Raw genomic sequence first — 96,168 nt, forward strand, 5'->3', positions numbered from 1 at the left:
CGAGTCATGTGCAGCTGTGTTCCAACCACGGAACACATGCGCTCATGACTTAGGAGTAACCACGGGCGCGGGAGTAACCACGGGCGCCGGAGCAACCCCATATGCGCGCGGGGGCGTGAGCTCCGCACTCTCTGCCACCGCCCCGGAGACCGTTCCTCCCCTGCACCGGGTATTCCACATCGGGGGCGCCCTTCCTCCGGGCGCCGCGCCGCCGCCCTAGCGTCGGCCCCCATGACACCACGCTGGTCACCGCCACCCGGAAGCCTCTACAGCCGTGCGGAGCTGCGCCGTCGCGGCGTGCATCCACGTCGTCTCGCGTCCGACGAGTTCCTCGAGGTGATCCCCGGGCATCTCACGCCGGCCGCCGCTCCCGCCGTGCTCGCGCTGGCTGCTCGACTCCTGCAACAGGTGTCCGGGCCGGGCGCGGTCATCAGCCACAGCTCGGCGGCAGAGCTGCTCGGGGTCCCGCTGCCCCGCCGCCTCGAGTACGCGTCGTCCCAGGAGGTGCACTGCACGGTGCCACCCGACCGCCGTCGGCGCTCCGGCCGGGGTGCCGTGATGCACTCTCGTCCTCCGGGCGACGTGGTGCGCGTGCTCGGCGTCCGAGTGAGCGGTCCGCTGGAACTGCTGACGGAGCTCGCCGTGAATCTCGAGCACGACGAGCTCATCGCCGCGTGCGATCAGCTCGTCGGTCCCGGGTCGGCCGTCCATCCACGCCCCACGCTCGTCGAGCTCCGCTCCGTCGCCGCCGCGGCGACCGGCACCTACCGCATCCGACGCGTGCGCGACGCACTGGCCGACGCGAGGGAACGGGTCGAGTCCCCGAAGGAGACCGCGACCCGGCTGCTGCTGCTCCGCGAGGGGTTCGCGGAGCCCCGGATCAACCTGCCGATCCGCGCACCGGGGTCGGGTGAGAGCTTCCGCCTCGATCTCGCCTATCCCGCGCAGCGCATCGCGATCGAGTACGACGGGCACTGGCACAGTACGGATCGGGCGCGCCATCGCCGGGACCGTCGCAAGGACGATGTCCTGCACGAGCTCGGTTGGCGCGTGGTGCGAGCGTCCGACCACGATCTGCGCTCTCCCGGCGCGCTCTTGGCTCGCCTCGCCCATCTCGGCGCCCCGCGGGCCTGATCGCGACTCGACAACGGCAGGCCCCACGGCACTTCTTCCCGGGTTACTGAAAAGTCATGTGCGCCTGTGTTCCGTTCCGGGAACAAAGGCGCACATGACTGTCCGGTAACTGCGTAGGGCCTGGCGCCCCACGCCTCACGCCCGGGGCAGGCGGGCCTCCTCGGCCACGACGGCGCCGATCAGCGCATCGCCGGCGGGGACGTCCAGCAGGGCGAGCAGGGCCGTGACCCGCTCGGTCGCGTCCTCCAGACCGGCGGCCGCGGCGATCCCGTCGGCCTTCGGATCCTTGATCTCCTCGCCGGCGCGGACCCGGTCGGTGACCCAGGCGGTCCAGGCGGCGACGGCCGCGACCTCTCCGGGGGCGTTCTCGGGGCCGCCGCGCTCGGCGATGACCGGCAGGGCGCGCACGGGCAGCTTGACGGAGCCGTCGGCGGCGATGCGCACCAGCTGGTCGGCCAGGCGCGGGTTGCGGAAGCGCTCCTCGAGGGCGGTGGTGTAGGCGTCGAGCTGGTCCTCGGGAAGATCCAGGGTGGAGCGGGCCTCGCTCCACAGCTGCTCGACGAGGGCCCGCACCTCGCGGTGGCCGATGGCCTCGTCGACGCGCTCGACCCCCGCGACCTGGCCGGCGTAGGCCATGAGCGTGTGGGCGCCGTTGAGCAGGCGCAGCTTGCGCAGCTCGTGCAGCTCGATGTCGTCGGTGAACTGCACCCCGGCCTTCTCCCACGCGGGGCGGCGGCCGCGGAAGCGATCCTCGAGGACCCACTCGGTGAACGGCTCGGTGACGACGGGGACCTGGTCGTCGAGGCCAGTGCGCTCGCGCACCAGCTCGGAGGCGCCGGCGTCGGCCGACGGGGTGATCCGGTCGACCATGGTGGAGATGACGTCGACATGCGCGTCGAACCAGTCGCGGGTCTCGGCGTCGGCCGCCTCGAGGACAGCCTTCCGCAGCACCTCGCCGTTGCCGGTGAGGTTGTCGCAGGAGACGAGCGCGATCGGCTCCTCGACCCCGGCCTCGCGGCGCGCGCGCAGCCCGAGGGCGATGCGGGCCGGGGCGGAGGTCGCCGGGTCGTTCCCCGCGGCATAGCCCTTCTCGGTGATGGTCAGGGTGACCACGGCGGTGAAGGGGTCGGCGAGCAGCGCGACCAGGGCGTCGACGTCGTCGGCGGGGTGGACGGCGTCGATCACGTCGACGATCCCGACCTCGTCGCCCTCGGCGCCGCGGACGATCAGCCCGTACTTCCCGCCCTGGGCGTTCAGGGCGTCGGCCATCGCGGCGCTGCGGCCGGTGAAGGCGACGACGCTCCAGCCGCCGGCGCGGTCGGTCGCGACGAGCGTGTGGGCGCGGGCGAAGTTGCCGATGCCGAGGTGGACGAGGCGACCCTCGTCGGTGGGGGCGGCGGTGCCGGTCATGCGTGGTCCTCCTGCGCGTCGAGGCGGAAGACCTCGCGCGGCTGCTGGTCGGGCAGGATCTGGGCGATCGCGGCGGCGTCCTCCTCACGCATCCGGTGCTCGGCGACGAGGCCCGCGAGGTGGTGGGCGTCCAGGCGGCGGGCCATGTCGTGGCGGGCCGGGATGGAGCAGAACGCGCGGGTGTCGTCGATGAAGCCAGAGGTCCGCGTGTGTCCGAGGGTCTCGGAGACGGCGCGGCGGAAGCGCAGGATCGCGTCGGGCGAGTCGATGAACCACCAGGGGGCGCCCGCGTACACCGAGGGGTACACGCCGGCGAGCGGCGCGATCTCGCGGGAGAGCACGGTCTCGTCGATCGTGAACAGCACGGTGCGGAAGTTCGGCGAGAGGCCGACGTCGTTGAGCATCGGCGCGACAGAGTGCACATAGTCGACGGCGATCGGGATGTCGAAGCCGACGTCGGCGCCGAAGCGCTCGAAGGTCGCCTGGTGGTGGTTGCGGTAGACGGCCGGATGGATCGTCATCACGAGGCCGTCGTCGGCCGCGAGGCGCGCCTGGTCGGCGAGCAGGTGGCGGCGCAGCGCGACCGCGGCGTCGGCGGAGATCCGACCCTCGCGGGCCTCGGTGTAGAGGCGGCGGGCCTCCTCGAGCTCGAGGCGCTGGGTGCCGGGGTCGAGGTGGGCGTGGTCGGAGGAGACCGCGCCGTTCTCGCGGAAGTGGAGGCGGCGCAGGCGCATCGCCTCGAGGTGGCCGTCGTAGGTGCCGGTGTCGACGCCCGCGGCCTCGCCGAGCGCATCGGTGAGGGCGACGAAGTCCTCGCGGGCGGGCTCGAGGTACTTGTCGGGCCGGAAGGTGGGGATGACGCGGCCGGTGAAGGCGGAGTCGGCGGCGAGCGCGGCGTGGGGGGCGAGGTCGTCGACCGGGTCGTCGGTGGTCGCCATGACCTGGATCTTGAACTGGTCGAACAGGGCGCGCGGGCGGAACGCGGGCTGCGCGAGCTTGTCCGCGATCTCGTCGTACATCGCGTCGGCCGTCGCCGGGGAGAGCACCGTCTTCAGCCCGAAGACCTCGTGGAACTCGTGCTCCATCCAGTAGCGGGAGGGCGTGCCCGCGTAGGCGTGCCAGTGCTCGGCGAGCAGGCGCCAGGCCCGGCGGGAGGCCGTCTCGTCGAGCGGGCCCTGGCCGACGCCGAGGTCGGCGAGGTCCACGCCGCGGGCGTGCATCAGCCGGTTGACGTAGTGGTCGGGCGTGATGAACAGCGACGTCGGGTCGCGGAAGGGCTCGTCGTCGAGCAGCAGCCGCGGGTCGACGTGTCCGTGCGGGGACACGATCGGCTGGTCCTTCATCTGCTCGTAGAGCCCGCGCGCGATCTCGCGCACGGCGGGATCGGCGGGCAGCAGGCGGTCGGGGTGAGGCTTGAAGGCGTCGTTGCTCATGCGGCCATGATGTCCCGGGCCGACGCGCGGGGTCAGTCGGTTGTCACAGGTTGCCGGTCGGCGCGGCCGATGCACCTGGTCAGGGCGGGTTCGTGCCGGTCAGGGCCGCGACCGCGCGCTCAGCGGTCCTCGCGCGGCCCGGTGGAGGCGCGGGGCACGAGGCGCACCGGCAGGCTGCCCTCGACGGGACTGCGATGCGCCGACGGGTTCTCGATGCGGCGCACGAGGCGCTCGATCGCGGCCCGCCCCTGGGCGCGCTTGGGGGTGACGACAGTGGTGAGCCCGCCGCCGATGAAACGGCTGAGCGGGATGTCGTCGTGGCCCATGACGGACAGCTGCGCGGGCACCCGCACCCCGGCGCGCAGCGCGGAGATCAGGAAGCCGATCGCGATGAGGTCGTTGTAGCAGACCACGGCGTGGGGCAGGGAGTCGCTGAGCTCCTCGAACGCCTGCTCGCCGCCGGCGATGGTGGGGGCGAAGGGACCGTGGCGCTGGACGGTGAGCCCGAGGGCGCGGGCGGCGGTGCGGGCGGCGCGCCAGCGCTCCCCGTCGGACCAGGAGTTCACGGGCCCGGCCACGTAGGTGACCGTGCGGACCCCGTTCTCGGCAAGGTGCGCCATGGCCTGGCCCATGCCGTGCTCGTAGTCGGGGGTGACGGAGTCCAGGCCGGCCACGCGCCGGTTCAGCACCACCACGGGAATGCGCTTGGTGAGGTGGTTGAGCGTCGCGTCGGAGAGGCGGGTGCCGGACAGGACGATGCCGTCGACGAGGTTGATCGCGCTCTCGAGGCCGGTGCGCTCGCGGACCTCGTCTTCGACGGTGTCGAGCAGGAGCAGGAGGAAGTCCTGCTCATGGGCGGATTCCTGCATGCCGGAGACGACTTCGGCGAAGTACGGGTTGGTGATGTCGGGGACCTCGATGCCGAGGCGGTGGTGGCGCTGGGTGCGCTCCTGGGACGCGGGGGCGTTGGTGCGGTAGTCCAGCTCCTTCGCCGCGGCCATGACCTTCGCGTGGGTGGCGGCGCTGACCCGGCCCGGTCGGGAGAAGGCGCGCGAGACGGTGGACGGGGCGACCCCCGCGGCCGTGGCCACGTCGTATATCGTCACGCGCTTGTCCGCCATCCGTGCGGCTCCGTTCCCGCCTGCTCGGCGCTGTCCCGGGCGGGCGCTCCGGCGGCGCTGGGGCCGACGGGGTCGCGGCCCGCAAGTCTGCAGGGAATCCTACCCGGCACCGAGGGCAACCGGCGGCAACTTCCATACCGGGCGCCGCCTCGGTTCAGTGCGTCCCGCCGAGTTCCACGAGAAGCACGCCGGCGACGATCAGCCCCATGCCGCCGAGCATCACCGGAGTGAGCGCCTCGCGGAAGAGGATCCGGGAGAGCAGAGCGGTGGCGATGATACCGACGGCCGTCCAGACACCGTAGGCGACGCCGAGCGGCATGCCCGCGGCGAGCGCACCGGAGAGCAGGGCGAAGGCGAGGACGTAGCCGAGCACGACGGGGGCGTACCAGCGACGCCTGCCGGTGGCGGCCATCCGCAGGGAGAGCGTGGCTGCGACCTCGGTGAGGATCGCGCCGGAGAGCAGCAGCCAGCTCATCGCTCTCCTCCGCCGACGATCCCCCGGACGCTCGCTCCGCGCTCCGCCTCGAGCGGGCCGCCGAGCTCTCCGCCGAGCTCCGCGGCCAGCTCCGTCTCGCCGCGGGAGCCGGGCGGGGTCGCCTCCGCGCGGCGGGCGCTCTGCGCGCCGAGCTCGACGACCGCCACCCCGGCCGCGATGAGCACGAAGCCGGAGATCGTCAGTGCGGTGAGCGATTCACCGAAGAGAACGGCGGAGGCGCCGGCGGTGAGCACGACCCCGCTCGCGCCCCAGAGGCCGTAGGCGACGCCGAGGCCCATCCCCCGCCGCAGCACCTGGGCGAGCAGCACGAAAGTGGTCACGTACCCGACCACGACCACGACGTACAGCGCGGGATGGTCGAGTGCGCCGCGCAGGGACAGTGTCGCGGTGACCTCGGAGAGGATCGCGCCGACGAGCAGCAGCCAGGCGGTCATGCCGCATCTCCGAGCAGGTCATGGGCGAGGGCGCGGACGGCGTCGAGCTGCGCGGCGGATCCGGCCCCGAGACCGCTCGCGCGGTCGAACCAGACCCCGTCGGCCATCAGGCGCACAGCGAGCAGGCGCGCGGCGTGGCCGCCGCCGCCCACGACCCTGTCGGAGTCGGCGTCGGGCGGGAGGTCGAGCCAGCGGGCGACCTGCTCCTCCCAGCGCTCGGTGAGGGCGACGCGCAGGTTCGGGTCGGCGAAGATCACGAGGTCCGCGGCGGAGAGCGCGCCGGTGCAGGCCCAGTCGAGATAGGCGAGGACGCGCTGCGCGGCGGGGACCTCGGCGAAGTCCGCGATCTCGGCCCCGTGCCGCGCCGCGACCAGGGCGAGCATCTCGCGCTCGTAGCGGGTGGAGAGCCGCTCGAGGATCGCGCCGAGCAGCTCCTCCTTGGTGGCGAAGTGGTACATCAGCCCGGGCTTCGTCACGCCCGCGGCGCGCGCGGCCGAGTCGAGGGTGAGCGTGCCGCCCTCGCCGAGGTGCGCCTCGGCGGCGTCGAGCATCGCCTCGCGGGCCGACGGGCGGTGCGCGGGGCGTGCGGGCGGCGCGGGGCGCTCGGGTGACATGGGGCCTCCTGGTCCGACGGGGTCCGACGGGGATACCCGTTACTTTACCGACCGGATGGTCAAGTAACGCAAGCAGCGATCACCCTCGGCGTGACGTGGTTCTCCTCCGCGGCAACTCCCCCGGCGCGGGGGCCCAGCGGGCGATCTGCGCGGCGAGGTGGCCGGCGCCGTAGCCGTTGTCGATGTTGACCACGCCGATGCCGGGCGCGCAGGCGGAGAGCATGGTCAGCGCCGCGGTGACGCCACCGGCGGCGACGCCGTAGCCGACCGAGGTGGGCAGCGCGACGACGGGGGCGCTGATCTGCCCCGCGACCACGGTGGGCAGCGCCCCGTCCATCCCCGCGGCGACGACCACGCAGGCCGCCTCGCGCAGTTCCGGAAGGCGCAACTGCAGGCGGTGCAGGCCCGCGATGCCGATGTCGGCGATGAGCCGCGTCGGCCGACCGAGATAGCGGGCGGTCAGCTCGGCCTCGCGGGCGACGGGGAGGTCGCTCGTACCGGCGCAGGCGACGATCACGAGGCCGCCCGACGGCGCGGGCGGCGCGGCGGGCCAGGCGAGCAGGCGGGCCGACGCCTCGTGGGCGGCATCGGGCAGCGCCGCGAGGATCGCGGCCGCCCGGGCCTCGTCGGCGCGGGTGAACAGCACCGGGCCGAGGTCCTCGCGGCCGGCCGCGTGCAGGCGCGCGTACTCGGCGGCGATCGCCGCGACCTGCTCGACGCTCTTCGCGTCGCAGAGCACGGCCTCGGGGGCGCCGCGGCGCGAGGCGCGGTCGAGGTCGAGGTCGAGGAAGCCCTCGATCCTGCCGGCCCCGTCGGCCGCCCCGTCAGCCACGGCCGCCCTGACCGACGATCTGCAGGGAGAACAGGCCCGAGCGGATCCCGTCGAGGTCGATCGCGACGTGCTGGAAGCCGGCCTCCTTCCCGGCGGCGACGAGGGCCTCTCGGATCGCGGGCTCCATGGCGCGGGGCAGCTCCTCGGTGGGCAGCTCGATGCGGCCGACGCTCCCGTGGTGGCGGACCCGGCAGTCGCTGAAGCCCTGCTCGTAGACGGCGTCCTCGAGGTCGTCGATCTGGCGCAGCTTCGCGGGGGTGACCTGCTGCCCGAAGGGGATGCGGGAGGCGAGGCAGGGGGCGGCGGGCTTGTCCGCGACGGGCAGGGACAGCTGCCGCGCCACCTCGCGGACCTGCGACTTCGTCATGCCCACGACCGACAGGGGCCGCAGCACCCGGTGCCGGGTCGCGGCGCCCGCGCCGGGGCGGTCGTGGCGGGTGGCGTCGTCGGCGTTCTCCCCGTAGGCGACGGCGTCGAGCCGATGCGCCCCGACGACCTCCTCGCCGATGCGGGTGAACAGCTCGTCCTTGCAGTGGAAACACCGCGCGCCGTCGTTCTTCTGGTACTCGGGGTTCTCGCCCTCGTGGGTGTGCACCTCGACCACCTCCGCGCCGATCACCCGCGCGACCTGGTGGGCGAGGCGCCGCTCGCGGCGGGCGAGGGACGGGGAGACGCCCAGCAGCGCGACCACGTTCTCGGCGCCGAGGGCGCGCACCGCGAGCGCGAGCAGCACCGCGGAGTCCACCCCGCCGGAGTAGGCGACACCGAGCCGCTGCACGCCCACGAGCTGGGCGGAGACCGCGTCGGCGAGCGTGAGCGCCTCGCCGCGCAGGGCCTCCGCGGTCATCGCCTCCGCCTCGAAGCCGGGATGGCCGGGCGCGAACAGCGAGGTCGGGGCCGACGGGGCGGTGCCGAGGGTGAGCGGGACTGGCTCGCGGAGGCTGGTCACTTCGCCTGCCCGTCGGCGCCGTCGCGCTCGGAGGCGAGGCGGAAGAGGACCTCGCCGGCGTGGTCGATCACGAGCGTGTCGGGATCGTTCCGCAGCGCCTCGAGGTCGAGGGAGGCGGGGTCCATGTAGAGGACGTTGTGCGCCTCGGTCTCCTCCTTCGAGATGGAGGTGGCGAAGTAGCGGTTCACGCGCTGCTTCTCTTCCCCGGTCTCCGGGTCGTAGGTGCCGAGGCCCGTCACGTGCGTGGAGTGGGCGAGCTCGCCCCAAGGGTGGTCCTTGAACCGGTCCCACTGCTTGGTGAAGTACTCGATGTTGTGATAGCCGATGTCGCGGATGCCGGGGTGCATCTCGGCGACCGCGGTGATGTGGGGGGCGTAGATGATCACGTCGCCGCCGTCGGCGCAGACGGGCTCGGACTTGTAGAAGCCCTTCGCGCCGGTCCACATGTCCTCGTACATCTCCGGCACGAGGGCGACGATCCGCTTATAGGGCTTCTCGACGTAGGTGATGTGGGTCTGCGCGGAGATCTTCGCCATCGCGGCCCAGGCGGCCTGCGGGTCACCGAAGGCGATCGCGCCGAGGTCCTTGCCGCCCTCGGCGACATCCATGGTGAAGGCGAGCTTCTCCGAGGGGATCAGCTCGCTCGCCGCGTCGACCAGCTGGCGCACGGGGGTGATGCCGAGGGTGCCGATGATGCGGCTGGCGGTGATCAGCGCCCCCACCCAGTGGGAGATGTCGATGACGTCGTGCACCGAGCAGCCGGGGAAGAAGTACTTGTTGCCGCCGGAGAAGCCGACCACCTCGTGGGGGAAGACGGGGCCGACGACGAGGTTGACGTCCGACTCGACGCAGAGCTTGTTAATCTGCACGGTCATCGGGACGTCGGTGAGCAGGCCGCCGGTCAGCTCGGCGATCTGCTCGGCGGGGATGACACCGAGGTCCGCGATCTCGGAGGGGTCGTCCCAGGCGTGGTTGACGACGGTCCACCCCGGATAGGTGGCCGCCGCGCCGCGCTCGGCGGAGCCGAGGAGCTGGTCGATCGCCGGCTCGCTCATCGCGGCGTGGGTGCCGAGCGCGATGAGGACGGTGACGGAGGCGGCGCGGCCAGCGAGCGCCGCGTGGATCGCGGGCAGCACCTTCGGCAGCGGGACGGAGCGGGTGCCGTCGGGGATGATCAGGCAGACACTCTTGCCGTCGAGATCGGCGGCGGCGAGCTGCTCGGTGACGAAGCCGCGGATCTGCTCGTCGGTGAGGATCCCGCCCGGGCCGCCGAGGAGAGCGGCGCGTTCGGCGAGACCGTCGGGGATGGGCTGGATCGTGGGCAGCTGCGTCGCCGTCGTCTCGCTCATGGAGCCATGATGCGCGCTCTGACCGGGGGCGACAAGGAGGGCCAGGCTGTTGCCACGGGGCCGATCGGGCCCGCAGTGGCCGGGCGCTACAGTGACTCGGTGACCTATCCCGACACCGTGCCGTCGATCGCGCTGAGCCGACTCGCTCCCCGCGGGGCGGACCGCGACCGCCTCCTCTCCTTCCTCACCTCGAACGTCTTCCCGTTCCACGTGACATCGCAACGCACGGCCGAGGAGGTCGCCGCGTCGATCGACGAGGGAGCCTTCGAGAACGACGAGACGAGGAGCTTCTGGCTCGACCATGCCGATCTGGGCACGATCGGCCTGGTGCGCCTCGAGGACCTCGAGGACCCCACCCCCCTGCTCGACCTCCGCCTGGCCGAGGAGTTCCGCGGACGGGGGCTGGGCGCCGAGGCGCTCCGCGAGGTCACGCGCCACGTGTTCGCGCACTTCGAGGAGGTGACGCGCTTCGAAGGCCAGACCCGGGAGGACAACATCGCGATGCGCCGCACCTTCGTGCGCTGCGGCTGGGTGAAGGAGGCCCACTACCGCGAGTCCTGGCCCGTCGAGGGCGGGGCACCGCTGGCGTCCGTCGCCTACGCGATCCTGCGTCGCGATTGGGAGAGCGGCACGACGACCCCGGTGCCCTGGAACGAGATGGGGCTCTGAACCGTCTGGCTCGGGGCCACGACCGGCAGGATCTGCGCCTGCGCGACTCCGCCGCCTACGGCAACGGCGTCGTGAAGCTGGTCTGCGACGTGGTGCGCTGAACTCCCTCCGAGAGCTCGGCCGGCCTGCCCCGTTTTCCCCGTGCCGCGACCGCCTCGTGGTGGACACGCTGACCACGGTGTTCCCCTTCGGCAGCGCGCCGTTCGTCCGACTGCGCGAGCAGTTCTGGCTCGACGTGTTCGCCGTCATCGCGGAGCGTCTCGGACTGGAGCAACAGGTCGCGACGGAGCACTACCGGAGCGACGGCTGACCTTCGGCTCAGCCGATCCGCGCCGGCCACCGGTCCGCGCGCCACGCATCCCAGTCGGTGAAGCCCTCCGGTGGGTCCGGGATCGGCTCGCTGCCGTCGACCTCCTCCGGGGTGGGCCGCTGGAAGACCTCCGCCCAGGAGGCCAGCTCCGCGTCGGAGATCGGCCAGGTGGTGTGCGGCTCCTCGGCGAGGCGCCGGTCTAGGCGGCGTCGCTGCTCGTCGACGTCCACGTCGCAGAAGAGCATCACGACCTCGGCGCCGCGGTCAGCCGCGGCCTGTCGGAGGCTGAAGCGCTCGTCGTTGCCCCAGAGCCCGAAGTCGAGGACGACGCTCACCCCGAGTTCGAGGGCGCGCAGCGCGATCCCCACGAGCCGTCCCTCGATGACGTCCGAGGCCTGCTCGGGGTTCTCGGCCCCGTAGAGCGCCTTCATCCACTCGTCCTTCGTGAGCCGCAGCGCACCGTGCTCGGCCTCGATCCGGCGGGCGGCGGTGGTCTCGCCGGTGCCGGGCAGACCGACGGTGAGGAACAGGGTCGGGGGCATCTCTCAGGCCTCCTCATCCAGGGGTCGTGCGGCGAGCGCGGAGGCGGCGCGCACGGGGAATGACAGGATGCCGCCCGAGTCCGCAAGTTCCCCTGTGCGCGCGGCGAAGACCTCCCGGATGCGCGCGCGGACCTGCGGCGTCTGCGCGCGGACGACTGCTCCCGGGGTGGCGATCCCCGCCTCGAGCCCGGCCCACAGGTCCTCGGGACGGATCCGCCAGTCCCAGTGCAGGTCGCAGGCGCCCCGGACCTCGAACCGGGCCTCGCTGGCGAGGCCTGCGAGACCGTCGGCGCTGCGGTCGAAGTCCTCGTCGACCGGGAGCCGCTCCGGGGCCGGGAGCACGGCGCCGGCCTCGTCGAACACCTCACCGAGCATCGCGCTCCAGCTCGCGCCGCCGGCGTGCCAGATCGTCATCGCGAGGCGTCCGCCGGGGCGCAGCACGCGGCGCAGCTCGGCGAGCGCGGCGCGGGGGCGGCCGACGTGGTTGATCACGAAGTTCGCCGCGATCGCACTCGCTCTCGCATCGGGGAGCGGCAGATCGGGCAGTTCGGCGCGGAGCACCTGGCCGTACAGGCGCGCTCGGGCGGCCTCGACCATGGACTCGTCGGCGTCCAGCGCCGTCACCGTCCGCCCCGCGCGCTCCGCCCGCGCGGCGAGGCGGCCCGTCCCGCAGCCGACGTCGAGCAGCGGCCCCTCCGGCAGCTCGGCGAGGAGCGGGGCGGCGGCGCCGTCGCAGAGGGTCGCGAAGGAGCGATCGTAGGCCTCGGCGGTGGCGGTCCAGTCCCTCATGCCCCCAGTGAACCGCACTCCCACGGAACCTGACTTGCATCCATTGATGCATGCATTAGAGTGGCGGCCATGCGCTCTCCCACCCTCCCCTGGCTCGACGACCGCGAGAACCGCCCGATCGCGACGCAGATCGCCGCCGCGACTGCACGGCAGATCGCCGAGGCCGCGATCGAGCCGGGCACCCTGCTGCGCGAGGTCGAGCTCGCCGCCGAGCACGGCGCGAGCCGCACCCCGGCCCGCGAGGCGTTGCTGCAGCTGGAGACCTGGGGGCTCGTGCGCCTCCTGCCGAAGAAGGGCGCCCTGGTCACCACGCCGACGGCGCGCGAGCGGGAGGAGCTGCTCTCGGTGCGCGCGATGCTCGAGGGCCACGCCGTCTCCCGGATCGCGCCCGACGAGACCCGTCGCACCTCCCTCGTCGAGGCGCTCGCGCCGGTGCTCACGGCGCAGAAGGCGGCGACCGATCGTCCCGCGGACTTCGCCGTCCACGACTACGCCTTCCACCTCACCCTCGCCTCCCACGATGGCAACCGTGTGGTCGAGGAGGTGCTGCGCGCGCTCGGACCGCGACTGTTCCGCCTCACGCATCTGGCCGTCCTCTCCCCCGCCGCGGACGTGCCCGCACTGCACCGCGAGCACGTGGAGCTCACCGATGCGGTGGCGCGCGGGGACGTCGCCGGCTTCCGGGAGATGATCGAGGGTCACCTGCGCACCGGCCACGATGCCTACTCGGTGGTGTCCGAGTGATGCACGCGCGGATCCCGGCCTGGCTCGCCGTCGCCCCGACGGGCTTCCTCCTCGCCTGGGGCGGCAATCACTTCACGCCGCTTCTGCACGTGTACGAGACCGTCGGCGGCTATGCGCCCTGGCAGGCGAACCTGCTGCTGGGGATGTACGTCGCCGGTCTCGTCCCAGGGATGCTGCTGGCCGCGGGGCTCTCGGACCATCACGGCCGTCGGCCGATCGCGATCGCTGGCCTGCTCGCCGGGGCGCTCGGCAGCGTGGTGCTCGCGGCGAGCATGTCGAGCTTCGTGCTGCTGTGCGCCGGCCGCGTCCTCGCCGGGATCGGCGTGGGTGTCGGCATGTCGGTCTGCTCGACCTGGATCAAGGAGCTCTCCTCCGCCCCGCACGACCCAAGCGCGACGCCGACCGCCGGGGCGCGACGCTCCTCGATGATCCTCACCCTCGGCTTCGCGCTCGGCGCGGGCGTGACGGGCTCGCTCGCCCAGTGGGCGCCGCTGCCGGGGCAGCTGCCCTTCCTCGTCCATCTCGGGCTGTGCCTGCTGGCCGGGATCGCGCTGCTCGCGGCGCCGGAGAGCCTGCCGCGCGAGCTGCGGGCCCGCGGCGCACTGCGCGATGACCTGAGGGTCTCCTCGGTGAGGCATCCCGTCTTCGCGCGGATCGTGCTGCCGGCCGCGCCGTGGGTGTTCGCCGCCGCCGCTGTCGCCTACGCCATCCTGCCTGCGACGGTCGAGGCGCAGATCGGGGACTCCGCGACGATCTACGCGACGGGCCTGACGGTGCTCACCCTGGGCGTCGGCGCGATCGCCCAGGGCACCGTGGGGCTGATCGACCGCTTCACAAGCGGCCGCGCGCTGGTCGTGGGCCTGAGCGGCATGAGCGCGGGGATGATCCTCGCCGCCGTCGCCGCGGATCTGCGCCATCCCGTGCTGGTGGTGGGCGTCGCGGCACTGCTGGGTGCGTCCTACGGGGTGTGCGTGGTGGCGGGGCTGGTCATCGCCCAGTCCCTCGCCTCTCCGCGCGAGCTCGCCGGGATCACCGGCGTCTACTACTCCCTCGCCTATCTCGGTTTCCTGCTGCCGACGATCCTCGCGGCGCTCACCCCGGTGCTGCCATACACGGGCGGGCTCGCGATCGTGGCCGCGGTGTGCGTGCTGTGCCTGGCGGCGGTCGCCTGGGGTCTGCGCCGTCCGCTGCCGGCGCCGGCGAGCACCCCGCCCGCGCCGTTGCCCGAGGAGGAGCGGGTCGAGCCGGAGGTCGCGGCCGTCGCGGCATCCTGAGGCAGGCGGCGCAGGCAGCGGCTCCCCGGTACGGCCCCGGCCCTCCCCGGCGCGCGGCGCCGCGGCACGGACCCGTCGACACCAGCCCACATCCGACGTGGCCGGACACACGTACCCCGCGCCCCTTGCCGCCCCGTACCGTGTCAGAGGCACAAGAAGTGCCTGCGGCGCCCGCGCCGTCCCCTCCTCGTCCCCGGAGCCACCCTCGCGATGAGCACGTCCACGCAGCCGACGCCCACCGCTGCGACCTCGCGTCGCCGGCCCGGGCTCTCGGCGCGACATCTGCACTTCATCGCGCTCGGCTCCGCGATCGGCACGGGGCTGTTCTACGGCTCGGCCGGCGCGATCCAGGCCGCCGGCCCCTCCGTGCTGCTGGTGTACCTTCTCGGCGGCGCGGTCGTGTACTTCATGCTCCGCGCGCTCGGCGAGATGGCGGTGCGGCTGCCGATCCAGGGCTCCTTCGCCGAGTACACGCGCCGCTTCCTCGGCCCCTGGGCCGGGTACATCACCGGCTGGATGTTCGCCTTCGAGATGCTCATCGTGTGCCTCGCGGACCTCACCGCGATCGCGATCTACCTGCGCTTCTGGTTCCCGGACACCGCCCAGTGGATCTGGGTGGCGCTGACGCTGCTGATCGTCGGCGCCGCGAACCTCGCGAGCGTCCGCTGGTTCGGGGAGCTCGAGTTCGCCTTCACGATCGTGAAGGTCGGCGCGGTGATCGCGATGATCGCGGGTGGCGCCGCGATCCTCGCGTTCGGGCTTGGTGACCCTGCGACCCCGACGGGGCTGTCGAACCTCACAGCCGACGGCGGCTTCCTCCCGCACGGCCCCGGCGGGATGATCAGCGCGTTCATCCTGGTGCTCTTCGCCTTCGGCGGCACGGAGGTCATCGGCGTCGCCGGCACCGAGGCGGAGGACCCCGCCAAGGCCATCCCGAAGGCCGTGAACACGGTGCCGGTGCGGATCCTGCTGTTCTACGTCCTCGCGATCGGGGTGATCCTGCTGCTCACCCCGTGGCAGCAGATCACCGGCGAGGAGTCGCCGTTCGTGCAGATCTTCGACACCCTCGGCGTGAGCTGGGCGGCCGCCGCGCTGAACGTCGTGGTGATCACCGCCGCGCTCTCCGCGATCAACGCGGACCTCTTCGGTGCGGGCCGCGTCGTCGCCGGCATGGCGCGTCAGCGCCTGGCCCCGGCGGCCCTGTCCCGCACGGTGCGCGGCGTGCCGGCGGTGACCACGCTGGCGATGCTCGGCGTGCTCGTCGTCGGCGTGGTGCTGAACTGGGCGCTGCCGGATGAGGTGTTCACGATCGACGCCTCGCTCGCGACCTTCGCGACCGTCTTCGTGTGGCTGATGATCCTGCTCGCGCAGGTGGCCTCGCGCCGCGGCATGAGCCGCGAGGACCGGGACGCCCTCGAGTTCCCGGTCCCCTTCTGGCCCTACGGGCAGTTCTTCGCGATCGCGTTCATCCTGTTCACCCTCGGGATCATGGTGTGGATCCCGGAATACCACATGGCGCTCGCGGTGGGAGCGGGCTTCACCGTGCTGATGTCGCTGCTGTACGTGAGCCTGGTGCGCCGCCGAACCCGCTGACGTCCCGTCCCTCCCCCGAGCCCCCGCCCCTCCGGGCGCCCCGGATACGACGAGCCGCCCGGTCCCCCTCGGGGGCCGGGCGGCGTCGGTGCGTCGGCGGAGGGTCGCTCAGCGACGGGTCACTTGCGCAGCGCGAACCCGCCGGTCCAGCCGGTGATCTCGCGGGCGGCGAGGGTCATCTGCAGGAAGCCGACGGCCTCCATCTCGCGAGCCCGCTTGAGGGAGCCCGAGTCGATGCCCTGGACGCCACCGGCGGTGACCAGATCGATCAGGGCGGTCTTCGCGGCCTCGTCATCACCGGCGACCAGCACGACGGCGGGGACGTCGCCGCCCACCCGACCCGCGGCGAGCACGCCGGCGAACAGGGTGTTGAAGGCCTTGACGACCTTCGCGCCGGGGAGCTTCGCCTGCAGCTCGGCGGCGGCGGAGGAGTCGGCGGGGACGGTGAGGGAGTCGAAGGTGGCGAAGTCGACCGGGTTGGTGACGTCGACGACGACCTTTCCGTCGAGCTGCGCGCCGTAGGTGGCGACGAGCTCGTCGAAGGCGGTGACCGGGACGGCGAGAACCACGATGTCGCCGGTGATCGCGTCGCCGACGATGCTGGCGCTGCCGGAGACCTGCGCGGCGAGGGCGGCGGCCTTCTCCTGGTCACGGCCCAGGACCTGGACCTGTGCCCCGCCCTTCGCGGCGAGGGCGGCGACGGCGGAGCCGACGTTGCCGGATCCGATGACGGTGAGGGTGGTGCTCATGGGGGTTCTCCTGGAGGGTCGAGGCGGCGGGGCGATGATTTCGTTGCCCGTTCAACTACATCGTACCCACATAGTTGCCCGGGAAACAACCCCTAGGATGGCGGCATGCCCACCGACGATCCCGCCGCCCCCCGGGTCCCCCGGATGGATCCCGTGCACGCCCGCGCGTGGCGTGCCCTGGTGGCCGTCGGAGAACAGCTCCCCACCCGGCTCGACGCCCAGCTCACGAACGATGCCGGCATCATCAACGTCGAGTACGCGATCCTCGGCGCCCTCGTCTCCGCCCCCGGCTCGACGCTCCGCATGGGCGCCCTCGCCGAGCGGTCGCTGTTCTCCACGCCGCGCACATCCAAGGCCGTCACCCGGCTGCAGAAGCGCGGGCTCGTCGAGCGGATCAGCTGCGCCGGCGACGGCCGCGCCATCAACGTCCACCTCACCCGCGAAGGGCTGCGCACCTATCTCCGCGCCACGCCCCCGCACATCGAGCTCGCGCGCGACACGATCCTCGGGGAGCTCACGGACGAGGAGCTGACCACCCTCGCCGATCTCCTCGACCGGGTGATCCCCCGGCTCGGCACCGACTGAGAGACCGCGATGACCGAGCCGATGCACCCCGACCAGCTCGAGCTCTCCCCGGAGCTCGCCGCCCAGCTCGTCACGCAGCTGCTCCCCGGCACCGACCCCGCGACCATCCGCCTCCTGCCGAGCTCGGCGACGACGAGCACGGTGGTGCGGATCGGCGAGGACCTCGCCGCCCGCTTCCCGCTCCAGCCGACGGACCCGGACGCCGCCCGGTCGGCCCTCGCCTCCGAGCTCGAGGCGATGGGCGAGTTCGCGGCCGTCTCCCCGCTGCCCGCCCCGGAGCCGGTCGCGCTCGCGGAGCCGTCCGCCGCCTTCCCGATGCCCTGGTCGGTGCAGACCTGGATCCCGGGCGAGGTCGCAGACCCGCTGGCGATCGCGGGCTCAGATGCCGCGGCCGACGACCTCGCCGCCCTGCTCCTCGCGCTGCGGGCCGCCCCCACCCGGGGCCGACGCTTCCGGGGTCCCGGCCGCGGCGGCGAGCTCACGGCCCACGAGGACTGGGTGCGGGAGTGCCTGGAGCGCTCCCGCGACCTGCTGCCCGTCGGCCCCCTCGCCGACCGCTGGGAACGCTGGCGCGGACTCCCCCGACGCGCCCTGGACGTGATGAGCCACCGCGACCTCATCCCCGCGAACCTGCTGACCGCGGAAGGTCGCGTCGTCGGCGTGCTCGATGCCGGCGGGTACGGGCCCGCCGATCCGGCGCTCGACCTCGTCGGCGCCTGGCACCTGCTGGACGCGGCGCGGCGCGAGCAGCTGCGGAAGCGTCTGGGCTGTTCCGACCTCGAGTGGGAGCGCGGGGCGGCCTGGGCGTTCGTGCAGGCCATCGGCCTGGTCTGGTACTACGAGCGGACGAACTGGACGATGGCCGAGCTCGGCCGCTCGACGCTCGCGCGGCTGCTGGAGGACCCCGCGGTCGGCTGATCGCTGGCCCCACGGCGAGGCGTGGCTCGCCGAGCTCCGAACGCGCTTCGAGGGCTGAGCGGCCGCGGGCTCAGCGTCGGGCGGCGACCGCCCCGGGGCGCAGGTCCAGGCGGCGCAGCAACTGCGCGTTCAGCGCCACCACCACGGTCGAGGCGCTCATCAGCAGTGCGCCGACGCTCATGGGCATGACGAACCCGATCGGGGCGAGCACCCCGGCCGCGAGCGGGACGGAGATCAGGTTGTACCCGGCGGCCCACCAGAGGTTCTGTCGCATCTTCCGGTACGCGGCGCGGGACAGCTCGATCACCGACAGCACCGAGCGCGGGTCCGAGGAGGCGAGCACGACCCCGGCGGAGCCGATCGCGACGTCGGTGCCGGCGCCGACCGCGAGGCCGACGTCGGCCTGCGCGAGGGCGGGCGCGTCGTTCACGCCGTCGCCGACCATCGCGACCCGTCGGCCCTCGCGCTGCAGCGCCGCGACGCGCGCGGACTTGTCCTCGGGCCGCACCCCGGCGTAGATCCGGTCGATGCCGAGCTCGGCGCCGACCTGCTCGGCGACGTTCTGCGCGTCCCCGGTGATCATGACGACCTGGAGATCGCGGGCGTGGAGGGCGGCGATCGCCTCGCGGGACTCCTCGCGCACGGCGTCGGCGAGCCGCAGGGCGCCGACGGACTCGCCGCCCCGCAGCACGTGCAGCACGATCGCGCCCTCTTCCCGCCAGGCCGGGGCCTGCTCGAGCTCGGCGGCGCCGGCTTCCTCGAGCAGGCGCGGCCCGCCGACGCGGATCTCTTGCCCGTCCACCTGCGCGCTCACGCCGAGCGCGGGGGTGGAGGTGACCTCGGAGGCGGCGGGGACGGCGATCCCGTCGGCCGCGGCGCGGTCGCGGATCGCGCCGGCGAGGGGGTGCTCGCTCTCGGACTCGGCCGCGGCGGCCAGGCCCAGGAGGGTCTGCTCGTCGAGCTCGCTGCCGGGGGCGACGGCGATCGCGGAGAGCTCGGGCTCGCCGCGGGTGAGGGTGCCGGTCTTGTCGAACAGGACGGTGTCGACCGTGCGCATGCCCTCGAGGGCGAGGCGGTCGGTGACGAGCACGCCCGCGCGGGCCGCGCGCTCGGTCGCGAGCGAGACGACCAGCGGGATCGCGAGCCCCAGGGCATGGGGGCAGGCGATGACCAGGACGGTGACGGTGCGGATCACGGCCTCGTCGGGCATGCCCAGCAGCGTCCAGGCGAGCGCGGTGAGCACGGCGGCGCCGAGCGCGAACCAGAACAGCCAGGCGGCGGCGCGGTCCGCGATGCGCTGGGCGCGGGAGGAGGAGGACTGGGCGTCGGCGACGAGGCGCCGGATGCCGGCGAGCGCCGTACCCTCCCCCGTCGCGGTGACCTCGAGGCGCAGGCTCGAGTCGGTCGCGACGGTGCCGGCCACCACGCGGTCCCCGAGGGCGCGCACGACCGGCCGGGACTCGCCCGTGATCATCGACTCGTCGACCTCGGCGCGGCCCTCGACGACGGTGCCGTCGGCCGGGACGGACGCGCCGGGGCGCACCAGCACGAGATCGCCCTCGCGGAGGTCGGAGGGGGCGACGGTGACGATCTCGTCCCCGTCGATCCGCTCGGCCGCATCGGGCAGGAGCGCGGCGAGGGAGTCCAGCGCCGAGGACGTCTGCGCGAGGGAGCGCATCTCGATCCAGTGCCCGAGCAGCATGATCACGATCAGCAGCGCGAGCTCCCACCAGAACTCGAGCTCGTGGTGGAGCAGGCCCAGGGTTGCGCCCCAGGAGGACAGGAACGCGACGGTGATGCCGAGGCTGATCAGCAGCATCATCCCCGGGGTGCGGGAGCGGAGCTCGGAGAGCCCGCCGGTGAGGAACGGCTTCCCGCCCCACGCGTACATGACGGTGCCGAGGATCGGTGCGATCCAGCCGAGGCCCGGCACGTCCGGGATCGTGTAGCCGATCAGGTGCGCGAACATCGGCGAGAGGCCGACGACGGGGACCGCGAAGACCAGCATGATCCAGAACAGCCGACGGAACTGCGCGACGTGGTCGCCGTGCCCGCCATGCCCGCCATGCCCGGCGTGGCCGCCGTGTCCACCGTGCATGTCGTGGCCGCCGGGCTCGTGCTGGTGGTGGTCGTGGCTCGCCGCGTGATCGCCGTGCGGATCGCGGCCGTGGTGCGATTCGTGGCCGTCGTGACCGGCCCCTCCGTGCGCATGCGTCGTCTCCATGCGACGAGTCTATACCCCTAGGGGGTATTAATCCAGGGGTCCGAACCTTTCTGTCCCGGCCCCCGCACCAGGCTCCGCAGCTCCCGCCCTGCTCAGCCCGCGACCTCCGTCACCAGGGTGCTGAGCTGTTCGAGCCGGCCCCACTCGTCGTCGTCCGCCCCGGCGTAGACCAGCGAGAGCCGCCCGGCGTAGCCCGCCTCCTGGAGGACGCTCAGAGAGCGCGTGAAGTCCTCGGCGTCGAGCGACCCGTCGGCGTTCTCCCGCGCCTTGACCTGCGAGCATTCCGCGATGCCGGCGACCTGGGCGATCTGCTCGTACTTGTCGGCGCCGGTCCAGTTGCCGGTGTCGACGAGCAGTCCCACCTCGCCCTCGCACAGCTCGAGCAGGCGGCGGGTGGTGGCCGCGTCGATCAGCAGCGCCTTCCAGTTCTCGGTGACGATGCGGAGGTCGGGATGCTCGGCGGCGAGAGCGCGCAGCCCGCTCGCGCTCCGGACGAGGACCTCCTCGCTCGGCGCCCGGTCCCCCGCGGGCACGCGGACCCGGGAGATGCGGAGCTGTTCGGCGACGTCGAGCCACCCGGAGAGCCAGCGCTGATGCTCGGCGCCGTGCTCGGGGTGGGTCATGTCCCCGTCGTCGACGAGGAGGACCTCGAGATCCACACCCGCCTCGTCGAAGGCGGCGCGGAGCTCGGCCAGGTAGGGCGACTCGGTAGTGGGGAGGTAGAAGTGGCACAGCTGGGCGCTGGCGAACCCGTGCGCGGCGAGCTGCGCGGGGAGTTCGAGCAGGGGCAGTCCCGTCGTGGAGCGGTTCTCGGGCATCCCGCCCGAGGGCATGCTCCCGGGGGCGACGAACCGGCCCAGGGTGCGGAACAGGGACCAGGTGTGCAGGGCCTTCGTGGGGTCGAGGGCAGTGGTCATGGGGCGTCTCCCGGACGTCAGGGCGACGGCCGCGGCGGCCCGTCGCACGTGTGTACGACGGTACACGCGACAGTGCGCCGCGTCACTCGCCGCCCGACGGTGCAGAGGTGGTGAAGGCCCTGGCGGATGCGCGGCAGTTCCTGCAGGGTGAGCCCTCGAGGGGAAGGAGCGCCCCATGCGCCCGAGACGGAGTCGTCGACTGGACCTGCAGGATCTCCCGCGCGCGCTGGCGGCGGCGCTCGAGGGGGCGCTGCGCGGCGAGGAGGTGCTGCTCGCGCGCGGCGCCGTGGTGCTGGGAACCCTTTCCATCGCGCCCGTGCGGCATGTCGGCGGCGCGCTGGAAGGTGCCCTGATCAACCCGGACCGCGCGGAGCCGGAGCCTGCTCCGATCCCCTCGGGAGCCCTCGTGGTCGCGACCGCCATGGAGCTCTCCGCCGGGGCGCGGAGCCGCCTCGCCGAGGAGTTCGGGGAGGGCTTCGTGGTGCTCGACCTGCACGAGGCGCCGCCGACGGCCGACGTGCTGCTGGTCCCGCCGATCAGCCCACAGCTGCTCGCGGCGTTGAAATCCCAATTCCCCCGCGCCCGGATGCTGATCGCCGAGATCGAGGACGAGGACCTCGGGGTGCACTACGCCGGTCCGGTCACCCGGATGCTGGAGGCGGGTGCCGCGGGCTACCTGCCCGCCGGTCCGCTTCCGGACGTCGCCCGTTCGGTGCGGGAGCACCTGGACCGGCAGACCGCTCCGGCGCTCGGCCCCGGGGGGACGGGGCGCGGTGATCGCCCGGGCGGCGCGCTCCCCCCGGCCTCCCGCTGAGCCCGACGCCGCGGCACCCGATGCGCACGTCCCGGCGTCGCGGGAGGCGCCGCCCCGCACGCGGACTCCCCGCCGCGGGGCCGATGGTCCCGTGCACGGGGATACCGGTGAGGGGTACGGTGGGCGCGGTCTCGTCGTCCCCCCGGAGGAAAACCCCATGCCGCTGATCCTGCCGCGCCGCGCCCTGCTCGTCACCACGAGCCTGACCGCACTCGCCCTGGCAGGCTGCTCCTCCCCGTCGACGGTCGGCACCGAGCCGACCGACGACGCCGCCTCGGCCCTCCTCGCCCGCCACGATCTGCCGACCACCGACGCCCGCGCCGTGATCGATGCGCTCGAAGCGCTGCCGCTCGAGGAGAAGCCCTCGGGGCTGCTCGCCTCCATCGGCACCGAGGAGCTGACCCTGGCCGAGGAGGACGGTCGCGAGGCCACGCTGCCGCTCCCTGCCGAGCAGGTGTATCTCGCCGTCGCGCCCTACGTGGAGTCCACCCATGAGTGCTTCCTGCACTCCCTGACCACCTGCACCGGCGAGCTCGCGGGGCAGGAGGTGCAGGTGCGGGTCTCCGACGGCGGCGCCCGGCCGCTGATCGACGAGGCGCGGACCACCGCCGCGAACGGCTTCCTCGGCCTATGGCTGCCCCGCGACCGGACCCTCACCCTCACTCTCGGCACCGAGGCCGGGGAGGTCTCGGCCACCCATCGCACCCTCGCCTCCGCCGCGACCTGCCTGACCACGATGCAGCTGCCCGGCTGATCGACCACGCGGGAGCGGGCCCGGCCGCCGTGCCGCTCGACGCCCGTCGGCCCCGTGGTCTCCCGCCGTGGAAACCCCTGGCCACCACGTGGGAACGGGCGTAGTCTCCGCCGCGGCGGACCCCGCTCGCGATGCCGCGACGCCGCCTCCCCCGAGGAGTGATCAGGATGCAGTACGCCCAGCTCGGCCGCACCGGCGCCACCGTCTCCCGTCTGGTGCTCGGCACGATGAACTTCGGCCCGCACACCACGGAGGAGGACTCCTTCTCGATCATGGACCGCGCCGTCGACGAGGGCGTGACCTTCTTCGACACCGCCAACGTCTACGGTGGTAAGGAGCATCGGGGGCACACCGAGGAGATCGTCGGCCGCTGGCTCGCCCGCTCCGGGCGCCGCGACGAGATCGTGCTCGCCACCAAGGTGTACGGCGAGATGGGGCCGGGGAAGAACGACCGCGGCCTGTCGGCGCTGAACATCCGCCGTGCGGTGGACGCGTCCCTGCGCCGCCTGCAGACGGACCACATCGACCTCTACCAGATGCACCACGTGGACCGCTCGACCCCGTGGGAGGAGATCTGGCAGGCGATGGACCTGCTGGTCGCGCAGGGGAAGATCAGCTACGTCGGCTCCTCGAACTTCGCCGGCTGGCACCTCGCCCAGGCGAACGAGGCCGCCGCCCGCCGCGGATCCCTGGGCCTGGTCTCCGAGCAGTCCCTGTACAACCTGCTGTCGCGATCCATCGAGCTCGAGGTGCTGCCCGCCGCGCAGCACTACGGCCTCGGCGTGATCCCCTGGTCGCCGCTCGCGGGCGGCAAGCTCGGCGGTCGCCGCCCCGACGGGGTGCGTCGCAAGGACGCCGACCGCCGCCACGACGCCGCGGACCTCACCGAGCAGCTCGAGCGCTGGGAGACCTTCTGCGCGGACCGCGATCTCGCCCCCGGCCAGGTCGCCCTCGCCTGGCTGCTGCACCAGCCGGGCGTGCTCGGCCCGATCATCGGCCCCCGCACGATGGAGCAGCTCGACTCCGCGATCGGCGCCTTCGACATCGCGCTGACCGACGAGGACCTCGCCGCGCTCGACGAGATCTTTCCCGGCCCCGGCGGTCCCGCCCCGGAGGCCTACGCCTGGTGACCCGGGCTCAGCCGACCAGCAGGCAGAACGGGTGCCCCTCGGGGTCGCCCATCACGTAGAGCGGCTCGTCGGCGTCGGTCGTGCGGTCCAGCAGCAGACGTGCGCCGAGCTCCTCCGCGCGCCCCCGATGCCGCTCCAGCTCAGCGGCGTCGGAGACGCGGAAGTCCAGGTGCAGCTGCATGGGCACGTCCTCGCGGGGCCAGGTCGAGGGGCGCAGGTCGCGCTTGCCCTGGATCGCCAGGACCCGTCGCTCGCCCGCGTCCAGGAGCACGAGCCAGTCGGCGTCGTCGACCGCGGGCGGGGCCGGGGCTCATCGCCCGGCCGGTAGTGCAGGCCCAGCAGCTCGCGGTAGAACTCCGCGAGAGCCCGCGGATCCCGGGCGTCGATCGCGGTGTGCAGCAGTTCGGGAAACGTCATCGTGGCCTCCTCCCTCGCGGCGTACCCTCAGGCACGTCCGCCGCTTCATCGTGCCCATCCGGACCGGCGATGTCGAGATCCGCGGCGCGGCCTCGACCACTCGTCGAGGGCATCCGCCCCCGAACGCCCGACCCCACCGAGGAGCTCCCGATGAAGTACGTGATCCTGATCCATTCCAACCCCCAGCCCTGGGGCCATCCCACCCCGGACTACCTGCCGGAGGAGCAGGCCCGGCCCGCCGCCGAGCGGGAGGCCGACTCCCGGTCCTTCGACGCGGCGTTCGGCGAGGTCCTCGAGCGCGGCGAGCTCGTCCACGCCGAGGCGCTCGCCGCCCCCTCGGGCTCGCGGCTGTTCCGCTGGGAGGGCGACCGACGGATCGTCGTCGACGGCCCGTATGCCGAGGGCCGCGAGCACCTCGCCGGGTTCTTCATCGTCGACACCGAGACGCCCGAGAGGGCGGCGGAAATCGCCGGCCTGTTCGGCGCCCGGGGGGAGACGGTGGAGCTGCGACCGGTGATGAGCGAGGCTCCCGACGAGTCCTGATCCCGCCTCGGACCTGGAGGACGTGTGGCGCCGCGAGGCGCCGCACGACCTCGCCGCGCTGCTGCGCCGGCACGGGGATCTCGCGGACTGCGAGGACGCCGTGCAGCTGGCGCTGCTGGCCGCCGCCGAGCAGTGGCCGCGAGACGGCCTGCCCGACTCGCCCCGCGCCTGGCTGCGGGCGGTCGCCTCACGGCGCCTGATCGACGGGATCCGCGCGGACGTCGCGCGGCGCACCCGCGAGGAGCGGGCCGCCCGGCTCGAGGAGCCGCTGCGCGGGGACCGCGGTGCTCCGGCCGGGGACCCGGCCCGGTCGTCGGAGGACGGCGAGGATCTCCTCCCCCTGCTCCTGCTGTGCGCCCACCCCTCCCTGACTCCGGCCTCCCAGACGGCGCTGATGCTGCGGGCGGTCGGCGGGCTGCGCACCGCCGAGCTGGCGGCGTGCTTCTTCGTGCCGGAATCGACGATGGCGCAGCGGATCTCCCGGGCGAAGGCCCGCCTGCGCGCCGACGGGGCCCGGCTCCCCGCGCCCACCGGTGAGGATCTGCCCCTCCGCCTGCACGCCGTCCGACATGCCGTCTCCGCGCTCTACGCCCAGGACCACTCCCTGGCCGAGCGCGGACGGGGCACCGACCGGCTGCTCGGCGACGCCGCCGTCCGGGTGGCGCGCGCGATGCTCGCGGCTCGGCCGGCGGACCCCGAGAGCGCCGGTCTCCTGGCGCTGCTGCTGCTCACCCATGCCCGGGCTCCCGCTCGCCTGGATGCCGACGGGGAGATCGTGCCGCTCCTCATCCAGGACAGATCGCGGTGGGACCACGCCCTGGTGCGGGAGGGGATCTCCCTGGTGGAGCGGACCCTGCCCGTGGGCCCGGTGGGGCCGTTCCAGCTCCAGGCGGCGATCGCCGCGGTCCACGCCGAGGCGGCGACGAGCGACGCCACCGACTGGCCGCAGATCCTGGTGCTCTACCGCATGCTGGCGGATCTCGAGCCGACCCCGGCCGTGCTGCTGGGGCTCGCGGTGGCGACCGCCGAGGTGGAGGGTCCGCATGCGGGGCTGGACCTGCTCGCCATGCATCCGCCGCTCTCCCATCGCCATGAGGCGGTGACCGGGCACCTCCTCGCCCGGCTGGGGCGGGAGGAGGAGGCGCGGGCCGCCTTCCTGCGTGCCGCCGAGCGCACCCGGAGCCCGTCCGAGCAGCGCTATCTGCGCCGGCTGGCGTCGGCGGCAACGGTTCCCGAGCCGGACGACGCCCCTTGACCGTCTCCCGGCGCCGTCAGGGCAAGTGCAGCACCGTCACCCCCGGGCCGACCTCCCGCTCCACACCCTTCCACCGCACCACGGCGGAGACGTTCGCGGGCACGTCCACTTCGAGCTCGCGCCCCGCCGCGTCGTAGCGCACGCGCACGTCGCCGCGGATCGTGGGCACCGTGCCCTCCATCCACCGCAGCGGGCCGGGCCGCGGGGCGATCTCGAGCCGGGCCGCACCGGGGGCGACGATGCGCACGCCCAGCACCCAGCGGGCGAGGACGTTGACGGGCGCGGTGCCCCAGGCGTGGGAGTAGGTCATGTTGGGCTTGAGGGAGGGGTCCCAGGCCTCGGGCACGATCGTGGCGCCGAGGTCGGCGATCCCGTGCAGCCAGCCGCGCTCCCCGCGGGAGGTGAGCAGGGCGAGGGCCTCGTCGGCGCGGCCCAGGGAGAAGAGGGCGTCGAGCAGGAACTGGGCGCCGTAGATGCTCATCCGCATCCCGCCGGCGGCGAGGTGCTCGGCGAGCGCGTCGCGGTGCGCGGCGGGCGCCTGGCCGAGGGCGACGGGGATGGCGCTCGAATGCTGGGCGGCGTGCTCGACGGCGCTCCCGTCGGCGCGGAGCCCGTCGCGGAGCACCCCGTCGGCCCGCACCAGCAGGCGCTCCGTCGCCGCACGCATGCCTGCTGCCCGCTCCGCGTGGTGCGCGGCCTCGCGGGGCCGGCCGAGCGCCGTGCAGATCCGGCCGAGGGCGTCGTGGGCCGCGGCCTGGAAGGCGTTCAGGACCGTGCTGACCTCGGTGATCTCCACGTCGTCGCGGCAGGTCACGGGCCAGTCCACGAGCACGGCGTCCCAGCCGCTGGAGCTGCCGGGCTCGAGGTGCACGAGACCGTCCGCGCCGAGGGCGCGGTCGTAGCCGGCGGCGCGCCAGAGGTCGAGGTCGGTGCGCAGTTGGGCGTCATCGCCAGTGGCGAGATAGTCCTCCCAGGCCAGGAGGACGGGCATGAGGTGGTACTCGGCGGGCCAGGTGGGCCGACGGGTGAGGTACCGGGTGCTCGCGCGGGCCAGCGCGAAGCTGCGCTCGCACGCGTACTGCGAGAGCTGGTTGACGTAGGCGTCGCCCTCATAGGGCAGGCGCTCCCGCGCGGGGGTGTCGAGGTAGAGGTCCAGCGTGGTGGCCTCGATCGAGTAGCGGCACAGCTCGTGCACCCGGTCGAGGTCCGGATCCGAGGAGGCGAAGGACCCGGTGTGGGCGGTGCCGGAGGTGAGGAGGGTGGGGGTGACCTCGAGGTCCGAGACCGTGCCGGAGAGCAGGTGGAGATCGGCGTAGCGGAAGGCGCGGTAGCCCCAGTGCTCGACCTCCTGCTCCCCCGCGCGCAGCGTCCACGTCTCCTCGTACACGTTCCCGGTGGGCATCGCGGAGAGGACGCGGCCGTGCTCGTCCCGCTGTTCGCCGAGGTGGACGGCGATCCGGGCGCCGTCGCTCGCGCGGCAGCGGAGGCGCAGGCCGCCCACGATTTCCCGGCCCAGGTCGATCCGCCAGGTCGCGGCGGGGGCCGCGTCGGGGCCGACGGTCGCAGAGCCGACGGGGCCCGGTTCCGGCGGATCCGGTGCGCCGGCCGCGGGGCCGACGGGCTCCGGTCGGAGGGCCACGCCGCTCTCCTGGTGCAGGGAGACCGTGGCGGGGACGGGACGTCCGGGCAGCGGCGGTGCGGTGGCGGCCGGTGCCCAGCCGCCGTCGTCGAATCCGGGGAGGGTCCAGCCGGCCGGCTCCTCCCGCAGGTCCCAGTCCTCGGCGGGGGCGTGGTACCAGAAGCCGCCGATGCTGCGGGTGCCGGGCAGCAGGCGGTCGCCGGGGAGGGCGCGCCAGGTGTCCGGGCCAGTCGTGTGCTCGAGCCGGGTGCCGTCGGCGAGGACAACGACGAGGCGCACGGCGACCTGCCGCCCCTCCTGCGCCCAGGCGAGCACGGCGAGGGCGTTCGCGCCCGGGCGCAGCAGGTCCGCGACGTGATGAGTGTGGAGCGAGGGTCGGCCGTCGGCGCTGCGGGCGCTGCTGAACCCGGTGACCTGCCCGTTCACCCACATCTTGGCGACGTGCTGGCGTCCGCCGCGGGGCCCGGCGGCACCGGCCGGTCCGCCCTCCGGGGAGAGGCCGACGCTCTCGAGGAAGGCGGCGCAGATCGGGGTATCCGGCAGGGTGATCTCGCGGCGGAGCAGGGCCCAGTCCGGGTCGCCCGCGGCCCAGATCGGGCGCGCGAGCCAGCGGTCCGGGGCGGTGGTGAACAGGGCGGGCTCGGACCAGTCACCGGTCTCCGAGGTGGCGAGCCACACCCGCCACCAGTACGGGGTGGAGGGGGCGAGCGGCAGGTCCTCGACGAGCACGCCGGTCGAGTCCGGGGAATCGACGGTGCCCGAGTCCCACAGGATCTGCGCGCAGGCGGGGTCCTCGGAGATCTGCAGCCGGTAGGAACGCTGCCGTGCGTCCCCCAGCGGGGGCACGATCCAGGACAGCCGCAGCGCGGCGGGGTCGACGCCGGCGGCGCGCTCCTGCAGGTCCAGCAGCAGGCCCGTCGGGCGCTGGTCGGGGTCCATCGGTGCGGCTCCTTCGCTGACCACGGGACGATCGGGCCAGGCTACCGGCGGGTGGTTCGGGGCGGTGGGCCGGCGACCGTCTCGGCGACGCCACGGGCCGCCCTCGCACCCTCTGTGGCGTGCCTCACTCGAGTCGTGCGGGGAAGGCACCTCTCCTTGTGCCCTGGCCTCCCCCGTCGGACCCCCAGCCCGCACCACCCAGCACCCCGAGGACGCCGCCATGGACACGTCTCCGCACCTCTCCTCCGTACTCAGCGCCTGGTCCACCCTGCTCGGGGACCACCCCCGGATCGACCCCGCGCCTCCGGGTCGCGACCTCTGGCCGGTCACCGCGGCGGACGGCCGACGGTACGTGCTCAAGCGGCTGGGTCCCTGGCGGAACCTGCCGGTGGCCGACCAGGCCCGGGCGCTCGCCCATCTCTCCCGCCTCGGCGTGCGGGTCGCGGAGTTCCTGGTCACCGAGGAGGCAGGCATGTTCGCCGGGGCGCCGGAGGACAGCTTCGTGCTGATGCCGCACCTCCCGCATGACGACATCGCCCCGGAACGGTCGCTGCCGGTCGAGGAGCTCGTCGGCCGCTCCGTCGCCGCGCTGCACCGGGGTCTCGCCGCCTACCCCTGGGACGCACACTCGTACCGCGAGAGCATCACCGAGGGCCTCGCGGAGCTGAACGTCCCCGACGACGTCCGGGAAGGGTTCGACGCCCGGCGCGACGAGGTCCTCGCCCGGATCGCGCCGCTGTCGCTCCAGCTGGTGCACGGCGACCTCACGCCCGACAACGTCCTGGTCTGGGCGGCCGACGGGGCGGTCTCGTTCATCGACCTCGACCACCTGCCGCGGGCACCCCGGGTCTGGGACCTCGCCAAGTACGTCAGCCGCCGTCTGCGCCGCCTGCCCCTGCCCTCTGCCCTGCAGAACGTGGAGCGGTTCGTGGCCGGCTACCACCGCACCGCGCCGCTCGCCGCGGAGGAGGTCGACGCCCTGCCCGCGATGATCCTCGCGATGAACCTGCTCGAGGCCTCATGGACCGCGCGCATCCTCTCCGGGCTGCTCGAGCGGCGGCTGCTGCCCGAGCAGCGGGCCGAGCTCGAGCCGACGCTGGCCGCGCTGCGCCGTCAGCTCGCTGGCGAGGCGCGTCTCGTCACGGCGATTGCCGCGGCCACGACGGCGTGACCATCGCGCGTCGGCACGGTGGAGCATGTGTCAGCATCGCCACCAGTACAGCTTTTCCTGTACTCTCAAGGGGTGCTCGACACCGTCTCCCTCAGCCACACCGCCTCCCTCGCACGGTTTGGCCATGCGTTGTCCGATGAGACCCGCGCCCGGATCCTCGTGGCCCTGCGGGAGGCTCCGGCGCTGCCCTCCGACCTCTCGGACGCTCTCGGTGTCTCCCGGCAGAAGCTCTCGAACCACCTCGCCTGCCTGCGTGGCTGCGGCCTGGTCACCGCGGAGAGACGGGGTCGCACCACTCTCTATCGGCTGAGCGATTCGGCGCTGGCTGCGGCGCTCGGCGACCTGCTCCAGCTCACCCTCGTGGTCGACCCCGACTGCTGCAGCGGGGAGGGGTGCACGTGTCGCTGAGCCCCGTCCTCGCCCCGCACCGTCGTCGTGTCCTCCAGCGCCGGATCCGGTGGATCGTCGGCGCGACCATCACCTACAACGTGCTCGAGGCGATCATCGCGCTGGCCGCCGGTCGGGCCGCGTCCTCCACAGCCCTGATCGGGTTCGGGCTCGACTCGCTGGTCGAGGTGCTCTCCGCGGCGGCCGTCGCCTGGCAGTTCGCCGCGCCCGATCCGCATCGACGAGAGCGGGTGGCGCTGAAGGTGATCGCCGTGTCCTTCTTCGGGCTCGCCGCCTTCGTCACCGTCGACGCTCTGCGCGCGCTGCTCGGCGGGGAGTCGGCGGACCACTCCCCCGTGGGCATCGCGCTCGCCGCGGTCAGCGTAGTGCTCATGCCGGCCTTTTCCTGGTTCGAGCGCCGCACCGGGCGGGAGCTCGGCTCGGCGAGCGCCATCGCCGATTCGAAGCAGACCCTGATCTGCTCCTATCTCTCGGCGGCTGTGCTCCTGGGTCTGCTCGCGAATAGCCTGCTGGGCTGGGCATGGGCCGACTCGGTCGCGGCCCTGGTCATCGCCGTCTTCGCGGTGCGCGAAGGACTCGAGGCCTGGCGGGGCGAGGCCTGCGCCCAGCCCGTCTCCGCCCTGGTGGGCGACCGCGAGGTCGACCACGACTGCTGCTGAGGTTCCGCGGTACCTCGCCGTCGCAACCCGGCCCGGTCCCGCCCTCGCGACGTCCTCGAAGACGGAGGATTCGGACACAGCCGGCCCGGTCCCGCCCTCGCGACGTCCTCGAAGACGGAGGATTCGGACACAGTCCGCACTTCCCGACACAGACAGCCCCATATCCGGAGACGTCACCTGCCACGGAGAAGATTTCACCCTGGCGAATCTATGCCATTCGGCCACCTGAAGTGACCAGCAAGGTGAACAAGCGTCCGCCCCGACTCGCCAATATACAGCGAGATCTCCGCGTGCTTTCGTGAAGAGTCATCTTCATAGTCAATATCTACGAACTGACGCGTTTCTCTCCCTGAGAGCCAGCACTGAACAGACAGATGGAATCCGCTGTCGCGCACATCAAATTCAATAAGATCGGGATTCACATAGACTTCCGCTCCCGCCCGGACACAGTTCTTCGCATCGTCCAGCGTGAGGCCAGAGTCCTTCAGGCGAAGCAATTCACTATCGGGATGACGAAGAAACTCGAACCCCTCGCCGCTCAAAGAGCCTCTAGGGATCGCGCAGTGAGCAGATCCTAGTGGCCGAGCCTGTTCAAAGCGCTCGACCGCGACGGCAAATGTCTCTGACCGTTCCCGGGCACGTCGAGTTCGTTTACTCGCCATCCTGCCTCCATCGGTTCTCTATTAGGTAATCATCCCCGGCTGCCCTCGGGTGCTCCAGAGTAGACTTCGAGGTCCCTCGCGCTCGGGACTCTCCGGTCCAGAATGCTTCATAGCAATGAGCAACTCATTCAGATCTTTCAGAAAGTTCGTCAACTTCAAAAAGAACTCGGCCCATCGGAATACTGATACCGATGTACGCGTCATCCTCGTCCGAGCCCTCGTGATACACATACGCCTCATGTGAAGCCAGTTGGCGAGGGGCGAACTGATCAGTGATCATTGCGAGAGTCCGCGATAACAGTGATTCGAGGTCTCCCTCGAGCGCGACCTCGTCAGTTGCTGTACCACTGGCACTGAAAGTAGCGTGAATCGCCACCCCCAGCGCACCGTCGTTTGCCTTATCGAGGTCACCATCAGAGCCCACGAAATCATCCTCCACCCAGTCTTGTTCGCTCACGATGAGGCGCGCCTCATATGCGGCGTTCTCAATCCTCTCGAGAGCCACCGCTGCACATTCGATGTCAGCGGGGTCGGATAATTCCTTGAGGGCCCCTTGCAGGACCCCGACCCGATCATTGATGAAGATCAACTCTGCCATCAGGTCGTTAATAGCCACGTCGTCTCCAGGATCGTTTCTCCTCAGGCTGATGCCGGGCACTCCGCGAGCGGTATTCGCGCCCACTCGCAGCCCCGTCGCTGCTCCACCCCTCCGACGCCGGAGATTGAGCACATCATGCGGCCGACGGTCAGCTACCGCTCAGAAACACCGGTCACGGAAAGATCACGATCCCCCTGACTCCCCTCCCGAAGGACAGCACCGGACGGCAATCGACTCCGCGGTCGGCTCCACCACCTGACCATCGCGCACGGGGGTTCCACCCGTCGGACCCCGCGTCTACGCTCGCCGTGAGCGCCCGGCACCGAGCCGGCGCCGATGCCGAGGAGGACGTCCGCCATGCCCGCAGCACTGCACCCGTACCTCAACTTCGACGGCAACGCCCGCGAGGCGTTCGAGTTCTACGGTGAGGCCCTCGGGGCCACGCCCCAGTTCGCCACCTTCGGCGAGTTCCAGGCCGTCCCGGCCGATGATCCCGCGGCGGACAAGATCATGCACGGCTCCCTCGAGGTGACCGATCTGATCCGCCTGTACGTCTCGGACGTCGTGGAGGGCATGGGCGAGCACAAGCCCGGCACCAACGTCACCCTCTCCCTCATGGGCGACGACGAGGCGGTGCTGCGCAGCGCCTACGAGAAGCTCTCCGTCGGCGGCGAGATCACCATGCCGCTCGAGAAGCAGATGTGGGGCGATACGTACGGCTCCTTCACCGACCGTTTCGGGATCGTGTGGCAGGTCAACATCTCCGGCGCCGAGAGCTGACCCTGTGACCGACCGGCCCGATCGCGACGCGCTCTCGGAGCTGCTGGCGCAGGAGCGTCAGCGCACGCAGGAGCGCGTCGCGTCGCTGCGACGGGACTACCGCTCGATCGTCGACGGCATGGAGCTGACCTCGACGGACGACGAGCACGATCCTGAGGGGGTGACCACCGCCGTGGAGCGCTCCCGGCTGGAGGCCCTGCTGGACGCGGCCGAGCGGCACCTGCTGGAGCTCGACGCCGCCGACAAGCGCCTGGCGGACGGCACCTACGGTCGGTGCGTCTCCTGCGGCACCGAGATCCCGCTGGCTCGGCTGCGGATCCGTCCGGCCGCGTCGACCTGCGTGGACTGCGCGGGGTGAGCCGCTCGGCGGCTTCGCCCGGGGATATCGGCTTGGCCCCTTCGGCGTGGGCGCCGACGGCCAACTCCCGGACCCACGCCGCCCGCGTCGCCCGTCAGGAGGCCGGCACCAGCACCTTCTTCCTCGCGTCCGCCCCGGAGCTCGCGAGCGGGTTCGTCGGCTCCGCCGAGATCCGCTGGGACGGGAACGCGACCCGGATGTGCCGCTGGCTGACCGAGCAGCTCCCCTCACGTACCCGCGCGCACCATTGCGCGCTGTGCTTCCACTCCTGGAAGCACAGCGCGCAAAGCCGTGGCCGGGGGGCGGGGGCCGCGGTCCGGACGGGGCCTCGGTCAGCCCAGGCGGGGGTGGCCCGTCAGCCGTTCCGCCGCACGGGCCGCGTGAGCTGGGCGGGCGCGGCGGCGCGGCGGGTGGATCCGGTCTCGCGCACCCGCTCGAGCGCCTCGCGCAGATAGGGCAGGGCGAGCTCGACCCGGCCATGGCCGGCGGCCTGCAGCAGCTCCTCGCCGATCAGCCGGGCACGGTGCACCCCCGCCGCCCGGGTGTCCAGGCCCAGGCGGTCGGCGACGTCGCCGGCGGCGCTCGGACCCTCGTCCTCGAGCATCGCCTGGAGGTAGTCCATGCGCCGCCCGGTGACGTCCCGGAGGGCGGGGCCGTGGACGTTGACCACCATCGCGTCGACCGTGGCGGCGCGCGCGGCGTCGACGTCCTCGATCTCGATCGTGCTCGCCTCGCCCGCCCGGGCCCAGGCTTCCGCGCCGATCACCTGGATGAGGTACGGGTAGCCGTGGCTGATCTCGCCGGCCCGCACCGCGGCCTCGGGGGTGATGGTCCGGGAGGTGTCGGCGACGGTCTGCCGGATCACCTCGGCGGCGGTGCCGACGTCGACCGAGCTGATGTCGATCCGGTGGGCGCGGCGCAGGAAGGTGGTGCCCGGGTGGGCGAGCAGCTCGTCGACGCCGGTGCGGATCCCCGCGGCGAGGAAGCCCGCGCCGTGGCCCGACCCGATGAGGTCCTGCAGGTGCTGGGTGACCTCGCGCAGCTGGGCATGCTCCGCGGACTGCACCTCGTCGACACTCACCAGCAGTCCCCCGCCGGCCCGGGTGAGGAGGGCGGCGAGGCGCTCGAGGAGGCGGCCCAGCGGCACTTTCTCTCCGGCGTAGCGGTCGACGAACTCGACATCCGCCCCGGCGCGCACCCCGAAAGCCCCGCCCTCGGCGGAGGTGGCGCGCATCCTCTCCGCCTCCGGGTCGACCTCGCGCAGCAGGTCCACGGCGCCGCCCCGCAGCTCCTCGACCATCGAGGCCGAGGAGGTGTGGAGCACCAAGGTGCGCCAGCCGGCGCGTGCGGCCACCTCGCGCAGCTGCCCGAGCAGCACCGTCTTGCCGACGCCGCGCGCGCCGGCGATCAGCACGGACCGCTCGCCGGCGCCGCGCCGACCGGCGAGCGCGGCCGCGAAGTTCTCGACGGGGGTGCCCTGCAGGGCGAGGACGCGCGGGACGAGGCCGAAGCCGGGGGTGAAGGGGTTCCGCTCGGCACCGCCCGGGGCGGCGGGGCTCGACGGCCCGGTCTGCGGACGGTCTCCGCGGGAGCTGCGGGGCATCGGGCCTCCTGGGGCGGGATCGGGGCGGGTCGAGCCTATCGAGGCGGGCCGACGCTCGACCGGCTCCCGAGGGCCGACGCGCGGCGCTCTACGATCGGGGGATGACCGCCGACGCTCCCGCCGCCCCTCGCTCCGCCTACATCGACGCGACCGCCGGGATCGCCGGGGACATGCTTCTCGCGGCGCTCGTGGACGCGGGCGCTGATCTCGACGCCGTGCAGGGGGTGCTCGATGCGCTGGTCCCGGGCTCGGTGCGCTTCGTGCGCCGGAGGGTGGACCGCGGCGGGCAGAGCGCGACCAAGGTCGACGTGGAGGTGCTGGTCGAGGATCCTCCGCACCGCACCTGGTCCTCGATCCGGGCCCTGCTCGAGGGGGCCCGCGGCCGCGACGACGTTCCCGCCCGCACCATCGACCTGTCCCTCGCGGTGTTCGGGCGACTCGCCGACGCCGAGGGCGCGACCCACGGAGTCCCCGCCGGCGAGGTCCACTTCCACGAAGTGGGGGCGCTGGACTCGCTCGCGGACGTGATCGGGGCGTGCGAGGCCTGGCGGCAGCTGGGCATCGAGGGCGGGACCGGGAGCGTGCTCGCCGTCGGCAGCGGCCGGATCCGCGCCGCGCACGGCGACATCCCGGTGCCGGTGCCCGCGGTGGCGCGGCTCGCGCTCGGCTGGCCGACGGTCGCCGGCGAGATCCTCCCCGCCCGCGGCCACGGTCACTCCCACGCTCACGGGCACTCCCACGATCACGACCACGGGCACACGCACGCCGACGGGAGCGGTCACTCCCACGGTCATTCCCACGCTCACCCGCACGACCACGCGCACCCTCACGATCACGGCCACAGCCACGCGCACCCCGCCGTCGAGGTCCCCGCCTCGGACGCCGCAGTGGCCGCGCACGAGCACCCGGCGTCCGCCGAGGAGGCGACCCTTCCCGCGCACATGGCCGGCGGCCCGCACGAGCACGGCGGGCGGCGGGTCCCCGCGGGCGTCGCCCCCGGCATCGGCGAGCTCGCGACCCCCACGGGCGTGGCGCTGCTGCGCGGGCTCGCGGCCACCGCGGGCCCGCAGCCGGCGATGACCGTGCTCGCCCTCGGGGTGGGCGCGGGCACCAAGGACACCCCCGGTCGGCCGAACGTGGTGCGGGTCCTCGTCGGCACCGCCGGTGCGGCGAGACCCGTCGCCTCCTCGAGCCCCGCCGCGGTCTCGGGCTCCGTCGCCGCGGCGGACGCCCACGACACCCCCACCGCCGCCGTGCAGCTCGAGGCGAACGTCGACGACCTCGACCCGCGCCTGTGGCCTGGCGTGATCGAGGACCTGCTCGACGGCGGCGCGCTCGACGCCTGGCTGACCCCGATCGTCATGAAGCACGGCCGGCCCGCGGTCACGGTCCACGCCCTGGTCCGCGAGGAGGCGGTCGAGGCAGCATCGGTCCTGCTCATGGACCGCACCGGCAGCCTCGGCGTGCGCCGCCACCGCGTCGAGCGGACCATCCGCACCCGCTCCTTCGAGAGCGTCGAGGTCGACGGGCACCGGATCGCGGTGAAGGTCGCCCGCGACGCCGACGGGAAGATCGTGCGGCGCGAGCCCGAGTTCCGGGACGTCGCCGCCGCCGCAGCGGCAGCCGGGGTGAGCGAGCGCGAGATGCTGGCCCGCGCCCGCGCCGCCGCGGACGGCTGACCCGACTCGCCGTCGGACCTCGCCGATCCGCTGACGGGACGCGTCGCGCGGCCCATACTGGAGTGACGCGACGTCGCTGCGAGGAGGACCCCATGCCCGCCCTGTCCGAGGCGATCACCCTGGCCATCACGGAGGCCCGGAAGGCCCCCAACGGCCGTCACGCCGAGATCCTGATCCACGACGGCCCGCTGCGGCAGACCGTCATCGCGCTCCGCCAGGGCGTCTCCCTCGGCGAGCACAACTCCCCGCCCGCCGCCTCGATCCAGATGATCCGCGGGAAAGTGCGCATCACGGGCGAGGACCCGGTGGTGCTCGAGACGGGGCACGTCGAGGCCCTCACCCATCACCGTCACGGCGTGGAGGCGCTCGACGACTCCGTCTTCCTGCTGACCACGGTCACCTCGGTGCCGGGCACCGAGAGCCACGGCGGGCCCGGAACCCGCACCGGCGAGATGATGCCGGTGGCCGTCGACCACGTGGACGACTGACCACCGGCATCCCCGTCGGCCGGGCGTCGCGCGACCCCGCGCGAGCCGCCGCTCAGGCGGTCCCGGCCCGTGCTCCCCGCTGCCCCAGCCGCTGCCAGGTCTCGACCACGGTGTCCGGGTTCAGCGAGAGCGAGTCGATGCCCCGGTCCACGAGCCATTGGGCGAGGTCCGGATGGTCGCTCGGCCCCTGCCCGCAGATGCCGACGTACTTCCCGGCGGCGTGGCAGGCCTCGATCGCGCGCTGCAGCAGGAAGAGCACCGCGGGGTCCCGCTCGTCGAACCGCTCCGCGACCAGCGCCGAGTCGCGGTCCAGGCCCAGGGTCAGCTGCGTGAGGTCGTTCGAGCCGATGGAGAAGCCGTCGAAGTGCTCGAGGAACTCCTCGGCCCGCAGGGCGTTCGCGGGGATCTCGCACATCATCATGACCTCGAGCCCGTTCTCGCCGCGCACCAGGCCGTGGGAGGCGAGCAGGTCGATCACCGCCCGCCCCTCCTCCGGGGTGCGCACGAAGGGGATCATGAGCTTGACGTTCGCAAGCCCCATCACCTCGCGCACGTGGCGCAGCGCCTCGGCCTCCAGCGCGAAGCACGCCGCGAAGTCCTCGGAGACGTACCGGGAGGCGCCCCGGTAGCCGAGCATCGGGTTCTCCTCGCGCGGCTCGAACGCGTCCCCGCCCAGCAGGTTCGCGTACTCGTTGGACTTGAAGTCGCTCATCCGCACGATCACCGGCTCGGGGGCGAAGGCCGCCGCGATCATCGAGACGCCCTCGGCGAGGCGGCGCACGAAGAACTCCCGCGGCCCGGGGTAGGCGGCGATCCGCTCGCGCACCCGCTCGGCGAGCTCGGGCCGATCCCGATCGAGCCGGTCGAGCTCGAGGAGGGCGCGGGGGTGGATGCCGATCTGCCGGTTCACCAGGAACTCGAGCCGCGCGAGGCCCACGCCCTGATGCGGCAGCCGGGAGAAGGAGAAAGCCTGCTCCGGATTGCCGACGTTCATCATGATCCGGGTGGGGATCTCGGGCATCGCGTCGACCTGCGCGGTGGTGACGGTGACCGGCAGCCTCCCGGTGTAGACGTAGCCGGTGTCGCCCTCGGCGGCGGAGACGGTGACCTCCTCGCCGTCGCGCAGGGTGCCCGTCGCGCTCCCGGTCCCGACGACGGCGGGGATCCCCAGCTCGCGGGCGATGATCGCCGCGTGGCAGGTGCGTCCCCCGCGGTCGGTGACGATCGCGGCGGCCCGCTTCATGATCGGCTCCCAGTCGGGGTCGGTCATGTCCGCGACCAGCACCTCGCCGGGCCGGAAATCGTGCATCTGCTCGAGGGAGGCCAGCACGCGCACCGGTCCCGCGCCGATCCGGGCCCCGATCGCGCGGCCCTCCGCGCGCACCTCACCCCGTTCCTCGAGCCGGTGCTTCTCCACGGTGGATCCGGCGCGGGACTGCACCGTCTCGGGGCGCGCCTGCAGGATGTACAGCCCGCCATCCGCGCCGTCCAGGCCCCACTCGACGTCCATCGGCCGGCCGTAGTGCTCCTCGATGATCAGCGCCTGCCGGGCGAGGTCCAAGACCTGCTCGTCGGTGAGCGAGAACCGCCGCCGACGGACCGGCTCGACCTCCACGAACTCCGTGGTCCGGCCGACGGTTCGATCGGCGGTGTAGACCATCGCGGTCGCCTTCTCGCCGACGCTCCGGGCCAGGATCGCGGGCCTCCCCTCGCGCAGCGCGGACTTCAGCACGTAGAACTCGTCCGGGTTGACCGCTCCCTGCACCACCCCCTCTCCGAGGCCGTAGGCGCTGGTCACGAACACGGCGCCGGGGAAGCCTGACTCGGTGTCGACGGTGAACAGCACGCCGCTCGCCCCGAGGTCTGAGCGGACCATCCGCTGCACCCCGGCGCTCAGCGCCACAGCGGCGTGGTCGAAGGCGTGGTGGACGCGGTAGGCGATCGCGCGGTCGTTGTAGAGGGAGGCGAACACCTCGCGGATCGCCGTGAGCACCGCGTCGATGCCGCGCACGTTCAGGAAGGTCTCCTGCTGGCCGGCGAAGGAAGCGTCCGGCAGGTCCTCGGCGGTCGCGGAGGAGCGCACCGCGAACGAGACCTCCGCCCCGCTGCCGGCGGCGAGCGTCTCGTAGGCGGTGCGGATCTCGTCCTCGAGGGCGGCGGGGAGCGGCTGCTCGATCACCATGCGGCGGATCTCGGCCCCCGCCTCGGCGAGCGCGATCGTGTCCTCCACGTCGAGGTCCCGCAGGCGGGCGTCGATCCGGTCGGCGAGGCCGGTGCCTGCGATGAGCTCCCGGTAGGCGTCGGCCGTGGTGGCGAAGCCGTCGGGGACCTGGACGCCGAGGGCGGTGAGATGGGAGACCATCTCACCGAGGGAGGCGTTCTTCCCGCCGACCTGCTCGAGATCGTCGAGGCCGAGCTCGGAGAACCATCGGATGCGCTGCGTCATTGCTGCTCCTGGGGTGGGGGTGGGGGTGAGATGGGGCCGGGAGGTGGGGTGGGGACGGGCGGACGGTCTCGGCGGCCGGGCCTCAGCGGGGCGGGACTCCGCGCTGCTCGAGGCTCTGCAGGATCAGGGCGGACATCTCCTCGACGGACCGCGTCGAGGAGTCGACGACAGGGATGGAGTGCGTGGAGCAGACCCGTCGGGCGCGGCTGAGCTCCCAGCGGGTCTGTGCGAGGGAGGCGTAGCGGGAGCCGGGCCGGCGCTCGGCGCGCACCTCGGCGAGGCGCTGCGGCGAGGTCACCAGGCCCACGCAGCGGGCGGCGAGGCGCCGGATCGACTCCGGCAGCACCTCCGCCTCGAGGTCCTCGTCGATCAGCGGATAGTTCGCGACGAACAGGCCGTGCTGGAGGGCGAGATACATGCTGGTGGGGGTCTTGCCGCAGCGGGAGGGGCCGATGAGCACGAGATCCGCCTTCTCGAGCGCCCGGATGGACTGCCCGTCATCGTGCTCGATCGCGAACTCGACCGCCGCCATGCGCCGGTTGTAGCGGTGCACGTCGCCGACGCCGTGGAGCCGGGCCGGGGCGTGGTCGCCGTGGACGCCGAGGCGCTCCTCGAGCCGTGTCAGCGGTTCGGTCACGAGGTCCATCACGAGCGCGCGGGTGGTGAGCAGCTCGGCCCGCACCGCGTCGTCGACGACGGTGAGGAAGACGATCGCCCCGTCCGCCGCATCGAGCCGTGCCCGCACCTCCCGGGCCTCCGCGGCGGTGCGCACGAAGGGGATCACGCGCCGCTCGAAGGGGACGCTCGGGAACTGCAGCAGCAGCGCGTTGCCCATGGTCTCGGCGCTGATGCCGGTCGAGTCGGACACGAAGAAGACCGGCACCGGGGCGTGCGGGCGGTCGTCCTGCGGCTGGGCGAGGGCCATGCGGCATTCCCTCTCGCGTCGGGTCCGGCGCGGGGCCGGGGCACGTCGTCGTGCTGCGGCCAAGGTACCGACGCGACGGCCGACGGGGCCGTCGCGGGCGGGACAGTGGCGCGCCTCACGCCGCTCGTGCGCGAGGGCGCGGAGATGCACGCTCACTCGGCCCGGAATGTGCAGACGGGGCGCGCGGCCGGGTGGCCGCGCGCCCCGTCGGGCGGAGGATCCGCGATCAGGCCGCGGCGCGCGAGTCGTCGCGGATCTGCCCCACGAGCTCCTCGAGCATGTCCTCCAGGGTGACGATGCCGATCACCGCGCCGGAGGCGTCGGTGGCCGCGCCGAGATGCGCCCCGGAGGCCTGCATCTGGGCGAGCGCCTGACGCAGCGGCTGGTCCGCGCCGATCCGCGGCAGGCCGCGGATGCGATGGGCGGGGATCGGCCGGTCGCGGGCTTCCTCGGAAGCCTCGAGCACGTCCTTGATGTGGATGTAGCCCACGAGCGCCCCGTCGGCCGCCTCGACCGGGAAGCGGCTGAAGCCCTCCACGGCGGCGACCTCCGCGGCGGCGGGGGTCACGCCCTCGGGCAGGGTCGAGACCCGGCCGCGCGGGATGACGAGGTTCGCGACCGAGCGCCCCTCGAAGGACAGCGCCCCGAGCAGCAGGGCCTCGTCGTTGTCCTCGAGCAGGCCGCCCTCCTTGGACTCGCTGACCATCGCGGCCACCTCGTCCCGGGTGAACACGCTGGTGACCTCGTCCTTCGGCTCGACGCCGAGGATCCGCAGCACCAGGTTGCCGAGGCCGTTGAAGGCCCACAGCAGCGGGCGGAGGACCGTCACGATGCCCAGCAGGATCGGGCCGAGGATCAGCGCCATCCGCTCGGGGCCGGCGAGCGCGATGTTCTTGGGGACCATCTCGCCGAAGACCACGTGCAGGTAGGTCACGAGGGACAGGGCGATCACGAAGGCGATCGGGTGCTGGAGGGCCTCCGGCACGCCGATCCACGCGAAGGGGACCTCGAGCAGGTGCGCGATCGCGGGCTCGCTGATAGCGCCGAGCGCCAGCGAGCAGACGGTGATGCCGAGCTGGGCGCCCGCCATCATCAGGCTGACCTGCTCCATCGCGCCGAGGGTGCGCTTCGCGGCCCAGTTCCCCTCGAGGGCCTTCGGCTCGATGATCGAGCGGCGGGCGGAGATCAGGGAGAACTCGGCGCCGACGAAGAAGGCGTTGGCGAGCAGCAGCACGAGCGTGAGGGCGAGTCCGGTGAAGTCGCTCATCGACGCGCCTCCTTCGACTCGTCACGGCCGCCCCGGTCCTGGCGAGCACCGCGGCCCTGCTTCTCGGATCCCTCGGCCCCGTCGTCGTCCTCGTCCGCGGGGACGGGCTCGACGCTCAGGTGGAGGGTCTCGATGCGCAGGCCATCGACCTCGGTCACCGCGATGCGGACCCGCGCCGGGTCCTCACCGGGGGCGGGGTCGGTGTCGACCACGACCTCGTCGCCGACCTCCGCGAGGCGTCCGAGCTCCATGGTCACGAGGCCGCCGAGGGTGTCGTAGTCCTCGTGCTCGGGCACGGTGACGCCGAGCCTCTCGGTCGCCTCGTCCGGCCGGGTGCGGGCGTCGAAATCCCAGGAGCCGTCGGCCTCGGGGGCCGGGTCGGTCTCCTCGTCGTGCTCGTCGCGGACCTCGCCGACGATTTCCTCGACCAGGTCCTCGAGGGTGATCAGGCCGGCGTGGTCGCCGAACTCGTCGATCACCACGGCCATCTGCAGGCCGCCGCCGCGGAGGGTGTCCATCAGGTCGTCCAGCGGCACGGTGTCGGGCACGAAGGTGGCCGGCCCCATGACGGCGGCGACGGTGGTGGTGGGTCGCTCGGCGAAGGGCACGGCGAGGCCGTGGCGCACATGGGCGACTCCGGCGATCTCGTTCTCCGGGTCCAGGACCGGGAAGCGGGAGTGCCCGCTCTCGCGGGCGAGGTCCAGCAGGTCCTGCACCGAGTCGGTGGTCTCCAGGACGTCCATGCGGCCGCGCGGGACCATCGCGTCGTGGGCGCGCCGGTCGCCGAAGGCGAGGGTGCGCTGCACGAGCGTCGCGGTCTCCGCGGGCAGGGCGCCCTCGTCGGCGCTGCGGCGCACGAGGGCCGAGAGCTCCTCGGCGCTGCGGGCCGAGCCGAGCTCCTCCTGCGGCTCGACGCCGAGACGGCGCACGATCGCGTTCGCATTGCCGTTGAACAGGCGGATCGGCCAGCCGAGGACCTTCGTGAACATCCGCTGGAAGCCGACGACGGCCTTCGCGGTCTCGAGGGGACGGGCGATCGCGAGGTTCTTGGGGACCAGCTCGCCGAAGATCATCGTCATGCCCGTCGCGAGCACGAGGGCCAGGGCGACGGACACCGAGCGGGCGGCGACGGGGGCGAGGCCCCAGCCCTCCAGCGTCGGCGACACGATCGCGGCGATCGCCGGCTCGGCGAGGAAGCCGATGCCGAGGTTGGTGACGGTGATCCCCAGCTGCGCTCCGGAGAGCTGCGTGGAGAGGGTCCTCATGCCCTCCAGGACGCCGCGGGCCCGCTTGTCGCCGGAGGCGGCGGCCGCCTCCACGTCGTTGCGGTTGGCGGTGATCAGGGAGAACTCGGCGGCGACGAATCCGCCGCAGGCGGCGATGAGCAGGAGCCCGATCGCGAGGGAGACGAGGGGGCCGATCAGATCCATGGCCGGATCCCCCCGCGTGTGATGTAAGAGTGCAGGCCCGAAGGCCTGGGACTGTCACTGGGGGCGTCGCTGGCGGCGCTCATGATCTCCTGGTGCTCCTCATGGCCCGACCGCATCTCGGTCGGGACTGAGGGAATGCTACAGCCCGCTCCCTGCGTGCGGGCCCCGGGCCGGAGCGCTGTGGAGGACGCCTCGCGGGAGGCGGTGCACGGCCCGGTTCAGCGCGCTGCGCCGTCCCCGCCGAGCTGCCGCTGCACGAAGCCGATGATCTGCGCGAGCTCCTCCTCGTCGATGCCGTGGCCGAGCTGCGGGCGCAGCACCTCCTCGACGTCGGTGTGCTCGCGGAGGAAGGTGCGCACCTCCTCGTCGGCCGCCGGCCCGAACAGGGGGTCCTGGCCGCCGTGGCCCCAGAGCACCGGCGGGCGGGCGGCGGCGAGCGCGGCGTCCCCCGGCATCGGGGCGGGGAAGGGCCTCCCGGAGAGCTGGACGATCCAGTCGAGGGCGCGGGTGTCGCGGCGCAGCAGCTGGAGGGAGAGCATCCCGCCCTGCGAGAAGCCGATCGCGCCGATCACGCGACCGGGGGCGGTGCGCGCGATCCAGCCCTCGACGGCGGCGGCCGCCTCCTGCAGCAGGGAGGGATCGGCGGGGTCCACGGGCGGCGGCGCGGACCAGGCGAAGCCGGCGCCGCAGCCGAAGACGCCACGCAAGGACGCGTAGACGACGTCCCGCGGGAGGGCGGGGGCGAGGCCGAGCAGATCGCCCTCGTGGGAGCCGAGGCCGTGCAGCAGCAGGACCACGCGGTCGTCCTCGCGGGGCGGATGCGGGAACCAGCGCACGGCGGCGTCGTCGATCGCCGACGGGGCGGGGGTCAGGCGGGTCACCGGCGGGAAGCTCACGGAGGTCACGAGCGAAGCGTAGTCCGCGTGGCGGCGCCGCCGATCCGCGCCCGGACAGGGGCGAACCCGCAGGGTGCGCGGTGCGCATGTCGGCTGGACAAGGGCCGACCCCTGCGGGTCCGGGCAGCTCGGGTGGATTCGCTGCGGTCCGTCGATCTGGGGGCCCGCTGATGCGGGTCAGAGTCGAGGGGTTGCCTCAGCGGCGAGCCACCTCACGAGTCCGAAGGTCATTCATTCCTCGGATCACCTCCTTTCGATGTGCCTCCACCGTAGACCCGGGGCGGCAGCGCGGGCAATGGATTTATGGCCGGGGCGTTTACGCAGGCCGCAGACCTGACAGGATGGTCGGCGGCGATCCGCGCCGACTCGCGCTCCGACCCTGTCGCCCCGCGCCGCCGACGACGCCGTGCTCGCCGAGGAGATCGCCGACCTGCGGATCCACCCCCTCTCCCTGCCGCCGCTCGCGCTGGTGAACACCCACTGGTTCCACGCCGACTCCCTCGCTGAGCACTACGGCGTGCCGGTGTTCTCGGAGCGGCACTGGGAGCTGATCGAGGCCTTCCTCGCCTCCGCCGTGGACATGGGCGTCACCTCCGTGCTCATCCCCTCCTGGACGCCGCCGCTCGACACGGCGGAGGGGCATCGCCGGCCGACGGTGCAGCTCGTGGGCATCGCCGAGGTCGACGGCGAGTACGTCCTGGACATGACGAACCTGGACGGCTGGCTCGACCTCTGTCGCCGGCTCGGGATCACCTGCCTCGAGATCGCGCACCTGTTCACCCAATGGGGAGCGCGCGCGACCCCGGCGATCGAGGTCGGGACGCCGGGCGGCCCCGAGCACCGCTTCGGCTGGCACGTCCCGGCGACCGATCCCTCCTACCGTCGGCTGCTCGAGACGCTGATCCCCGCGCTGCGCACCCATCTCGCCGAGCACTGGGAGGGGCGGGTGCTGTGGCACGTGTCCGACGAGCCCTCGGCGGAGCACCTCGACGCCTATCGCGCAGCGAAGGACCAGGTCGCGGATCTGCTGGAGGGCGCCGAGGTGGTCGACGCGCTGAGCTCCCTCGAGTACGCCCAGCAGGGCCTGGTGGACACCCCGATCGTCGCCACGGACCACGTCGAGCCGTTCCTCGCCGCCGGGCACCGGCCGTGGGTCTTTTGCTGCGTCGCCCAGAACCGGGAGGTCGCGAACCACTTCATCGCCCTGCCCTCGGTGCGCTCCCGGGTGCTCGGCCGGCAACTGTTCGTCTTCGACGCGCCCGGCTTCCTGCACTGGGGCTACACCTTCTGGTGGTCGCAGTTCGCGCTGCGCCCGATCGATCCGTTCGCGGACACCTGCGCGGGCGGCGTCTTCTACGGCGGGGACGCCTTCGCCGTCTACCCGGGGCCCGACGGCACGCCGTGGCTGTCGCTCCGCCATCGGGTGCTCGCCCAGGCCATGTGGGATCACCGGGCCCTGACACGTCTCGCGGAGCTCACGGACCGCCCGACGGCCGCGGCGCTCGTCGACGAGGGACGGACGCTCACATACTCGTCCTTCTCCTATGACGTCGAGGAGCACCTGCGGGCGCGTCGGGCGGTCGACGAGCGGATCCTCGCGGCGACGGCCTGAGCCGCGCCGCGGGGGTCACTCCAGCGGGGCGCCGGGCTGCGCGGCGGGCCCGGCCGTCGCGGCGGGCCCGGCCGTCGCGGCGGGTCCGGCCGTCGTCGCGGGCTTCCGGCTCTCGAGCTTCGCGAGCTGCCGCGCCGCGGCGTCCCGGCCGCCGAGGCCGAAGGCGAGGACCGCGGCGGCGGCGGCACCGATCACGAGAGCGCCGAAGGCCATCTCGATGATCGAGTCGGCCACGCCCATCGACTGCAGGCCCATGGCGGTGAACAGGATGATGACCGCCCAGCGCACCACCGTGGAGACGGTGCCGGAGAGGATCTTCCCCAGGATCGTGGCGAGGAAGAAGCCCACCGCGATGATCGCGCCGCCGAACAGCACGTTCCCGCCAAGAGCGAGGATCTCGCTGAGGAACGCGGTGATCTGCGGGAAGCCGAGCACCTGGGCGCCCATCACGGCGAAGAACAGCACAACGGCGATCTCGAGGACGCGCAGCACGGTGGGCACCACGGAGGAGCCCGCGGGGAGGATCTCCTGACGGGTCAGCCAGGTGTCGATGCCCGAGCTCTCCAGGAGCGGACGGAACAGGCCCGAGACGAAGCGGGCGATGAGCACGCCGATCGCGACCAGGGCGGCGGCCGCGATGATGTTCGGGATCGCGGTGAACACGGCGGTGAGCATCGCGGAGGCCGGCTCGGAGATCGAGGCGATGCCGAGGATCTGCAGCGCGGCGATCGAGACCACGATCATGATCAGCGCGAACACGACCTGGGAGAGGATCTCCGGGAGCTTGGAGGGCTGACCGGGGGCCCGGCCCTGGGCGGGCTGACCCGGCACGCCGGGCTGCTGCGCGGCGGGATGCTGCCCGGCGGGTTCCGCGTGCGGGGCGGCGGTCGCCCCGCCGGTCGCACGGTCGATCCCGGACCGGGCGGTGCCCAGCAGCTTCCCGAAGTCGACCGTCGAGAGCGCCGTGCGGATCAGGGCGCGGGCGATCTTCGCGATCGTCAGGCCGATGATGAACACGAAGAGGGCGCCGATGATGTTCGGGACGTAGCCCAGGGCGCTCTCGAGCATCACCACGACGGGCGAGAGCACCTGCGAGAGCTGGAAGATGCCCAGCACCATGATCAGGCCCAGCAGCCACACGATCATCGAGGCGATCGCCCCGATGGACGCGCCGAGCCCGGCGCCGTCGACCCCGGGCTTCTGCAGAGCGGGGATCTTCTGGGTCAGTCTGGCGACCGCACCCTTGACCACCATGGCCAGGATCGCGGTCACCACGAGGATGACGATGGCGGCGAGGACCTTCAGTCCCAGCTCCGCCCAGTTGACGCTCGATAGGAAACCCACGGGGTCCTCCGATGCTCGGGGAATGGATGGAGACCGTGACCGGTCTCACAGTCAGCATTCACCACTCTCCGAGCCAGGTCCAGAGCCGCAGGTGAGAGGGGTGCCGGCGGTCCCCCTCAGGTACCGCAGAAGGTCAGGAAACGATCTCCGCCCTCCTCGGGCCCCTCGAGATGTGCCAGCCCGGGTCTGGCCTCGAACGGTGCGGAGACCGCGTCCAGGAAGGTGAGCACCGGGCCCGGATCACCGAGGTGGGCGGCGCGCAGCGCCGTGTCCAGCTGCACGTTGCGCGGCACGTACAGCGGGTTCGCCCGCGCCGCGGGCCCGTCGGCCGACGGGTCGTGCAGCGCCTCGTGCCGCGCGGCCCAGGCGCGGAAGGGCTCGGGGTCGGCGAACAGCGCCTCGGCCCCGCCCGCCGAGAGGGCGCGGAAGAACCCCGTGTGGTCCACCGACTGCGCCTCCATCAGGACGAACAGGTCCTCCCCGAGGGCGAGCACCTCGTCCTGCCCGCCCGTGACGCCGAGCTTCGCGGCGAGTCCGCGGGCGCGCGCCGCGAGGTACGCGGGCTCGAAGCCCTCGAGCACCTCGGTCGCCGCGTCGACGGCATGCTGCGGGTCCTCGGCGTCGATCACCGGCAGCAGCGCCTCGGCGAAGCGGGAGAGGTTCCACAGCGCGATCCCGGGCTGGTTGCCGTAGGCGTAGCGGCCACTGCGGTCGATCGAGGAGAAGACCGCCTGGTCCCGGTGGACGTCGAGGAACGCGCACGGCCCGTAGTCGATCCCCTCCCCGGAGAGCGCCATGTTGTCGGTGTTCATCACGCCGTGGACGAAGCCGAGCAGCATCCACTGCGCGACCAGCTCGGCCTGCGCGCCGGTGACCGCGGCGAGCAGCCCGAGCGGACCGTCGGCCGACGGGTGGTGGCGGGTGATCACGTGGTCGACGAGGCGCCCGGTGACCTCCGGGCCGTGATGCCAGGCGGCGGCCTGCACCGTGCCGACGCGCAGGTGGCTCGCGGCGACGCGCACCAGCAGGGCGCCCGGCTCCGGCGTCACCCCCTGCCGCGGCGCGATCCGCTCCCCGGTGGTGAGCACGGCGAGGGCCCGCGTCGTCGGCACGCCTGTGGCGTGCAGGAACTCGCCGATCACGGCCTCGCGCAGCATCGGGCCGAGCGGCGCCTTCCCGTCCCCGGCGCGGGCGAAGGGGGTGCGGCCGGAGCCCTTCAGGTGCAGGTCGACCCGGCGGCCGGAGGTGTCGACCAGTTCGCCGAGGAGCACAGCCCGGCCATCGCCGAGCTGCGGGTTCGCGCTGCCGAACTGATGGCCGGCATAGGCCTGGGCGATGGTGCCGTCGATCTGCCCGGTGAGCAGGGCCATCCCCTCCGGACCGCGCAGCCGGCCGAGGTCCAGCCCGAGCTCCGCGGCGAGGGGCTCGTTCAGCCACACGATCTCCGGGTCCGGCGGGAGGTCCGCGCGCCACGGCACGCACAGCTCGGGGAGCGCCTGCGCGTAGGTCTGCTGCAGCGGGAGCATGGCCACCTCCTGATCCCCTCCAGGCTACGTGCCCGCCGCGTAGGCTCGTCCCCATGACGCAGCGCACCACGTACCTCCTCGTCGACGGCGAGAACATCGATGCCACCCTGGGGAGCTCGGTGCTGGGCCGTCGGCCCCAGCCGGAGGAGCGGCCGCGCTGGAACAAGCTGCTGCAGCATGCGGAGTCGGCCTGGCAGCAGGAGGTCAAGGGCCTGTTCTTCCTCGCCGTCTCAGACAGCCTGCCGCTCAACTTCGTGCAGGCGCTCATCGCGCTCGGCTACACCCCGGTGCCGCTGCGCGGCGAGGGCAAGGTCGTGGACATCGCGATCCAGCGCACCGCCGAGGCGCTCGTCCCGCGCGAGGCGGACGTCATGCTGGTCAGCCACGACAGCGACTTCGTCCCGCAGATGGAGGCGCTCGCGGAGGACGAGGAGCGGCGCACCGCGATCGTCGGCTTCACGGAGTTCATGTCGGGGGACCTGCGCGAGATCCCGGGCGTGGAGCTGCACGACCTCGAGTACGACGTGCAGGCCTTCACGAGCCGCCTGCCGCGGGTCCGCATCATCGAGATCGACGAGTTCGACCCGCTGGAGTTCATCCTCTGAGCCGGACGGGCCGGCGGGGCGGCGCGGGCGGGGCTAGGCCCCGCCCGCAGTCGGGGCCCGGTGGCCGTCAACGCCCGGTCGACCGTCGGGGCCCGGTCGGCTGTCACGGCCCCGTCGGCGGGCGCCGACCCGTCGGTTGTCGTCGGCCACTGCCGCGCCCGCCACCCGGACGACGAAAAACCCCGGCTCACCTGGGTGAACCGGGGTTTCTCCGCGGTGCGCAAGGGGGGACTTGAACCCCCACGCCGTTTCCGGCACACGGACCTGAACCGTGCGCGTCTACCAATTCCGCCACTTGCGCGTGGCTCCGGCACCGGGTGCCATACACACCGAGACCGAAGATTCCCCTAGGTTACCCTCCGAGAACCCCGGCCCCAAACCGCCGGGCCGCACAGTGACGAAGACCTCTCAGCGCATCGACTCCGCTTCCTCGAAGGCCTCGTCGATGTCCCGCGGATCGACGCGTCGACGCCCCACGACCAGGTAGAGCAGGCTCGCCACGATCACCGCCGGGACGCCCACCATCGCCGCGACCTGCATGCTCGGCCGCACGGCGACGGTCGCGAGCACGGCCAGCAGACCCACCAGACCCACCACGGCGGTGACCGAGCCGCCCGGCATCCGGAAGGTCGCCCCGGTGATCCCGCGGCGTCGGAAGGAGAGGAAGGTCAGCAGGATCAGCACCCACACCAGGATCACCGCGAAGACGACCAGGCTCATCATGTAGCCGAACACGCCGCCCACCCCGGAGAAGGCCAGTAGCGCCGCACCGATCAGGCCCACCGAGCTCAGCGCGATGCCGACCGCCGGCACCTTCCGCGCGGTGGTGTGCGCGGCGAAGCGAGGAGCGAGCCCGTCGGAGGCGAGGGAGTGGATCATCCGGCTGCCCGCGTACAGGTTCGCGTTCGCCGCCGAGAGCGCCGCGATCAGCACCAGCAGGTTCGTGACATGGGCGGCGCCGGGCACCCCGATCCGGTCGAAGACCATCACGAACGGCGAGGTCGCGACCTCGCCACCGGTCCCAGCGGCCTCCCGCCACGGCACCAGGCACAACACGATCCCGATGCACAGGACGTAGAAGAAGGCCAGACGCACGATCGTGGTCCGTGCGGCAGTGCGGATCGAACGCGCCGGATCCTTCGCCTCAGCGGCCGTGATCGACAGCAGCTCGATGCCGCCGAAGGAGAACATCACGACCGAGAGCGCGACCCACACACCGCTCCAGCCCATCGGGGCGAAGCCCCCGTCGGCCGTGAGCTCGACGAACCCCGCGGCCGGTGCGCCCGGCACCCCGACCAGCACGAGTGCCGCGCCGATCAGGAGGAAGACCAGCACCGCGATCACCTTGATCGAGGACAGGAAGAACTCGACCACGCCGAAGGAGCCGACGCTGAACAGGTTGATCCCGATGATCACCGCCGCGAACAGCAGGATCCCCGCCCAAATCGGCACGCCCGGGAGCCAGTACGCGAGGTAGGCAGCGCACGCGACGAGCTCCGCCCCCGTCACGCACACGGTGACGATCCAGTACAGCCAGCGGCTGAGGTAGCCCCAGAACGGGGACAGGTAACGGGCGGCGAGGGTGCCGAAGCCGCCGCGCACCGGGTGGCGCGAGGCCATCTCGCCCATCGACAGGGCCACGGTCGCCGCGATCAGGGAGCCGAGCGCGAAGGAGACGATGACCGCGGGGCCGGCGTAGCCGATCGCCTCGCCGGAGCCGAGGAAGAGCCCGGTGCCGAGGGCAGAGCCCATGGCGATCATCGCCATCTGGCCATGGCCGAGGGTACGGGCGAGGCCCTGGTGGTCGTCGGAGGGGACCGACGTGGAAGTGGGGGTCGGGGAGCTCACCCGCACGAGGATAGGCGAGGCGCTCTCGCGGACCGGGATCGGACCTCCCGGTTGCCGGGCGCCAGGCGGGGCGGGGCGGGGGCCGAGGGGTGGGCCGGGGGTGGGGCTGGCCGGGCCGAGGCCGGAGCCGGGGCCCGGCCAGGTCGACACTGTCGGCTGGCGAGCCAGATCCGCGGTCGTTCTGGCTCGTGAGCCGACACTGTCGACCTCGCCCCGCCCGCCGCGGCGCCCCGCCGGGCATGACAATGGCCCGTTTCTCAACCATTTCTGAGGCGAAAGTGGTTGAGAAACGGGCCATTGCGCGGGCCCTGGACGATCAGGCCGGTGCTGGACCGTCTGATCGCCTGCCGCTCGTACTCCACTCGGCGGAGTACGCCGATCAGGCCTTGGACGAGCCCTTCGCGGCGACGACCTGGATGAGCAGGTTGGCGAAGATGTCGTCGTGGAGACGGACGGTCGCCTTGTGCTCGCCGAGCGCACGGATCGGGGCGGGGAACTCGACGGTGCGACGGTCGATGTCCTTGTCGAACGCCGACTTCACGCCCTCGGCGACCTCCTTGGAGGCCACGGCGCCGAAGAGGCGGCCGTTCTCGCCGGCGCGCTCCGCGATGACGACGGGCTTCGACTCCAGGGTCGCCTTGAGCGCCTGGGCCTCCTCGAGCGAGGCGATCGCGCGCTTGCCACGGGCGGCGCGGATCTGGTCGAGCTGGCGCTGGCCGCCCTTGGTCCACGGGGTCGCGAGACCGCGGGGCATCAGGAAGTTGCGCGCGTAGCCGTCCTTGACGTCGACGACGTCACCGGCGGTGCCGAGGCCGGAGACCTCGTGGGTGAGGATGAGCTTGGTGGTCATGTCTACGCCTTCCTCGCTCAGCGACCGGAGGTCGAGTAGGGCAGGAGCGCGATCTCGCGGGCGTTCTTCACGGCCTTCGCGATCTTGCGCTGCTCCTGGACGGAGACGCCGGTGACCCGACGGGCGCGGATCTTTCCGCGGTCGGAGATGAACTTGCGCAGCAGCGCGGCGTCCTTGTAGTCGACGGTCTCGAGACCGGCGGCCTTCAGCGGGTTCTGCTTCTTCTTCGGCTTGCGAAGAACAGGCTTGGCCATCGTGGTGCTCCTTCTTTCTGAGGGGAGCCCGGGCATGGACCCGGGATGGAGTGGATCAGTGTCGTGCATCGACCGGCGCGGGGCCGGTCAGACCGGTCGGGGACCGATCAGAAGGGAGGGTCGTCGTACCCGCCCTGGTTGCCGCCGCCGGCCCACGGGTCGGCGTCGGGAGCGCCCTGCGGCGCATTGTTGTAACCGCCCTGCTGACCGCCGTAGCCGCCCTGGCCGCCGCCCTGCTGGCCGCCGCCGTAGCCGCCCTGGCCACCTCCCTGGTTGCCGCCGCCGAAGCCGCCGCGGCCTCCGCCGCCGCCTCCGCGCTGGACCTTGGTGGCCTTCGCGGTGGCGTAGCGCAGGGACGGACCGATCTCGTCGACGTCCAGCTCGACCGAGGTCCGCTGGTTGCCGTCACGGTCCTGGTAGGAGCGCTGCTTGAGACGGCCCTGCGCGATGACGCGGGAGCCCTTCTCGAGCGACTCGGCCACGTTCTCCGCGGCGTCGCGCCAGATGGAGCAGCGGAGGAACAGCGCCTCGCCGTCCTTCCACTCGTTCGACTGACGGTCGAAGGTGCGGGGGGTGGACGCGATGGTGAACGACGCGACGGCCACACCGGACTGCGTGAAGCGCAGCTCTGGGTCAGCGGTCAGGTTGCCGATCACGGTGATGACGGTGTCGTTCGCCATGGGTGCTCCTCTGCTCCGGGGTCGGATGGGGTGGTGCGCTGGTCAGCGACGCGAGGTCACTTGGCGTCGAGGCGCATGAGCTTGGTGCGCAGCACGGACTCGTTGAGTCCCAGCTGGCGGTCGAGCTCCTGAGCGGTCGCCGAGGTGGCGGTGAAGGTGAGGACGATGTAGATGCCCTCGGACTTCTTGTCGATCTCGTAGGCGAACTTGCGCTTGCCCCAGACGTCGACGTTGTCGACGGTGCCGCCCTCGGCCGGGACGACCTGGACGAGCTTCTCGAACGTAGTGCTCACGGTCCGCTCGTCGACGGACGGGTCGAGGATCACGACCATTTCGTACTTGCGCATGTCTGGTACCCACCTCCTGTGGTCTCTGCGGCCACGGTCTCTCCGTGGCAGGAGGGTTCATGCCATCCGGGCGCGGCATCGGCGATGCGCGGCACGGACCGACCCAGCCTACCCGGCACCGTGATCTGCGGCCAGGGAGCGCCGACGGGTGCGCGGCGCATCACAGGGCCTGCGTCTGCGACGCCCCACGCCTCGACGTCCGCTCCGTCCCCACGATCGCGCGCGCCCCACCGTGGGCGGACGACCAGCGCCGATGAGCGCTGCCCGGCCCGGGCCCCGCGGAGGGACGCGAGTCGCCCGGTGCTCAGGCCCCCGCGGGGAACCGCTCCCAGACGCGGTGGTTCCCGAGCAGGGCGATGATCTCGCCGAGCACGCTCTCGCCGTCCTCGCCGGCCACGAGCCCTGCGCCGCCGGGCGCGGTGCGCGCCTCGAGCGCCTCGCGGCCGGGGCCCCAGGCGCCGATCGCCTTCGCGTGGCGCCAGCACTCGTCGATCAGCTTGCCCACCCGCGGCTCGACCTCGCCGTTCCCGGGCGCGCCGGCCTTCGAGTCCACCGACGGGCGGGAGTCCGGGGCCAGGAGCGGGTTGCCGGCGAGCAGCAGGGCGTCCACCTCGACGGAGGCGGCGGTGCCGAGCGTGCGAGCCACCGGCACTCCGGCGACCTCGCCGCCGCGCGGCGCGATGACCAGCGGGGTCATCGAGGCGGCGACGATCGCCTCGTGCAGCTCCAGCAGGCCCGCGTTGTCCGCCTCGGGGTCGACGACGATGCCGATCTTCCTGCCGTCGACGGGCCAGCTGCCGCCGAGCTGGGACAGCGGTGCGCTGGTTGCCGGCCCCTCCTCGGACCCGTCGGCCGGGACCGTCGGCTCCGGGGCGGGCAGGCCGAGGGCCGAAGCGACCCGCGCGCAGAGCTCGCCGTCGATGTTCGCCAGGCTCTGCAGCTGGCGCTCCTTGATCGTGTTCTCGTAGCACTTGCCGAGCTCGAAGGAGTACGCGTCGACGATGTGGTCCTTCTCGACCGGCGTCATGCTGCGCCAGAACAGGCGGGCCTGGCTGAAGTGGTCCTCGAAGGTGGCCGAGAGCTCCCGCTCCTTCACCCCCTCGGGCACCCGGACCGGCAGGTCCTCGAAGGCGCCGTCCATCTCGCCCGCCATGAACGGGCAGCCCCCGTCCAGGGAGTTCGGCTGATAGGGCGCGACACCGGCGTGGTCGCCCTGCTGGCCGTAGCCGTCCCGGAGCATGTCGTTGACCGGGGCGTGCGCACGGTTGATCGGCAGCTGCGCGAAGTTCGGCCCGCCGAGCCGGGTGAGCTGGGTGTCGACGTAGGAGAACAGCCGCACCTGCAGCAGCGGGTCGTCGGTGACGTCGATGCCCGGCACCAGATGCCCGGGGTTGAAGGCGACCTGCTCGGTCTCGGCGAAGTAGTTGCTGGGGTTGCGGTCCAGGGTGAGACGGCCGATGGGCTGCACCGGCGCCAGCTCCTCGGGCACGAACTTCGTGGGGTCCAGCAGATCGATGCCCTCGAAGCTCTGCTCCTCGTTGTCGGGGAACACCTGGATCCCGAGCTCCCAGCTGGGGTGGGCGCCGGACTCGATCGCATCGGCGAGGTCGCGGCGATGGAAGTCCGGGTCGTTGCCGCCCAGGAGCTGCGCCTCCTCCCAGGTCAGCGAGTGCACGCCGAGCTGAGGCTTCCAATGGAACTTCACCAACGAGGTCTCCCCGGCAGCGTTCGCGAGCCGGAAGGTGTGGACCCCGAAGCCCTCCATCGTCCGGTAGGACCGCGGGATGCCGCGATCGCCCATGAACCACAGGGTGTGATGCTGGGCCTCGGTGTGCAGGGAGACGAAGTCCCAGAAGGTGTCGTGCGCGCTCTGGGCCTGGGGGATCTCCCGATCGGGATGGGGCTTGGCGGCGTGGACGACGTCGGGGAACTTGATGCCGTCCTGGATGAAGAACACCGGGATGTTGTTGGCGACCAGGTCGAAGGTTCCCTCGTCGGTGTAGAACTTCGTGGCGAAGCCGCGCGTGTCCCGGGCGGTGTCCATCGAGCCGCGCGAGCCGACGACGGTGGAGAAGCGGGTGAACACCTCGGTGCGCTTCCCCTTGGCGAGGAATCCGGCCCGGCACACGGGCTCCGCGGTGCCGTACCCCTCGAAGACGCCATGGGCGGCGGCACCACGGGCATGGACCACTCGTTCCGGGATCCGCTCGTGGTCGAAATGGGTGATCTTCTCGCGCAGGTGGTGGTCCTGCAGCAGCACGGGGCCGCGCCGGCCCGCCTTCAGCGAGTGGTCGGTGTCGCGCAGCCGTGCTCCCTGCGAGGTGGTCAGGAAGGCACCCTGCTGGGCGTTCGTGCTGCGCTCCGGGCCCGGCTCGGCGCCGGTGGGCGTGCGCGGCTGCGCACCCTCCTGATCGGGCTTCGGCGGGAGGGGCCCGTCCGGTGTGGTCGGCTCCTCGAGCTGGGGCGGGCGGCTGCCGGGCCGGCCGGGAGCGGGGGTGGGGGTCTTCTTCGGAGGGGTCATGACGTGTCTCCTCGGGGATTTGCGCGGATCGTCGCTGACGCCGGTCACGGTAGGCGTGTACGCGGCGGACCGACAGTCGCCCGAGCGTTCGTGCAGGGCAGTGCGCAGAACGATCGGTCCGGCATGGTGCCCTCGCCGCGAACAACGCGCTGCGGGAGGAGTTCACCCTCGTGGACGCCGTCCTGATGCTGACCGAGATTCCCCGGCTGTCCCACGGCAGGCCGGAGATCGCGAAGCTCATCCCCAACCATCACGCCGCCTCACTCTCGTATCCCACTCTCGGGGTCCTCGGGAGGCGGCGGCTCATCGCGCTGTTCATGTCCTGCGTGCTCCGACTCGTCGACAACGCGCCCGAGGAGGAGCGGGAGCGGTACGACCTGCGATGGAACCGCTGGTTGGAGCCGGAGGCGGCGGAGGACGCCGCTCGGTACCTGCACGCGCACACGCTCACCGGCGTCCCGCGCACCGTGCTGGGGATGGTGGCGACCAACGCCCCTTGGCGCACGGCGCCCCAGCTCTCCTCGGCACTTGCCGCCGCCTCCGCCGCCGGGGCGTTCGGCGTCTTCTACAGCTACATCTGGCAGATGTCCGCCGCGCTGTCGACAGGCCGCCCGGTGATGATCGGCCTGCTCGCGATCACCTCGATGGTGGTGTGGCTGCTGCTGAGCAACGGCCTCTGGGAGCGCGCGAGCCATGCGGAGCCTGCCGAGGTCCTCGTGTACTACAACCTCTCCACCGTGCTCACCTTGTTTCTGCGCGTGCTCGCTCTCTACCTGTCGCTGTTCGCGCTGATCCTCGCGGCCGGTCTGGTGGTGATCGATCCGGACTTCATGGCGCAGATCGTCCAGCGGCCGGTGGATCTGTCGAACTACGTGGACATCGCGTGGCTGAGCGCCGCGATGGGGGTGGTCGCCGGCGGTCTCGTCACGAGCTTCGACGAGTCGACGGACCTGCGAAGGCTCACCCACGGGAGGCGTGAGATGTCACGCCGCCGGCAGGACGAGGACGACCGCTGAGCCGCCCGCAGGGCGGCCGGTGCAGCTCTCGGTCTTCCGCGGAGAGCCGCACCGCGCGGCCGCGGGTCAACCGACCCGTGTGCGCGGTCAGTCGCCGCCGGTGGTGGTCTGCGCGGTCTCGCCCGCGGCGTCCGTCTCCCCGTCGTCGCGACCGGTCACGTTGCCGTTCCCGTTCCCGCGGCCGCCGCCCTGCCCCTGGCCCTGCGTGTCCGTGCCCTCGGTGGGCTGGGTCTCGCCGGGTTCGGTGGTCTGCTCGATCGGCTCCTCGGTCGTGGGCTCCTCGGTGGTGGGCTCCTCCGAGGGCTCCTCGGTCGTGGGCTCCTCCGTGGTGGGCTCCTCGGTCGTCGGCTCCTCGGTGGTGGGCTCCTCCGAGGGCTCCTCGGTCGGCTGCTGCGTGGCGGGCTCGCGCGGCGCTTGGGTGCTGCGGGAGCGCTTCTCGTTGTCGAGCGTGACCTCGTCGGGGAAGTCCAGCTCCTCCTGGCCCTCCAGGGAGGTCGACATGATGTCGCCCCAGACCTGGGTGGGGAAGGTGCCGCCGGTGATGGAGTCCTCGCCGCCGAAGGCGGTCAGCGCCTCCTCGGAGGTGCCGTCGGCCGAGGGCTGGAACATGCCCACCGCCGTGACCAGCTGCGGGGTGAAGCCCACGAACCACGCCGAGCGGAAGCTCTCCGAAGTACCGGTCTTGCCGGCCACGGGGCGGCCGTCCATGACGTCCTGGAGGGAACGGGCCGAGCCCGAGGTGGGCGGGCCCTGCAGGGCCACGGTCGCGTTGATCGCGACCTCCTCGTCGAGCGCCTGGGTCTCCGAGACCTCGTGCTCGTAGGCGGAGGACCCGTCGGGACGGGTGACCGACTGGACGATGTACGAGCTGCGGTGGACGCCGCCCGAGGCGATGGTCGCGTAGACCTCGCCCATCTCGAGCACCGTCGGGGAGGCGGAGCCGAGCACGTTCGAGGGCACCGGATCCAGGCCCGGGGTGTCCTCCGGCAAGCCCAGCGTGATCGCGGTCTCCTGCGTGCGCTCGGGGCCGATCTCCAAGTTGATCTCCGCGTAGGCGGTGTTGATCGAGCTGGTGGTCGCCTTCTCGAGGGTGACTCGGCCGTAGTCGACGTCGTTGAAGTTCTTCACCGTCCAGCCGCCGGGGACGTCGAAGGACTTCGGCGAGTTCCCGTCCCAGCGCGAGTCCAGCGGGTAGCCGTCCTCGAGGGCGGCGATGAGGGTGAAGGTCTTGAAGATCGAGCCGGCCTGCATCCGCGACTGGGTCGCGTCGTTGCGGGACTGGGTGACGTAGTCCGCGCCGCCGTACATGCCGCGGATCGCCCCGGTGGAGGGGTCGATGGTCACGGTGCCGACGTGGTTGTTCTCGGGCCGGTCGTCCGGGAGGTTCTCGATCGCCTGGACGGTGTTCTGCTGGATCATCGGGTCGATCGTGGAGACGATCGTGAACCCGCCCGTGTTGATCTCGTCCTCGGTGAAGCCCTGCGCCACGAGCTCCTTGCGGACCTGGGCCAGCAGGTAGCCGTTGGTGCCGCCGAGCGAGTTCTCGTTCGCGGGGTCGATGGTCTCGGGGAACTGGAGGGCGTCACCCTCGGCCGGGGTCATCTGCCCGAGGTTCACCTGGCGGGTGATCACGCGGTCCCACAGCTCGGTCGCCTTCTCCGGGTTCTCCGCCGGGTCGTAGGCCGACGGGGCGGGGATCACGGCGACCAGCAGCGCGGCCTCCGCGTCGGTCATCTCCGCGGCGGGCTTGCCGAAGTACGCCTGGGAGGCCTCCTCGACGCCGTAGGCACCGCGGCCGAAGTAGATGGTGTTGAGGTAGCGGGAGAGGATCTCGTCCTTGGACAGCTCCTCGTCGATCTTCAGCGCCATCACCATCTCGCGGACCTTGCCGACGTAACTGGTGGTGGTGCCGGTGTAGTACCGCTCCACGTACTGCTGGGTGATGGTGGACCCGCCCTGGCGGGCTCCGCCGGAGAGGTTGTTGATCAGGGCGCGGGCGATGCCGCGCGGGGAGATGCCGCGGTTGTCGTAGAAGCTCGAGTCCTCGCTCGCGACGACCGCGTCCTTGACGTTCTGCGGGATCTCGTCGGAGGAGAGCTCGGTGCGGTTGATCTCGCTGAACTGGCCCATCTCGGTCTCGCCGTCGGCGAAGTACACCCGGGTGGTCTGCGCGAGGGCGAAGTCCGAGGGCTCGGGCACCTCGGTGTCGTTGTACAGCCACACGGAGAAGCCGACGCCGGCGATGACCAGCAGCGCGGCGAAGCCCGCGATCATGCGGAACGACGGGATCCAGCGCCAGGGGTTCTTCGCCCCGGCGCGCGGGTAGTTCAGGAAGTTGGTGGCACGGGCCTTGCGGGGCTTCCCGCCGGAGCGCTTCGCGGCGGTCCCCGCGGCGGCCGAGCTCGCGGCTCCAGCCTTCGCGGCGCCGGCCTTCGCGCCCCCGTCGGCGGAGCGGGCGTGGCGCCGGGAGACCGAGGGGCCGCCGGCGGGTCCACCGGACGAGCTCTTCGCGGCGCCGCTCTTCGCGGTCGCGGGCTTCGCTCCGGAGCCCTTTGCGGCGGAGCGCTTCGCGGTCGCGCCCGCGCCGGCCGCGGCACCTGCCGCAGCGGCGCCGTCGGCGCGTCGGCCCGTGCGGCTGGTGCCGCGGGGCTCCTCGCTCGGCGAGCTGCCGGACGGCTTCGAGGACGACGAGGAACGCCGCACTCCGGCTGCGCGACGTGCGCCGCCGGTCTGCTTCCTGGCTCGATCCGACGAGCCGCGGGACGAGCGTCGAGAGTCGCTCACGGGCTGCTCCTAGTCCTTCGGGGGCACGGACGGGTGGCACCCCGCGAGGGGGCGCAGTCCCTCAGTATGGGCACGCCCCCCTCACGACGGAACGACCTGGCGTCGAAGCACACAGGGTGTGCACGTTCCATGCGGCGCCGCTCACAGCGCGGCGGCGAGCCTCCACAGGACCCTCACGAGCCGGAGCGCGACTCCCACCAGGTACGCAGCTCGGCCTCCGCCCGCTCGGCGCCCAGCGGCCCATGTTCCATGCGCAGCTCGAGCAGGTGCTTGTACGCCTCACCCACCTCGCGGCCCGGCGGCAGGTCCAGCAGGCGCATGATCTCGTTGCCGTCGAGATCGGGGCGGATCCGGTCGATCTCCTCCTGGGCGGCGAGCTCGTCGATGCGGGCCTCGAGCTCGTCGTAGGCCCGCGAGAGCGCCCGGGCCTTGCGCCGGTTGCGGGTGGTGACGTCGGCGCGGGTGAGCCGGTGGAGGTGCTGGAGCAGGTCCCCGGCGTCGGTCACGTACCGGCGCACCGCCGAGTCGGTCCACGGCGCGTCGGCGTACCCGTGGAAGCGCAGGTGCAGCTCGACCAACCGGGCGACCCGCTTGGTGGTGTCCTTGTCGAAGGTGAGAGCCTTCATCCGCTGCACCGTCATCTTCGCGCCGACGGTCTCGTGGAAGCGGAAGCTCACCGCCCCGCCCGGCTCGAAGCGGCGCGTGGCGGGCTTGCCGATGTCGTGGAACAGTGCGGACAGCCGCAGCACCAGGTCGGGACCCTCGCAGGGGCCGCCCGAGCCGGCGGGGCTCTCGAGGTCGATCGCCTGGTCCAGGACCGTCAGCGTGTGCTCGTAGACGTCCTTGTGGTGGTGGTGCTCGTCGATCTCGAGCTGCAGCGCAGGGAGCTCGGGCAGCACGTGGGCGGCCAGGCCCAGCTCGGTGAGCAGCTCGAGGCCGCCGCGGGGGTGGGCGCCGAGCATCAGCTTGACCAGCTCCTCGCGCACCCGCTCGGCGGAGACGATGGTGATCCGCTCGGCGAGCTCCTCGATCGCGTCGGCCGTGGAGTCCTCGATGCGGAAGCCGAGCTGCGCCACGAAACGGACCGCGCGCATCATCCGCAGCGGATCGTCGGTGAAGGACTGCTGGGGGCCGACGGGGGTGCGCAGCAGGGTGCGGGAGAGATCGGTGAGCCCGTCGAAGGGGTCGACGAGCTCGAGGGAGGGCAGGCGCACGGCCATCGCGTTGACCGTGAAGTCCCGCCGGGAGAGGTCGCCCTCGAGGGTGTCGCCGTACTCGACCTGCGGCTTGCGGGAGGTCGGGTCGTACGACTCGGTGCGGTAGGTGGTGATCTCGACGCGCACGCCGTGGCGGACGCCGCCGAGGGTGCCGAAGTCACGCCCCATGTCCCAGATCGCGCCGTCGTGGGTCCACTCGCGCAGGATCGCCTCGGTCTGCTCGGGACGGGCGGAAGTCGTGAAATCGAGGTCCGCGCTCGAGCGGCCCAGGACCGCATCGCGCACCGGCCCGCCCACGAGGGCGAGCTCGTGCCCGGCCGCCTCGAAGCGGCGCCCGAGCTCGTGGACCTCCTCGGGGAGGGCGGCGAACATGGACGCGGCGCGGGTGCGGGCGGTGGCGAGGCGCTGGGCGGACTCGTCGACGGGATCGGTCACGGGCGGTTCCTGTTCCGGGCCGGGGGCGGACGACACGGGGCGGCACGGTCCGTGGAGGTCTCGTGGCGCCCGGGGTTCCTACGGTAGCGGCCGCATACAGTGTCACCATGCCGTCGTCCCCGCCGTCCGTGCGCCCGGTGCTCGCGGCGCTGCTGACGGCACTCCTGCTTGCCTCATCGGTGCTGGCGGGCGCCGTCGCGACCCCTGCCGCGGCCCGCACGGCCGGGTCCACGGCCGCCGCGACCCCCGTCGGGGCCGCCACCACCGGCACCGGGGCCTCCACGAGCGGCGCGAGCCCGGCCCCGGCCGTCCCGCCCACGCCCGGCGCGGACGACCCCGTCGCGCTCGACCTGGTCGAGCTCTCGCCCACCTCCCTGGCCCCCGGCGGCACCGTGCAGGCGCAGGTCGAGGTGACCAACACCTCCTCTGAGCCGCTCAGCGCGGTGGAGCTCGAGCTGCGCACCCGCTCGGCGCGGGTCACCGACCGGGACCTGCTCGCGGAATGGCAGGCCGACACCTCACCGGACACCGTCGGCACCCCCCTCGCGACCTCCGCCGCGGTGCCGAGCCTCGCCCCCGGGGAGTCCGCGACCCTCTCGGTGACCCTCTCCGCGGACGAGCTGGGCTTCTCCGCCGAGCCGTACTACTGGGGCACGCGCCGGGTCTCGCTGACCGTGGCCGCCGACGGGGAGGACCTCGCGGCCCTCCGCTCCTTCCTCGTGTGGCGACCGGACGGCGCCGAGGACTCCATCACCCAGTCGGTGCTGCTGCCCGTCTCCGCGGCCGACGCCTCCGCCGCGGTCACCGCCCCGGAGTCCTTCGCGACCTCCGTCGAGTCCGGGGAGCTCGCCGCGCTGCGGGAGCTGGCGGTCCGGCCCGACGTCGACTGGTGGCTGGATCCCGCCCTGCTGGATCCGCCGCAGGTCGCGCAGGGAGACGCCACCGCCGTGGGCACCGACGGCCAGCCGACGGAGGAGGCCCCGCCCTCGGCGCCCCGCACCTTCGCCCCCGACGCCCCCAGCGCCTCCCTCGCGGAGAGCCTCACGGGCGGCGTCGGCGAACGCACCGTGCTCGGCATGCCCTATGCGCGCGCCGACCTGGTGAGCCTGCAGGCCGCCAGCGACGAGTCCCTCACCGCCGCGGCGACCTCGGCCGCGGAACGGGTATGGGCGGAGCAGGGCCTCGAGGAGCACGGCACCGTGCTCTCCCTCGCCGCGGAGTCCGCGACCGGTCAGTCGCTCCTCGCGCTGCAGCAGGCCGGCGCCTCCGCCGCGCTGGTCCCCGCGAGCTCGCTGCGCCCCGATCCGTCCTCCTCGCTGACCCCGAGCTCCGTCGCCGCGGTGGATCTCGGCGACGGCACCGGCTCGCCGCTGACAGTCCTCGCCCCGGACTCCCGGCTCTCCGCGGAGCTCGAGACCCTCACCGCCGACGGCGATGCGGAGCAGACCCGCCAGCGGATGCTCGCCGAGACCGCCACCATCGCCTCGGAATTCACGGTGGCGCCGCGCCACCTGCTGATCTCCCCGGATCCCGAAGCCACCCTGGACCCGGCCGCGACCGCGACGGTGCTCGACGCCCTCGGCGAGGCGCCGTGGATCACCGTCGGCCGCACCGACGATCTGATCTCCGCCGCCGAGCAGGAGACCTGGACCCAGGACCCCCAGGACGAGTCGGGCGAGCTCTATGCGATCGGCGAGATCCCCGCGGAGTCGGTCGTGCCCTCCGCCCCCGACGCCGAGGGGCGCTGGCAGCACCAGCAGGAGGCGGTCGACGCGGAGCTGCTGACCACCGGGACGATCGACGAGCTCTCCGCCGCGTGGGAGGAACTCGACGTGCTCGCGGCCGTGATGGAGGACGACACCTCGCTCGAGGCGGCACGCCTCGAGGTCCTCGCCGCCACCTCGGAGCGCTGGCGCGGCCACCCGGAGGTCTCCGCCGAGCGCGCCGCCGGGGCGCGCACCGCCGCCGCGGACCTGCGCGCCGGGATCCACCTGGACCCCGCCTCGGGCTACAACCTGATCTCCGACTCGGCCGGCGTGCCCGTCACGATCGTCAACGAGCTCGACACCCCCATCACGGTCCGCGCCGAGGTCTCCTCCGACAAGCCGCTCGTGCGGGTGGAGGAGCACCCGACGGTGACCGTCCCCGCCCGCGGGCAGATCGACACGACGGTGCCCGTCGAGGCGATCGCCAACGGCACCGTCACCCTCACCACCCGGCTCACCACCGAGGACGGCCGGGCGCTGACCGACGCGACCGAGGTGCCGCTCACGGTCAACCCCGCGTGGGAGAACTGGACCACTCTGGTGCTGGTCATCGCGATGGGCGTGCTCGTGGTGGTGGGCATCGCCCGGGCCCGTCGCGTCGGCGCCTCGACCCGCGCCCCCGCGGTGCACGTGCCCGAGGATCCGGAGGAGCTCGCCCGCACGGGCCGCTCCACCCCCGCGGTGGATCCGGGATCACCGCCCGACCCCGGTCCCGCGCACGGTCCCGACCCCGATCCCGATCAGGACCCCGCCCCTGACGACCCGACCCCCCGTCCCGACGACCGCCCCGAGGAGACCCGATGAGCCGCGAGCTGCGCACCCGCCACATCCCGCGCCACCGCCGCCACGGCAGCGTCTCCAGCCGCTCCCGTCTGCTGCAGGCGAGCGTCCTCATGGCATCCGGCTCCGTGGTCTCCCGGCTGCTGGGCTTCGTCCGCAACTTCCTCTTCGGCATGGTGCTGGCCGGCTCCATGTCCGGCGCAGCGAACGCCTTCAGCGCCGCGAACACCCTGCCCAACACGGTGTGGCTGCTCGTCGGCGGCGGCACCCTGAACGCGATTCTGGTGCCCGCGATCGTGCGGGCGATCAAGCGCCCGGACCGCGGCAGCGACTACATCTCCCGCCTGATGACCCTCGTGGTCACGGTCGTCGCCGCGATCACCGTGGTGTGCATCGTCGCGGTGCCGCTGCTGATCACCCTGACCAGCGGCGTGCTGCCCCCCGAGACCTATGCGCTCGCGGTGCAGCTGGGCTACTGGATGATGCCGCAGATCCTCTTCTCGGCCCTCTACGTCATGTGCGGTCAGCTGCTGAACGCACACGACAACTTCGGGCCGTACCAGTGGGCGCCGGTGCTCAACAACGTGGTGGGGATCATCGGCGCCGCGATCTTCTTCGGCATCTGGGGCACCGTCGGCTCCCCGGACCAGTGGACGCTGCAGATGATCGTGGCGATGGCGGCGATCAACGTCGGCGGCTCCGCAGCGCAGGTGCTCTTCCTCTTCTGGCACATCCGCACCCTGGACCTGCACCTGCGGCCCCGCTGGGGCTTCCGCGGCCTGGGCCTCGGCAAGCTCAGCCGGATCGGCCTCTGGTCCCTCGCCATGCTGTGCCTGGGCCAGCTGGGCATCTGGGCGACCCGCTGGTCCACGGGCGGTGCCGTCGAGATGACGGAGAGGTTCCAGGACCAGCCGGACCTCGCCGCCCAGTACCCGGCGCTGCTCACCATCGAGTGGGCCTATCTCGCGTTCATGCTCCCGCAGGGGATCATCGGCGTCACCCTGGTCACCGCCGCCTTCCCGGCGATCTCCCGGCATGCGGCCGACGGGGAGCACACCCAGGCGCTGACCCAGTACGGGGAGACCTCCCGCCTGCTCGCGGTGCCGATGATGCTGTGCACCGCGGTGTTCCTGGCGCTCTCGGGACCGATCATGTGGGTGATCGGCGGCGGCACCGGGGAGATCGGCGCCCGCGCGAACGGCGCCGTGCTGGTCGCCTACATCCTGGGCCTCATGCCCTTCGCGGCGCAGTACCTCGTCAAGCGGTACTTCTTCGCCTACGAGGACGCCCGCACCCCCTTCCTCACCCAGATCCCGATCGCCGTGATCTCGCTGGTCACGATGCCGCTGATCCTGTGGTTCGTGGATCCGAAGTGGGCGGCGGCGGCCGCGGCGTCGACCTCGAGCCTCGGCAACCTCGTCGCCTGGGGGATGGGGTCGTGGATGCTCCGCCGACGGGCGACGGCCCTCGGGGCGACGGCGCCGAGCTGGCGCGCCGGCGCGGTGGGGCTCGCGAAGCTCGCCGCCGCCGCGGCGGTCGCGTGGGCGGTCGGCAGCGGCCTGGTGCTCCTGCTCGGGGACCTGCTGTGGGTCCACCGCCTGCTCGCGGTGCTGCTCGGCGCCGTGATCGGCGTGGTGATGACCGCGGTGTTCGCCGCGCTCGCGTGGCTGCTGGGCGTGCACGAGGTGCGGGCGCTGGTCCGCCACGGTCAGCGGCTGCTGGGGAGGATCCTGCGACGGGGCCGCACGACGACCTCGTAGCATGGGATCCGCTCGTGACGGGCAGGAGCCCGCAGGACGAGGAGAAGGACGGTCCGTGAACTCGAACTCGAACCAGGACGCGCTCGCGGCGCGCTGGACGCTGGAGGGGATGATCCCTCTGCGCGGCGTCGCCGACGGGGCGTCATGGCATCGCGCCCGCACGGTCGCCACCGGCGAGGGCGTGACGCTCTTCGTCGTGCGCGGAGCCGCAGCCCTCGAAGCGGCCGACGCGGTCCGCCGCGCCTATCTCGTCGAGGACCCGCACCTGATGCCGGTTCGCGAGATCGTGGTGCTGGACGACCCGCGCGAGGCGGGGACCGCGACCGGGGCGGACGAGCCGATCACGGTCGTCGAGTACCCGCTGCCGTCCGCACCGCCGCTCGCCGCTCTGCTGAGCGGCGGACCGCTGCATCCGGAGACCGCCCGCTCGATCATCGGCGAGGCGGCGACGGGGCTCGAGGTCGCGCGGCGTCGGGGTGTCCGCCACCAGTTCCTGGATTCCAACCGCCTGTTCGTGGACACCGCCGCGGGGACCGTGACGGTGCTCGGCATCGGGGTGGAGGCCGCCGCCCACGAGGGGCTGGACCGCTCGCGCGAGATCGCCTCCTTCCAGGACACGGCCGCGCTGGTGGCTCTGCTGTACCGGGCGCTGACCGGGAAGGCGCCGCAGCACGGGGCCGACGGGGACGTCCCCCGGCCGTCGACCCTCGTGGACACCGAGATCCCGCAGGACCTCGACCTGCTGTGCGATCTGGTGCTGAACGAGTCCGGGGACGAGATCCCCGAGACCACCCGCTCGCTAATCGCGGCCCTCGAGCCGTGGCAGTCGATCCCGGTGACGCTCGAGGCCTACCCGAGCGCCGCCGCGCCGGCCCCGAGGCCGGAGCCCGCGACCGCCCCGGTGCCCGTCGCGGCGGAGCCGGAGGCGGTTCCCGACGACGCGGCGACCGTCGTACGCCCCGCCCCGTCCGCCGAGGCCACTGAGGCCACCCCGCCCGCCCGAGCCGCGGAGCCGGCGCCCACGTCGCCGAGCCCCGAGGCCGACGGGCCGGATCCCGCCGCCGGAGCCATCGCGGTCGGTGCCGCGGGCGCCGTGGCCGGGGGCGCCGCCCTCGCCGCGAGCTCGATCGACGACGACGTGGACGAGGACACCGTGGTGCGCCCTGCCGCCGCACCGTCCGAGGCGCCGCACGACGCCGTCGACGAAGACACCATCGCGCGACCGGCCTCCCCCCACGCGAACGCGCCCGTCGACGGCAGCCTCGACGAGGACACCATCGTGCGTCCCACCGTCGGCGCGGCCGTGCCCTTCGGCGCCGCGGGTGCCGTCGCCCCGCCGCCCGCCGCGCCCGCCCCACCCGTCGCCCCCGCGCCGTCGGCCGACTCGTCGGCGGCCGCACCCGGAGCCGGCGCCGCCGAGGGTCCCGCGGCCGACGCCCCCCGCAGCGCCCCCTCGCCGTCCGCAGAAACCGCCTCCCGAGCCCGCGGGCTGGTGCAGGACCTGCACCTCGACCGCAAGCGGGACGGTAGCGCCTTCCCCGGTCATCTCGAGATCACCCGCCCCCAGCCGGTGGTCCCCGCCGACGACACCGCGGATCCCGCGCAGGCGACGGATGCCGCGCAGGCGATCCCGACCGGTGCCGCCGGCGCCGCGGGGATCGCCGCCGCGGGAGCCGCGGGGATGGCTGCCGCCGGTGCGGCCGTCGGCCCCGATGCGGTGCCCGGACGGAGCTCGGATCTCCCCGCCCGCACCTCGGGCACGCACTGGCCCGGGGCCACCGGATCCCGAGATGCGGGATCCAGTTCCCCGACAGCCGCGGCGACCGCTTCACCCCTCGCGCCTCTCGCCCCGTCGGCCGCGGGAGCAGCACCCGTCGCGCCGGCCGCGGCCGATCAGGGCCTCGAGACCGCCGCGCTGCCGCCCACCGCGATGACCGCGGCCGATCCGCACGAGGCATCCGACGTCCCGCACGCGGCGCCCGCCGCGGACGCCACGGCGCCGCAGGCCGCCACGGAGGACTCCGGGCCCACCCCGCCCGAGGGGCCGATCGTGATCCGCGGCCGCGAGCGGTCGCCGCTCGACGAGCCGGTCGAGACGACCGTGCCGATGAGCCGCAGCTCGCTCCTGCGCGACGTCGTCGCCGTGGCCGTCGACCAGGACGGCGGGGACTCCTACGTCTACAGCGACTACCCGGCCGAGCAGCGCTCGCGGCAGGCGCAGTGGATCATCATCGGCGCGATCCTGCTGGTCATCGTCGCGATGGTGGTCGCGCTGACCTCGGTGACGGCGGGACTGCGCGACCGCATGGCGAACCCGCTGAACACCTCCCCGGTCGCCTCGGAGACCGCAGCGCCCGAGGAGACCGACGAGGCGCCCGTCGAACCGACGGCGGAGGACACGGCCGAGCCGACGCTCCCCGCACCCCAGCTCGCCGGGGTCGAGCTGTTCGAGGTCGGCCACGACGGCGATCCCGACAACGCCGATCAGCGAGACCGGATCACCGACGGGGACCCGGGCACGTACTGGTCCACCCAGCACTACGCGAGCCCCGACTACGGCGGGCTCAAGGAGGGCGTCGGCCTCTACGTCGACCTCGCCGAGCCGTCGCGTCTGACCGCCGTTACCGTCACCACCGCGCGGAACACCGGCGGCGTCATCGAACTGCGGGCCGTGAACGACGACGGCACCCTCGGCGACGTCCTCGCGACGGGGGCCCTCGCCGGCGACGGACAGGTACGCCTCCAGCCCGATGAGCCGATCGACGTGCAGCGCGTCGCGATCTGGCTGCCCGAGCTGCCGCCGGACAGCAACGAGTCCGGTCGCTTCCGCGCCCGCATCGCGGAGATCGCCGTCGAATGACCCCGCGCCCGACGCATCGCACGACCCGGCGCCGCAGCGGCGAGGGTCTGCAGCGCTCCATGGTGCTGGACATACCCCTGCCGATGGTGATCGTCGCGCTCGTCGCGACCGCCGCGCTCGGCCTGCAGCTCGCGGTCGCCCTCGAGCAGTCGACCTCCGGTGGTGGGCGCTCGGTCACATCCGTGGACGCCACGGGCGCGTCCGGGATGAACTCGGCGGGTCTTCCCGTTGTCACGGAGACGGGCATCGGCCCGGAGGTGCAGCGCCTGATCGACAGCGGCGTGATGCAGCCGTCCACGAGCTTCGACGCGGGGCTGTGCCTCACCGAGCAGGGGATCGGCGATTCGATCCTGATCATCGAGGAGGTGGCATGGAGCGCCGACGAGACCCGCGCCTGGCTCCTGGTCCACGGCCCCGTGGACCGCGAGACTCTACGCGCCAACGGGGGCACCGTCTCGGCGACCGTCGTCCTCCCCAGCTGTGGGACGCAGGACGGCGCCGACCCCTCGACCACCCGTCTGTGGACCGGGGATGTCATGATCGGCTCGCTCTGAGCTACCGCCCGCACCGCACCCCACCGTCCCCGCCCCGCCCTTCAGCCCGTCCCGCACCCCGTCCGGCCCCGTCCCGGACCGCACCGACCTCCACGGAAGGACTCCTCCCATGACCCAGCCGATCCAGGCCCTCAACATCCTCGGCACCTCCGCGACGCCCGCGCCGACCTCCGCCCCTGCCGCGGACCCGGCGGAGGGACCCGTGCACGAGGTCGTCATCGTCGGCTCGGGCCCCGCGGGCTACACCGCCGCGATCTACACCGCGCGCGCGGAGATGAAGCCGATCGTCATCGCCGGGGCGCTCGATGCCGGCGGGGCCCTGATGACTACCACCGACGTGGAGAACTTCCCCGGCTTCCCCGCCGGGATCCAGGGCCCCGAACTGATGGCCGCGATGCAGGAGCAGGCCGAGCGCTTCGGCGCCGAGATCGTGTACGACGACGCCGTCGATCTGCAGCTCGAGGGCGACGTGAAGACCATCACCCTCGACGACGGCACCGTGTACCGCGCCCGCACCGTCATCCTCTCGACCGGTTCCGCGTACAAGGAGCTGGGCGTGACCGGCGAGAAGGAGCTCTCCGGCAAGGGTGTCTCCTGGTGTGCGACCTGCGACGGGTTCTTCTTCAAGGACCAGGACATCGTCGTGGTCGGCGGCGGTGACTCCGCGGTCGAGGAAGCCACCTTCCTCACCCGCTTCGGCAAGACCGTCACCCTCGTGCATCGCCGCGGCGAGCTGCGCGCCTCCAAGATCATGGCCCGCCGCGCCGAGGCCGATCCGAAGCTGTCCTTCGCGTGGAACAGCGAGATCGTCTCGATCAACGGCACCGACAAGGTCGAGTCCGTCACCCTGCGCGACACCGAGACCGGGGTCGAGCGCGTGCTCGCCACCGGCGCCGTCTTCGAGGCGATCGGCCACCTGCCGCGCACGGACCTGCTGCGCGGCAAGCTCGAGCTCGACGACCAGGGCTACATCGTCTGCCAGGGGCGCTCCACCTACACCTCCGTGCCCGGAGTGTTCGCGGCGGGCGACGTCGTCGACCACACCTACCGTCAGGCGATCACCGCTGCCGGCAGCGGCTGCCAGGCGGCACTGGACGCCGAGCGCTGGCTCGCCGATCAGGACGCCGCCGCGAGCACGAGCAACGCTCCTGCCGCCGCCGAGAGCGTCGTCGGCTGACCTCCCTGGTCGTGTGCACAGCAGGCGTGAGCAGTGGCGGCGCGTGACGGCTCCCCGCCCACTGCAGTCCGAGGGTCCCGGCGACGAGATCGCGTCGTCGGGACCCTCCTCTGCCGAGCGTGCCGTGGTGCTCGTGTGGGCGCCGTGGGCGGGCCCGTCCCGTCCGGCTCCGACCGTCCTGCGGGAGCTCGCTCGCCGCTGGGGTCCGACGGTCACGACGCTGGTCCTCGAGGACCCCGCTCCAGAGGTGCTCGATCTCCTCGGGGTCGAGCTGATGCCGACCTGGCTCGCGCTGGTCCCAGCTGATGCCCCGGGGGAGGGCACCGGACGCAAGGCGGCCGACGAGATCGCGCCGGCCTCCGGAGACGAGGCTCCTGACGAAACCAGCAACGAGGTCGACGGTCATGCCGCGCCAGCCATGCCGGGATCCACGATCCGCGATCTGAGCGGAACAGGCGTCGACGGCGAAACGGCAGGCCTGCCCGGGATCTGGAGGATCGTTCGGCGCAGAGCCGGCGCTCTGCCGAAGCATCTCGTCGACGAAGAGTTCGGTCCGAGCGCGGTCCGCGGGCAACGCTCGGACTGAACGAGCATCGGCCGACGGGCTCGACCGTCCTCGAGAACGGTCGACGGCGCTCGGGGTACGAGTCGGTGCTCGACGGAACTCGAGGGCTCTCCGCGGCGGTCACTCGGAGTCCTGTCAAGCTGTCTGCAACCGCCCGGCGTGACGTGCAGAGATGAGTTGTCCCCAGCGTCCTCCACATCGTTATCCACACCCCTGAACAGCTCTCTCCACAGAGTTATCCACAGTCAGATGTGGACAACTGCCCTTGTCAGATCAGACGCCTCTGAGTGACACATATGGCCCTGACCTGCAGGGTCACTCTCATGACGGGCGCTCAGTGCCGAAACCCTTCCTGTCATGCCGGAATAATGTGGGGACGATCCCGCTCGGCACGCGTGCGATGTCCACAACGTTACGCACACTGTGCATAACGCGACGCGACCGCCTCCGCGGGCTGCGTCGCAACGCCCGGGTCGGGTCTTTCCGACCTCTTCGACGACGCCACGAGCAGCCTCGGGGACGTCCCTCCTGCTGCGTGTCGCTGGATCTCGTCTGGGCGGCGAACGGCGGCAGGCTCCACGTGACCGGCCGTGCCGATCAGCCGAGATGCCGCGTCGAGCAAGACGGGTTCCACGTGGACCAGAGACCTCGAGAGTCCGACTCGCGTGCAGGCCTACTCGGGCCGCCGGGGGCAACACGCCAGCAGCTGGACACCTACCGTTCACCGACGACGTGAGCGAGATCGGCGTTCCGCGTGAAACCGCATGGCAGAACAACATGGCCGGACGATCGTGAGGTGGGAGCGTGCTGTCTGGAGGGAGCTCGCCACGGTGAGGTGATTGAGTTCTCACGCTGACCTGGCCTATTGTCCCCTCCGTCCGGTAGTCCCGCAGCTGGTCATGTCGCCCGAACTAGAATCGGTGGGGGACGATGCAGCGTCAGTTGTGAACCTCGCTGCACCTCGCGCTGCGCCTCGGACATCTAGAGCCCAGTCCTCGTCCCTCTGAAGCGAGTTTCCCGTGAAACAACGCCCCCGCTCGCTACACGCGATGCCACCTCGGGTGGAGCTGACGGCCCCCACCGACTGCCTTCACGGCTGGACTAGAGACGCTCGGCCCTGGACCCATGATTCACGTGAAACACACTCCTCTACCGTCGCGATCGGTCGAACCCCAGACAGATTCACCCGACTCCGCTGCGGACAGCTGCCGAGACCACCGCGCCTCCGCGGATGCCACCTCCCCCGGGGACACCGGTGTCACAGGGAATGCCGATGAGGTACACGATGAGGAACTGCGCGAGGGCGGACGACTCACCTCGGCGTCAGTTCGTCGTGTTTCCCGTGAAACAGCCCTACTTCTTCTACTGGACTGCGGGAATGGCTCTCCCTTGGCTCCGTCGGCACCGCATCAAGATTTATAGAAGCCAGACGTCGAGTCCGCCGCAACTCTGCCTGAAGTATTGTCACGTTTCCCGTGAAACAGGACTGCCGAAGAGCGAATTCATCATGTGTCGCCGCATGCGTGCTGCCCCGTGGCGGCTACGCGTCCCCCTCCCGGGCGAGATCGACCATGCCCAACCACTTTGGCGGCTAGTTCATCACCGCTCATCCCTCCCACGATCGACGCAACCCTGCCGCAGATGGGGACGGGACTCCACCTCTGCATTCGAGGCGTAATCGAAGCTCCTTGGAGACTGCGGCAGTCCTCGCGACGACGGACGCCACACCGGCCCACCATTTGCATGCGTCGCGGTTTCACGGGAAACCTGGCACTCCCATGGGCGCGGTTAGATCGGAACTGAAGACGCTGACCTACGGCATCGGGGACCACTCATGACGTGCGGTGATGGCCGCGGGGCCCTCGCCGACACAGCCCAAAGGCGGCGAAGTCCCGGGTTCCACGTGAAACTCCGCTTCTCACGGAGCGGCCGGCCCGAGCGACACCAGGCTGCACCGGCGGACGGCCCAGCACACTCACTGAACATGTCCCTTCCACGACCCAGCATTGCAATCGACGGTTCTGCACGACGGCCGGGAGCCCCCCTGCGCCCCAGCCGCTCGACTCAGCGAGCGGCGTACACGTCCACGTGCGTTTCACGGGGAACCTCAGTCTCGTCCGCGCTGTCCCAACTTCGCTATCGCTCCATAAGGGCTTCTGTCACGTAATGGACGTTTCCCGTGAAACGGTGAGTTCGGTTCCCCCGGGGGACTCCCTGCTCCGTCCGCGCACCCATCCATGACACGAGGCGTCGTAGCACACGGCCCACGCGCACGGGCCCGTCTTTCATGCGTCCCGAGAGGAGGCACCGACCGGCCAGAGGCCGAGTGGCCGACAACAGTTTCACGGGAAACGGCCCGTGGAAGTGAGTGGATTCCTTCCCACGCATCCGCTGCGACGTACAGGCACCTCCTGCCACAGCACTGCCTCAGGAGGAGAAGGAGGAGGGCAAACAACGAAGCGGTCTCCGCGGACCGCTCAGAGTCGCTGACGATCCCCTGAAGCACCCCGGCAAAGGAGGAAACACGTCGAGGATTATCGCGATGACCTGCAGGTTCTTTGCACTATGCGCACCACACGACGCCCTAGTTGCTCCGACCCACGGGCCCCTCCGGCCTCCCTCGCCATAGGAAAGCGCCGGCACCACCAGGACTGGTTTCCCGTGGAACGCGCCATTCGGTGAACCGCCAACCCTCGCCGTTTGACACCGACACGGGGGAGGCGGCAGACATGGTGGTGCCGACGACAGAACGAGGGTGACCAGCTCCCTGCAGATTGGTGACCCCCGAGCCTTCGAGACCCAGCGTCGGTTTCGCGTGAAGCGGCCATCGAGAGCATCAGCCGATCTCTGTGTGCCTGCTCCAGGCGCGCATCGTGCCTGACGGCACGAACTCGCCACAACACCGAACGTGCTGACCAGTTTCACGGGGAACGGCGTCGAGCGCCGTGAATAGAGGACCAGGACGACATCTGGTCGATCGCTCACGACACCGTCCATGCACCGTCCGCTGCCCCGAGACCGCCGGTGGTCGCGAGCTCACCACATCGCGAACACCCACACGCGTCGTCTCAAGAAGATCCCAACACGGACCGTCCACAGTTGTGGATACGTCGGTGGAGAAGCTCTCGTGAAGCGCTTTGACCAGGGAAAAGACCGGGTGATCCACAGTGTGCACAAGTCTGTGCACCGCCTGCCCGCGGAGTGCCCGAGAAGCGGTAAGGAGACAGAGCAGTTGCATGAACTGACACCTGCCGCCTCCGTGTCATATCGTAATGATGAGGGTTCCCCCGCCCCCACCCCCGACGAGCTGCAGCGCGGAACCATCGTCCGGGCTAAGTGCTTGGCGATCCGACTGAGTCGATTCGAGAAGGGAGGACCGATCCACGACAGGACAAGTGAACGACAGCACGTCGAGGCCTCACATCCCGAGGACCATCGCACCCTTACGGGCATATCCGGCACCGACACTGGCTGCCGAACGTAGCGCTGCAGTACAGCAGGAGGCTCTGGCTGGCGCCGAGGGTCGCTCGGGAACCCACGGAGAGGGCGTCAGTCGCAGGCCGAGCCGCTCTCGTCGCGACCGTCAGCCGCGGGCTGAGCCCCTCATGGGGAAGGGGATCAGTCGCCCGCGGTGCCCGTCTCGGGGAGGGGCAGATCCAGTCCCATGGTTTCCACGAGGCGCTCGAGGTCCTCGAGGTTCGTGAACTCGAGGGTGATCTTGCCCTTGCGCTTGCCGACGTCGATGCGCACCTGGGTCTCGAGGCGGTTCGAGAGGCGGCTGGTGAGGTCCACGACGTGCGGGTCGTACGTGCTGCGCCGGATGGTGCGGGTCGCGGACTGCTCGCCGCCCCGCGCCACGAGGCGCTCCACGGCGCGTACCGAGAGACCCTCGGTGACGATGCGCTGGGCGAGCTCCTCCATCAGGGATGGATCGTCGAGCGAGAGGAGGGCGCGGGCGTGCCCGGCGCTCAGGGCGCCGCTCGCCAGCCGTCGCTGCACGAGGGCGGGCAGACGCAGCAGCCGCAGCGTGTTGGTGATCTGCGGGCGGGAGCGTCCGATGCGCTCGCCCAGCTCATCCTGGGTGCAGCCGAAGTCCTCGAGGAGCTGCTGATAGGCGTTGGCCTCTTCGAGGGGGTTCAGCTGCGAGCGGTGGAGGTTCTCCAGCAGGGCGTCCCGAAGCAGGTCGTCATCGCTGGTCTCCCGGATGATCGCGGGGATCGAGGTGAGGCCGGCCAGCCGGGCAGCGCGCCAGCGCCGCTCGCCCATGACCAGCTCGAACGACTCCCCGTCCTCCGTGACCGAGATCGGGCGGACGACGACGGGCTGGAGGACGCCGACCTCGCGCAGCGAGTAGGCCAGCTCGTCGAGCTCGTCGTCATCGAACATGGTGCGCGGGTTGCGCGGGTTCTCCCGGATCTCATGGATCGGGATCTCGGCGAACTCCGCACCGGGGACGCTCACGAGCTCCTGGCGCACGGGCTCTACATCCTGCGGTGCCTCGGACGGCTGCTCCGGCTCGGGTGTCGACCCCTCGGCGAGCGACTCCTCGACCGCCGGCGCCTCTGTCGCTGCGATGGTCTCCGTCTCGGAGTCCGTCGGCTCCTCGGAGGACTGCTCCGCCGACTGCGCGGCCTCGCGGGACGGCTCCTGGGAGTCGCGGGCCGGGGTATACACGACCTCCTCGACGTCGACCACGGGGCTCTCCTCGCCTGTCTCGGCCGGACGCGCCGAGGGCTTCTCCGCAGAAGCCTTCGTGGAGGCTGCGGACCGCGTGGAAGAGCGCTTGGTTCCCGATGCGGAGGGGGTGGACGCCGCCGAATCCTTCTCCGGCTTCGTCTCAGCCGGCTTCGTCGCGGCCGCCTTCTTCGTGCTCCCGCTGCGGGTCGTCGTCGATCCGGCCGTCGAGGAGCTCTTCGCGGTCGAGGTACGGCCGGCGGACGACTTCCGCGTGGATGCCTTCTTCGTGGGGGTCTTCGTCGTCGGCGCCTGGTCAGTGGTCGCCGGGGCCGCGGTCTCCGCGCGGCCCTCCCCGTCGGCCGCAGCCTTCGCAGAGGAACCGGACCGAGCACCGGCCCCGCGGGCCGTCGTGCCGCGACCGCGCCGGGCGGCCGCGGCCTTGGCCATCTCGCCCGCGAGGTCCTGGGACCGACCCCGTTCGCGCTGGGGGCGCTCCTCCTCGGAGGTGACCTTCTCACCGGAGAAGAACATGTCCACCGGGCGGGGGGAGCTGGACCGCTCGGGCTCCTCGGTGGCCGGTCGCACACGGGTGCGCAGCTCGCCCTCGGGCGCCGGAGCGGGCGTCGATCCCGCACCCGGGATCAGGGCGCCGAGCCCTCGTCCGAGTCCTCGCTTCTGCGTCATGGCCGTGTCCTTCCGGAGGTCGTGTGTTGTCGGGGATGAGCGTGAGGGGCGCGGCGACGGCGCCGGCCCGGTGATGCTCGAGGTCAGGGAACGGGGCGGGTGGTGAGCTCGTGGGCTGCGGCCCGATAGGCCAGGGCACCGCTCGAGCCCGGATCGTAGGTGAGCACCGTCTGTCCGTAGCTCGGAGCCTCGGAGATGCGGACCGAGCGCGGGATCGTCGTCTCGAGCGTCTGCTCGGGGAAGTGGTCGCGCACGTCCTGCGCCACCTGGGCGGCGAGCCGGGTACGGGCGTCGTACATCGTGAGCATGATCGAGGAGACCACGAGATCCGGGTTGAGGTGCTGGCGGATCAGCTCGATGTTGTTCAGGAGCAGGCTGAGCCCCTCGAGCGCGTAGTACTCGGCCTGGATCGGGATGAGCACCTCGCGCGCTGCGACCAGGGCGTTCACCGTCAGCAGGCCGAGCGAGGGCGGGCAGTCGATGAGCACGTAGTCCAGCCGCGGCAACCCCTCCTCCGCCCGGTGGGCGAGGTGGTCGCGGATCGCGTTGCGCAGTCGGTTCTCGCGGGCGACGAGGGAGACCAGCTCGATCTCGGCGCCGGAGAGGTTGATGGTCGCGGGGGCGCAGTGCAGCCGCTCCATGTCCGGCACCGGCTGGACGACGTCGCTGATCGGCGCGGACTCGACCAGTACCTCGTACATGCTGGGCACCTCCGCGTGGTGCTCGATGCCCAGCGCGGTGGAGGTGTTGCCCTGCGGATCGGCGTCGATGACCAGCACCTCGAGCCCGCCCATGGACAGGGCCGCGGCGAGGTTCACGGTGGTCGAGGTCTTGCCGACCCCGCCCTTCTGGTTCGCGATCGTGATGATGCGGGTCTCCGCGGGTGCGGTGAACTCGAGACCCTCGAGCTTCCGCCGACGGTCGTGGTCGCGCTTGAGCTCGCGCATCAGCGGGGTGTCGTCCATCGTCCCGCCTCCCGGGGAGGTCCCCTCGCGCTGCTCAGCCACGTACCTCTCCCTTCTTGGTCGCTTCCACCCGGCGACGCACTTGGACCACTGTAGTGGGAACCTCGACCTCGCCCACCCCGTAGCGGTCGATGCGCGGATCGACACCGCCGAGCTTCCGCAGCGTCTTCTGCGCCGCCTCGATCTCCTCGGCCGCCGAGCCGCCCTTCAGCGCGAGCAGGCTCCCCCCGTCGGCCACGAGGGGCAGCGACCAGCGGGCGAGCTTGTCCAGCGCCGCGACGGCACGGGCCGTGACGACCTCGAAGGTGCGCCGCCCGTGCAGCTCCTCGGCCCGGGAGCGCACCACCTCGAGGCCGAGGCCGAGCTCGGCGTCGACCTCCTCGAGCCAGGTGGTGCGCCGCTGCATGGTCTCGATCAGGGTGACCGACAGCTCGGGCCGCGCGATGGCGATGACCACCCCGGGGAGCCCGGCGCCGGAGCCGATGTCGGCGAGGGTGGAGGTCCCCTCCTCGACGGCGTCGGTCAGCAGGGCGCAATTGACCACGTGCCGCTCCCAGAGCCGCTCGACCTCGCGCGGTCCGATGAGACCGCGCTCGGGCCCCTGCTCGGCGAGCAGGTCGGTGTACCGCTCGGCGAGCTCGAGGCGGTCGCCGAACAGCCGCTCAGCCGTCGGGCGCAGCGTGTCGGGGAGGGGCAGCACCGGGGACCTCAGCTCGCCGGGTAGATCACGACGTGACGGTTCTTGCCGTCGCCGTCGGACTCGGAGCGGAGGCCCGCGCGCTTGGCGACGTCGTGGACGACCTTGCGCTCGAAGGGGTTCATGGCGCGCAGCGGGACCGGGGCACCCGTCTCCTTCGCCTCGGCGATCGCGGTCTCGGCGAGGCCCTCGAGGCCGTCCTTGTGCTCGGCGCGGAAGCCGCCGATGTCGAGCATGAGCCGCGAGCGGCTGCCGGTGCGGGTCTGGACCGCGAGCCGGGCCAGCTCCTGCAGGGCGTCGAGCAGCTCGCCCTTGGGCCGGTTCAGCTCCGCGAGACGGTCGGCGCCGCGGATCTCGACGGAGGCGCGGTCGCCGTCCACGTCGATGTCGATGTCCCCGTCGAGGTCGGCGATGTCCAGCAGCTCCTCGAGGTAGTCGGCGGCGATGTCGCCCTCCTCCTCGAGACGGCGCACGCGCTCCTCCGCGGTCTCGCCGGCGGTGCCGGAGTCGTCGTCGGCCTCCTCCTCGGGATCGGCGTCGGCCGACGGGGCGGAGTCCTCGGAAGTGGTCTCCTCGGGAGCGGACTCCACGGCGGCGGCCTGCTCCACGGTGGCCTGCTCCTCGGTGGCCTGTTCGGCGGCGGTCAGCTCGGTCTCCGCTCCCTCGGGGGCGGCGACGGTCTCGGGGGCGTTCTCGGTCATTCGGGGTCCTCCGGGCGGGTGGGGAGATCCGCGGATCTCCGATCGGGGAAAGGGTGCGGGCCCGGGAGCGTCGATGCTCCCGGGCCGGCGGGGGTCAGCGGTTGCGCTTCTTCTTCGAGCGCTTCTGCTCGGGCTTGGTGGTCACGCCCGGCACCTCGCCGGCGGCCTCCTGGGCCTTGCGGCGCTCCTCGGCGGCCTGAGCGCGGGCGGCGCGGGCCTGCTCGAGCTTCTCCTGGTCCGAGAGCTTCCTGCCACCCTTGTTCTTGGAGGGGGGCTGGACGCGGAGGTTGCGCTCGGGCTCGGGATCCGGCTCGACGACCTTCTTCGGCGGCGTGAAGTCCAGCGGCTCGAGGCCCTTCCTCGCACGCTTGGCGTTGATCCGCTCCTGGCGGGCCTTCTCGGCGTCGGACCCGGGGGTCGGGGTCGCGCGGATGACGATGTACTGCTGGACGAAGGTCCACACGTTGGTGGTGAGCCAGTAGATGAGCACACCGATCGGCATGCCCGGTCCCGTGATCACGTAGATGAACGGGAGCATGTACAGCATCATCTTCTGCGTGCTTGCCATGGGGCCCTCGAGGGCCGCCTTGGGCATGTTCTTCATGGTCAGCTCGCGCTGCGTGAAGAAGGTGACCGCACACATCGCGGCGATGATGACGCCCGAGACGATGCGGGTCGTGAGGTCACCGGCGCCGGGGCTGAGGAAGGAGTCGGCGATGGTGACATTGCCGATGATCGTCGAGCTGCTCGCGGACTGCGCGAGGGGGGTGGTCAGCGGGCCGAAGGGCTCACCGGCCGCCGCCTGCGGCAGCTTGTTGAAGAGCACGCGGAAGAGGCCGAAGAAGATCGGCATCTGCAGCAGGATCGGCAGGCAGGAGGAGAACGGGCTCGCGCCGGCCTCCCGGTAGATGGCCATGGTCTCCTCGGCCATCTTCTGCCGGGACTCCTGGTCCGTCTTGCCCTTGTACTTCTTTTGCACGGCCTGCAGCTCGGGCGAGACCATCTGCATCGCCCGGGAGGCGCGGATCTGGCGCACGAACAGCGGGATGATCAGTGTGCGGACCACCACCGTGAGGCCCACGATCGACAGCACCCACGTGATCCCGGAGTCCGCCTCCATGAAGAGGGACAGCAGTCGGTGGAACTGGACCATGAGCCATGCGACGGCCCATTCGATCGGATACAGGGGGTTCATCGGCCTGGTCTTCCTGCCGCACGGATGCGCATGTCGTTCATGCGAGGTGACGGCTCTGGTCGGGGGTCTCGGACAAGGGTAGGCCCTGCCCGGCTGGGTGCCGCAGTCGGCGTGGATTGGTCCACATGCCGGGGGCGGGCACGGGGTCGGGCCCTCCCCGGGTCAGGGGGTTGCAGCGCAGGATCCTCCAGGTGGTCAGGAGGGTCCCCTTGAGCGCACCGTGCACGCGCAGGGCATCCATGCCGTACTGCGAGCAGACGGGGTCGTACCGGCAGGCCGGCGGTGTGTACGGCGAGAGGCCGTGCTGGTAGGCGTGCACCAGCAAGCGCAGGGCCCGACGGGGCAGGCCCAGGATCGCGCCGACGGGTCCGCCGCTCATCGCCGATCCTCGCTCCGCTGCTCGGAGGAGCGGGGCTCCAGCGAGCGGGCGAGCTTGCGGGAGGCGGCGCCGAGCGCCCCGTCGACCTCGGCCTCGAGCTCGGCGAAGGGCAGCTCCGCGATGCCCGGGAGTGTGCGCACCACGATCGCCGCGTCGGCCGGCAGCTCGCCGAGCCGGGGCCGCACGATCTCGCGCAGCCGACGGGTGACGCGGTTGCGGATCACGGCATTGCCGACCTTCTTGGACACGACGAATCCCACGCGGGGTGCCCCCGTCCCCTGCGGCAGCAGGGAAAGGTGCACGACCACGTGGGATCGGGCGCTGCGCACGCCACCTCGGGTGACGGCGCGGAACTCGTCGCCGGTGCGGAGCCGGTGACGGGACCAGGTCACGGGGCGTCCGTGCCGGTCACGTCCCGCCGCGACCTCAGGCCGAGAGCTCGGAGCGGCCCTTGGCGCGACGGGCGTTCAGGATGGCGCGGCCGGCGCGAGTGCGCATGCGGGCGCGGAAGCCATGCTTCTTGGCGCGACGGCGGTTGTTCGGCTGGAAGGTGCGCTTGGTCATCGGTTCTCCTCGGTCGTGGGCGCGGGATGCAACCCTCGAAGTGGTCTGGTCGTCTGCTGCACGAACGGGTTGTCCGGGCGCACCCGCCGGGGCGGGGCGGCTGCCGAAGGACCGATCCGACACCGGAGTGGATCCGCAGTGGACCCGGGGACCGTGATCGGGACGGCGCGCAGCGCTGACTGCACGATTTTAGGGGCGACCCCCGGGAGGGTCAACGCTCGGAGCCTCCCAGCGCCTGGTTGTGGCCCGATTCTCACTCTCCCTGACATCCCGTGCGGCCTTTCGTGCGGCCGACGACCCCGGCACGGCGCTATGCGCGGTCAACCCTGTGCTCCACGCCACCTGCCGGTGACTGGTCGAGCGAAGGGGACCGACCTCACCCGCTCCGTCCACACGCTCGGTCCACAATCCGCGGGCCATTGTGGAAAACTGGCCGGACCGCTGAACGCCAGGAGAGAGCATGCCGGACACGAACGTCGACGAGATCTGGGAGCGCACGCTCTCGACCCTGCGTCGCGACAGCACGGTCTCGCAGCGCGTCATCGCCCTGCTGACCCTCTCCCGCCTGATGGCCGTCGTGGCGGACACCGCCCTGCTCGCAGCGCCCTCCGTCTCGGCGAAAGAGCTGTTCGAGAACCGGATCGCCGGTTCCCTCAAGGCCGCGCTGAGCGAGTCCACCGGTCGCGACATCCGCTTCGCGGTGACCGTCGACGAGTCGCTGCTGCTCGAGGAGGACGACGAGGACGAGCTGCCGCCGGCCGCGAACCCCGTCGGCGGCGCTGCGAACTCGGCACCTACCGTCGGACGTGCACATCCTGTGGACGACGCTGTGGACAACTCCGGGCGCGGTGTCCACAGCACCCCGTTCCGCCGCGATCGGGACAGCGGGTCGGTGCTGCCCGCGAGCGATCAGCCGGGCCGGGCCGCGATGCCCGGCTCCTCCTCCGCCGCGTCGGCCGGCGCCGAGTCCGGTGCTGAGGATCCCGTCTCCCGGTTCGGCCGCGGGACGGCCGCCGACCTCCCCGGAGCCTTCGACGGCTTCTCCGCGGTCACCGGATCCTCGGCACCCTCTCCCGGGCCGGCCCCGCGGCGGGCCCCGTCGGGCACCTCGACCCTCGGCGAGGACTCGCGGCTCAACGCCAAGTACACCTTCGACACCTTCGTGATCGGCTCCTCGAACCGGTTCGCGCAGGCCGCGGCGTCGGCCGTGGCCGAGACCCCGGCGAAGGCGTACAACCCGCTGTTCATCTACGGCGGCTCAGGCCTGGGCAAGACCCATCTGCTCCACGCCGTCGGCCACTACGCCCAGAGCCTCTACCCGGACGTGGTGGTGCGCTACGTGAACTCCGAGGAGTTCACCAACGACTTCATCAACTCGGTGCAGTCCGGCCAGTTCGGCAAGGCCCAGGAGTTCCAGGCCCGCTACCGCGACATCGACATCCTGCTGATCGACGACATCCAGTTCCTACAGCGGGCGCCGGAGACGATGGAGGCGTTCTTCCACACCTTCAACTCGCTCTACAACACGGACAAGCAGATCGTGATCACCTCCGACCTGCCGCCCAAGGAGCTCGGAGGCTTCGAGGACCGGATGCGTTCCCGGTTCGAGATGGGCCTGATGACCGACGTGCAGCCGCCGGACCTCGAGACCCGCATCGCCATCCTCCGCAAGAAGGTCGCGCAGGAGAACACCGGCGAGGTGCCGCACGAGGTCCTCGAGTACATCGCCTCGCACATCGCCACCAACATCCGTGAGCTCGAGGGGGCGCTGATCCGGGTGCAGGCGCTGCACTCGCTGTCCCGGCAGCCGATGGACGTCACCCTCGCCGAGAGCGTCCTGAAGGATCTGCTCTCCCATGACGACGGGGCCCAGATCACCGCGGCGACGATCATCGCGCAGACGGCCACCTACTACGGGCTGAGCGTCGAGGAGATCATCGGCACCGGCCGGTCGCGGCGACTGGTCTCGGCGCGGCAGATCGGTATGTACCTGTGCCGCGAGTTGACGGACATGCCGCTGATCCGCATTGGCGAGGAGTTCGGCGGGCGCGACCACACCACGGTGATGCACGCGAACAAGAAGATCAGCGAGCTCATGAAGGAGCGTCGGGCGATCTTCAACCAGGTCACGGAGCTCACGGCGCGGATCAAGAGCTCGAACTCCGCGCGCTGAGCCGCTGAGGGCCCCGCAGGGAGCGACAAGGGGCAACGGGGCGCAGCGGAGAGCAGCAGCGAGCAATTGGAGAAGAACAGGCCAGGTCAGCGACCAGTTCTCCCCAACTGTGGATAACTCTGTGGACAGTGTGGATCGCGAAGCATAAGCGCAGGAGCGGTTGTGCACGGGCGAATGACAGGAATCGGTGGTCCTGGCCGATCGATGCACAACTCGCCCACGGACCGATCTCGCCGATCAACGATCCGTCCACTCTTGTCGTTCTCCGTACGACCTGCAGTGTTGCGGTGAATCCACAGGATCCACAGCTGTGAAGAAGAGGACTGTAGTTCAGTGCTCGTCGGGGATGTGGATGCGCGGACGGTGCCGAAACGCCGTCGGGACGGAGCCGAGACGCACGGATCCGACGACTCGGGCGAGCAGCCTGCGGGCGCCGAGAGCCGCGACTGTCAAGGATCACGACCGGTGTGTCGGCGGCATCGCGAGGAAACCGATACGCTGTCCCCCGATCTGGCATTCGACCACTGCGAAGGAGTGGCAACGGTGAAGTTCCACCTCGACCGCGGCGTCCTCGGCGACGCCGTCACCTGGGCCACCCGCACCCTCCCCGTCCGTCCGGCGATGCCGATCCTGCAGGGCGTGCGGATCGTCGCCGACGCGAGCGGCGAGCTGCAGCTCTCGACCTTCGACTACGAGGTCAGCGCGCAGATCCGGCTCGATGCCGAGGTCGAGCAGCCCGGTGAGGTCCTGGTCCAGGGGCGCATGCTCTCGGACATCGTCCGCGCCCTGCCGAACAAGGACGTCTCGATCGCCCTCGAGGGCACGAAGCTCCAGGTCCGCTGCGGCAGCGCCCGCTTCGCCCTCGCGACCCTGCCCGTCGAGGAGTACCCGCAGCTGCCGGCCATGCCGCCGGTCGCCGGCTCCGTCGCGGCGGACGTCTTCGCCGAGGCGATCTCCCAGGTCACCGTCGCCGCCTCCAAGGACGACACCCTCCCGCTGCTCACCGGCGTGAAGGTCGAGATCGCGGGCGAGACCATGACTCTGATGGCCACCGACCGCTACCGCCTGGCGCTGCGCGAGCTGACCTGGAACCCCTCGACTCCGGGCACGGAGCTCACCGCCCTCGTGCGCGGCCGCACCCTGCACGAGGTGGCACGCTCGATGTCCACCGGCGGGAGCGTCGAGATCGCCCTGACCGAGGACTCCTCCGCGAACCTGATCGGTTTCGAGGCCGGCGGCCGGCGCACCACCTCGACCCTGGTCGACGGCGAGTACCCGCCCGTGCGCCGCCTCTTCCCCGACACCACCGCCATCACCGCCGTTGTCGCGACCGGCGCGCTGATCGACGCGGTCAAGCGCGTCTCCCTCGTGGCCGAGCGCAACACCCCCGTGCGACTGTCCTTCACCGAGGGCCAGGTCGCCCTCGAGGCCGGCGCCGGTGACGACGCCCAGGCGAGCGAGGTGCTCGAGGCACAGCTCGAGGGCGAGGACCTCGTGGTCGGCTTCAACTCCGGCTTCCTGCTCGACGGCCTCGGCGCCCTGGGCACCGAGTTCGCGCGGCTGACCTTCACCGACTCCATCAAGCCGTCGGTGATGAGCGGTCAGGACTCCCTCGAGGGAGCCCCCGACACCTCGTACAAGTACCTGATCATGCCGATGCGGATCTGAGCGCGGGAGCTCCTCCTCCGTGCAGCTGACCGCCCTCGATCTCACCGACTTCCGCTCCTACCAGCGCCTCGAGCTGCCCGTGCAGAGCGGGATCACGGTCCTGGTGGGTCCGAACGGCCAGGGCAAGACCAATGTCGTCGAGGCCCTCTGGTACCTCGCGACCCTGTCCAGCCACCGGGTCCCGCACGATGCCGCGCTCGTCCACCGCGGCTCGGCGACCGCGATCATCCGCGCGAGCCTCCTTCGCGCCGGGCGGCCCCTCCAGGTCGACCTCGAGATCACCCCGGGCCGCTCCAATCGGGCCCGGGTCCAGGGGCAGAACGTCTCCCGTCTCCGCGACCTCCTCGGCGAGGTCCGAGCCGTGCTCTTCGCCCCCGAGGACCTCGGCCTGGTCAAGGGGGATCCCGAGGGGCGACGCCGCTTCCTCGACGAGCTCCTCTTCGAGATCGCCCCGCGCTTCGCCGGCGTGAAGGCGGACTACGACCGCGTGCTCAAGCAGCGCTCGAACCTCCTCAAGCAGATGCGCTCGATGCGCCGCGGCGGCAGCGGGCGCAGCGTCGGCGGGCTCGACCCGGCGGAGTCCGCGGCGAGCACCCTCGAGGTCTGGGACCAGCAGCTCGCCCGCTTCGGCGCCGAGCTGCTGCGCGCGCGACTGCACCTGGTCAACCGGCTGCGTCCGCATCTCGGCTACTCCTACCTGCGGGTCGCGACCGACGAGGGCGCCGAGCAGTCGCTCGACCTGCCGCCCGGGCAGCGCGGCGAGGTGACGTCCCCCGCCGACGTCGCCTACCGGTCGGCCGTCCTGGACCATCTCGGCACCGCGCCCGGGGAGCTGCCCGGCACCCGGGAGATCCACGACGCCCTGCTGGCGCTGCTCGCCGAGCGCCACGAGGAGGAGATCGACCGCGGGGTGACCCTCGCCGGCCCCCATCGCGACGACCTCGAGATCCGCCTGCACGACTTCCCCGCCAAGGGCTATGCGAGCCACGGCGAGTCCTGGTCGCTGGCCCTCGCCCTGCGGCTCGCCAGCTACGACCTGCTGCGTCTCGAGGAGGGGGACCTCGGCGACGGGGAGCCGATCCTCATCCTCGACGACGTCTTCAGCGAGCTCGACGTGCACCGGCGCGAGCGCCTGGGCCGCATCGTCACCGGCGCCTCGCAGGTGCTGATCACGACCGCCAACGACAGCGACATCCCGGACTCCCTCACCGGCGAGATCCACCTGGTCGACGTCACCCTCGGCGCGGCCGTCCCGCGGACGAGCGGCTCCTGGTGAGCACCCGATGACCGAGCACCCGGCCGCCTCGCGCCGTCCCCGGCTCGCGAATCCGTACGACCTCTCCACCTGGAGTGGGGCGCCCCGGCCGGAGCCGACAGACGAGGATCCCGTCCGGGAGGACCGCTCCCGTGAGGTCCCTGTCCGTGAGGTCCCGGCTCGGCCGGATCGCCCTCGGGCGGATCGCGGACCCGCGGCCGGCGAGGACCCCGTCGACCCGCCTGCGCCCCCCGTGCCGTCGGACCCCTTCGAGTTGGCCCGCCGCACCGTGAACCGCTCCCGCGCCGCCGCCCGCGACCGCGGCCTCTACCCGATCTCGGCGAAGACACAGGCCCGTGACGTGCGCGATCGCTCCACGAGGGCGCCCGGCTACTCCGGCGCCCGGCCCGATCCCCGCGACCCGCAGGGCATCGAGTCGGTGCTGCGCAAGGTCCTCGGGAACCTGGGTTGGACCGCGGGGATGAACACCGGGCGCGTGCTCGAGGAGTGGGACGAGATCGTCGGCGAGCGGATCAGCACCCACTGCCGCCCCGTCTCCTTCGAGGACGGGGTGCTCGTGGTGAGCGCCTCCTCCTCCGCCTGGGCCTCCCAGCTGCGCCTGCTCACCCCGCAGCTGATCACCACGATCGAGGAGCACGTCGGCTCGCACGTGGTCTCCGAGCTGCGGGTCACCGGCCCGGCCGCCTCCCAGCGCACCTGGAAGAAGGGCCGCCGCACCGTGACCTGGAGGGGACCGCGCGACACCTACGGGTGACCCGCTCTCGCCGCCGTTCATCCCGGGTCATGCCCGCGAGGCGCCCTGGTCCGGACTGCTACCGTGGTCGGCGACGAGCTGAGAAGCTCGCGTGCACTGGGGTCGGTGAAATTCCGAGCCGGCGGTGACAGTCCGCGACCCGATGGCCTCTGGCCCTCGGTTGACCAGGTGGAACTCCTGGACCGACGGTGAGAGTCCGGATGGGAAGCGCACGCGATGTCGCCCTGTGGCGACCGCTCGGCGTCCCCTCGCGGGACGCCGCGGTCCCCGTGCAGGGCGACGTCCCGACGCCCCTTCGTCCGGTCCGTGAGCGACCGACCGGAGGAGCGCACATGATCACCCCCGCTGAGGAGCGAGCGCTCGAGCGCGCGCTCGACCTCGCCCCCGGCCCGCCGGGGAGCGATCCCGTCCCGGCCGGACCGAACCCCCGCGTGGGCTGCGTGATCCTCTCCGCCGACGGCGAGGTGCTGGCCGAGGGATGGCATCGCGGGGCGGGCACCGCCCACGCCGAGGTCGACGCGCTGTCCCGGCTCGGCGGCCCTGCCCCCGGCGGGACCGCTGTCGTGACCCTCGAGCCCTGCGCCCACCGCGGACGCACCGGACCCTGCACCGAGGCCCTGCTCGCAGCCGGGATCCGGCGCGTCGTCATCGCCCGCCGGGACCCGAACCCCCTCGCCGCGGGCGGACTCGAGCGTCTGCGCTCCGCCGGGATCGAGGTCGAGCTGGTCCCCGCCGGGCCGCCCCACGACCGCGCCCTGGAGCTCCTGCGCGGCTGGGAGCACGGGCTGATCCACTCCCGCCCCCTCGTCACCGGGAAACTCGCCCTCACCCTCGACGGCCGCATCGCGGCGGCCGACGGAACGAGCCGCTGGATCACCGGGGAGGCCGCGCGCGCCGAGGTCCACGAGCTGCGGGAGCGCTGCGACGCGGTGCTCGTCGGCACCGGCACCGCCCGCGCGGATCGCCCCCGGCTCACCACGCGCACGGCCGACGGCGCCCCCATTCGGCGCCAGCCGCTGCGCGCCGTCATGGGGCGGACGGCCCGCGTCGAGCTGCTCGCCCCCGACCCGGCGGCGGGCCCGGCCCTCGCGCTGCCCACCCGTGATCCCGCCGCAGCGCTCGCCGAGCTCTTCGCCCGCGGCGTCCGCCAGGTGCTCGTCGAGGGCGGCGCGATCCTCGCCGCCGCCTTCCTGGGGGAGGGGCTGGTCGACGAACTGATCGTCCACCTCGCCCCCACCTTCCTCGGCGCCGGCACCCCCGCCGTCGCGGACCTCGGCATCACCACCCTCGCCGACCGGCTCGACCTCGAGCTGGTCGAGGCCCGCCCCCTGACCTCGGCGGACGGTCGCACCGACCTCCGCCTCCTGCTGCGCCCCCGCGCGGCGTGACCCCCGAAAGGACCGCCATGTTCACCGGAATCATCGAGGAGCTCGGCACGATCGAATCCCTCGAGCACCCCCAGGAGGTCCCCGCGGATCCGTCGGCCCCAGGCCGCCCCGCGCGCCTGCGGATCCGCTCGCCCCACGTGCTCGAGGGGATCCGCCTCGGCGACTCGATCGCCGTCGACGGCTGCTGCCTGACCGTCACCTCCCACGACGGGACCACCTGGACCGCCGACGTCATCGCGACCACCCTCGCCGCGACGGCCCTCGGCTCCCGCGCACCCGGCGACCGGGTCAACCTCGAGCGCTGCGTGCGGGCCGACGGGCGGCTCGACGGACACATCGTCCAGGGCCACGTCGACGGCATCGGCCGGATCACCGGTCGCACCGAGGCGGGCGGCACGACCCTCCTGCGCCTCGAGCTCCCGGACGGCCTCGAGCGGTACGTCGTGGACCGCGGCTCCCTCGCCGTCGACGGGGTGAGCCTGACCGTCGCGGGGATCACCGGCGCGGAGGTCAGCATCGGCCTGATCCCCGAGACCCTCGACCGCACCACCCTCGGCCGGCGGACCGTGGGCGACGTGGTCAATCTCGAGGTGGACGTGCTGGCGAAGTACGTCGAGCGGCTCGCCGGCCGGCTGCTGCCGACGGGGGCGGACCGATGAGCGGCCTGCGCCTGGACCCCGTCGGCCGTGCCGTGGAGGAGATCGCGGCCGGTCGATCGGTGGTCGTGGTCGACGATGCCGATCGCGAGAACGAGGGCGACCTGATCCTCGCCGCCGAGTGCGCCACCCCCGAGCTGATCGCCTTCGCGGTGCGCCACTCGAGCGGGCTGCTCTGCGCGCCGATGGAGGCCGCACGGGCCGACCGGCTCGAGCTGCCGCTCATGGTCGAGCACAGCACCGACCCCCTGCGCACCGCGTACACCGTGAGCGTCGACGCCGCCGCCGGTGTCACCACCGGCATCTCGGCCGCGGACCGCGCCCGCACCCTCCGCGTGCTCGGCGGGGCGGGAACCTGCGCCGCCGATCTCATCCGCCCCGGGCACGTGCTGCCGCTGCGCGCTCGACCGGGCGGGGTGCTCGAGCGTCGCGGACACACCGAGGCCGCGGTCGACCTCGCCCGCCTCGCGGGACGCGAGGCCGTGGGGATGATCGTCGAGCTGGTCCACGACGACGGGACGATGATGCGCGGTCCGGCGCTGCGGGACTTCGCCGACCGGCACGGCCTGGCCCTGATCTCGATCGAGGCCCTCGTCGCCCATCGCCGGGAGATCGAGGAGACCGACCTGCTGGTCGTCGAGGAATCCGCCCTGCAGGTCACCGCACCGGTCCCGCTGCCCACGCCGCACGGCCTCTTCTCGGCGCTCGCCGTGACCGACGGCGCCGCCGAGCACCTCGTGCTCGTCCTCGGCGAGGTCGACGCGCCGGGGCCGGTCCTCACCCGGGTGCACTCCGAGTGCGTCACCGGGGATGTGCTCCGCTCGCACCGCTGCGACTGCGGCCCGCAGCTGCAGGAGTCCCTCGCCCGGATCGCCGACCGCGGCCGCGGCGTGCTCGTGCTGCTGCGCGGCCACGAGGGGCGGGGCATCGGCCTCGCGCAGAAGCTGCGGGCCTACGCCCTGCAGGATGCCGGCCGCGACACCGTCGAGGCGAACCTCGACCTGGGCCTGCCCGTCGACGCCCGCGACTTCTCCGTCGTGCCGCGGATCCTCGCGCACCTCGGCGTCGGCGCGGTCGACCTGCTGACCCACAACCCCGAGAAGATCGAGGCGCTGCGCGCCGGCGGGGTCGACGTGCACGGCGTCGTCGACCTCGACCCCCACCCCACCCCCGAGAACCTCACCTATCTCACCACCAAGCGGGACCGCCTGGGGCATCGCCTGATCGGCCTCCCCTCGACCCACACCCTCACGAACGGAGACCCCTCATGAGCGGACACGGCGCCCCCGCCCCGCAGCTCACCGCCCGCCCCGGCACCCGACTCGCCGTCGTCGCCGCCTCCTGGCACCGCGAGGTGATGGACGGCCTGCTCGCCGGCGCGCTCGCTGCGGCCCGCGAGGCCGGCGTCGAACCGACGGTGGTGCGCGTCCCCGGATCCTTCGAGCTGCCGGTGGTCGCGGACCGGCTCGCCCGCACCCACGACGCGGTCGCGGCGCTCGGCGTCGTGATCCGCGGCGGGACCCCGCACTTCGACTACGTGTGCGCGGCGGCGACCGACGGGCTCTCCCGGGTCGCCCTGGACCACGGCGTCCCCGTCGGCTTCGGCTTGCTGACCTGCGACGACGAGGAGCAGGCGCGTGATCGCGCCGGGCTTCCCGGATCCCGCGAGGACAAGGGGCGCGAGGCGGTCGCGGCGGCTCTGGAGACGGCCGCGGTCCTCGCCGCGCTCTGATCCGGCGGCGGATTCCCCTGCGGCTCGGGGGCGGCTCGGTGACGGCTCGGTCACCGTCCAGTCATCGTCTTGGGGGTCGCGACCGCAGACGCGCCTGTGCCGCGCGAGGGGGTCGGGAGGTGTACGGGACCTCGTCCGAGGACCCCCGGACCCCGTCCAGAGGCCGTTCCAGGCCGCCTGGGAGGCTCTCCGCGGTGACTTCTCCACAGGAACGGGGCGTCGAATAGGTTTCACGCCCCTCCTCCGATAGAATCGGCGGAGGTTCGGCCGACGTCCCTGACGTCCCGGTGGACTGCGAAGCCGTCGGTTCGAGCACAGCGGCCTCCGGGGCCCGCGCGCGCGTGCGCGCGAGGACTCCGCGGGCCGTTCGCGCGTCGGACCGCGGGCCGCTCCCCGTGCCCGGTCGAACCGCCCCCGGTCGCTCTCCCGACCGGGGACCGAGGACAGCGAGGAGCCACACCAGGTGAGCGACAGCGACCGACCCATGCCCGAGCAGGACGCGCCCCAGGGCGTGCCGGATCCCGTCCCCGCGGCGGAGCCGGCGCCGGATCCCGGACTCAGCGCGGGCGAGAAGGCGGCACGCTCCCCCGAGCACTACGACGCCTCGGACATCACCGTCCTCGAGGGACTCGAGGCGGTCCGCAAGCGCCCCGGCATGTACATCGGTTCCACCGGGGAGCGCGGCCTGCACCACATGGTGCAGGAGATCGTCGACAACTCCGTGGACGAGGCCATGGCCGGTCACGGCGACTCCATCGAGGTGTACCTGCTGGCCGACGGCGGCGTGCGCGTCGTCGACCACGCCCGCGGCATCCCCGTCGCCATGCACCCCACCGAGAACAAGCCCGCGGTCGAGCTGGTCCTCACCGTGCTGCACGCCGGCGGCAAGTTCGGCGGCGGCGGCTACGCCGTCTCGGGCGGTCTGCACGGCGTGGGCTCCTCCGTGGTCAACGCCCTGTCCACCCGGATGGAGGTCGAGATCCGCCGCGACGGCCACGTGTGGCGCCAGGCCTACGCCCGCGGCGTGCCCGAGGCCCCGCTGGACAAGGGCGAGGCGTCCGACGAGACCGGCACCACCATCACCTTCTGGGCCGATGACGAGATCTTCGACGAGACCGTCTACGACTTCGAGACCCTGCGCAAGCGGTTCCAGCAGATGGCCTTCCTCAACAAGGGACTGCGCATCGCGCTGACCGACGAGCGCACCCCCGATGCGCAGGACGAGGAGGACGCCGACCTCGTCGACGTCGAGCTCGAGGCCGAGGGCAAGCAGACCGGACCCCGCACCGTCGCCTACCGCTACGAGCGCGGCCTGCAGGACTTCGTCGAGTTCATCAACTCCGCCAAGCGCGCCGAGGTGATCCACCCCGAGGTGATCTCCTTCGAGGCCGAGGACACCGACGCCCACATCAGCGTCGAGGTCGCGATGCAGTGGACCGGCTCCTACTCCGAGTCCGTGCACACCTACGCCAACACCATCAACACCCATGAGGGCGGCACCCACGAGGAGGGCTTCCGCAGCGCGCTGACCGCGATCGTCAACCGCTACGGCAAGGCCCAGGGCATCCTCAAGGAGAAGGACGCCAACCTCACCGGCGAGGACATCCGCGAGGGCCTCACCGCCGTCGTGTCCGTGAAGCTCGGCGAGCCCCAGTTCGAGGGCCAGACCAAGACCAAGCTGGGCAACACCATCGCCCGCACCTTCATGGTCAAGGTGATGACAGACCAGCTCACCGACTGGTTCGGCTCCCACCCCGCGGAGGCCAAGGCCATCGTCGCCAAGAGCCAGGCCTCGGCGCTCGCCCGCGAGGCCGCGCGCAAGGCCCGCGAGGCGACCCGCCGCAAGTCCCCGCTGGAGACCGGCGGCATGCCCGGCAAGCTGCGCGACTGCTCGAGCCGCAACCCCTCCGAGTGCGAGATCTTCATCGTCGAGGGCGACTCCGCGGGCGGCTCCGCCGTGCAGGGCCGCGACCCGCGCACGCAGGCGATCCTCCCCATCCGCGGCAAGATCCTCAACGTCGAGAAGGCGCGGCTCGACCGGGCCCTGGACAACCAGGAGGTCCGCTCGCTGATCACCGCCTTCGGCACCGGCATCGGCGAGGACTTCGACGCGACCAAGCTGCGCTACCACAAGATCATCCTGATGGCCGACGCCGACGTCGACGGCCAGCACATCTGCACCCTACTGCTGACCCTGCTGTTCCGGTACATGCGGCCGCTCATCGAGATGGGCCACGTGTTCATCGCGATGCCGCCGCTGTACCGCCTGAAGTGGTCCAACGCCCCGCACGAGTACGTCTTCAGCGACGCCGAGCGGGACGAGCGGATGACCGCCGGCCGCGCGGCCGGGCGCCGTATCCCCAAGGACAACGGCATCCAGCGCTACAAGGGTCTCGGCGAGATGGACTGGAAGGAACTGCAGTCCACCACCATGGACCGCGAGTCCCGCACCCTCAAGCAGGTCACCGTGGACGAGGCCGCCGACGCCGACACCATCTTCTCCGTGCTGATGGGCGACGACGTCGAGTCCCGGCGCCGCTTCATCCAGGAGAACGCCAAGGACGTCCGCTTCCTCGACATCTGACCGTCGGCCCCGGCGCAGCGCCCCGCGCGCCCGGGACCCGTCCCCAGATCCGGCCCCACCCGAAAGGCCTTCCCTGCCATGAGCGACACCCCGCAGGACCCGACCGTTCCCGAGAACGGCTCCGAGCAGAACCCCTCCGCCGACTCCCCGTCGGCCGACTCCCCGTCGGCAGCCGGCACCCCCGCCCCGCCCGCCGGACCGACGCCCGACGGCGCCACCGAGTTGAGCGCGGCCGAGGCCGCCGACCGGACCGTCACCCTCGTCGATCCCCTCGACGACGGGGAGGTCGACCGCATCACCCAGGTCGACCTCAACCACGAGATGCAGCGCTCGTACCTCGACTACGCGATGAGCGTGATCGTCTCCCGCGCGCTGCCCGACGTGCGCGACGGCCTCAAGCCCGTGCACCGCCGCATCGTCTACGCGATGTACGACGGCGGCTACCGCCCCGACCGCTCCTTCTCGAAGTGCGCGAAGGTCGTCGGCGAGGTCATGGGCAACTACCACCCCCACGGCGACACCGCGATCTACGACGCCATGGTGCGCCTCGTGCAGCCGTGGTCGATGCGCTACCCGCTGATCCTCGGCCAGGGCAACTTCGGCTCCGCCGGCGACGACGGCGCGGCCGCCCCCCGGTACACCGAGTGCAAGATGGCGCCGCTCGCCCTCGAGCTGGTCCGCGACATCGACCAGGACACCGTGGACATGCAGGGCAACTACGACAACACCGTCGACGAGCCCTCCGTGCTGCCCGCCCGCTTCCCGAACCTGCTGGTCAACGGCTCCGCCGGCATCGCCGTGGGCATGGCCACGAACATCCCGCCGCACAACCTGCGCGAGGTCGCCGAGGCCGTCCAGTGGCTGCTGCAGAACCACGAGGCGACCAAGCCGGAGCTGCTCGAGGCGTGCCTGCGGTTCATCAAGGGCCCCGACTTCCCGACCGGCGCCACCATCGTGGGCACCAAGGGCATCGAGGAGGCGTACCGCACCGGCCGCGGCTCCATCACCCAGCGCGCCGTGGTCTCCACCGAGGAGATCAACGGGCGCATGGCGCTCGTCGTCACCGAGCTGCCGTACCAGGTCAACCCCGACACCCTGGCCCGCAAGATCGCGGAGATGGTCAAGCTCGGCAAGATCCAGGGCATCGCCGACATCACCGACGAGACCTCGGGCCGCACCGGTCAGCGCCTGGTGATCACCCTCAAGCGCGACGCCGTGGCGAAGGTGGTGCTGAACAACCTCTACAAGCACACCCAGCTGCAGGAGAACTTCTCCGCGAACATGCTCGCGCTCGCGAACGGCGTGCCGCGGACCCTGTCGATCGACTCCTTCGTGCGCGAGTGGACGAAGCACCAGATCGACGTCATCGTGCGCCGCACCCGCTTCCGGCTGAAGAAGGCCGAGGAGCAGATCCACATCTACCGCGGCTACCTCAAGGCGCTCGACGCGCTCGACGAGGTCATCGCCCTGATCCGCCGCTCGCCCGACGCGGACCAGGCGCGCACCGGTCTGATGGAGCTGCTGGAGATCGACGAGGTCCAGGCCAACGCCATCCTCGCCATGCAGCTGCGCCGCCTGGCCGCCCTCGAGCGGCAGCAGATCATCGAGCGCCACGACGAGCTGCAGGCCCTCATCGAGGAGTACGAGGCGATCCTCGCCGACCCGGCACGGCAGCGGCAGATCGTCTCCGAGGAGCTCACGGAGATCGTCGACAAGTACGGCGACGACCGCCGCACCCGGATCCTGCCCTTCGACGGCGACATGTCGATGGAGGACCTCATCCCCGAGGAGGACGTGGTCGTCACCATCACCCGCGGCGGGTACGTCAAGCGCACCCGCGCCGACCAGTACCGCGCGCAGAAGCGCGGCGGGAAGGGCGTGCGCGGCGCCTCGCTGCGGGCCGACGACGTGGTGGAGCACTTCTTCACCACCACCACGCACCGCTGGCTGCTGTTCTTCACCAACCAGGGTCGCGTCTACCGCGCCAAGGGCTACGAGATGCCGGAGGCTCCGCGCGACTCGAAGGGCCAGCACATCGCGAACCTCATGGCCTTCCAGCCGGACGAGCGCATCGCCTCGGTCCTCGCGATCGACAGCTACGAGGACGCCCAGTACCTCGTGCTCGCGACCCGCTCCGGGCTCGTGAAGAAGACCGCCATGACCGCCTTCGACTCGAACCGCACCGGCGGCATCATCGCCATCAACCTGCGCGACGTCGACGGTCCCGACGGCACCCGCCCGGACCGCGTGATCGCCGCCCGCGCGGTCGACGCCGACGACCACCTGCTGCTCGTCTCCCGCAACGGCCAGTCCGTGCGCTTCCCCGCCGAGGACGAGGTGCTGCGCCCCACCGGCCGCGCCACCTCCGGCGTCACCGGCATGAAGTTCCGCCACGACGACGAGCTGCTCGCCATGGACGTGGTCCGTCCTGACCGATTCGTGGTCACGGTGACCGACGGCGGCTTCGCCAAGCGCACCTCGGTCGACGAGTACCGGGTGCAGGGTCGCGGCGGCCTCGGCATCCGCGTCGCCAAGCTGCCCGACGACCGCGGCCACCTGGTCGGCGCCGCGGTGGTCGACGAGACCGACGAGCTGCTGGTCGTCATGGAGCGCGGCCGCGTGGTCCGCTCCAAGGTGGCCGAGGTGCCGCCGAAGGGCCGCACCACCATGGGCGTCACCTTCGCCAAGCCTGACGCGGGCGACCGCATCCTGCTCGTCACCACGAGCCCCGAGTCCGAGGAGGACCTCGAAGAAGCTGCCGGGGCCGCCGGGGCCGACGTGGTTGAGGGTGCCGACGTGGTTGCTGTGGCCGAGGGGGACGCCGGGGCCGACGGAGATGCTGTGGAGATCTCCGCGGCCGACGGCGACGCCTCCGCGCCCGCGGACAGCGATGATCTAGGCTCGGATCCGTCCGCCCCGTCCCCCGCGGGTGACGACGAGAACGAGGAGTGACCCCCATGAGCTCGAGCGACTCGAGGACGACCACGTCCGCCGAGGAGACGTCCAAGATGCCCGTGGTCGAGGATTCCGCGAGCTCGTCCCGCACCGGGAAGGGCTCCGGGAGCTCCGCGAAGGGTTCCGGGAGCACCTCGAAGGGCTCGGGGAACGCCGCGAAGGGCGCGAGCCGCAGCCCCGTCAAGGCGGCGGCGAGTCCCTCGACCTGTGAGCGCCGCGGCCCGCGCCGTGTGCGTCTGACCCTCTCGCGGATCGACCCGTTCTCCGTGATGAAGCTGTCGCTGCTGATCGGCATCGCCATCGGCATCGCGACCGTGGTGGCCGTCGCGCTGCTGTGGAACCTGGTGGACGCGGTGGGCCTGTGGGCCTCCATCGACCAGCTCGGCCGCGACCTCAACAGCGGGGACCCGCTGCCCTTCATGACCTTTTTCGAGTTCGAGAAGTTCTTTTCCTACGGCGTGATCGTGGCCGTGGTGAACGTCGTGATCATCACCGCGCTCGGTACGCTGCTGGCCTTCCTCTACAACCTCGTCGCCGCACTGCTCGGCGGCCTCCGGATGACCTTCACCGACGAGTGACGCCCGGGGCCCCGCCTCACCCCGCACCACGGCGCCTGAGGGAGCATGTTCTGGGGAAAATAGGCCCCTAGGGGTCCGCGTGTGGTGTGGGGGG

81 protein-coding genes, 1 tRNA gene, 1 pseudogene and 1 riboswitch are annotated in these 96,168 nt (G+C 72.2%); of the genes and pseudogenes, 40 read left to right on the forward strand and 43 right to left on the reverse strand.

Going from position 1 to position 96,168, the window contains the following annotated elements; translation table 11 throughout:
* The first annotated feature begins 231 nt into the window (after positions 1-231).
* On the forward strand, positions 232-1,134 hold the full coding sequence (locus V1258_RS08625; protein WP_329749258.1) for a DUF559 domain-containing protein: 903 nt from the start codon (positions 232-234) through the stop codon (positions 1,132-1,134).
* Positions 1,135-1,269: 135 nt separating this feature from the next.
* Here V1258_RS08625 and V1258_RS08630 read toward each other — a convergent pair whose 3' ends face one another.
* The 9 genes from V1258_RS08630 to V1258_RS08670 form a co-directional block, all read right to left on the reverse strand.
* Complete coding sequence (locus V1258_RS08630; protein WP_329749259.1) at positions 1,270-2,544, reverse strand: mannitol dehydrogenase family protein; 1,275 nt, start codon at positions 2,542-2,544, stop codon at positions 1,270-1,272.
* Positions 2,541-3,977 carry a glucuronate isomerase gene (uxaC, locus tag V1258_RS08635; RefSeq protein WP_329749260.1) on the reverse strand — a complete coding sequence of 479 codons (1,437 nt, stop codon included), beginning with the start codon at positions 3,975-3,977 and terminating at the stop codon, positions 2,541-2,543. The genes V1258_RS08630 and uxaC overlap by 4 nt, the downstream gene beginning before the upstream one ends.
* A 119-nt stretch (positions 3,978-4,096) precedes the next feature.
* Positions 4,097-5,098: a LacI family DNA-binding transcriptional regulator gene (locus tag V1258_RS08640; RefSeq protein ID WP_329749261.1), complete on the reverse strand. Its 1,002-nt coding sequence runs from the start codon at positions 5,096-5,098 to the stop codon at positions 4,097-4,099.
* A gap of 154 nt (positions 5,099-5,252) precedes the next feature.
* A complete protein-coding gene (locus V1258_RS08645; RefSeq protein WP_329749262.1) occupies positions 5,253-5,573 on the reverse strand; it encodes a DMT family transporter in 321 nt (106 codons plus the stop codon).
* Complete coding sequence (locus V1258_RS08650) at positions 5,570-6,028, reverse strand: DMT family transporter (protein ID WP_329749263.1); 459 nt, start codon at positions 6,026-6,028, stop codon at positions 5,570-5,572. Before V1258_RS08650 ends, V1258_RS08645 begins: the two co-directional genes overlap by 4 nt.
* Positions 6,025-6,642 (reverse strand): TetR family transcriptional regulator, encoded by a 618-nt coding sequence (locus V1258_RS08655; protein ID WP_329749264.1) that lies wholly within the window; start codon positions 6,640-6,642, stop codon positions 6,025-6,027. The genes V1258_RS08650 and V1258_RS08655 overlap by 4 nt, the downstream gene beginning before the upstream one ends.
* Before the next feature lie 79 nt (positions 6,643-6,721).
* Positions 6,722-7,474 (reverse strand): nickel pincer cofactor biosynthesis protein LarB, encoded by a 753-nt coding sequence (larB, locus tag V1258_RS08660; protein WP_329749265.1) that lies wholly within the window; start codon positions 7,472-7,474, stop codon positions 6,722-6,724.
* On the reverse strand, positions 7,467-8,423 hold the full coding sequence (larE, locus tag V1258_RS08665) for an ATP-dependent sacrificial sulfur transferase LarE (protein WP_329749266.1): 957 nt from the start codon (positions 8,421-8,423) through the stop codon (positions 7,467-7,469). Before larE ends, larB begins: the two co-directional genes overlap by 8 nt.
* Positions 8,420-9,772 carry a lactate racemase domain-containing protein gene (locus V1258_RS08670; RefSeq protein WP_329749267.1) on the reverse strand — a complete coding sequence of 451 codons (1,353 nt, stop codon included), beginning with the start codon at positions 9,770-9,772 and terminating at the stop codon, positions 8,420-8,422. Before V1258_RS08670 ends, larE begins: the two co-directional genes overlap by 4 nt.
* A gap of 99 nt (positions 9,773-9,871) precedes the next feature.
* Here V1258_RS08670 and V1258_RS08675 point away from each other — a divergent pair, with 99 nt between their 5' ends.
* Positions 9,872-10,441 (forward strand): GNAT family N-acetyltransferase, encoded by a 570-nt coding sequence (locus tag V1258_RS08675; protein WP_329749268.1) that lies wholly within the window; start codon positions 9,872-9,874, stop codon positions 10,439-10,441.
* Positions 10,442-10,601: 160 nt separating this feature from the next.
* A complete protein-coding gene (locus tag V1258_RS08680; protein ID WP_329749269.1) occupies positions 10,602-10,751 on the forward strand; it encodes a hypothetical protein in 150 nt (49 codons plus the stop codon).
* Between the two features lie 8 nt (positions 10,752-10,759).
* On the opposite strand, the gene V1258_RS08685 is transcribed toward V1258_RS08680, so the two are convergent.
* Together V1258_RS08685 and V1258_RS08690 are read right to left on the reverse strand one after the other, a co-directional pair.
* On the reverse strand, positions 10,760-11,293 hold the full coding sequence (locus V1258_RS08685) for an AAA family ATPase (RefSeq protein WP_329749270.1): 534 nt from the start codon (positions 11,291-11,293) through the stop codon (positions 10,760-10,762).
* Positions 11,294-11,296: 3 nt separating this feature from the next.
* Positions 11,297-12,082, reverse strand: coding sequence for a class I SAM-dependent methyltransferase (locus V1258_RS08690; protein ID WP_329749271.1), 786 nt, complete (start codon positions 12,080-12,082; stop codon positions 11,297-11,299).
* 69 nt (positions 12,083-12,151) lie between these two features.
* Between V1258_RS08690 and V1258_RS08695 the strand changes: the two genes are divergently transcribed.
* The 3 genes from V1258_RS08695 to V1258_RS08705 all read left to right on the forward strand — a co-directional run bounded on the left by V1258_RS08695 (position 12,152) and on the right by V1258_RS08705 (position 15,693).
* Positions 12,152-12,826, forward strand: a complete 675-nt coding sequence (locus tag V1258_RS08695; RefSeq protein ID WP_329749272.1) for a GntR family transcriptional regulator — start codon at positions 12,152-12,154, stop codon at positions 12,824-12,826.
* Positions 12,826-14,100 carry an MFS transporter gene (locus V1258_RS08700; protein WP_329749273.1) on the forward strand — a complete coding sequence of 425 codons (1,275 nt, stop codon included), beginning with the start codon at positions 12,826-12,828 and terminating at the stop codon, positions 14,098-14,100. The genes V1258_RS08695 and V1258_RS08700 overlap by 1 nt, the downstream gene beginning before the upstream one ends.
* A 210-nt stretch (positions 14,101-14,310) precedes the next feature.
* Positions 14,311-15,693, forward strand: a complete 1,383-nt coding sequence (locus V1258_RS08705) for an amino acid permease (RefSeq protein WP_329749274.1) — start codon at positions 14,311-14,313, stop codon at positions 15,691-15,693.
* Positions 15,694-15,812: 119 nt separating this feature from the next.
* On the opposite strand, the gene V1258_RS08710 is transcribed toward V1258_RS08705, so the two are convergent.
* The gene (locus V1258_RS08710; protein ID WP_329749275.1) at positions 15,813-16,442 is read right to left on the reverse strand and encodes an NADPH-dependent F420 reductase; all 630 of its coding nucleotides are present in this window, start codon (positions 16,440-16,442) and stop codon (positions 15,813-15,815) included.
* Positions 16,443-16,547: 105 nt separating this feature from the next.
* On the opposite strand from V1258_RS08710, the gene V1258_RS08715 reads away from it, so the two are divergent.
* Positions 16,548-17,027: a MarR family winged helix-turn-helix transcriptional regulator gene (locus tag V1258_RS08715; RefSeq protein WP_329749276.1), complete on the forward strand. Its 480-nt coding sequence runs from the start codon at positions 16,548-16,550 to the stop codon at positions 17,025-17,027.
* Between the two features lie 9 nt (positions 17,028-17,036).
* On the forward strand, positions 17,037-17,945 hold the full coding sequence (locus tag V1258_RS08720) for a phosphotransferase (RefSeq protein WP_329749277.1): 909 nt from the start codon (positions 17,037-17,039) through the stop codon (positions 17,943-17,945).
* Positions 17,946-18,015: 70 nt separating this feature from the next.
* On the opposite strand, the gene V1258_RS08725 is transcribed toward V1258_RS08720, so the two are convergent.
* Both V1258_RS08725 and V1258_RS08730 read right to left on the reverse strand, forming a co-directional pair.
* Positions 18,016-20,169, reverse strand: coding sequence for a heavy metal translocating P-type ATPase (locus V1258_RS08725; RefSeq protein ID WP_442878599.1), 2,154 nt, complete (start codon positions 20,167-20,169; stop codon positions 18,016-18,018).
* A 92-nt stretch (positions 20,170-20,261) separates the two neighbouring features.
* Complete coding sequence (locus V1258_RS08730; protein WP_329749278.1) at positions 20,262-21,086, reverse strand: sugar phosphate isomerase/epimerase family protein; 825 nt, start codon at positions 21,084-21,086, stop codon at positions 20,262-20,264.
* 175 nt (positions 21,087-21,261) lie between these two features.
* Here V1258_RS08730 and V1258_RS08735 point away from each other — a divergent pair, with 175 nt between their 5' ends.
* From V1258_RS08735 to V1258_RS08745, 3 genes are all read left to right on the forward strand, one after another.
* A complete protein-coding gene (locus V1258_RS08735) occupies positions 21,262-21,900 on the forward strand; it encodes a hypothetical protein (protein ID WP_329749279.1) in 639 nt (212 codons plus the stop codon).
* A gap of 157 nt (positions 21,901-22,057) precedes the next feature.
* Entirely contained in the window at positions 22,058-22,654 is a 597-nt protein-coding gene (locus tag V1258_RS08740; RefSeq protein WP_329749280.1) for a CueP family metal-binding protein, read from the forward strand.
* Positions 22,655-22,821: 167 nt separating this feature from the next.
* On the forward strand, positions 22,822-23,784 hold the full coding sequence (locus tag V1258_RS08745) for an aldo/keto reductase (RefSeq protein WP_329749281.1): 963 nt from the start codon (positions 22,822-22,824) through the stop codon (positions 23,782-23,784).
* 7 nt (positions 23,785-23,791) lie between these two features.
* Here the strand turns inward: V1258_RS08745 and V1258_RS08750 are convergent, their stop codons facing one another.
* Positions 23,792-24,055: a VOC family protein gene (locus V1258_RS08750; protein ID WP_329749282.1), complete on the reverse strand. Its 264-nt coding sequence runs from the start codon at positions 24,053-24,055 to the stop codon at positions 23,792-23,794.
* Between the two features lie 65 nt (positions 24,056-24,120).
* Positions 24,121-24,201, reverse strand: a pseudogene (locus V1258_RS15250) (VOC family protein); the annotation flags it as partial.
* A gap of 150 nt (positions 24,202-24,351) precedes the next feature.
* Between V1258_RS15250 and V1258_RS08755 the strand changes: the two are divergent.
* Both V1258_RS08755 and V1258_RS08760 read left to right on the forward strand, forming a co-directional pair.
* Positions 24,352-24,744: a YciI family protein gene (locus V1258_RS08755; RefSeq protein ID WP_329749283.1), complete on the forward strand. Its 393-nt coding sequence runs from the start codon at positions 24,352-24,354 to the stop codon at positions 24,742-24,744.
* 22 nt (positions 24,745-24,766) lie between these two features.
* On the forward strand, positions 24,767-25,999 hold the full coding sequence (locus tag V1258_RS08760) for an RNA polymerase sigma factor (RefSeq protein WP_329749284.1): 1,233 nt from the start codon (positions 24,767-24,769) through the stop codon (positions 25,997-25,999).
* Between the two features lie 16 nt (positions 26,000-26,015).
* Here the strand turns inward: V1258_RS08760 and V1258_RS08765 are convergent, their stop codons facing one another.
* Positions 26,016-28,577 carry a family 78 glycoside hydrolase catalytic domain gene (locus V1258_RS08765; protein WP_329749285.1) on the reverse strand — a complete coding sequence of 854 codons (2,562 nt, stop codon included), beginning with the start codon at positions 28,575-28,577 and terminating at the stop codon, positions 26,016-26,018.
* 220 nt (positions 28,578-28,797) lie between these two features.
* On the opposite strand from V1258_RS08765, the gene V1258_RS08770 reads away from it, so the two are divergent.
* The 3 genes from V1258_RS08770 (at position 28,798) to V1258_RS08780 (ending at position 30,815) form a co-directional block, all read left to right on the forward strand.
* Positions 28,798-29,748, forward strand: coding sequence for a phosphotransferase enzyme family protein (locus V1258_RS08770; protein WP_329749286.1), 951 nt, complete (start codon positions 28,798-28,800; stop codon positions 29,746-29,748).
* Between the two features lie 72 nt (positions 29,749-29,820).
* A complete protein-coding gene (locus V1258_RS08775; protein WP_329749287.1) occupies positions 29,821-30,156 on the forward strand; it encodes an ArsR/SmtB family transcription factor in 336 nt (111 codons plus the stop codon).
* Complete coding sequence (locus V1258_RS08780; protein WP_329749288.1) at positions 30,147-30,815, forward strand: cation transporter; 669 nt, start codon at positions 30,147-30,149, stop codon at positions 30,813-30,815. The genes V1258_RS08775 and V1258_RS08780 overlap by 10 nt, the downstream gene beginning before the upstream one ends.
* 786 nt (positions 30,816-31,601) lie before the next feature.
* Here the strand turns inward: V1258_RS08780 and V1258_RS08785 are convergent.
* On the reverse strand, positions 31,602-32,093 hold the full coding sequence (locus V1258_RS08785; protein WP_329749289.1) for a hypothetical protein: 492 nt from the start codon (positions 32,091-32,093) through the stop codon (positions 31,602-31,604).
* Between the two features lie 339 nt (positions 32,094-32,432).
* Here V1258_RS08785 and V1258_RS08790 point away from each other — a divergent pair, with 339 nt between their 5' ends.
* Together V1258_RS08790 and V1258_RS08795 are read left to right on the forward strand one after the other, a co-directional pair.
* Entirely contained in the window at positions 32,433-32,855 is a 423-nt protein-coding gene (locus V1258_RS08790) for a VOC family protein (protein ID WP_329749290.1), read from the forward strand.
* A gap of 4 nt (positions 32,856-32,859) precedes the next feature.
* Positions 32,860-33,213: a TraR/DksA family transcriptional regulator gene (locus tag V1258_RS08795; RefSeq protein ID WP_329749291.1), complete on the forward strand. Its 354-nt coding sequence runs from the start codon at positions 32,860-32,862 to the stop codon at positions 33,211-33,213.
* A 355-nt stretch (positions 33,214-33,568) separates the two neighbouring features.
* Here V1258_RS08795 and V1258_RS08800 read toward each other — a convergent pair whose 3' ends face one another.
* Positions 33,569-34,816 (reverse strand): AAA family ATPase, encoded by a 1,248-nt coding sequence (locus V1258_RS08800; protein ID WP_329749292.1) that lies wholly within the window; start codon positions 34,814-34,816, stop codon positions 33,569-33,571.
* A 101-nt stretch (positions 34,817-34,917) separates the two neighbouring features.
* On the opposite strand from V1258_RS08800, the gene V1258_RS08805 reads away from it, so the two are divergent.
* Both V1258_RS08805 and V1258_RS08810 read left to right on the forward strand, forming a co-directional pair.
* A complete protein-coding gene (locus V1258_RS08805; RefSeq protein WP_329749293.1) occupies positions 34,918-36,495 on the forward strand; it encodes a LarC family nickel insertion protein in 1,578 nt (525 codons plus the stop codon).
* Positions 36,496-36,587: 92 nt separating this feature from the next.
* The gene (locus V1258_RS08810) at positions 36,588-36,983 is read left to right on the forward strand and encodes a hypothetical protein (RefSeq protein WP_329749294.1); all 396 of its coding nucleotides are present in this window, start codon (positions 36,588-36,590) and stop codon (positions 36,981-36,983) included.
* Between the two features lie 52 nt (positions 36,984-37,035).
* On the opposite strand, the gene ppsA is transcribed toward V1258_RS08810, so the two are convergent.
* From ppsA to V1258_RS08835, 5 genes are all read right to left on the reverse strand, one after another.
* The gene (ppsA, locus tag V1258_RS08815; RefSeq protein WP_329749295.1) at positions 37,036-39,429 is read right to left on the reverse strand and encodes a phosphoenolpyruvate synthase; all 2,394 of its coding nucleotides are present in this window, start codon (positions 39,427-39,429) and stop codon (positions 37,036-37,038) included.
* A gap of 82 nt (positions 39,430-39,511) precedes the next feature.
* Positions 39,512-40,354 carry a pyruvate, water dikinase regulatory protein gene (locus V1258_RS08820; RefSeq protein ID WP_329749296.1) on the reverse strand — a complete coding sequence of 281 codons (843 nt, stop codon included), beginning with the start codon at positions 40,352-40,354 and terminating at the stop codon, positions 39,512-39,514.
* A gap of 226 nt (positions 40,355-40,580) precedes the next feature.
* The gene (locus tag V1258_RS08825; RefSeq protein ID WP_329749297.1) at positions 40,581-41,621 is read right to left on the reverse strand and encodes a hemolysin family protein; all 1,041 of its coding nucleotides are present in this window, start codon (positions 41,619-41,621) and stop codon (positions 40,581-40,583) included.
* Entirely contained in the window at positions 41,618-43,051 is a 1,434-nt protein-coding gene (locus V1258_RS08830; RefSeq protein WP_329749298.1) for a hemolysin family protein, read from the reverse strand. Before V1258_RS08830 ends, V1258_RS08825 begins: the two co-directional genes overlap by 4 nt.
* A 218-nt stretch (positions 43,052-43,269) precedes the next feature.
* Complete coding sequence (locus V1258_RS08835) at positions 43,270-43,956, reverse strand: alpha/beta hydrolase (protein ID WP_329749299.1); 687 nt, start codon at positions 43,954-43,956, stop codon at positions 43,270-43,272.
* 397 nt (positions 43,957-44,353) lie between these two features.
* On the opposite strand from V1258_RS08835, the gene V1258_RS08840 reads away from it, so the two are divergent.
* The gene (locus V1258_RS08840) at positions 44,354-45,559 is read left to right on the forward strand and encodes a DUF4091 domain-containing protein (protein WP_329749300.1); all 1,206 of its coding nucleotides are present in this window, start codon (positions 44,354-44,356) and stop codon (positions 45,557-45,559) included.
* A 15-nt stretch (positions 45,560-45,574) separates the two neighbouring features.
* On the opposite strand, the gene V1258_RS08845 is transcribed toward V1258_RS08840, so the two are convergent.
* Both V1258_RS08845 and V1258_RS08850 read right to left on the reverse strand, forming a co-directional pair.
* Entirely contained in the window at positions 45,575-46,903 is a 1,329-nt protein-coding gene (locus tag V1258_RS08845) for a mechanosensitive ion channel (RefSeq protein WP_329749301.1), read from the reverse strand.
* A gap of 116 nt (positions 46,904-47,019) precedes the next feature.
* On the reverse strand, positions 47,020-48,429 hold the full coding sequence (locus V1258_RS08850; RefSeq protein ID WP_329749302.1) for a protein adenylyltransferase SelO: 1,410 nt from the start codon (positions 48,427-48,429) through the stop codon (positions 47,020-47,022).
* A 53-nt stretch (positions 48,430-48,482) separates the two neighbouring features.
* Here V1258_RS08850 and V1258_RS08855 point away from each other — a divergent pair, with 53 nt between their 5' ends.
* Positions 48,483-49,034 (forward strand): NYN domain-containing protein, encoded by a 552-nt coding sequence (locus V1258_RS08855; RefSeq protein ID WP_329749303.1) that lies wholly within the window; start codon positions 48,483-48,485, stop codon positions 49,032-49,034.
* 217 nt (positions 49,035-49,251) lie between these two features.
* Here the strand turns inward: V1258_RS08855 and V1258_RS08860 are convergent.
* The 7 genes from V1258_RS08860 to V1258_RS08890 all read right to left on the reverse strand — a co-directional run bounded on the left by V1258_RS08860 (position 49,252) and on the right by V1258_RS08890 (position 55,534).
* A tRNA-Leu gene (locus V1258_RS08860) sits at positions 49,252-49,335 on the reverse strand.
* A gap of 107 nt (positions 49,336-49,442) precedes the next feature.
* Positions 49,443-50,882 carry an amino acid permease gene (locus V1258_RS08865; RefSeq protein WP_329749304.1) on the reverse strand — a complete coding sequence of 480 codons (1,440 nt, stop codon included), beginning with the start codon at positions 50,880-50,882 and terminating at the stop codon, positions 49,443-49,445.
* A 379-nt stretch (positions 50,883-51,261) separates the two neighbouring features.
* Positions 51,262-51,732 (reverse strand): 50S ribosomal protein L9, encoded by a 471-nt coding sequence (gene rplI, locus V1258_RS08870; RefSeq protein WP_329749305.1) that lies wholly within the window; start codon positions 51,730-51,732, stop codon positions 51,262-51,264.
* Between the two features lie 17 nt (positions 51,733-51,749).
* A complete protein-coding gene (gene rpsR / locus V1258_RS08875; protein WP_010533203.1) occupies positions 51,750-51,986 on the reverse strand; it encodes a 30S ribosomal protein S18 in 237 nt (78 codons plus the stop codon).
* Positions 51,987-52,093: 107 nt separating this feature from the next.
* The gene (locus V1258_RS08880) at positions 52,094-52,666 is read right to left on the reverse strand and encodes a single-stranded DNA-binding protein (protein WP_329749306.1); all 573 of its coding nucleotides are present in this window, start codon (positions 52,664-52,666) and stop codon (positions 52,094-52,096) included.
* 56 nt (positions 52,667-52,722) lie between these two features.
* Positions 52,723-53,013: a 30S ribosomal protein S6 gene (gene rpsF, locus V1258_RS08885; protein ID WP_329745952.1), complete on the reverse strand. Its 291-nt coding sequence runs from the start codon at positions 53,011-53,013 to the stop codon at positions 52,723-52,725.
* A gap of 304 nt (positions 53,014-53,317) precedes the next feature.
* Positions 53,318-55,534: a catalase gene (locus V1258_RS08890; RefSeq protein ID WP_329749307.1), complete on the reverse strand. Its 2,217-nt coding sequence runs from the start codon at positions 55,532-55,534 to the stop codon at positions 53,318-53,320.
* A gap of 170 nt (positions 55,535-55,704) precedes the next feature.
* Here V1258_RS08890 and V1258_RS08895 point away from each other — a divergent pair, with 170 nt between their 5' ends.
* The gene (locus V1258_RS08895; protein ID WP_329749308.1) at positions 55,705-56,550 is read left to right on the forward strand and encodes a hypothetical protein; all 846 of its coding nucleotides are present in this window, start codon (positions 55,705-55,707) and stop codon (positions 56,548-56,550) included.
* 87 nt (positions 56,551-56,637) lie between these two features.
* Here V1258_RS08895 and V1258_RS08900 read toward each other — a convergent pair whose 3' ends face one another.
* Both V1258_RS08900 and V1258_RS08905 read right to left on the reverse strand, forming a co-directional pair.
* Complete coding sequence (locus V1258_RS08900; RefSeq protein WP_329749309.1) at positions 56,638-59,334, reverse strand: transglycosylase domain-containing protein; 2,697 nt, start codon at positions 59,332-59,334, stop codon at positions 56,638-56,640.
* Between the two features lie 173 nt (positions 59,335-59,507).
* Complete coding sequence (locus tag V1258_RS08905; protein WP_442878601.1) at positions 59,508-60,986, reverse strand: CCA tRNA nucleotidyltransferase; 1,479 nt, start codon at positions 60,984-60,986, stop codon at positions 59,508-59,510.
* Positions 60,987-61,093: 107 nt separating this feature from the next.
* Between V1258_RS08905 and V1258_RS08910 the strand changes: the two genes are divergently transcribed.
* The 6 genes from V1258_RS08910 to V1258_RS08935 all read left to right on the forward strand — a co-directional run bounded on the left by V1258_RS08910 (position 61,094) and on the right by V1258_RS08935 (position 70,469).
* Complete coding sequence (locus tag V1258_RS08910) at positions 61,094-63,556, forward strand: DUF6049 family protein (protein WP_329749310.1); 2,463 nt, start codon at positions 61,094-61,096, stop codon at positions 63,554-63,556.
* Positions 63,553-65,292: a murein biosynthesis integral membrane protein MurJ gene (gene murJ, locus V1258_RS08915; protein ID WP_329749311.1), complete on the forward strand. Its 1,740-nt coding sequence runs from the start codon at positions 63,553-63,555 to the stop codon at positions 65,290-65,292. Before V1258_RS08910 ends, murJ begins: the two co-directional genes overlap by 4 nt.
* A gap of 55 nt (positions 65,293-65,347) precedes the next feature.
* Positions 65,348-68,152: a hypothetical protein gene (locus tag V1258_RS08920; RefSeq protein WP_329749312.1), complete on the forward strand. Its 2,805-nt coding sequence runs from the start codon at positions 65,348-65,350 to the stop codon at positions 68,150-68,152.
* Positions 68,149-68,706 carry a hypothetical protein gene (locus tag V1258_RS08925; RefSeq protein WP_329749313.1) on the forward strand — a complete coding sequence of 186 codons (558 nt, stop codon included), beginning with the start codon at positions 68,149-68,151 and terminating at the stop codon, positions 68,704-68,706. The genes V1258_RS08920 and V1258_RS08925 overlap by 4 nt, the downstream gene beginning before the upstream one ends.
* Before the next feature lie 109 nt (positions 68,707-68,815).
* The gene (gene trxB / locus V1258_RS08930) at positions 68,816-69,883 is read left to right on the forward strand and encodes a thioredoxin-disulfide reductase (protein ID WP_329749314.1); all 1,068 of its coding nucleotides are present in this window, start codon (positions 68,816-68,818) and stop codon (positions 69,881-69,883) included.
* A 247-nt stretch (positions 69,884-70,130) separates the two neighbouring features.
* Positions 70,131-70,469 carry a hypothetical protein gene (locus V1258_RS08935; protein WP_329749315.1) on the forward strand — a complete coding sequence of 113 codons (339 nt, stop codon included), beginning with the start codon at positions 70,131-70,133 and terminating at the stop codon, positions 70,467-70,469.
* A 3,597-nt stretch (positions 70,470-74,066) separates the two neighbouring features.
* Here the strand turns inward: V1258_RS08935 and V1258_RS08940 are convergent.
* The 8 genes from V1258_RS08940 to rpmH form a co-directional block, all read right to left on the reverse strand.
* Positions 74,067-75,809 (reverse strand): ParB/RepB/Spo0J family partition protein, encoded by a 1,743-nt coding sequence (locus V1258_RS08940; RefSeq protein ID WP_329749316.1) that lies wholly within the window; start codon positions 75,807-75,809, stop codon positions 74,067-74,069.
* 83 nt (positions 75,810-75,892) lie between these two features.
* Positions 75,893-76,774, reverse strand: coding sequence for a ParA family protein (locus tag V1258_RS08945; protein WP_329746048.1), 882 nt, complete (start codon positions 76,772-76,774; stop codon positions 75,893-75,895).
* A gap of 34 nt (positions 76,775-76,808) precedes the next feature.
* Positions 76,809-77,474 carry a 16S rRNA (guanine(527)-N(7))-methyltransferase RsmG gene (gene rsmG / locus V1258_RS08950; protein ID WP_329749317.1) on the reverse strand — a complete coding sequence of 222 codons (666 nt, stop codon included), beginning with the start codon at positions 77,472-77,474 and terminating at the stop codon, positions 76,809-76,811.
* An 8-nt stretch (positions 77,475-77,482) separates the two neighbouring features.
* Complete coding sequence (locus tag V1258_RS08955) at positions 77,483-78,172, reverse strand: Jag family protein (protein WP_329749318.1); 690 nt, start codon at positions 78,170-78,172, stop codon at positions 77,483-77,485.
* Positions 78,173-78,266: 94 nt separating this feature from the next.
* Positions 78,267-79,367, reverse strand: coding sequence for a membrane protein insertase YidC (gene yidC, locus V1258_RS08960; protein ID WP_329749319.1), 1,101 nt, complete (start codon positions 79,365-79,367; stop codon positions 78,267-78,269).
* 37 nt (positions 79,368-79,404) lie between these two features.
* The gene (gene yidD / locus V1258_RS08965) at positions 79,405-79,746 is read right to left on the reverse strand and encodes a membrane protein insertion efficiency factor YidD (RefSeq protein ID WP_442878602.1); all 342 of its coding nucleotides are present in this window, start codon (positions 79,744-79,746) and stop codon (positions 79,405-79,407) included.
* Entirely contained in the window at positions 79,743-80,138 is a 396-nt protein-coding gene (rnpA, locus tag V1258_RS08970) for a ribonuclease P protein component (protein WP_329745940.1), read from the reverse strand. The genes yidD and rnpA overlap by 4 nt, the downstream gene beginning before the upstream one ends.
* Before the next feature lie 34 nt (positions 80,139-80,172).
* Positions 80,173-80,310, reverse strand: a complete 138-nt coding sequence (gene rpmH / locus V1258_RS08975; RefSeq protein ID WP_329745939.1) for a 50S ribosomal protein L34 — start codon at positions 80,308-80,310, stop codon at positions 80,173-80,175.
* A gap of 460 nt (positions 80,311-80,770) precedes the next feature.
* On the opposite strand from rpmH, the gene dnaA reads away from it, so the two are divergent.
* The 11 genes from dnaA to V1258_RS09030 all read left to right on the forward strand — a co-directional run bounded on the left by dnaA (position 80,771) and on the right by V1258_RS09030 (position 96,074).
* A complete protein-coding gene (gene dnaA / locus V1258_RS08980) occupies positions 80,771-82,483 on the forward strand; it encodes a chromosomal replication initiator protein DnaA (protein WP_329749320.1) in 1,713 nt (570 codons plus the stop codon).
* A gap of 543 nt (positions 82,484-83,026) precedes the next feature.
* Complete coding sequence (gene dnaN, locus V1258_RS08985; protein WP_329745937.1) at positions 83,027-84,151, forward strand: DNA polymerase III subunit beta; 1,125 nt, start codon at positions 83,027-83,029, stop codon at positions 84,149-84,151.
* Between the two features lie 19 nt (positions 84,152-84,170).
* Positions 84,171-85,427, forward strand: a complete 1,257-nt coding sequence (recF, locus tag V1258_RS08990) for a DNA replication/repair protein RecF (protein WP_329745936.1) — start codon at positions 84,171-84,173, stop codon at positions 85,425-85,427.
* A 7-nt stretch (positions 85,428-85,434) separates the two neighbouring features.
* Complete coding sequence (locus V1258_RS08995) at positions 85,435-86,181, forward strand: DUF721 domain-containing protein (protein WP_329749321.1); 747 nt, start codon at positions 85,435-85,437, stop codon at positions 86,179-86,181.
* An 87-nt stretch (positions 86,182-86,268) separates the two neighbouring features.
* A riboswitch (FMN riboswitch) is annotated at positions 86,269-86,398 on the forward strand.
* 115 nt (positions 86,399-86,513) lie between these two features.
* Positions 86,514-87,569: a bifunctional diaminohydroxyphosphoribosylaminopyrimidine deaminase/5-amino-6-(5-phosphoribosylamino)uracil reductase RibD gene (ribD, locus tag V1258_RS09000; RefSeq protein ID WP_329749322.1), complete on the forward strand. Its 1,056-nt coding sequence runs from the start codon at positions 86,514-86,516 to the stop codon at positions 87,567-87,569.
* A gap of 17 nt (positions 87,570-87,586) precedes the next feature.
* Entirely contained in the window at positions 87,587-88,228 is a 642-nt protein-coding gene (locus V1258_RS09005; RefSeq protein WP_329749323.1) for a riboflavin synthase, read from the forward strand.
* On the forward strand, positions 88,225-89,496 hold the full coding sequence (gene ribB / locus V1258_RS09010) for a 3,4-dihydroxy-2-butanone-4-phosphate synthase (RefSeq protein ID WP_329749324.1): 1,272 nt from the start codon (positions 88,225-88,227) through the stop codon (positions 89,494-89,496). Before V1258_RS09005 ends, ribB begins: the two co-directional genes overlap by 4 nt.
* Entirely contained in the window at positions 89,493-89,957 is a 465-nt protein-coding gene (gene ribH, locus V1258_RS09015; RefSeq protein ID WP_329745931.1) for a 6,7-dimethyl-8-ribityllumazine synthase, read from the forward strand. Before ribB ends, ribH begins: the two co-directional genes overlap by 4 nt.
* Before the next feature lie 484 nt (positions 89,958-90,441).
* On the forward strand, positions 90,442-92,541 hold the full coding sequence (gyrB, locus tag V1258_RS09020) for a DNA topoisomerase (ATP-hydrolyzing) subunit B (protein ID WP_442878604.1): 2,100 nt from the start codon (positions 90,442-90,444) through the stop codon (positions 92,539-92,541).
* Positions 92,542-92,619: 78 nt separating this feature from the next.
* Positions 92,620-95,493, forward strand: coding sequence for a DNA gyrase subunit A (gene gyrA, locus V1258_RS09025; RefSeq protein WP_329749326.1), 2,874 nt, complete (start codon positions 92,620-92,622; stop codon positions 95,491-95,493).
* Between the two features lie 5 nt (positions 95,494-95,498).
* Positions 95,499-96,074, forward strand: a complete 576-nt coding sequence (locus tag V1258_RS09030) for a DUF3566 domain-containing protein (RefSeq protein WP_329749327.1) — start codon at positions 95,499-95,501, stop codon at positions 96,072-96,074.
* The last annotated feature ends 94 nt before the right edge of the window (positions 96,075-96,168 follow it).

It is taken from the genome of Brachybacterium sp. J153, assembly GCF_036311905.1.
Taxonomy (GTDB): domain Bacteria; phylum Actinomycetota; class Actinomycetes; order Actinomycetales; family Dermabacteraceae; genus Brachybacterium.

Bases quoted from the DNA above. Each gene is read 5' to 3' on its own strand.
- V1258_RS08625 (WP_329749258.1), top strand. From the start codon at position 232: ATGACACCACGCTGGTCACCGCCACCCGGAAGCCTCTACAGCCGTGCG.
- V1258_RS08700 (WP_329749273.1), top strand. From the start codon at position 12,826: ATGCACGCGCGGATCCCGGCCTGGCTCGCCGTCGCCCCGACGGGCTTC.
- V1258_RS08820 (WP_329749296.1), bottom strand. From the start codon at position 40,354: ATGGCCCTCGCCCAGCCGCAGGACGACCGCCCGCACGCCCCGGTGCCG.
- trxB (WP_329749314.1), top strand. From the start codon at position 68,816: ATGACCCAGCCGATCCAGGCCCTCAACATCCTCGGCACCTCCGCGACG.
- ribB (WP_329749324.1), top strand. From the start codon at position 88,225: ATGAGCGGCCTGCGCCTGGACCCCGTCGGCCGTGCCGTGGAGGAGATC.
- V1258_RS08805 (WP_329749293.1), top strand. From the start codon at position 34,918: ATGACCGCCGACGCTCCCGCCGCCCCTCGCTCCGCCTACATCGACGCG.
- V1258_RS08740 (WP_329749280.1), top strand. From the start codon at position 22,058: ATGCCGCTGATCCTGCCGCGCCGCGCCCTGCTCGTCACCACGAGCCTG.
- V1258_RS08650 (WP_329749263.1), bottom strand. From the start codon at position 6,028: ATGACCGCCTGGCTGCTGCTCGTCGGCGCGATCCTCTCCGAGGTCACC.
- V1258_RS08765 (WP_329749285.1), bottom strand. From the start codon at position 28,577: ATGGACCCCGACCAGCGCCCGACGGGCCTGCTGCTGGACCTGCAGGAG.
- V1258_RS08755 (WP_329749283.1), top strand. From the start codon at position 24,352: ATGAAGTACGTGATCCTGATCCATTCCAACCCCCAGCCCTGGGGCCAT.
- V1258_RS08710 (WP_329749275.1), bottom strand. From the start codon at position 16,442: ATGAGCACCACCCTCACCGTCATCGGATCCGGCAACGTCGGCTCCGCC.
- V1258_RS08800 (WP_329749292.1), bottom strand. From the start codon at position 34,816: ATGCCCCGCAGCTCCCGCGGAGACCGTCCGCAGACCGGGCCGTCGAGC.
- rpsF (WP_329745952.1), bottom strand. From the start codon at position 53,013: ATGCGCAAGTACGAAATGGTCGTGATCCTCGACCCGTCCGTCGACGAG.
- ribD (WP_329749322.1), top strand. From the start codon at position 86,514: ATGATCACCCCCGCTGAGGAGCGAGCGCTCGAGCGCGCGCTCGACCTC.
- V1258_RS08725 (WP_442878599.1), bottom strand. From the start codon at position 20,169: ATGGAGACGACGCATGCGCACGGAGGGGCCGGTCACGACGGCCACGAA.
- V1258_RS09005 (WP_329749323.1), top strand. From the start codon at position 87,587: ATGTTCACCGGAATCATCGAGGAGCTCGGCACGATCGAATCCCTCGAG.
- V1258_RS08850 (WP_329749302.1), bottom strand. From the start codon at position 48,429: ATGCTCCCGCTGCAGCAGACCTACGCGCAGGCGCTCCCCGAGCTGTGC.
- yidD (WP_442878602.1), bottom strand. From the start codon at position 79,746: ATGAGCGGCGGACCCGTCGGCGCGATCCTGGGCCTGCCCCGTCGGGCC.
- V1258_RS08705 (WP_329749274.1), top strand. From the start codon at position 14,311: ATGAGCACGTCCACGCAGCCGACGCCCACCGCTGCGACCTCGCGTCGC.
- ppsA (WP_329749295.1), bottom strand. From the start codon at position 39,429: ATGACGCAGCGCATCCGATGGTTCTCCGAGCTCGGCCTCGACGATCTC.
- V1258_RS08720 (WP_329749277.1), top strand. From the start codon at position 17,037: ATGACCGAGCCGATGCACCCCGACCAGCTCGAGCTCTCCCCGGAGCTC.
- murJ (WP_329749311.1), top strand. From the start codon at position 63,553: ATGAGCCGCGAGCTGCGCACCCGCCACATCCCGCGCCACCGCCGCCAC.
- V1258_RS08715 (WP_329749276.1), top strand. From the start codon at position 16,548: ATGCCCACCGACGATCCCGCCGCCCCCCGGGTCCCCCGGATGGATCCC.
- V1258_RS08995 (WP_329749321.1), top strand. From the start codon at position 85,435: ATGACCGAGCACCCGGCCGCCTCGCGCCGTCCCCGGCTCGCGAATCCG.
- rpmH (WP_329745939.1), bottom strand. From the start codon at position 80,310: ATGACCAAGCGCACCTTCCAGCCGAACAACCGCCGTCGCGCCAAGAAG.
- V1258_RS08790 (WP_329749290.1), top strand. From the start codon at position 32,433: ATGCCCGCAGCACTGCACCCGTACCTCAACTTCGACGGCAACGCCCGC.
- V1258_RS08670 (WP_329749267.1), bottom strand. From the start codon at position 9,772: ATGAGCGAGACGACGGCGACGCAGCTGCCCACGATCCAGCCCATCCCC.
- V1258_RS08945 (WP_329746048.1), bottom strand. From the start codon at position 76,774: ATGGACGACACCCCGCTGATGCGCGAGCTCAAGCGCGACCACGACCGT.
- V1258_RS08955 (WP_329749318.1), bottom strand. From the start codon at position 78,172: ATGACCGAGAACGCCCCCGAGACCGTCGCCGCCCCCGAGGGAGCGGAG.
- rpsR (WP_010533203.1), bottom strand. From the start codon at position 51,986: ATGGCCAAGCCTGTTCTTCGCAAGCCGAAGAAGAAGCAGAACCCGCTG.
- V1258_RS08940 (WP_329749316.1), bottom strand. From the start codon at position 75,809: ATGACGCAGAAGCGAGGACTCGGACGAGGGCTCGGCGCCCTGATCCCG.
- V1258_RS08640 (WP_329749261.1), bottom strand. From the start codon at position 5,098: ATGGCGGACAAGCGCGTGACGATATACGACGTGGCCACGGCCGCGGGG.
- V1258_RS08690 (WP_329749271.1), bottom strand. From the start codon at position 12,082: ATGAGGGACTGGACCGCCACCGCCGAGGCCTACGATCGCTCCTTCGCG.
- gyrA (WP_329749326.1), top strand. From the start codon at position 92,620: ATGAGCGACACCCCGCAGGACCCGACCGTTCCCGAGAACGGCTCCGAG.
- V1258_RS08695 (WP_329749272.1), top strand. From the start codon at position 12,152: ATGCGCTCTCCCACCCTCCCCTGGCTCGACGACCGCGAGAACCGCCCG.
- gyrB (WP_442878604.1), top strand. From the start codon at position 90,442: ATGCCCGAGCAGGACGCGCCCCAGGGCGTGCCGGATCCCGTCCCCGCG.
- V1258_RS08630 (WP_329749259.1), bottom strand. From the start codon at position 2,544: ATGACCGGCACCGCCGCCCCCACCGACGAGGGTCGCCTCGTCCACCTC.
- V1258_RS08645 (WP_329749262.1), bottom strand. From the start codon at position 5,573: ATGAGCTGGCTGCTGCTCTCCGGCGCGATCCTCACCGAGGTCGCAGCC.
- V1258_RS08910 (WP_329749310.1), top strand. From the start codon at position 61,094: ATGCCGTCGTCCCCGCCGTCCGTGCGCCCGGTGCTCGCGGCGCTGCTG.
- uxaC (WP_329749260.1), bottom strand. From the start codon at position 3,977: ATGAGCAACGACGCCTTCAAGCCTCACCCCGACCGCCTGCTGCCCGCC.
- ribH (WP_329745931.1), top strand. From the start codon at position 89,493: ATGAGCGGACACGGCGCCCCCGCCCCGCAGCTCACCGCCCGCCCCGGC.
- V1258_RS08770 (WP_329749286.1), top strand. From the start codon at position 28,798: ATGGACACGTCTCCGCACCTCTCCTCCGTACTCAGCGCCTGGTCCACC.
- V1258_RS08655 (WP_329749264.1), bottom strand. From the start codon at position 6,642: ATGTCACCCGAGCGCCCCGCGCCGCCCGCACGCCCCGCGCACCGCCCG.
- V1258_RS08880 (WP_329749306.1), bottom strand. From the start codon at position 52,666: ATGGCGAACGACACCGTCATCACCGTGATCGGCAACCTGACCGCTGAC.
- V1258_RS08735 (WP_329749279.1), top strand. From the start codon at position 21,262: ATGCGCCCGAGACGGAGTCGTCGACTGGACCTGCAGGATCTCCCGCGC.
- V1258_RS08830 (WP_329749298.1), bottom strand. From the start codon at position 43,051: ATGGATCTGATCGGCCCCCTCGTCTCCCTCGCGATCGGGCTCCTGCTC.
- V1258_RS08825 (WP_329749297.1), bottom strand. From the start codon at position 41,621: ATGAGCGACTTCACCGGACTCGCCCTCACGCTCGTGCTGCTGCTCGCC.
- V1258_RS08925 (WP_329749313.1), top strand. From the start codon at position 68,149: ATGACCCCGCGCCCGACGCATCGCACGACCCGGCGCCGCAGCGGCGAG.
- V1258_RS09030 (WP_329749327.1), top strand. From the start codon at position 95,499: ATGAGCTCGAGCGACTCGAGGACGACCACGTCCGCCGAGGAGACGTCC.
- V1258_RS08745 (WP_329749281.1), top strand. From the start codon at position 22,822: ATGCAGTACGCCCAGCTCGGCCGCACCGGCGCCACCGTCTCCCGTCTG.
- dnaA (WP_329749320.1), top strand. From the start codon at position 80,771: ATGCCGGACACGAACGTCGACGAGATCTGGGAGCGCACGCTCTCGACC.
- V1258_RS08810 (WP_329749294.1), top strand. From the start codon at position 36,588: ATGCCCGCCCTGTCCGAGGCGATCACCCTGGCCATCACGGAGGCCCGG.
- V1258_RS08855 (WP_329749303.1), top strand. From the start codon at position 48,483: ATGACGCAGCGCACCACGTACCTCCTCGTCGACGGCGAGAACATCGAT.
- V1258_RS08730 (WP_329749278.1), bottom strand. From the start codon at position 21,086: ATGACCACTGCCCTCGACCCCACGAAGGCCCTGCACACCTGGTCCCTG.
- yidC (WP_329749319.1), bottom strand. From the start codon at position 79,367: ATGAACCCCCTGTATCCGATCGAATGGGCCGTCGCATGGCTCATGGTC.
- V1258_RS08685 (WP_329749270.1), bottom strand. From the start codon at position 11,293: ATGCCCCCGACCCTGTTCCTCACCGTCGGTCTGCCCGGCACCGGCGAG.
- V1258_RS08890 (WP_329749307.1), bottom strand. From the start codon at position 55,534: ATGACCCCTCCGAAGAAGACCCCCACCCCCGCTCCCGGCCGGCCCGGC.
- rplI (WP_329749305.1), bottom strand. From the start codon at position 51,732: ATGACCACCAAGCTCATCCTCACCCACGAGGTCTCCGGCCTCGGCACC.